The organism is uncultured Polaribacter sp. (genome assembly GCF_947501385.1).
Taxonomy (GTDB): Bacteria; Bacteroidota; Bacteroidia; order Flavobacteriales; family Flavobacteriaceae; genus Polaribacter.
The window spans coordinates 173,015-288,357 of record NZ_CANMVP010000001.1; the positions used below are offsets into that span (position 1 = coordinate 173,015).

The 115,343-nt window shown below is 33.5% G+C and carries 64 protein-coding genes (2 of these 64 running past the window's edge); 15 read left to right on the top strand and 49 right to left on the bottom strand.

All coding sequences use genetic code 11. The annotated features are described in order from the left end of the window. The 7 genes from Q0998_RS00680 to Q0998_RS00710 all read left to right on the top strand — a co-directional run. Nucleotides 1-359: the end of a T9SS type A sorting domain-containing protein gene (locus Q0998_RS00680; protein ID WP_299664792.1), read on the top strand. Its footprint begins 1,432 nt before the window's first position; only the last 359 of its 1,791 coding nucleotides appear in the window; the start codon falls outside the window, past its left edge; its stop codon occupies nucleotides 357-359. A 1,313-nt stretch (nucleotides 360-1,672) separates the two neighbouring features. Then, a complete protein-coding gene (locus tag Q0998_RS00685; RefSeq protein ID WP_299664795.1) occupies nucleotides 1,673-4,381 on the top strand; it encodes a glycoside hydrolase family 3 protein in 2,709 nt (902 codons plus the stop codon). A 123-nt stretch (nucleotides 4,382-4,504) separates the two neighbouring features. Then, entirely contained in the window at nucleotides 4,505-6,331 is a 1,827-nt protein-coding gene (locus Q0998_RS00690; RefSeq protein ID WP_299664798.1) for a DUF5060 domain-containing protein, read from the top strand. Nucleotides 6,332-6,333: 2 nt separating this feature from the next. After that, entirely contained in the window at nucleotides 6,334-7,293 is a 960-nt protein-coding gene (locus Q0998_RS00695; protein WP_299664801.1) for a ThuA domain-containing protein, read from the top strand. A gap of 100 nt (nucleotides 7,294-7,393) precedes the next feature. After that, nucleotides 7,394-8,272 carry a DUF1080 domain-containing protein gene (locus Q0998_RS00700; RefSeq protein ID WP_299664804.1) on the top strand — a complete coding sequence of 293 codons (879 nt, stop codon included), beginning with the start codon at nucleotides 7,394-7,396 and terminating at the stop codon, nucleotides 8,270-8,272. A 61-nt stretch (nucleotides 8,273-8,333) separates the two neighbouring features. Next, nucleotides 8,334-9,170: a DUF1080 domain-containing protein gene (locus tag Q0998_RS00705; protein ID WP_299664807.1), complete on the top strand. Its 837-nt coding sequence runs from the start codon at nucleotides 8,334-8,336 to the stop codon at nucleotides 9,168-9,170. 249 nt (nucleotides 9,171-9,419) lie between these two features. Beyond that, nucleotides 9,420-10,283 (top strand): AraC family transcriptional regulator, encoded by an 864-nt coding sequence (locus tag Q0998_RS00710; protein ID WP_299664810.1) that lies wholly within the window; start codon nucleotides 9,420-9,422, stop codon nucleotides 10,281-10,283. Between the two features lie 78 nt (nucleotides 10,284-10,361). Here Q0998_RS00710 and Q0998_RS00715 read toward each other — a convergent pair whose 3' ends face one another. From Q0998_RS00715 to Q0998_RS00840, 27 genes are all read right to left on the bottom strand, one after another. Then, a complete protein-coding gene (locus tag Q0998_RS00715; protein ID WP_299664813.1) occupies nucleotides 10,362-11,222 on the bottom strand; it encodes a sugar phosphate isomerase/epimerase in 861 nt (286 codons plus the stop codon). 20 nt (nucleotides 11,223-11,242) lie between these two features. Beyond that, a complete protein-coding gene (locus Q0998_RS00720) occupies nucleotides 11,243-13,012 on the bottom strand; it encodes an arylsulfatase (protein WP_299664815.1) in 1,770 nt (589 codons plus the stop codon). A 163-nt stretch (nucleotides 13,013-13,175) separates the two neighbouring features. Next, nucleotides 13,176-14,306, bottom strand: a complete 1,131-nt coding sequence (locus tag Q0998_RS00725; RefSeq protein ID WP_299664818.1) for a glycosyl hydrolase — start codon at nucleotides 14,304-14,306, stop codon at nucleotides 13,176-13,178. 400 nt (nucleotides 14,307-14,706) lie between these two features. Beyond that, nucleotides 14,707-18,972 carry a two-component regulator propeller domain-containing protein gene (locus Q0998_RS00730; RefSeq protein WP_299664820.1) on the bottom strand — a complete coding sequence of 1,422 codons (4,266 nt, stop codon included), beginning with the start codon at nucleotides 18,970-18,972 and terminating at the stop codon, nucleotides 14,707-14,709. Nucleotides 18,973-19,120: 148 nt separating this feature from the next. Further along, nucleotides 19,121-20,722 (bottom strand): sodium/solute symporter, encoded by a 1,602-nt coding sequence (locus Q0998_RS00735; RefSeq protein ID WP_299664823.1) that lies wholly within the window; start codon nucleotides 20,720-20,722, stop codon nucleotides 19,121-19,123. A 3-nt stretch (nucleotides 20,723-20,725) separates the two neighbouring features. Further along, nucleotides 20,726-22,297, bottom strand: a complete 1,572-nt coding sequence (locus tag Q0998_RS00740; RefSeq protein WP_299664826.1) for a sulfatase — start codon at nucleotides 22,295-22,297, stop codon at nucleotides 20,726-20,728. A gap of 96 nt (nucleotides 22,298-22,393) precedes the next feature. Beyond that, the gene (locus tag Q0998_RS00745; protein WP_299664829.1) at nucleotides 22,394-23,410 is read right to left on the bottom strand and encodes a glycosidase; all 1,017 of its coding nucleotides are present in this window, start codon (nucleotides 23,408-23,410) and stop codon (nucleotides 22,394-22,396) included. Nucleotides 23,411-23,713: 303 nt separating this feature from the next. Then, nucleotides 23,714-24,739: a DUF5627 domain-containing protein gene (locus Q0998_RS00750; RefSeq protein WP_299664832.1), complete on the bottom strand. Its 1,026-nt coding sequence runs from the start codon at nucleotides 24,737-24,739 to the stop codon at nucleotides 23,714-23,716. Between the two features lie 32 nt (nucleotides 24,740-24,771). After that, nucleotides 24,772-26,463 (bottom strand): RagB/SusD family nutrient uptake outer membrane protein, encoded by a 1,692-nt coding sequence (locus Q0998_RS00755; protein WP_299664835.1) that lies wholly within the window; start codon nucleotides 26,461-26,463, stop codon nucleotides 24,772-24,774. 16 nt (nucleotides 26,464-26,479) lie between these two features. Then, on the bottom strand, nucleotides 26,480-29,344 hold the full coding sequence (locus Q0998_RS00760) for a SusC/RagA family TonB-linked outer membrane protein (protein WP_299664837.1): 2,865 nt from the start codon (nucleotides 29,342-29,344) through the stop codon (nucleotides 26,480-26,482). 43 nt (nucleotides 29,345-29,387) lie between these two features. Next, a complete protein-coding gene (locus Q0998_RS00765) occupies nucleotides 29,388-31,157 on the bottom strand; it encodes a RagB/SusD family nutrient uptake outer membrane protein (protein WP_299664840.1) in 1,770 nt (589 codons plus the stop codon). Between the two features lie 11 nt (nucleotides 31,158-31,168). Further along, complete coding sequence (locus Q0998_RS00770) at nucleotides 31,169-34,315, bottom strand: SusC/RagA family TonB-linked outer membrane protein (RefSeq protein ID WP_299664843.1); 3,147 nt, start codon at nucleotides 34,313-34,315, stop codon at nucleotides 31,169-31,171. Between the two features lie 333 nt (nucleotides 34,316-34,648). Further along, entirely contained in the window at nucleotides 34,649-37,195 is a 2,547-nt protein-coding gene (locus tag Q0998_RS00775) for a glycoside hydrolase family 2 protein (protein ID WP_299664845.1), read from the bottom strand. A 189-nt stretch (nucleotides 37,196-37,384) separates the two neighbouring features. Further along, entirely contained in the window at nucleotides 37,385-38,959 is a 1,575-nt protein-coding gene (locus tag Q0998_RS00780; protein WP_299664847.1) for a sulfatase-like hydrolase/transferase, read from the bottom strand. 436 nt (nucleotides 38,960-39,395) lie between these two features. After that, complete coding sequence (locus tag Q0998_RS00785; protein ID WP_299664850.1) at nucleotides 39,396-40,739, bottom strand: sulfatase; 1,344 nt, start codon at nucleotides 40,737-40,739, stop codon at nucleotides 39,396-39,398. A 194-nt stretch (nucleotides 40,740-40,933) separates the two neighbouring features. Beyond that, a complete protein-coding gene (locus Q0998_RS00790; RefSeq protein WP_299664852.1) occupies nucleotides 40,934-42,418 on the bottom strand; it encodes a sulfatase in 1,485 nt (494 codons plus the stop codon). Between the two features lie 52 nt (nucleotides 42,419-42,470). Beyond that, entirely contained in the window at nucleotides 42,471-44,021 is a 1,551-nt protein-coding gene (locus Q0998_RS00795; protein ID WP_299664855.1) for a hypothetical protein, read from the bottom strand. A gap of 12 nt (nucleotides 44,022-44,033) precedes the next feature. Next, a complete protein-coding gene (locus Q0998_RS00800) occupies nucleotides 44,034-45,626 on the bottom strand; it encodes a sulfatase-like hydrolase/transferase (protein ID WP_299664858.1) in 1,593 nt (530 codons plus the stop codon). Between the two features lie 348 nt (nucleotides 45,627-45,974). Next, nucleotides 45,975-48,323, bottom strand: coding sequence for a T9SS type A sorting domain-containing protein (locus Q0998_RS00805; RefSeq protein ID WP_299664861.1), 2,349 nt, complete (start codon nucleotides 48,321-48,323; stop codon nucleotides 45,975-45,977). A gap of 641 nt (nucleotides 48,324-48,964) precedes the next feature. Further along, nucleotides 48,965-51,856, bottom strand: a complete 2,892-nt coding sequence (locus tag Q0998_RS00810; RefSeq protein ID WP_299664863.1) for an RICIN domain-containing protein — start codon at nucleotides 51,854-51,856, stop codon at nucleotides 48,965-48,967. 352 nt (nucleotides 51,857-52,208) lie between these two features. After that, nucleotides 52,209-53,633 carry a sulfatase-like hydrolase/transferase gene (locus Q0998_RS00815; protein ID WP_299664866.1) on the bottom strand — a complete coding sequence of 475 codons (1,425 nt, stop codon included), beginning with the start codon at nucleotides 53,631-53,633 and terminating at the stop codon, nucleotides 52,209-52,211. Nucleotides 53,634-53,819: 186 nt separating this feature from the next. Further along, entirely contained in the window at nucleotides 53,820-55,466 is a 1,647-nt protein-coding gene (locus Q0998_RS00820) for an alpha-L-fucosidase (RefSeq protein WP_299664869.1), read from the bottom strand. 338 nt (nucleotides 55,467-55,804) lie between these two features. Further along, entirely contained in the window at nucleotides 55,805-57,106 is a 1,302-nt protein-coding gene (locus Q0998_RS00825; RefSeq protein ID WP_299664871.1) for a Gfo/Idh/MocA family oxidoreductase, read from the bottom strand. A gap of 412 nt (nucleotides 57,107-57,518) precedes the next feature. Next, a complete protein-coding gene (locus Q0998_RS00830; protein ID WP_299664874.1) occupies nucleotides 57,519-58,112 on the bottom strand; it encodes a gluconate 2-dehydrogenase subunit 3 family protein in 594 nt (197 codons plus the stop codon). 5 nt (nucleotides 58,113-58,117) lie between these two features. Then, nucleotides 58,118-59,827, bottom strand: a complete 1,710-nt coding sequence (locus Q0998_RS00835) for a GMC family oxidoreductase (RefSeq protein WP_299664877.1) — start codon at nucleotides 59,825-59,827, stop codon at nucleotides 58,118-58,120. A gap of 618 nt (nucleotides 59,828-60,445) precedes the next feature. Beyond that, complete coding sequence (locus tag Q0998_RS19370; RefSeq protein ID WP_366943584.1) at nucleotides 60,446-60,547, bottom strand: ATP-binding protein; 102 nt, start codon at nucleotides 60,545-60,547, stop codon at nucleotides 60,446-60,448. 373 nt (nucleotides 60,548-60,920) lie between these two features. Further along, nucleotides 60,921-61,646 carry a GntR family transcriptional regulator gene (locus tag Q0998_RS00840; RefSeq protein ID WP_299664880.1) on the bottom strand — a complete coding sequence of 242 codons (726 nt, stop codon included), beginning with the start codon at nucleotides 61,644-61,646 and terminating at the stop codon, nucleotides 60,921-60,923. 159 nt (nucleotides 61,647-61,805) lie between these two features. Between Q0998_RS00840 and Q0998_RS00845 the strand changes: the two genes are divergently transcribed. From Q0998_RS00845 to Q0998_RS00880, 8 genes are all read left to right on the top strand, one after another. Beyond that, nucleotides 61,806-65,066, top strand: a complete 3,261-nt coding sequence (locus Q0998_RS00845; protein WP_299664883.1) for a SusC/RagA family TonB-linked outer membrane protein — start codon at nucleotides 61,806-61,808, stop codon at nucleotides 65,064-65,066. A 16-nt stretch (nucleotides 65,067-65,082) separates the two neighbouring features. Then, nucleotides 65,083-66,540 (top strand): RagB/SusD family nutrient uptake outer membrane protein, encoded by a 1,458-nt coding sequence (locus Q0998_RS00850; RefSeq protein WP_299664886.1) that lies wholly within the window; start codon nucleotides 65,083-65,085, stop codon nucleotides 66,538-66,540. Nucleotides 66,541-66,649: 109 nt separating this feature from the next. Further along, the gene (locus Q0998_RS00855) at nucleotides 66,650-67,879 is read left to right on the top strand and encodes a sialidase family protein (protein ID WP_299664889.1); all 1,230 of its coding nucleotides are present in this window, start codon (nucleotides 66,650-66,652) and stop codon (nucleotides 67,877-67,879) included. Between the two features lie 45 nt (nucleotides 67,880-67,924). Continuing rightward, entirely contained in the window at nucleotides 67,925-69,433 is a 1,509-nt protein-coding gene (locus tag Q0998_RS00860) for a PKD domain-containing protein (RefSeq protein ID WP_299664891.1), read from the top strand. 69 nt (nucleotides 69,434-69,502) lie between these two features. Continuing rightward, entirely contained in the window at nucleotides 69,503-70,450 is a 948-nt protein-coding gene (locus tag Q0998_RS00865; protein WP_299664893.1) for a dihydrodipicolinate synthase family protein, read from the top strand. A 15-nt stretch (nucleotides 70,451-70,465) separates the two neighbouring features. Further along, on the top strand, nucleotides 70,466-71,389 hold the full coding sequence (locus tag Q0998_RS00870; protein WP_299664896.1) for a dihydrodipicolinate synthase family protein: 924 nt from the start codon (nucleotides 70,466-70,468) through the stop codon (nucleotides 71,387-71,389). Then, complete coding sequence (locus Q0998_RS00875; protein ID WP_299664899.1) at nucleotides 71,367-74,018, top strand: sodium/solute symporter; 2,652 nt, start codon at nucleotides 71,367-71,369, stop codon at nucleotides 74,016-74,018. Before Q0998_RS00870 ends, Q0998_RS00875 begins: the two co-directional genes overlap by 23 nt. Before the next feature lie 45 nt (nucleotides 74,019-74,063). After that, nucleotides 74,064-75,746, top strand: coding sequence for a sialidase family protein (locus Q0998_RS00880; RefSeq protein ID WP_299664901.1), 1,683 nt, complete (start codon nucleotides 74,064-74,066; stop codon nucleotides 75,744-75,746). A 51-nt stretch (nucleotides 75,747-75,797) separates the two neighbouring features. Here the strand turns inward: Q0998_RS00880 and Q0998_RS00885 are convergent, their stop codons facing one another. The 22 genes from Q0998_RS00885 to Q0998_RS00990 all read right to left on the bottom strand — a co-directional run. Then, nucleotides 75,798-76,847: a glycoside hydrolase family 43 protein gene (locus Q0998_RS00885; protein ID WP_299664904.1), complete on the bottom strand. Its 1,050-nt coding sequence runs from the start codon at nucleotides 76,845-76,847 to the stop codon at nucleotides 75,798-75,800. A 12-nt stretch (nucleotides 76,848-76,859) separates the two neighbouring features. After that, on the bottom strand, nucleotides 76,860-78,278 hold the full coding sequence (locus Q0998_RS00890; RefSeq protein ID WP_299664907.1) for an MFS transporter: 1,419 nt from the start codon (nucleotides 78,276-78,278) through the stop codon (nucleotides 76,860-76,862). A 15-nt stretch (nucleotides 78,279-78,293) separates the two neighbouring features. Beyond that, nucleotides 78,294-79,433: an endo-1,4-beta-xylanase gene (locus Q0998_RS00895; protein ID WP_299664910.1), complete on the bottom strand. Its 1,140-nt coding sequence runs from the start codon at nucleotides 79,431-79,433 to the stop codon at nucleotides 78,294-78,296. A gap of 11 nt (nucleotides 79,434-79,444) precedes the next feature. Further along, nucleotides 79,445-80,413, bottom strand: a complete 969-nt coding sequence (locus Q0998_RS00900; RefSeq protein ID WP_299664913.1) for a kelch repeat-containing protein — start codon at nucleotides 80,411-80,413, stop codon at nucleotides 79,445-79,447. A 251-nt stretch (nucleotides 80,414-80,664) separates the two neighbouring features. Beyond that, the gene (locus Q0998_RS00905) at nucleotides 80,665-82,935 is read right to left on the bottom strand and encodes an endo-1,4-beta-xylanase (protein ID WP_299664916.1); all 2,271 of its coding nucleotides are present in this window, start codon (nucleotides 82,933-82,935) and stop codon (nucleotides 80,665-80,667) included. A 128-nt stretch (nucleotides 82,936-83,063) separates the two neighbouring features. Further along, on the bottom strand, nucleotides 83,064-84,116 hold the full coding sequence (locus Q0998_RS00910; protein ID WP_299664919.1) for an aldose epimerase family protein: 1,053 nt from the start codon (nucleotides 84,114-84,116) through the stop codon (nucleotides 83,064-83,066). Beyond that, entirely contained in the window at nucleotides 84,116-85,081 is a 966-nt protein-coding gene (locus Q0998_RS00915; protein WP_299664922.1) for a glycoside hydrolase family 16 protein, read from the bottom strand. The genes Q0998_RS00910 and Q0998_RS00915 overlap by 1 nt, the downstream gene beginning before the upstream one ends. A gap of 6 nt (nucleotides 85,082-85,087) precedes the next feature. Continuing rightward, a complete protein-coding gene (locus Q0998_RS00920; protein WP_299664924.1) occupies nucleotides 85,088-86,740 on the bottom strand; it encodes a glycoside hydrolase family 43 protein in 1,653 nt (550 codons plus the stop codon). Beyond that, nucleotides 86,740-87,705: a Gfo/Idh/MocA family oxidoreductase gene (locus Q0998_RS00925; protein ID WP_366943581.1), complete on the bottom strand. Its 966-nt coding sequence runs from the start codon at nucleotides 87,703-87,705 to the stop codon at nucleotides 86,740-86,742. The genes Q0998_RS00920 and Q0998_RS00925 overlap by 1 nt, the downstream gene beginning before the upstream one ends. A gap of 82 nt (nucleotides 87,706-87,787) precedes the next feature. Beyond that, nucleotides 87,788-89,149, bottom strand: a complete 1,362-nt coding sequence (locus Q0998_RS00930) for an endo-1,4-beta-xylanase (RefSeq protein ID WP_299664927.1) — start codon at nucleotides 89,147-89,149, stop codon at nucleotides 87,788-87,790. A gap of 30 nt (nucleotides 89,150-89,179) precedes the next feature. Beyond that, nucleotides 89,180-89,983: a carbohydrate binding domain-containing protein gene (locus tag Q0998_RS00935; RefSeq protein WP_299664930.1), complete on the bottom strand. Its 804-nt coding sequence runs from the start codon at nucleotides 89,981-89,983 to the stop codon at nucleotides 89,180-89,182. A gap of 169 nt (nucleotides 89,984-90,152) precedes the next feature. Then, entirely contained in the window at nucleotides 90,153-93,470 is a 3,318-nt protein-coding gene (locus tag Q0998_RS00940) for a VCBS repeat-containing protein (RefSeq protein WP_299664933.1), read from the bottom strand. A 15-nt stretch (nucleotides 93,471-93,485) separates the two neighbouring features. Further along, nucleotides 93,486-96,758, bottom strand: a complete 3,273-nt coding sequence (locus tag Q0998_RS00945; RefSeq protein WP_299664935.1) for a VCBS repeat-containing protein — start codon at nucleotides 96,756-96,758, stop codon at nucleotides 93,486-93,488. Between the two features lie 84 nt (nucleotides 96,759-96,842). Beyond that, nucleotides 96,843-98,333 carry a RagB/SusD family nutrient uptake outer membrane protein gene (locus Q0998_RS00950; protein ID WP_299664938.1) on the bottom strand — a complete coding sequence of 497 codons (1,491 nt, stop codon included), beginning with the start codon at nucleotides 98,331-98,333 and terminating at the stop codon, nucleotides 96,843-96,845. Nucleotides 98,334-98,346: 13 nt separating this feature from the next. After that, entirely contained in the window at nucleotides 98,347-101,337 is a 2,991-nt protein-coding gene (locus tag Q0998_RS00955; protein WP_299664941.1) for a TonB-dependent receptor, read from the bottom strand. A 36-nt stretch (nucleotides 101,338-101,373) separates the two neighbouring features. Continuing rightward, on the bottom strand, nucleotides 101,374-103,917 hold the full coding sequence (locus Q0998_RS00960; protein WP_299664943.1) for a glycoside hydrolase family 3 protein: 2,544 nt from the start codon (nucleotides 103,915-103,917) through the stop codon (nucleotides 101,374-101,376). A 377-nt stretch (nucleotides 103,918-104,294) separates the two neighbouring features. Continuing rightward, the gene (locus tag Q0998_RS00965; RefSeq protein ID WP_299664945.1) at nucleotides 104,295-108,446 is read right to left on the bottom strand and encodes a two-component regulator propeller domain-containing protein; all 4,152 of its coding nucleotides are present in this window, start codon (nucleotides 108,444-108,446) and stop codon (nucleotides 104,295-104,297) included. Nucleotides 108,447-108,458: 12 nt separating this feature from the next. Continuing rightward, entirely contained in the window at nucleotides 108,459-111,272 is a 2,814-nt protein-coding gene (locus Q0998_RS00970) for a DUF5060 domain-containing protein (protein ID WP_299664947.1), read from the bottom strand. Between the two features lie 77 nt (nucleotides 111,273-111,349). Then, the gene (locus Q0998_RS00975; RefSeq protein WP_299664950.1) at nucleotides 111,350-112,303 is read right to left on the bottom strand and encodes a transketolase C-terminal domain-containing protein; all 954 of its coding nucleotides are present in this window, start codon (nucleotides 112,301-112,303) and stop codon (nucleotides 111,350-111,352) included. Nucleotides 112,304-112,316: 13 nt separating this feature from the next. Further along, nucleotides 112,317-113,162 (bottom strand): transketolase, encoded by an 846-nt coding sequence (locus Q0998_RS00980; RefSeq protein ID WP_299665195.1) that lies wholly within the window; start codon nucleotides 113,160-113,162, stop codon nucleotides 112,317-112,319. Then, the gene (gene fsa, locus Q0998_RS00985) at nucleotides 113,158-113,811 is read right to left on the bottom strand and encodes a fructose-6-phosphate aldolase (protein ID WP_299664952.1); all 654 of its coding nucleotides are present in this window, start codon (nucleotides 113,809-113,811) and stop codon (nucleotides 113,158-113,160) included. The genes Q0998_RS00980 and fsa overlap by 5 nt, the downstream gene beginning before the upstream one ends. Before the next feature lie 37 nt (nucleotides 113,812-113,848). After that, nucleotides 113,849-115,343, bottom strand: partial view of a solute:sodium symporter family transporter gene (locus Q0998_RS00990; protein WP_299664955.1) — the 3' portion only. It continues 80 nt past the right edge of the window; 1,495 of the gene's 1,575 nt are visible here — the last part of the coding sequence; the start codon falls outside the window, past its right edge — the gene reads right to left on this strand; its stop codon occupies nucleotides 113,849-113,851.

Below are 115,343 nucleotides of genomic sequence, written 5' to 3' on the forward strand. Positions count from 1 at the left end.
AATTAGCTAGAACAGATCAAGCAAATCCCAATTTAGGTGCTTTTTCTTCTGATACTGCTACTGCAAGTATATTGGATGAAACCTTAAAAAAGTCTATTAGTACCAGCTACCCAAACCCTTTTGAAAATAGCACTACTATACAATACTCATTGGCCAATGATACTTTTTGCACGATTACCATTACCAATTCAATTGGTCAAGTCATAAAAAAATTAGTGAATTCTACCCAAGTTTCTGGAAACTATCGTGTAGCTTGGGATGGAAGCAGCATGCAAGGTAAAAAGGTTTCTAAAGGTTTGTATTTCTACACAATAACTACTAAAAATCATATTGAATCTAAAAAAATGTTACTAAAATAATTACTAATGCGAATCAAGGTTTAAAAAGCAAGGTGAATAAGGGTTGCGGCTAATTTCCCAAAAACATGTACCAACAATCCTTTTGTGGATCTGACTTTGCTCGCTCTCTGAATATCGGTTTTTTCGATCAACCAGTTGAAAAATGATTCTATTGGTTGTCGCACGGCGGAGACTGCTCTGGAGAACAGGTCATTGGCGGCTCTGTCGATTTTTTCTCCAGTCGTTTTACCCTTTTACCGCCTTTACAGGAGTGCTGTACATAGCTGAGTTTTTCTCATCTTCCAGCCGTAAGAAAAATCCTTATCACAACATATCTTATCTCCAAAAAAACATCTACCTCTATTCCCTAACTAGGCGCCTCTGAAGACGTTCAGGTTACTTTCAGAGGCTGTAATGAGTAACTGCTCGGAAGGGGCAACTTTCCTTCCCCTCGAAAACCTAGGGTATGCAATTTCAGTTACGTAGTACCATATATTTTTTTGTGGAATAATAGCTTTTGTCGACAAGTTCTTTTGCCATATATCCAGTACGTTTCCCTGAGCAGATGACGATGGGCATCGAATCCAGAGGACTCCATTCCCAAGCCAGTCCGAGGCTCTGAATTCCGAGACCGATAATGGACCTAATTGACCAAATGCATTGGAGCGCCTGTTTGTCCTTTTGCTGTATGCTGAATAGAAGCCAAGTTAGAGAAAACACTCAAGCAGATTATCCTATGCGAAACCAATGTATATACTTAATCTTGAAGTGTTGCTCTTCTAGAACGGAAAATAAAGTATATCGCCGTTATTTTTGGTCTGTCAGTTTGGGTTCGCTATTGTTGCTGAACCTTCGGCAATGGTATTTCAAATCTTTATCGTACTTTTCACAAATGTAAAGGTAAATTTTCACTAATATCCATTTTGAATAAAGTAGAAATCATCTGTATGATGTGCAAAAAACAATAAAACTTAACCACAGTAAAATGAAATTTTTGAACTACATAAAACTCATTCCATCTAAAGCGATAAGGACTTACAGTAATTATTGCTTTGCTCACTTTTAATACCTGAAAGTTACTCATATCAACTATATCCTACTTAAAATAATACCTATAAAATATAGTATCTAAATTTTAAATGCTAGAAACATATAATTATTGATAAAATGTTGTCTTTAATTGGTAATTTGTTGTAGCTAAACACAATCTTAAAAAGCATCTTTGTATTTATAATAGTTTATTATTAAGTTATTCATGCCTGTTTAGTTTTAGCTTTAATAAATATAACTATAAGGTCATAGAATCGGTTTATTAAAAAAATATAATAATCAAAATGAAAAAACCTTTGTTATTTATACTTACGCTAATGTCCTCTCTAATCCTAAGTGCTCAAGATCTAACCAATAAAAAAGATGCGCTAAAATATTTAGATACATCATTAGATTTTGAAACTAGAGCCCTTGATCTGGTCTCACGTATGACGTTGGACGAAAAAATAACACAGCTAAAAAGCAGTGCGGGAGCGATCCCCAGGTTGGGAGTGCCCGAGTACGATTGGTGGAATGAAGCACTACATGGTGTGGCCCGTGCCGGAGTGGCCACGGTTTTCCCACAATCCATCGGAATGGCGGCCAGTTTCAACAAGGTCTTGATGGGACAGGTAGCCAATGTGATTAGTGATGAGGGGAGAGCAAAACATCATGAAGCTTTACGCAATAGCAATGTGAGCAAATACAGAGGCTTGACGTTTTGGTCTCCGAATATCAATATTTTTAGAGACCCGAGATGGGGCCGAGGTCATGAAACCTATGGCGAAGACCCTTATTTGACAGGACAAATGGGTATGCAGTTTGTAAAAGGACTCCAAGGAGACCATCCCAAATACCTCAAAACCGTTGCTACTCCCAAGCATTTTGCCGTACATAACGGTCCAGAACCGCAACGGCATACCTTTAATGCCGTACCCAATGCTCGCGATCTCTGGGAAACGTACCTTCCTGCATTTCAAGACGCTATAGTCAAAGCAGGAGCTTACTCGATTATGGGGGCTTACAACCGTGTGGATGGCGAATCTGCAAGTGCGAGTTCCTTACTGCTTGAAAACATCCTTAGGAATAAATGGGGATTCAAAGGCTATGTGGTTTCAGACTGCCGTTCGATTAGAGATATATATGCCTTTCATAAAATAGTGAACACCCCTGAGGAGGCGGCCGCAGTCGGTGTTCGAAAAGGTTGTGACTTGAATTGTGGGGATACATATAGGAAACATCTGAAAAAAGCCGTACAATCAGGTCTTATTGGTGAAGGAGAGATCGACCGCTCCACATATCGATTGATGTTGGCCAGAATGAGATTAGGTATGTTCGACAATCCTGACTCAGTACCTTATGCGCAAATAGCGTACAAAGTAAACAATAGTGAACCTCATAATCAATTGGCCTTGAAAATGGCTCAGGAGTCTATGACGTTATTGAAAAATAATGGAATTTTACCCTTGGAAAAGAACAGAATTAAAACTATAGCCATTGTAGGACCCAATGCAAATGATACAGAGGTTCTATATGCGAATTACAATGGAATAGCATCTCATCCCATTACAGTATATAGCGGGATCAGAAATGCGGCAAATACTACTACAAAAATCTCATACTCTAAAGGAGTTCCCTTGGTTACCGATGATTTTGCCGGCAAAGCCTATGCGGTAATTGAAAAGGACTATTTATCCAACACAGATGTCAAAGGAACTTACTCTCAAGGATTGTCAGGCGAATATTTCAACAACCAAACCTTGGAAGGGAAACCTTTAGTTGCTAAAGTCGATCAAAAAATCTCCTTTTCCTGGAAAAATTCGCCATCTGCGACAGAATTGGCCCAAGGTATTATCACATCAGATAAGGCTATAAATAAAGACAGGTTCTCGGTACGTTGGACGGGGAGCTTACTAGCTCCAAAATCCGGAAATTACAAACTTGGTCTTTTTGCTAACGATGAATGCCGTATGTGGGTCGATGGTAAAAAAATAATTGATGCCAAGTCTGATATTTATCCAAAGGCTCATCTAGAATCTCTTGAACTCGAAGCTGGCAAGTCCTACAATATAGTGATTGAGTATTCCCACATAGTGAAAGAAGCGAATGTAAATCTCATATGGGAAATCCCCGGTGCTAAAAGGAATGACAAACTTCTTAAACTATCGGAAAAAACGCTCGAAGAGGTAAAAAAAGCAGATGTAGCAATATTTGTAGGAGGGTTATCTGCAGAATGGGAAGGAGAAGAACGCAAAGGTGCTAAAAAATTTGATGGTTTTGCCGGTGGCGACCGTACTAGAATTGAGCTGCCAGACACACAGATGCAAGCATTAAAGGCCATGAAGGCAACTGGAACCCCCGTTGTTTTTGTTATGTTGGCCGGCAGCGCCGTAGCATTCAAAGGCTTAGAAAATGAATTGGATGCGATTCTAATGGCATGGTATCCAGGTCAGCGAGGAGGTGATGCAGTCGCAGATGTGCTGTTTGGCGATTATAACCCTGCTGGAAGATTACCTGTGACTTTTTATAAATCCACCAAGGAGCTGGCAGCTTTCACAGATTACAATATGCGGGCCGGTAAAGGCTTCACGTATCGTTACTATCAAGGAAAACCTCTATATCCATTTGGACACGGGCTGAGTTACACCAAATTCGAGTATACTGACCTTAGATTCAATAAAACGAGTCTTAACGACAACGAGGAGCTTTCTGTCTCTTTTAAAGTTGTGAACAAAGGAAAAATAACTGGTGAGGAGGTCGTACAACTTTATGTAAAGGATGTAGAATCCGAGAGATGGATGCCCAATAAGCAACTGCGCAGATTCGAACGTGTTCCATTAGAAGCAGGTGAAGAGAAAACTATTACGTTTAAATTAAACCCCATAGAGGATTTACGTTACTACAATGATATGTTTGGAAAATACATGGTGGAAGCTGGTGATTTCGAAATTCAAATCGGTGCGTCCAGTGAAGACATTAGGCTGAAAGACACCATCAATATCATAGAAGAATAAATCTGTAACAACAGTCAAGCACTAAATACTCAACAAATCAATGAAATTATCATCAAAATGAAGCCGTTCAGTATCCTTCTACCTCTCATATGCAGCGTGTTCATCTCGTTGCAACTTGTGGGCATGACAGCAGGAAAACCTGTCATCGCTCAAAAAAACCAGACAATCGAGGAGGTTGACGAATCGTTGGCTGGAAGCAGTCAGAAGCCCGTGATCACGGGCGAACTGAAAAAATGGCATAAGGTCACGCTTACTTTCGATGGACCGGAAGTTGCTGAGACCTCAGAGTTCAATCCCTTCATGAATTATCGATTCCGAGTTGTTTTCAGCCATACGGTATCCAATAAAAAATTAACTGTTCCCGGGTATTTTGCGGCCGACGGGGATGCTGGAGAAACATCGGCGACCGCAGGAAACAAATGGCGTGTTCATTTTGCCCCACCAGAAACAGGTATATGGGAGTTCAAAGCTGACTTTAGAAAAGGAAACTGGCTCGCCGTAAGCGATAGACCCGACGCTGGCATAAGTGCAGCATATATGGATGGAGCTAGTGGGTCGTTTAAAATTTCAAATTCTGATAAAACAGGTAGAGATTTTAGACGAAAAGGCTTGTTAGAATATGATGGGACGCGCTATCTTAAATTTGCAGAAAATAAAGAGTGCTTTCTAAAAGTAGGTCCCGATTCTCCAGAGAACTTCCTGGCATACAAAGATTTTGACGGTACCTTTCATACAGACGGCTACAAAGACAATCTTGTAAAAGATTGGGCGCCCCATTTCAGACACTGGAAGAAAGGAGACCCTACATGGCAGCATGGGAAAGGGAAAGGCATCATTGGAGCTGTAAATTATCTAGCCTCTAAGGGATTGAATTCATTTTCTTTTATAACCAACAACATTTCAGGGGATGATCAAAATGTATTTCCTTATATAGATTACAGCACGTGGGACAGGTTTGACTGCTCCAAGTTAGACCAGTGGGAGATCCTCTTTGAACATGCAGACAAAATGGGCATGTTCCTTCATTTCAAACTTTTAGAAGTAGAAAACCAAGGACTGTTGGACAACGGGGCCGTCGGTGCCCGCACAAAATTATATTATCGGGAGCTGATAGCAAGGTTTGGGCATCATTTGGCACTGAACTGGAACATAGGGGAAGAGATGGGAGATTGGGCTAAAAAACGTATCACCCCGCCCATGGATTCACAGCAACGTTTGGCGGCGGCAGCATATTTTTTCAATCATGACCCATATCACCATCATATTGTCATACATAACGGCAAACAACCTTTTGATGATGTTTTGGGAACGGAAAGCAAATATACCGGTCCTTCGATTCAAACCAACAAGATCGATTTCAGCAGAGTGCATGGAGAGACCTTGAAATGGTTGAGACTATCTAGAGATGCAGGCAAGCAATGGGCTGTCGCCGTTGACGAGCCAGGAAATGCACAGCACGGACTACTTAACGACACAGAAGATCCCAATCATGATGAAGCCCGTATAAATGGTCTGTGGGGCACCTTTATGGCCGGCGGCTGGGGCACCGAATGGTATTTTGGCTATAAACACGATCATTCGGATATCACATGTCAGGATTTTGCATCTCGCGACTTGTTCTGGAATCAATGCAAATTTCTGCTCGACTTTTTTCAAGACCATAGAATTGCTTTCTGGGATACAGAAAACAGGGACGATCTAGTTGATAAAAAAGATTATTGCCTTGCTAAACAAAATGAGCTGTATATCGTTTTTTTAAGAAATGGCATAGGCAACATAGATTTGACACACGCAAAAGGCAATTATTCCTTAAAATGGTTTGACCCTCGAAATGGTGGCAAACTACAGACGGGCAGTTATAAGAAAATCAAAGGAGGAAGTAATTTAGATTTATCAGGCGCACCCTCATCACCTAATAAAGACTGGGTGGTTCTTATTAAAAAAATATAAGTATGAAAAGAATAATTGTTTTTATAGTAATTGCATCTGCTACAATACTATCTGTTAAAGCTAAGATAAAAGTTCTCATAGTAGATGGACAGAACAATCATAGTGTGTGGCCAAAATCGACTATTATGATGAAGCAATATTTGGAAGAAACCAGGTTATTTGAGGTAGATATTTATCGAACACAATATACTTGGAGGGGGCAAAAAAATAAAACTTTCCTCCCATTGGCAAAAACAAAGGCGACTAAGGACTTAAAGAATCCTAAATACGATCCTGAATTTACACCAGATTTTAATGCGTATGATGTAGTAATATCAAACTTTGGTTCAAAGGCTTCCAGTTGGCCGAAGCAGACACAGATTGCTTTTGAAAAATATGTTAAAGACGGTGGTGGCTTTGTTTCTGTTCATGCCGCCAATAACGCATTTCCTGATTGGAGAGAGTTTAATAAAATGACAGGTCTAGGCGGTTGGGGTAATAGAACACAAAAAGATGGTCCTTTTGTATATTATAATAACAACAATATTTTAATTAGGGATTCTAGTCCTGGAAAAGCTGGCACTCATGGTCCACAACATCATATACCTATTACTATCCGTGTTTTTGACCATCCAATTACTTTAGGAATGCCTAAAAAATGGCTGACAGCAAAAGATGAATGTTATGCTATGTTAAGAGGTCCGGCTGAAAATATGACTATTTTGGCTACTGGCAAAGATATGTCTGGCAAAGCTCCAACAAACAGACACGAACCTATATTAATGGTTTTAGACTATGGGAAAGGTCGAGTTTTCCACACTACATTGGGGCATGAAGATTATTCTTTTGAAGGCGTTGGTTTTATCGTATCTTTTTTACGTGGTGTCGAATGGGCTGGCACTGGAAAGGTCACACAGTCTATTCCTTTTGACTTTCCTACATCTACTAAATCAAAGAGTAGAAAGTTCGAAGTAAAACTATGATAATACCATTTAAACTTTAATGACTACACTAAAATATCCTTTTTTTTTTTACAGTTATTTAAAAGTATAACTGCTAATAAGAAACAAAATTAAACATATTATGAAAAAAAAAATAATAAACGCCATTTTAACCACTATTCTATCTGCTACAATAACTTCTGCAATTGCCCAAGACTATGCGCAAACAAAAATACCATATCCTAAAACCCAATCAAAAGATTGGAAAAATTTATTAAACGATAATCTGTCTGCATGGGAAGTTTGGACTGGAATCCCTCATTTCTCTGTATCAAATCTTCCTAAAGGATATAAAAAGAATGCTACTGGTAAAAATACAGAACCTTTGGGTTTAGGAGATTCTATGGGTATCTATAAAGTAGTTAAAGATAATGATGGTAAAGCTGTTTTAAATATATCTGGAGCTGTATTTGCTGTTTTGTCCACTAAAGAAATCTATTCAAACTACCATATGACTATGCTTTTTAAATGGGGAGATAAAAAATATGCTCCTCGTAAAAATGCTAAAAGAGATAGTGGTCTCTTGTATCACTGCCACGGTAATCACGGCGCTTTTAAAAACGTTTGGAAGTCTTCTCTAGAATTTCAAATTCAAGAGGGCGATTTTGGCGATTTATATGTCTTGGGCGGAACTTATGCAAAAGCGAAAGCAAACGATAAAAACAGATGGGATCCGCAAGGAACAAAAATTAGTAAAAGTGCAAAAAGATCTGTAGATAATGAAAGTTCATATGGCGAGTGGACTCGCTTGGATTTGTATGTTATAAAAGATACAGCCATACACGTTGTAAACGGCGTTGTAGTGTTAGCATTGGTAGATGCAAAAGCTAAGAACGGCACTAAACTTGAGGCTGGTCAAATTCAAATTCAATCGGAAGGTGCAGAGTGCTTTGCAAAAGATATATCTATTAGACCTATAAAAAGATTTCCTAGAGAAATAAAAAAATTAGCTGGACTTTAGCCACTAAAAGTCTATAACAATTTTGTAATCGGGGGGATTTGAGTTTTTAAATTAAAGAAATATGAGCAATTTAATTAAACCTTTAAAAGTAATTTTCTTAAGTGTTGCATTACAGATATTTCTTGCTATTTATTTTATGTCATATTCAAGTATTTCTGCACAAAATATTAATGATGGCTTTAAACCCCTATTTAATGGTAAGAATTTGGAAGGTTGGCAATTAAAAATAAGAAGTGGAGATCGTGTTTTGGCAAAAAAAGTTTTTGTAGTGGACAGAAAAATGATTCACGCTTTTAAACATATTCCAGACAGCACAGAACTTAACACTGGCAACTATCAAACTCATGGAATGATTTTTTCAGAAAAAAAATATAGCAAATATATTTTACGGTTCGAATATAAATGGGGTAAAAAAATTCTGAATAACTTTAAAAAATTTCAGTATGACGCTGGATTATATTATCATATATATAATGATAAGGTCTGGCCGAAAGGAATTGAATACCAAATTAGGTACAACCATATTGCAAACAAAAATTATACTGGTGATATTTTAGCGGCTGGCATAGATATTACTTGGTATACAGGAATAATAAAAAAACACTTTTTAGCTCCAAAAGCAGGTGGTAAACCTGTTCAAAAGAAAGGTATGCTCTCGGCGTTTCCAACAGAAAACTACAACGGACTAAATGATAAATGGAACAAATGCGAAATTATTGTAATGGGCAACAACTATTTGATTCATAAACTAAATGGTAAAATTGTAAATATGGCAACGCACCTCTCTCGAAAAGAAGGTCTTATAGGTTTTCAAGCTGAAACTGCTGAAATTTATTACAAAAATATCTTTATAAAAGAATTCCTTAAAAGCATTCCAATAGAAAAGTTTATTAACTAGTAGAATTTTCTTTTTATTGACTTATCAAAAGAGCTAAGTAAAAGAATTTTTATAGATATCTTAAAAAGACCTATTAGTACTTAACCTTAGGAGCTTTTGATCAAACCAGTCTCACAAACATAGCAACTAACTACAATACAATTAGTTACATATTTAATTGATGCAGGTTTAAAATAAATATTTACTGTTTTATACTATACAATTAAAAATTAAATGCTATATTAGAATTAAAATTTATAGTATCATTTTATGATGAATATTATCCGTGAAATAACACCGTTAAAAGATGAAGATTTATTTGTAGTTCTTTATCAGCCTAATGCAAAGTTTGATTTTCCTACGCACTATCATCCCGAATACGAACTTAATTATGTGGAAGGTGCTAAAGGAAAGCGAGTAGTAGGCGAGTCTCTACTTGAGTATGAAGAGAAAGATCTAGTCCTTGTCGGTCCGAATTTATATCATTCATGGCATAGCGAAAGAGGTTATGCTGATTTGGTGGTTACTATACAGTTTCAAGAAAATTTATTACCAATTAGCTTTCAAAACAAAAAAATTTTTATTTCTATAAAAGAAATGCTAGAAAAGTCGAAATTAGGAATAGAATTTTCTAAAGAAACAATTAATAATATTGGCCCAAAAATTAAGTCGTTGAATAATGAAAATGGATTTCAATCAATTCTTGATTTTTTTTCCATACTTTACGAAATATCAGTTTGCGAAAATCAAAAGGTTTTATGTAGTCATGCATTTATTCCAGACATTGATATTTTTAAGAGTAGAAGGATTCGTTTAGTTTGCGATTATATCAATAAAAACTTTACTGAAAAAATAACAGTAAGTCAAATAGCAAAATTAGTAGGAATGACTAATTCTTCGTTTTGCCATTTTTTTAAAAAAAGAACTGGAAAATCACTTGTGGAATATATAAATGATGTTAGAATCGGGCATACTTCTGTTCAACTTATTGAAAGCACTAAATCTATCTCCGAGATTTGCTATAGTTGCGGATTTAATAATCTATCGAATTTTAACCGCGTTTTTAAGGCACGAAAAGGGAGGAGTCCTAGGGATTATCGATCTTTTAACAATAAACAGATTACAAAATATTAAAAACTCTGTGTTATATTTTTAAATTGGCAGTTTTCTTTTTTTTACAAACTGCTATATTAATAAGATTAAATCTCATAACTATAATTGGGTAAAGTTTTGTTTGGATATATAGTTGTAATCTGCTTTTATATTGGCTATAGGATTTTTAGTTCTTTCATCTTCTATAAAATAGTGTTTTAATCCATTCTTTATACCTGCCTTAAAAATAGCTTTAAAGTCTATAATTCCTTCTCCGACAGTTGTCTCTTGCTTCATACCCACAACGCCATCTTTTACGTGAAACATAACAATTCTTCCAGAGTTTTCGGTAATTAATTTTAAAGGGTCATATCCTGCACGTACAACCCAAAACAGATCTGCCTCAAAAAAAACCAAATCAGCATCTGTTTCTTTTAATAATGTATCCATTGGTATTTTACCATCTAACTTCTTAAATTCGAATGCATGATTATGATAAGTAAACTTAATTCCTGCAGCTTTACATTTTTCGCCAATTTTATTAAAATTTTCTGCAACTTTTTTATAATGATCAATATTTCCACGCATATTACGAGGAATTGCAGGTACAGTTAAATATTCTACTCCTGAGATCAGCGAAGCTTCAATTATTTTATCGGCATTTTTATAAGTAAAATATCCACAGTGTGTAGAAACGAGTTTCATTCCTAAATTACTAACTAGATGTTTTAGATAAGCAGGTTTCATAGTTTTAAAATACATTCCATTGGTACCTAGTCCATAGCTTTCTATTTGTTCGTAACCAATTTGGGCTATCTTTTTCATTGTACCTTCAAAATCAATTTTAAGTTGTTCTCTGACAGAATATATTTGAAGACCAATAGGCATTTTTTTTGATATACTTGCAAAGGTTGGCATAATGATAGTTCCTGCTACAAGCCACGAACTTTTCTTAATAAAATTTCGTCTATTAGATTTCATAATTAGGTATAAATTTTATATTATTTTCTTTCAAACATTAACAGCCTTATATCCATAACAGAATTCCCAGGTATTTCTAGTGCTTTAAGAGTAAGTTTAGAAATACCTTTTTCTAAATAGATTTCTCCAATATTTAAAGGCTTAAAGTCCTTTACATATGAATTTTCTCTCTTTACTCTATCTTTTTCCATTCCTTCCAATGGAGGATCGTGTGGTTCTAGAATCTGAGCTTTTAGCACGTTGTTTCCTTGAGTTAATTTAAAAGATGCACCTTCATCTCCCTCGGGACAAGTATAATAAAGGGTTACTTTAAAATTTCCAGATTCAACAACTTCAATATTCCAAATAATTTCATCCTCGACACTAATCCAATTTGTAAAAAAAGAACAGTTTGGAAATTTATTCGACCTTTTTATATTACCATACGCAACACCATCACGTGCAGGAATATGGGTATATTTAAAATCTGGATGTCCTAAAGGAAACGTACGAGAATCATTTATTGGTAACTCCGCTTCAGCAATTTCTCTAAAGTGGATTGCTGCCTGCGATAGTTTTTCTTTTACCTCAAGAAATTTATTACTAACATTATTTTTCTGCTCTCGGTCATTTTCAATATCAAATAGTTGTCCATTATTAGAAAGCCTAAATTTTTGATTTCTTACGCTTAATCTGCCTTTCCAATAATTAAATATACTACGGCTACGGGCTTTATTATTTTTTTTGTTGAATATCGTATTTTTCAAACTTATCCCATCTAAGGGTTTATCAACTTTTAAATCAATACTGGCTAAATCTGCGAGAGTCGGTAACAAATCGATAGCTCCAGCAATAGTTTCTATTTGCAAACCTTTATCTATTTTACCTTTCCATTTTATAAATAAAGGTGAGCGCACGCCCCCTTCGTCTGTAGAGCTTTTAATACCTTTCATTCCATCATTCCACCTCCAATTATTTGGACCGTTATCACTCAAATAAACTATAATTGTGTTATCATCAATTCCTAATTCCTTAATTTTAGACTGAATTCGACCAACATTCCAATCTATATTTTCACACATTGCCAATGCGGCTTTGGTAAATGGAATATTTTCTTTAGCGAGATTAGTTCCTTTCTGTGTTATGTCTTTATGTTTATATTTCTTATACCATTTATCAGGAACCTGCATTGGTGAATGTGGTGTATTGTAGGGTAGATATAATAAAAATGGTTTATTTTTATTTTTCTCAATGAAATTTATTCCATATTTAGTCAAGTCATCAATTATAAATCCGTTACCTCTTATAATTTTACCATTATGCTCTAAAACTGGGTTAAAATAGTTCCCCCAATGCCCAGAGCAAAACCCATAAAAATCATCGAAACCTCTCCCGTTGGGATGATATGGGTATTGCATTCCATTATGCCATTTACCATAAGCTGCAGTGGTATAACCAGCCTCCTTAAATACATCAGCAATAGTCTTTTCATCTAGATTTATGCGCTCTCCGCCTTCTGTAGTGCTGTATACTCCTGTTCTTATATGATACCTGCCAGTTAAAAATTCTGCTCTTGTAGGAGAACAGACTGGTGAAACATAAAAATTTTTAAAACGTACACCCTCTAAAGCTAACTTATCTATATTAGGAGTTTGTATATCTAAGTTCCCATTTATACTTAAATCTCCCCAACCTTGATCATCAGTCATAATAATAACGATATTTGGGGGGTTACTTTTTGAGAGTTTCTTTTTTAAATAGCACCCAGATATACATATAGTTACTAACAATACAAACAAAATTCTATACATAACTATTAGATTACTAAAAAATAGATTTTAATTTACTTTGTACCTAATTATTTTGGTTACACGATACTACTTTTATATTTTTAGCACTATTTACTGTTTTCTAAGTTGGGATAAATACTCTTTTCCATAGCTATAAAAATCAATTTAGAAAAAGCTAAAATACTTATTTTTTACAATAATAATTATTAGTATACATATTTGGAAGATCGCTATGAAAAAGCGTCATCTCATCATTATAAAAACGCATAAAGTCTTTATGTTGAGGGTAGCTAGGTAAGGGTACCCAATATCTATTTTTTTTAAGATTTCGCCATGTTAACCAGTAAGATATTTCTTTTGCAATAGAATCATTTTTTAAAGGATTAAGAATGCATGTCGTAATCCAATTGTTAATTTTTGAATTTTGAAGTCCTTGTCCAACGCCCGCCTCAGAAATAGCTGCTATTTTTCCATTTTTTTTCGCAAAATTTACTACTGCCTTGCTATTTTCTAAAATTGACTTGCTTACATCTTCCCCACCCCAATACAGATCAAAACTTATTATATCTACCCATTCATTCCCTGGGTATTTACCATCGTTTAAGCCTCCTTTTTTTATAGGATTGGTTGGATTATATACATAAAGTAGATTATGTACATTACACTCATCTCGTAAATAGCGAATGGTAAATTCCCAAACTTCTCGAAAGGTTTTATTCGAGATACTGCTGTCTGACCACCAAAAATGTCCATTGGTGTGTTCATGAAACGGACGGAATAGTATTGGCACTTTTATTCCTTTAACTTCCAAAGAATTGAAATAGGTGGCAATTTCATCTAATTTTGCTTTCCATTTATTATGATAAGGCTTACCCTCTAGAATATTTTGCATAGCATCCCCTCGCTTATCACCATAATAACCATCTGTAACAGGGTTCTGAATATGCCAACTGTATGTAATAATACCGCCTTGCCTAAAGATTTTCTTAACCTGTTCTTTTTGATAAGACATCCCATCAACCAAATCAAAACCGTATAGCGCAGGAAAATCTCCTACTGATATGTTTACATCCGAGCTCCAATTAATTGTATCCTTGTTTCTCCACCCAATACCCATTCCTACTGTATTATGATGTCCAAAAATTAGTTTGTTCTTTGCCAAACTTTTTAAATTATGGTACAAGTTTTTTGTTTCAGCAGTAGCATTCTTATCAATTTGAGCTAAAATACTATTTATAGAAAAAAATAAAAAAACAGCTAGAACCTTAAAGTTACCAAATATTTTTTTATGTTTAAAAAACGTATGCGCTATCATCTTAAATTTTTAATAAATCTATATTTTACTTAATTTTTTAATATGTTATTAGAAATACTTGAACTTTAATTGCTTATTATTTATCCATTTAAACTTTAAAATGACTGTTATTACAATACAAAATAGATGATTGACATAACGCTAAAGAGGATTAAAACACCTAACATAATAGCCAAAATCGAGTATTTTAATCCTTTCTTACTTGTCATACTCTCAAAAGTAAATTGAAATATCAAAAAAAAGTACAACAATTTTCCAAGGTGTTACAATAAATCACTCATCCATAAGAAATAATACTAGTTAAAATGTTAATACTAAATGTATTGTGGGTAATTCTTCTTAAAATTAGACTTTAATTGTCTATATACAATTCATAAAAACAGTTTCAGGCATCTTTTATTTAAATATTACTGGAAAAAATACCTGAATCTACATTTTCGTTCTTTCTAAAATCAGATGGCGTTAAATTAAATTCATTTTTAAAACATTTTGAAAAATACCACATAGTACTAAACCCTACTGAGTAACAAACCTCAGATACATTAAGATTAGTATTTTTGAGTAAGAGAGCTGCGTGTTTTAAACGAATGCTTCGAATAAATTCACCAACTGATTTTCCTGTTAATGCCTTTAATTTATCATGAAGCTTTGTTCTTCCCATACCCATATTTACACAAAACATCTCAACATTTAATTTTGAATTATCTATATTATCTTCTACAAAATTAATAGCCTTGGCAAGAAATTCTTCATCAATACTATTGGTTACCAAAGTTCGTGGATCAGGTTCGAATGAGTTAGAATAAAGTTTGCGCAATTTATTTCTGACTTCTAGTAGTTTTCGTATTCTTACTTCGAGTATGGATAAATTAAAAGGCTTAGAAATATATGCGTCTGCACCCGTTTCGAGTCCTTCGATTAAGCTATTTTCATTTGATTTTGCAGTTAATAGAATTATAGGGATATGACTTGTTTTTAATTTTGTTTTTAAATATCTGCAAAGTTCAAAACCACTCATTTCTGGCATCATAACATCAGAAATTATTAAATCGAGGTTTGTCTCGTAAGCTATTTCTATAGCTTGCTTTCCATTTTCTGCTTCATAAATTATATATTTATCAATAAATTCATTCTTTAAGAATAACCTTATTTCAAGACTATCATCAACAATGAGTAATGATGGTTTTTCTAGTCTTTCTTTAGCAGAAATAGGTTTATCAATCATCTCAACTTTATTTTTATTGTAAAGTCTTATATGGTTTGTTTTTATAATAGATTTAAAGTCCGCATTTAATTTAACAGCCTGATGTGCATTATCGATTGGCAAAGAAATTAAAAAACAAGTTTTATGATTAGGCTTACTTGTTACTGAAATTTTTCCTCCGTGCATATTTACTAAACTTTTGGCAAAATCAAGTCCAATTCCTGAACCTTGTTGATAAAATAATCTCGAATGGAGATTAGTAACTTGATGAAAACGTTCGAATACTTTTTCTAATTCTTCTGGTGGTATTCCTTTACCATTATCACATACTTTAATTAACAAACCCTGTGTTCTATCGGTTTCAACTGTTAGCACTATTTCTCCAGTATTACCAATAGATTTAAATGAGTTGGATAAAAGATTATAAATAACTTTTTCAATATGTTGAGGATCTAAATAAGCTATTATTTCTTCTTGTGGTACTACAAGCTTAAATTGAATATTCCGTTCTTCTGCAATATCTATAAAGTAAGAATAAATATTTTTAATAAAATTTACCATATCCAACTTTTGTTTTTTCAAGACTAATTTTCCAGATTCTAATTTTCTAAAATCCATTAATTCATTAATCAATTTTAAAAGTCTAGAAGCATTATTATGAATATCGGTATACAAATTACTACGTTTTGATTCTGAAAGTGCTGTTGAGGATTTAAGAAGTTTCTCAACAGGTGCTAAAATTAATGTTAACGGTGTCCTAAACTCATGAGAAATATTAGTAAAGAAATTTAGTTTCATCTTGTTCAATTCTTCTATTCGTTGGCGTTCTACACGTTCCATTTTTACTCTATTTTTTTCTTCTTCTCGCTTTACAACTAAAATTAAGAATAAGAAAATCAGACCAGCCACAATAGTGAAATATATAAAGTAGGCCAGAAGCGTTCTGTAATAAGGCGGGGCTATTGTTATCTGCAATTCTTTTACTTTTTCGCTCCAAATACCATCACTATTTGATGCTTTTACCCGAAATACATAATCTCCTTCTTTTAAATTTGAATAGTTTACATATCTAAATTTTGATCCTGTATAATTCCAGTGTCCTTCTTCATCATATCCATCTAAACGATAAGCATATTTATTCTTTCCTTGTTTAATGAAATTTAAAGCGGAAAATTGTATTTGAAAATTATTTTCGGAATATGGGAGTGTAATGCTATCTATATTCGGTATGGTTTCCTGAATGTTCGCATTTTTAGATTTCTCTACATCTATATTAAATATTTTAAAATCGGTAATTATAACTGGAGGAATAACTTTATCTAACTTTATCTTATCAGGTTCAAAATAAACAACCCCATTAGAGCCATAAAATACCAGTCCATTATTCTTTTTTAGCTTCAATGCCGATGTATAACCTGTATGCAAACCATCTTCTTTAGTAAAGACGTTCGTTTCTCTGGATTTGTGATTATACCGAATTATACCTCTTGGTGTGGCTAGCCATAATAATCCATTACTGTCATATATAGAACTATTTACCTGTTGGTTAGCTATATTACTGTCTAAATTAATTCTTTCGAATTTTTGCGATTCATAATTATATTTATTCAAGCCACTATTGGTTGAAACCCATAAAGAATTATCATTACCAAAAAAAATATCTTTTATATGATCGTCATTAAGACTTGACTTATCATTTAATACTGTTTTAAATCTTTTTATATGAACCCCATTGTTCCTTGTCTCAACAAGATTTACTCCCTCTCCATTTGTTCCTATCCAAATCTGGCCTAGATGATCTTCTTCTATAGCTACAATAATATTTTCACTAAGACTAGTAGTATCATTTGGAATATTACCAAAGTGTGTAAACTTTTCTGTATTTGGGTCGTACCTATCTAGACCACCATCATTTATACCGCCCCAAGAACCAATCCAAATAATACCTTTACGATCCTCAAAAATCTTATACACGTAATTATTTGATATAGAATTTGAATTATGTTCATTTTTTGAAAACTGTTTTACTAATTTCCCGTCCTTATTATAAATCTGTATTCCTAAATTATCAGATGCTAACCAATAATTACCATTAGAATCTTGAATAATATCTTTTATGTTTTTTGCATCTGTCCAATTCAAATTTTCAAATTCCCCTTGAAAATTAATTTTATGTGGTACTTGGTTAAGGTTATATTTTAATAATCCACTATTTCTTGTCGCTACAATTAGATTGCCATTATCGTCTTCAATTATAGATCTTATATCACTAACCTCACTAGGAAAACCTTTTGAATCTTTAAGTTTAACAAAGGGTTTTGTCGTTGGATTGTATTTGCAAATACCGTTATTCTCGGTCAATAACCAAATAACTCCAGAACGATCCTCAAAAACTTTTTTAACAAAATTGCTGGAAATTGAATTATTATTATCCAAATTATTCTTTATTCGATAAAACTTATCTTCTCCAGATTGATATTTTGGAAGGTAAACAATACCGTCTCCTAATGTACAAACCCATAAATTACCTTTAGAATCCACTAAACTGGAAATGATTGTTTTCGTGGAACTTAAATGCTCTAGATTTCTTATATTATATTTTTTTACATTTACATCTTCTGAATCTGAATTTTGTGAAGTAAAGCTAAATTCAAGAAGTCCTCCTGTATAAGTACTTATAAGAAGAGAATTGTTTCTTCCAGCAGAAATATCCATTAAAGTTTTATTCTGAATACCTTCTAACAAACTAAAATAATATTTTTTTATTTCTTTGGTTCTAGCATTTTTCTGAATTAAAATTAATTTAAAATCAGTAGCAACCCAAATGTTATTAAAATTGTCTTGATATATTGATCTAACAGCAAAATTTTCATCTTCAAACAAATTAAAAGGAATATGTTTAAACTTAATTATTTCCTCAGATTTATTATTGCTGTCAATTTTATCTAAACCCACATTGGTACCAATCCAAATATCTCCTTCTTTGTCTTCAAAAATATCTTTTATGTTATTGTTAGAAATTGAAACTGAATTCTTTGGATTGGACTTAAATACATTAAAATTTGCTGTTTTTTTATCAAACCGTGCTAAACCCTTATCCGTACCAATCCATAAATTACCATTAGAATCTTCTAACAGTGCTTGTACACGATTACTTGGTATCGATCTTGGGTTGCTGGGATTAAACTTAAAAACCTTAAAAGAATACCCATCATATCTATTAAGTCCATTATCAGTTCCAAACCAAAGAAAACCATTTTTATCTTGAATAACTGAAAATAATTTATCACTAGAGAGTCCATCATTAATAGTAAGCCTTTTAAATTTAACTGGATATTTGTTAGAAGCAAATGATAAAATTGAATTGAATGCAATTAATAAAACGGCTACAATCTTAAGGTATTGCTTTATTCTGCAGTATATTAAGGTGTATAAATAAAACATAACTAGTTTAGTTGGCATTCATGTAATTTTTTTAAATCTTAATAATTATTCCTTTGGAAATTAGAGACTATATTAAATACCTGATATAGTATAAGTTTTATGTTTTAAATAGAACAAAAAGAATACCAATTTAAATTGGTTTGTTAATAGTATTTTTTCTTCTTAATTATAAAAAACATACAAATACAACCACGCTAAATAAGATCAATAGCATAGACCAAAATCTATAATTTTTCCAGATCGATTCTTTACGAAGCTCCAAAGTTTCTTTATAAAAGAGTTCTCTAGTCCATATAAGATGTTCTATTTTAGTATAGTTTGGCTTCTCAGTAAGTAAACTTGCTACAACCATTACAATAATACTCCATAGAAAATAAAATGGAACTGTCATTAAAAAATGCATATTACCAAAAATGGAAACACCTGTTAATAATTTAATTAAAAGGTTCACAACTCCAAATAAAGCACCTCCTATTAACCCTATAAAGGCACCTTTAGCATTGGCTCTTTTCCAAAAAACACCTAAAATAAACACAGCAACAATTGGTGGTGCCATAATGGATAGCATTTCTTGATAGTACTTTAATAACGAATCAAAGCTTTCTCCAATTTTAGGAGACCACCACACAGCAATTATAAGGACAATAACTGAAACAATACGACCTACCCAAACTTGGTTTTGAGAAGAAGTTTCAGGCTTCATTTTTAAATAGAAATCCATAGTAAATAATGTAGCAACTGAGTTTAGCAATCCACTAAGTGTAGATGTCAAGGCTGCTATTATTGCGGCAAGTAAAAATCCTACTAATGCATTTGGAAGTAATTCTATTACCATATTTGGATACACCATATCTGGACGACCTAAATTTGGAAATACTTTTTGGGACATAACGCCAGGTATAATGATGATAAACAATATCAAAACCGTTAGAAAGCCAACTAACAAAACGCCTTTTCTTGCTTCATCAATCGATTTTCCTGTTAATGCACGTTGTACCAATTGCTGATTATTACCCCAAAAGAAAAAGCCTAGAATTGGTATTCCTAGAAAAATAGCAGGCCAAGGAACCGATACATCATTGGTAGGCCTCCACAATTTCATCATAAAATCTTCACTCGATAAAAGTTCTTTCACATATGTTGCACCCCCAGATACAGAAATATAATAGGTAACAACAAACGAACCTACAAGTAGAATTACACCTTGCATTAAATCTACTTTAATAGCAGCCGATAGACCTCCTGGTATTGTATAGACTGCAACAACTACCGCAAATATAGAAGCTAAAACCAATAGAGATGCATCTGGAAAAACCAGTTTCATTACAAGTGCCGCTGCATATAGTGCTCCAGCAGCATCTAGAAATATATTTACTATAATGGTAATAGCAGAAAAATAATAACGAGAATGCACACTAAAACGCTTTTCTAAAAACTCTGGAATGGTATAAATTTTTGCTTTTATATAGAATGGAAGAAAAAACCATGCAAAAAAAACCATAACAATTACCGAGACAATATCATAATTAAAAACAGCTATACCTGTGCTATACGCATCGCCTGCTTTACCAATAAGGGTAGAACTGGATATACTTGCCGCAAACATTGAGAAACCAATAACAAACCAACCACTTCCTCTATCTGCAAGGAAATAAGACTGAGCATCCTTACTCTTTCTACCATAGTAGATACCTAAAAAAACTATAAATAAAAAATAGATGATGATTATAACCACATCTACAGTTTCAATGTTTATTTGTGAAAACATAAGCTATTCTCTTTGAATATTTCTTTTTATTTTTTGATCGGTCATTTTCCTCATAGAATCTAAACTCAAATTATCCTTGTAATAAACCTGCTTCTCCCTCAGCGTTTTCTTTAGCGATTTAAGTATTTTAGAATAATCAGCATCATCAATTAGATTATTCAATTCATTGGGATCATTTTGCAAATCGTACAATTCCCATTCATCTATAGTATGATAGAAATGAATTAATTTATATCTATCGGTTCTAATACCATAATGTGGCTGTACGTGATGCCAGATTGGCCATTCGTAGTAATGTGAATAAATAGCATCGTGCCCTTTTGCATCATCTTCTTTAAAAATAGTAGGCTTCATACTTATTCCCTGCATATCCTCGGGAACATCAATACCAGCCAAATCTAGCAATGTGGGAGCAAAATCAACATTCATATAAAGGTTGTCGTTTTTACTTTTAGGTTTAATTTTTTCGGGATATGAGATAATAAAAGGCATCCGAGACGAATGTTCATACATAAATCGCTTGTCAAACCATCCGTGATCACCTAAAAAGAATCCTTGATCGGATGTATATATTATAATTGTATTATCATATAGCCCCTGCTCTTTAAGTTTTTCAACCATCTTTCCTATAGCTTTATCAACTCCGGCAACACATCTTAGGTAGTCTTTAATATAAACTTGATACTTCCATTTTTTTAATGCTTGACCAGTTAATGTATCAGATGGTGAGACATATTCTCCTGAGGTACCACGGGCAAACCACTTTTTTTGTTCATTTGGTGTTAAGTGAGTCGGAGGTTTCATTTTTAGATCTCTTCTACTAAGGTGGTTCTCAATAGTCATCCATGTATCGGCCGCAGCCTTTCTGCCTTTATAGGTATCATTAAAAGTTGGAGGTTCTGGAATAGTAATATCATTATATAAATTTTCAAATTCTGGTGCTGGATCCCACGGGCGATGAGGTGCCTTAAACTGGTAACATAGCATAAAAGGTTTTGCCTTATCTCTTTTTTGAGTCAACCAGTCGATGGCATCTTCTGCAATTTGAGAGGTTACATGTTGTTGAGCTTTCTTTTTTTTAGATCCATTGATTAAAAACTCTGCATCATAATAAGTTCCTTGTTGGCCATGGTTGACTAAGAATTGTGAATAATCGAAACCTGTTGGTACAGTACCAAGATGCCATTTGCCTATAAGTGCCGTTTGATACCCAGCCTGTTGAAACAATTTAGGAAACGTTTGCTGACTTCCGTCGAAATCACCTCCATCTACGTTCTTATAAAATCCATTCAAATGACTATACTTACCTGTTAAAATAGCGGCACGACTTGGACCGCAAATTGCATTGGTACAAATAACATTATTAAAGAGCATTCCTGTATTGGCTAATTTATCAATATTAGGCGTTTTAGCATAGTCAGCAAAAAAGCCATTATAACAACCAATCGCCTCCGAAGCATGATCGTCACTCATAATAAATACTATATTAGGTCTTTCTGTAATTTTTTTTTCAATTTGTCCTTTACAGTCAAAGAGAATAAGAATCAGGATAACAAATGGAAATACATTACGCATAATAAATTTTTAATATTTATATTTTGGAAGAAGGCTTATAAAAAATGTAATTTACAAACTTCTGAGTTTTTAATGCTGAATGGCTGGTCATAGACTTTAATTATTATTTAGTACATAATCAACCAGTTCTTCTACATTACAGGTGGCCAAACCAACATTTTTATCTGCCGCTCCGTAGTAAACATAAAGTGTATCTCCAACAATTACATTTCCTGTCGGGAAAACACATCCTTTATAATAGCCCTCAATTTCGTAATCAAATTCTGGCTCCATAATATAATTTTTTGTTCTACCAATTACTTTAGTAGGGTCTTCCAAATCCAACATAACCGCACCCACACGATAATATCCCCGACCTCCGTTCTCTACTCCATGATAGATAACCAACCAACCTTTATCTGTTTTTAAAGGAGGAGTGCTTCCTCCCGTTTTTTCTTCCCATCCCCCTTTAATTCCTCCAATAATCATAGTGCTTGGCTCGTTCCACGTTAATAAATCATCACTAAATCTAATCCAAACTGCTGGTTTATCGACACCGTAGGTTTCGCCAACCCATTCTTTAGGACGATGCAACATAGCAAACTTTCCATTGATTTTTTCTGGAAAAAGGATAACATCTCGGTCATCTAAACTAGAATCTGTAATACGCCCCAACTTTATCCAATTTTTAAAATCTTTAGTAATGGCTAGTGCTGAATTAGCTATGTTTCTCTGTATGAAATGAGGTGCATGCGATCCAAAATCTTTAGTTAAAACAACATCATGTTCAAACTTCCAGTATTGTCCAGGAGGAAACGGTCTAAAAACATACGTAACATAATAATAATCATCGAACTTTACAATTCTTGCATCTTCTACACAACCCATATCTGGACCTTGTTCACTAGGCCCTAGAACGGGCTGATTACTATCTCTTATAAAGTTGACCCCATCTTTACTAGTAGCTAATCCAAATCGAATTACATGTCCTTCATCATCTCCTGCAGCACGATAAAGCATATAGAATTTTCCATCTTCATACCATACTCCAGGATTACAGACTACCAGATTTTCCCAATTGTTTGCTTTATTCGGTTTTAATATTGGATTTAATTTACTTTTGATTAACATCATTTTTTTACAATATTTAATTCTTTTTTAACTTTTTCAATCAACAATCTTTATTGTGATTATAGTTATACGTTTTTTTGAAATATTTAATCTGGATTCTCCTTTACAGTTATATTTGTAACAAACAAAAAAGAATATTTTTTATAATTATAATAAATAATTTTACACCTTTTAAATAAACTAGTTATGTTAAGATTAAAATTTTAAATCTAAGTTCTAAGTATTCTAAAAAAATTTAATCTATATAAAATAACGCCTCCTAAAAATTTAAAGAGGCATTTTTTACTAAAGCTAAGACTATTAAATTTATGGGACTATAACGGGTGTAAAGGTTTCAACACCTACTCCTCTATCTCTCATAACAATAGTGTCTTTTACAACATACTTTTTTCCTGTATTTCCAGTTATATTATAATCTAGATAAATAGCATCTCTACTTATTCCACCCCAGGCATCACCAGCTTCAACAAACGTTGCGGATCCAGTAACTGAAAAATCAGAATTGGTTGTTTCTGTTATAACAGCTGTATCTCCAGTAAAATTTAACTCAAACTCTACATCTCCAGGACTGCCAGAAGATTCTCTTACAGGTGTTTTACCAAGTGCTTTAGTTAAAGATATAGTAGACAGACTCCATAATTCGTCAGTAACCACATAAGGAGATCTATATTCAATTCTTTCAATTTCATTGTTCATATCATCATATAAAATTGATAAACCTCTTCTTAAATAAATACCATCAAAACGATTAATATACTTTATTGCAAATAGGGTAAAATCTTTAGGGGTAATTACCCAATCGCTTGCAATATGTGGGTTTGGATCTGCTACATCTGGAAGTCCTACTAACAAAGAATCTGTGGTGGTTTCAGTTATTCTAAGTGGTATAACATAGCTGGTTTTAATTGCGTCTGGATCGTTAAAAAAGTCATCTTTTAATTGAACTTCAATTTTTCCTGCAAAAGAGCCAGAAGGAACTGTTACCATAGATGTCTCACTTAACTCGTAATAATTAGGAGGTAAAATTTTAATACTATTTCCATCTGATGTTTCTATATTTTGCGCAAGACTATTATCAATAGTAAAACTAACATTATAGTCTTGCTTACTATTATACAATCCGCCTACTAGAGTACTTATAACAAACTTCCCTTGATTATCATTTGAATTATCAAACAGATCATTTCCTAAAACAAGTGTTCTTACAGGGTATTGGTAAGGGAAATAGGTAGTAGATCCTGCAAAGTCCTCAAACTCTTGATCTTCATTAGAGCATGCGATTAGCAGTATAAGGCTAAGTGTTACACTAATATTAAATATATATTTTTTCATATTTATTTTGATTTTTTATTGGTCTTATAAGCTTACCATCCTTGATTTTGAATAATTTTACTTGTAGTTAGAATCTCCTGCTGTGGAATAGGCCCATATATCATAAAACTCTTATAATTTCTAGCTTCTACATCGAATATTGTATAATCCGATCCATTAATACTTATGCCCTGAGCGGGTTCGTTTAACTTAGATAAATCATACTTCCATCTTCTAATATCCCAAAAACGAAAACCTTCAAAAGAAAGTTCTATCCTTCGCTCATTCCTAACCATCTCTCTAAAACCATTCTGATCCAGAGAGGCAAGATACAGGTCGGGTTGGTCTATCCCCCCTCTTTCCCTGATAGCTTGAAGGACTTCTCTGGCAGAAAAACCATAGGTTCCAGAGTTGTCCGGGCCATTTGCCTCATTCATGGCCTCGGCGTAATTTAAAAAGACCTCGGTATATCTCAAATAGGTATCCCAATGACTTGCGGTATTATTGATGTTAGGGGAGATATCGAGGGTCTCGATAAGGAGTTTTTTCAAATAATAGCCCGTGATGGTCGCCTCTGGGTTTTGCCCCAAACCATCGTTCGCATCATTCAGTGACGTATTTATCGATCTGCCATTCATATCATTTCCGTTGTAAATGATATATTCTTCCAAACGCGGATCTCTACCCGAATAGGGGTTGTTAGAATCGTACCCGCTAGCGGTATCGTCAATCGGATACCCATTCTTCATAGGAAATGCATCCACCAAATTTTGGGTAGGGTTTATAATTCCATTTCCAAACAACGATGGCGGGTACTGCTGTTTTTCCCTGAAGTTGTTCAATCCCCAATTTCTACGCCATATGATATCCGGGTCGTCTTGATTCCTGTAGAACACATGTCCTGTGGCAGAGAGGATGCCCAATCCACCTCTATCGGATAGGAAATCTCCTGCCAAGTCTGCGGCTTGTTGCCAAAGAGCGGTACTGTTGGCGAGGTTGAATGCGGGACTGGCGGCCCATAGCGCCACTCTGGTCTTAAAGGCTCTTAATATATTGGCATTTATTCTATTAACATTCTGCTTTCCGAAAACAGCATCCCTTACTTCGCCGTCGCCCGTATCAATGTACTCGTCTGGAAGCAGCCGTATTGCCTCATCACAATCTTGTATGATGGCATCGATACATTCTTCAAAAGAATTACGGGGGAGGTTCCACTCGTCTTCCACCGTCAAAGGCTCAGTAAGAATAACAAATCCTTTTAGATTGTTATCTTTATCAATACCTGCATGACTTTGCAATAACATAAAATTATAAACAGCTCTCAACCCATATGCTTCTCCAGTATGTTTTTGCAAGAATAAGTCATTTCTTTCCTTACTTTTATAACTCCATTCTACATCTGCAACTATCTCAAGCATTTTGTTAATATAATATAATTGCTCATAAGCATAATCCCACCTAGATTGTGGGTTATATAATGCAGCCCATTCTCCAAGAGCCATTCTTGAAAAAGCATTACCCGTATTATTATTAACGGCATCATCTGTAGCAGCTTCATCGAATCGGTAGGATTCTAAAGCATTATAGGCATTCAGTAAAATTCCTTCTCCATACGTTGGATCTGTTAATAATATATCAGAAGATCTGCGATTATCTTCATCAGGTTCTAACATAGCCTCACAAGAACTGAAGACTAATGAAAGAATTATAATCCTGATGTAAATTAATTTAATATTTTTCATCATAGTCATTTGTTTAGTATTAAAGTTCTAGTTTCATTCCAAGAGCAAAATTTCTATTTTGCGGAGACAAGCTCCCTACATTCAATTGAATCTTATCTTTTATTTTAGAGACAACAAGTACATTTCTACCTCTAAGATATAAGCTAAGATTTTTTACATTCAATTTATCGATAAGCTGTTTAGAAAAGTCATAAGTCAGTTGGATTCTATTTAAATAAAAAGCATCCTCGTTGTGCATCCAAAAGGTTGAATTTCTAAAATTATTGGCATTTGCAACTGAAGATAATCTAGGGTGTGTAGCTGTATTCGCAGTTGCTGGTGTCCATCGTCCTTTTGCTTCCTCTGACCATTTATTGGTATTTCCAAAATTTGCATAATAGGAGTTATTGAAAAAAATACTAGAACCTGCTTGTCCAGTTCCTAAAGCAAAAAAACTGAGATTTTTGTACTTTAAAAGTAACTCAAGTCCATAACTGGTTCTAGGTACGGTATTGCTAACTTGTATTTGATCATCATTATCAATTATCCCGTTATTATCTTGATCTATGTATTTCAGGTCGCCGGGCTGTACATCGCCGAACTGTGGTACAGGAAGACTTGCCATAAGGGCTCCAGTAGAATCAAAATCGCTTTCCTTGTAGAACCCGTCATTCTCCAAAGTGAAAATAGCATCGCGGCTTCTGCCTTCCCTGTTCTGATAGTCATTGGCCCAAGCTTCGTCACGTGCTGTCGCTGTAGGTTTCGTATACATAAGGGTAAGGCCGAAATTGAAGGAGAAATCTCCTATGTTCTCTTGGACGACGACTTTTGTCTCCACACCATTGTACATATCGTCCACTATGTTGTTTACTGGTAAAAAACCTCCGAATAGACCACTGAGTGTATTGTTCTGAGTTCCTAGCAATCCTTGGTTCCAAATTTTGAAGTAATTTGCTTCCACACTCAAGTGATTGTTCAGGAACCATCCCTCCATTCCAATATTGATATCCGTTTTTTTCACATAGTCCAATGAGCGGTTGCCTACTATACTGTATTGTGTCAAAGGAGATGATCGTTGACCATCACCGTAGAAGAAATTGCCACCTTGCTGAAAGCTGTCCTCGTATAGATAGTAATTATTGTTCCCAAAACTTCTGTCAGTATTCAAAAGCCCGCCAGAAAGCCGAATCTTCAGGTAGTTGATCGTCTTGGAAAATTTTATAAAGCCCTCCTCACTGAGGACCCATCCCAGTCCGATAGTCGGAGAAAGCGCTCCCCTGTTCCCCTCTGCTAGGAATACAGAGTTCGTGTAGACACCGTTGAAGTCAATTATATAGCGATTTTTAAAGGAATACCCTAGATGCATTCCTATATGTGCCTGTTTCCTCCTATACAGCTCCCCCCCATTTTGATATTGGTTCATATAGCCGAGCACCATTGCCTCGACACCATGGCTTCCAAAATCCCTCTCGAATGAAAGATTCGCATATGCCCCCACCCTTTTCTGAAGATCCAGAGTTCCCACTCCGAGTACTCCTGTGTCGAGATCCTCACCGATTTTAGTGACAGAATAAGTGTCTTCGCTCAGAGGAAGGGCTTCTGCCTCGTCCGAAAGCCACTGGGCCTGATACACGGCGTATGTATTTTGCTGCGTCTCTTTATACTGGCTGTATTGATCGAAAGAGAAGGTGGTGTTGAATTTCAAGCCTTTTGTTATGAAGTCCAAATTAAAATTCAAACCTAAGTTCGATTGGATGGTACGCTGTACCGTCCTGTTATATCCTCTACGGAACATATCTCCGTATACGTTTACCTGATTGTCTATGCTTCTGCCGCCAAGAATAAAAGCACCATCTATTAATTTTGCACCCTCCAGAGCGGTAGGGTCGTCTACGTTTGCGGTAGGCAACAAAGGGTTGAAAAAGTAAGGGTGCAGTGAAGATGCATTATTCCAAAAGTTACCATTCGGTTGTGATGAGATATTGAAAATTGTATTGACGTCAAGAAACGCATCAATGAAGGAGTTTATCTTCAGATCGACATTTCCCCTTACATTGAAAACATTGCTCTTTGCCGACTCGCCCTCCCCGAGACTGAACAGCTCGTCACTTCCTCTCCAACCTAGATTGAGATAGTATTTGGTTGCATCGCCTCCACCATAGATCTCCCCGAACACATTGGTAAAACTCGTAAAACTCTTTAGATATTCAGGAGAATAGTAATCGATGTCTGGGTAACGAAAAGGATTTATGCCCGATGCGGTATTGTCAATAGTAGTCTGGCTAAATGAAGGGGACAGACCGTCATTGGCTCGTGCCTCGTTGTACAGTTTCATATAGTCAACGGCTCCTAGATAAGAGGGAAGGGAGACAGGGAATGCATAGCCTTGCTCTGCTACGAAATTAATGGCTTTTTTATGGTCTCTACCTCGCTTGGTCGTAATCAGGACGATACCGTTGTTTGCGTCTGTCCCGTACAGAACGCTGGCATGATTGTCTTTTAAAACAGTGATCTTATCTATTTCCTCTAATCTTAATGTATTTGTTGGTCTAGGAATTCCATCTACTATAACTAAGGCAGATCCTAATCCTCTTATATTATTATTTGATGTACCTGTAATACCTGCAACTCGACCTTTAATACCATCAAATACAAATCTGGTGTTGTCGAACTCTCTAATTTCATCTAAATTAACATACGATACCGATCCTGTAATAGATTCTTTTGTTAAGCTACTAAAAGGCAATGCTACAAGTTTATCATTTTTGTTGGTCATTACAATTGTAGAATCTACAATGCGCCCGTCTTTCTCCCTAATGTTGTTATCATTTGCTGACTGTGTAAACGCTGATGAGATAGAAAGCATCGAACATAGTAGCAATGTTATATTTTTATGTATATTCATAATATTTTGATATCTTGTTTTTATAATTCGTTGGCATACAGTTCTACCAGCCAGGATTCTGTGTCCATTCTGGATAAATAGATACCTGATCGACGGGAAAAGGCAACCAATAATGCTTTTGATCAAAAACTCTAGTTTTAATTAATCTTTTATTGAAAAAAGTATAGTTCTCGTCAAAGTCTAGTGCATACATTTCTTTATATTCAGGTAAATGGGCTACGTACCATCTTCTGATATCAAACCAACTTTCTCCTTCAAATGCTAGCTCAATTTTTCTTTCATTCCATATTCTTTCCCTAAAAACCTCTTTTGATGATAAAAACTTCGGGTTAACATTAGGCATAGTAGCTCTATTTCTAATTACGTTAATGGCGGCCACAGCCGTCATAGTAGCTCCATTTATCGCTGTAGGTACTACATTTGGTCCATAAACTTCATTTACAGCTTCAGCATACATTAAATAAACATCTGCAAGACGAATACGTGCAGTAGTATAGAATGCTCTTCTTTGGTACCATCCATCTAAATTGGTAAGTCCTATTGGATTCCATTTTCTCTGTCCATACCCAGTATCCGCATCTTTTGCCTTCTCTCTGCCACCTACATATAATTCTGCTCTTTTTGTCTGCTTGATACTAATAGAATCGTTATCTATAATTATGGACTCGTAAAATCTCGGATCCCTGTTTTTCCATGGGTTATTCGGGTCGTATCCAGAAGCTGGATCGTCTATAGGCAACCCGTTCGCCATTTCATAGTTCTCCACGAAATTGGCAGTAGGGGCATTATAGTTGTTACTTCCACCTACACTATTGAATACAGTAGACCTTTTTGTATTGAATGTATTGTTCTTATGAGCGGCACCCCAGATTTTTTCGCCAGTAGCAGCAGGAACTCCAAGATTCTTACTGTTTACAAAAAGATAGGAATAATCATCGAAATCATATAATCTATAATATCCTTCATTTACTAAGTTAAAAACCCCTACACATGCCGCAATGCATTTATTAAGGTAGTCGTTGTTATAAGTGGCAGATCCTTGTGATTCGAGATTCATCAACGGACTGCCAGCATAGAGGTAATTTTTAGCTAAAATCGCATATGCAGCACCTCTGGTCGCCATCGGCTCGTTAGCATCTCCTAAAGTTGCTTGTCCATATGGTGCCTCATTCCAGCTTTTAGGTAGTTTAGGTATGGCTTTTTCTAGGTCTTCCCCAATTTTATCTGCTGTCTGCTGGTAATTTAGTCTGGGGATAAAAAGATCATCATCTGGCTGTAAATATGTTTCTACATAGGGCATACCTCCAAACCAACTCGCAAATTCAAAATAGAACCAAGCTCTTAAAAAATAGCCTTGTGCTTCAATTACATTGCGCTCATCATCTGTTGCATCCACCATCAGATCCAAATTCGCCAGGATTTGGTTTGCACCCCTAACACCTCTCCACCCATGGGTCCAAACCCCACCTACCACAGGATTAGTTTTTTCACTATTATCAATTATAGGAGCTCTTGCACTATTTAATATATTAAAATAATCCCCATCATTACTAAAGCGATTCAAATCTGTTGCTGTTGACACCGTTTCATTGCCCCAGCACCAAGAACTTGCAAAAATAATATTCTTATAATCCATTATATAAGGATACAATCTGTTGGTAAAGCCTTGATAGTTATAAAAATTACTAAAAATATCTTCTTCGCTGATATCGGACTCGTCGATCTTGCTTAGGTACTCATCATCACAAGCTGTAAATATCAATATGATGCTAAAACAAGTTAGCACAATTCTATTATATATTATTTTTTTCATTTTACTAAATTTTAAAATTGAACATTTACACCAAAATTTACCCTTCTTGTATTAGGATACTGACCAAAGAAAAGGATATCTCCTCTTTCTTGGTCTGTAGGCAAGTCAGACCAGAACAACAAATTATTTCCGTTCATAAATAATCTCACTGAATTCATACCTAAAGCAGATTTAACCTTTTTACCCTTAAGAGTATATGCAATCTCAGCGGTTTTAAGCCTTAGATAGGACGCATCATATATAGGTTGCCTGCCTGTATAGGTATAATTAGAATTCAATCTAGGTGCAATTGTAGAAGCATTGGGATTGTCTGGCCACCAATAATCACTAAAAATATTATGTACTACATCATTATCTCCTGAAAACGGTCTTACTATATCTACCAGTCTACGAGAAACATTACTCACACCAAAAAACTGAACAAATGCAGAAAAACCTTTATATTCACCTCCCACAGAGAAACTAAGTGTTTTTTGAGGGTGGTTGGAGTACCCATAGGGCGCTTGATCTGCAAAATTTATAAGACCATCTCCGTTGTAATCGAGCAACATTAGGTCTCCAGGCAACTTGTCATTATTAAAATTATCTGTTTGTACAGAACCGTACAGGTCATCATAATTCTGTATGACCCCATGATCTATAATTTGTTTTATTTGATTGAGCGGGAAATCCTCTTGTTTTTGATTGTACGGCAACAATGGCGCATCTTCAATATATATTATTTTATCTTTTGCTTGGGTAAAAACTGCTTGAGCCCAATAATAAAGACCAGAAGGAGTCGTTTTTTTCAAATCCAACGTTAGCTCATAGCCTTCAGCCTCTGTTTTACCTAAATTCGCCGATATGGGATCTGCACCAAATAAAGCTGGCACCGTACGATTATCTCCTTTGATAAAAATTTTATCACGGTTTTCTTTCCATAAATCCAAACTTAAAGAAAGCGTGTTTTTAAGCACTCCTATTTCAACCCCTAGATTGTGCTTTGTCGAAATCTCCCATTGTACATTAGGATTTCCAATAACATCCTGCTCATAAAGAGGGTAAGGAGGACTGGCCGTAGCAAAAAAACCTCCAGTCAATTGCCCCAAATTGGCAATATTCCCATTAACTATTTGCCATCTATTCTCAAAAGCCCAACGGTCGCTACCATTATCAGAACCTACTTGCCCCCATGAATATCTTACCTTTAGTCTATCTAACCAATCATAATCCATAAACGACTCTTTATCAATATTCCAACCGACAGCTAAAGAAGGAAAAAAGCCTAATCGAAACCCTGGGCCGAACTTGTCAGTACCATTGTAGGAGCCATTGAACTCCAACAGGTACGTGTTCTTATAATCATATCTAACTCTTCCAGTTAAATCTTGCTGCCTATTTGGAAAAACGCTGCCTTTAGAGTTCTCAATCCTTCTAAACAAGATTAATGCATCTGTATGGTGTTTGCCAAACGACCTGTCATAACTGAGGTCCAACTGGTAGTCGAATCGTCTGACCAACTGCTTGGAGATACCATTGTTCTCTCCGGACACCTCATATGGGGCTACAATAAAATCATAATCATTAAGCCCGGTTGCCGGTAAGAAGAAAGTAGCTGATTGGCGCTCTTCGTCTGTTTGCGCATTTAAATATGCTATACCGTCTATATACTTGGAGAGATAGCTACCTCCAAAAGTTTCGGAGATATTCCGCCCCTCGGACCTGTACTGATTGTCCATTGATAGACGACCGCTGACAGAAAGTCCTTTTGTAATAAAATTAAGTTTCTGGGTTAAAGTAAAATCTGATGTCATTGTATAATCATTAACACGCTCGATACCTGAATTTCTCAAACTAGCAATAGGGTTCGTATAAAATGAAAATGACGGATTGAAACCATATACCCCATCTGGATACTTAACAGGAAAATAATTTGGCGGTAAGGTAAATACCCCAAGGTACAATTGGTTAGATGGGTAGGTTGATTGTTTTCTCATACCAACAATCCCAGCGAGGTTAACACTAAACTGTGTGGTATTTGAAATGTTGAAATCGAAATTACTTCTAAAATTAATTCTATCGTACGTAAAACCAGGATCATATGGTTTATCATTACTATCTCCAGATTTTAAAAGATCTGAATCATGCTGATACGAAATTGAACCAAAATATCTAACGGACTCTGTACCTCCGCTAATACCAAGATTGAGTCTATGGTTCCAAGCTACATCATTCAGCATTTCTTCCTGCCAATTAACATCAGGAAACAACCACTCATCATCGGACGTCAATCTATTTCTATATCTGTTTAAGATGCTATTTGGCGTATAACTCGACCATCCAGACGGATTATATCTTAAATCTCGCTCAATAGCCTTGTTCTTGTAATCAAGAGTATTATAAGAATTCATTGGTCTGAAAGCTCTTGACAGCCATTTAAAACCAGAATTATAGTTTGCTGTAAATTTCGGCTTTTCTGAAAATGAGCCTCTTTTTGTTGTCACTAGAATAACCCCATTACCCCCTTTAACTCCAAATACGGCAGTAGACGAGGCATCTTTTAAAACTGAAATTGTTTCAACATTGGCAGGATCTATATCGTTTAACGATCTTTCTACTCCATCTACTAAAATCAATGGGCTTGAGCCATTCCAACTTGTTTGTGCTCGTACAATAATATCTATCCTCTCATTTCCTGGTTGCCCAGTTGACTGAGCGACCTGGACACCAGGCAGTTGTCCTGATAACGCAAGTGCTAAATTTGTAGTAGCTCCTGTTCTTTCAAGAATCTCTCCAGTTGTTGTGCCTATTGCTCCAACAACACTTTCTTTCTTTTGTTTTCCATAACCTACAACAACTATTTCTCCTAATTGAGATATAGAAGTAATCATTTCAACATTAATTAAGCTACTTTCTCGTTTTACTTCATAAGAATAATTTTCAAATCCTAAGTACGAAAAATTTAAGATCTCACCTACATTTGCTTTGATTCTATACCTTCCATCAAAATCTGTTAATACTCCTCTATTTGTGCCTTTAACAATGATACTTACCCCTGGTAAATATTCGTTAGTTTCTTTATCTGTTACCGTTCCTGTAATATTAATTTCTTGAGCATTGACAATTAACCCAGATATAATAAAAAGAAAGACAAATAATAGTTTTAATTTTTTTTGCATAAAGTTTTAGTTGTCATTAATAAAGTTTAGCTAATATTTAACAGAACAAATCTACAGTAAAAGTAGAATATAAATAGATATTATTTTGCTTATCTTTTGTACAATATTACTATATTGTTAAATTTAAATTATTAAATACATTATAAATATCAACTAAAATAACAAATTCACTATTTAACAAGGTTTAAAAAATCAAAATCACAAATAACATCATTCTGATAGCATTTTGCTAAAATGATACAATATTGAACAAATTGGATGACCTAAACTTAAAAATCAGTTTATAATAAGAAAAGAATAGAATGATTTATAAATCAATTTTATAGATTAAAGCTAGTTGTTAATCCAATTAATTTTAAAATCTTCTATATTGTGATTTACTGAAATGTTACTGAGTGGAAGAAGTTTTACTTCGCCAGCAATAATATTTACAAAATTATCTTCCAATAATAATTTACTGCCGTTCTCATATTCGACCCAAACACCTATAGCGTGATTATCTGTTTTTAACTCTAAATAGGGTTTTCCTGCTTTTCTGATAATTCGAGTGCTTATATGCGCATTAAGAAGATTGACATTTTTAATACGATTTAACAATAGAGTCTCTTCTGTTATTACATTTTCTTGATTTATTAAGGCTATTTTTACAATAACATCCTCTCTTGAGCTTCCTTTTAGTATATTTTTATACTTAGCGTTTATAATTTGAGTAGTTGCCTGCTTATGTATTAATATGTTTTTCTTGATACTATTTATCAATTTACCATTCAAACTAAAAATAGATAATTCTACTCTCGACTGTATATTATTCAGTTCATCTGAAGCTACAAATATTTCCAATCTTTTTTGTTTGGGTTCTACAAACACAGCCACCTTTTTAAAAGCCCTTTTTAATTGATAATGCAATGGTTTCCAGTTTCCATAATAATCTATTCCCGACCAAGACGCCCCAGGCCAAACATCATTTAATTGCCAATACAGAGTACCCATACAAAAGGGGCTCTTTTTTCTGTGTTGCAAAACGGCAAATCTTATGGCATCTGCTTGCAAGTATTGGGACTTATAAATAAAATCTGAGTATGACGTTGATGGTGGATAGCTTGTTTGAATATAATTCTCTAAATGGTCAATACCTTTTTTCCAACCAGTTTTATATTGTTTAGAGTTTCCCCAACGAGTTCTGTAAATCATTGCATCAGAATATTTTTCTAAGTCCGCCGAATCTAGAACTTTCTGCATCGTATTTAAAGATGGAAAAGACTGAAAACCATATTCGCTCATAAATCTTCCAACATTATTTTTATACTCTTTAAAATCTCTACCTCCAGACCAAACTGACCAATAATGTAAATCGCCCATTGATTTTTCGTTTGGATTTATTCCTTTACCGAACGATGTTGGAGAACTGGGTATATAAAATTTTTCTGGATCGTACTTCTTAACAAGAGCTGGCAACATTTCTTCGAACATAAAATTATAATTCTTTCTTATTATGGGATATTTTTTCTCTAACTTTTTAAAACCTCCCCAATTATGAATTGCCGTTTCAATTTCGTTATTGCCACACCAAACTCCTATGGATGGATGATTACGCAATCGCTTTATATTTTCAATAGCTTCTTGCTTTACATTATCAACAAATTCCTTATCGCTAGGATATAATGTGCAGGCAAACATAAAGTCTTGCCAAACCACAAGCCCTAATTCATCACAGAGATTGTAAAATATATCGTTTTCATAGAATCCACCTCCCCAAACACGAATCATATTCATATTAGCATCTGCACATGATTTAATTAGGTGTTGATATTTTTCATCAGTCACTCGATTTAAAAATAAGTCTTGTGGAATGTAATTGCTTCCTTTTGCAAAAAAGGGAATGCCATTAACTTTAAAAAAGAAACTTCTGCCCATAGCATCTTTTTCTGCTACAACCTCAATATTTCTTAGCCCTATTTTCTCTGAGAACTTTTGAGTCTGGGTATTTGTTTTTACAGAAACATCAACTTGATACAATTTTTGATTACCCATTCCATTTGGCCACCATAATTCAGGATTTTCAATTTTAAAAGGGACGCTACAGGTATTTAAACCTTTCTGCAATGTTGTTGTTTCTGAAATTTCTACCCCTTCTACTATAATAGAGACTTTGGCTTCTACTGTTTCTAGGGAAGTTACTTCTAATATAATATTTAGGTTGGCTTCATCTTTAAGAAGTTCTTCTTGTTTTATCCAAATATTGGTTACTTTAGAATGATCCCAGGCACTCAATATTACATTTTTCCAAATACCACAAGAAACAAAACGAGGTCCCCAATCCCAGCCATACTGATATCCTGGTTTGCGTGTAAACATTGAAACCTGAATGTCTGATTGGTCATTTGGACTTGGAAATTTATAGGGTAAACTTTTATACTTTGCTAAAACATAAGTTATAGGCGAGTGGAAATAAACTCGTAATTCATTCTTTCCCTGCTTAAGAAACTCTTTTACATTAGCAGACCAACTCCTAAAAAAGTTGTTGGCTTCTATGATTAAATTATCGTTAAGATATACATCTCCATAGGTGTCTAGACCTTCAAAATTAATTTCTATAACATCTCTTAAAAGCACTTCGGGATCAATATTAAAAAATGTTTTATACTCCCAATCCTCATTTTCAATCCACTTCTGATGAGATTCGTTTAATCTATAATAAGGGGCTTCTATCTTTTTATTTTCCAATAAATCCAAATGCACATTGCCTGGCACTCTAGCAGACAACCATTTTTCAGTATCTGCCTGTCTAAAGAACCAACTCGCATCGGATAAATTTATTTGTTGCGAAAAAGATAAGTTACTTACCAATAGCAATAGTGAGGACAATTTATATAAATTCATATGAGGATGTTAATACCTTAAAGATTTGCAAAGAACCTTAGAAAAGAGAAATGATAAATTCTGGTAATAAACTTAGTACAAAAGGCAAACATTATATTACTACCTAGAAAAAGCTTAGAGTTTGAAATGGAAATACCATAAACTCACTAAAATTAATTGTCCATAAACCCAATTACACAGTGTCTTTAATTATTGATTTTTTTTAATTTCTAGTTCTTTCTTCATTCTTTCTAGCACTCCAGCATAATTAATATTGTAAGCGAGATTAGTTTCTTCACCTGGGTCATTTTGCATATCATAAAGATATTCGTTACCATTTAGGTATACACTATATTTATATCTCATACCACGAATCATATATTGCCCTTTTGCAGTTTCTTTTGTTATATACCCTAAGTTTGGAGCAGTACTCAACCGTTCGCAAATAGTATATTTTGGTGCTTCTGACAACGATTTTTTACCTGTAATAAAAGGAGCTAAATTTACACCATCTAAATCATCCGGAATTTTTTGCTTTGTAAAAGCAAGTATCGTAGGCATAAAATCCGCAATATTTACTGGGAACTTATATACCCTATTTTTCTTAACAGCTTTTGGGTACGATATAATATAAGGAATAGTTGCTACCTCATCGTAAAAAGCTTTTGTAGATTTCCATACCATTCTATGGGCACTTGACATATCTCCGTGATCTGCTGTAAAAAGAACAATAGTATTATCACGCTGCCCCGATTCTTCCAGCACTTTCATTAACCTACCAACTTGAGCATCGATTAACAAAACATTAGCTATATATATTCTCATAAATTCTTTTAACCCTACATCTCCCATCAAATCTACAGATATGGCCGCCCAATCATTATCAAAAAATTTTTCTCTTGAACTGTTCGGCGCAAATTTTATCTCATCCATATTTACATTTGAATAATATGGATCTGGAGCTACATTCGGGTCATGTGGCACATTAAAAGAAGCAGTTATAGAAAACGGTCTACCAGCATCTGTACACGCTTTTAATCGCTCTATAGCTTTATTTGCAGTTTTATACTCAAATGTGTTCTCTTCGGACATTAAAAGCCTACCCATTTTACCAAAATATTCTTCTGCCCATTCTCCTTTTCCACTTTCTACAATAGGTTTAACTGCCTTTTTGAATTCTTCGGTTTGCTCTACGGGCAAAGACCACCCTTGCCAGAACATATAACTTTCTTTGGGTTGTTGTTGAACTTTAGCAAAAAGTTCTTTCATATCCTCAGTATATTGAACATCTATGTTATACATATCGGGATAAGGATAATACGAACGATTGGGAACAGAATCCATAGGCACATTAGCCAGATGCCATTTCCCATAATGGTGTGTTGAATAGCCTGCTTTATTCAAAATCACATCAAAAGTGGTATCCGTGGGCTCTATAGCAGCCATTTCAGGTTTTCCCTCACCATATTGGTCAAAGTTACAATTGTGAGGAATCCCGTGATTGTGAGTGTATTTTCCAGTTACGAAAGAAGCTCTACTAGGCGAACAAAAAGGCGTAGAGCAATACCCAGCAGTAAACATAGCTCCTTCATTGGCAAGCTTGTCTATATGAGGTGTATTAATATACCCACCATAACAACTTAAAACTTGGGGATTAAGTTGATCGGTCATAATAACAAGAACATTCGTTTTCTGCCCAGTACTAATATCTTGTTCTTTTTTCCTATCAGATGAATTGCAACTTATTAAGCACACAATTGCCAAAAGCATAAAAAATCTATTCATTTTAAATTTTAATATTGATTAGGTAAATTTCAGAAAAACCAACATAGACACACTACAACAAATCTCCATATTAATACAATATTGCTTCAGAAAAATATAGTTTTGGTATATTAAGTGTTTATAGATAAGCTAATCTGCCTCCGCAGTCTCAAGTATCTTGCAAACTTGGGAGAGAAGAATTATAGAGACACTTTATTGTTTGTATTTTTAAAATTAAACTAATGGCAAGATAAAATCTTTTATAAATAATACCAACTTAGTTGTTTGATGCCGTATATAATCTATCTCAAGTATAATGCCGATATAGATTTTAAGGAGCATATATGCGATATTTAAAATCATAATCGATATAATAACTTTACGAAAAGTAATCTCCAACTAGGTTTTTATTTTTAATTTAAAAGAAAAAAATAACGAATCTACAATCTACTTTTATCTATTTAAATGGCATCTGCGCACCCACTTCCTTTCGCCACTTTTCAATTTTCTGTTGCATTTCCTTTACTAATCCAGCCTCTGTTCTAACCAAGTTGTTTTCCTCAGCAACATCTTTTTTCAAGTTGTATAGCTCTTTTTTGCCTGCCCCGAAAAAATTGATGTATTTATAGTCGCCTACTCTAACGGCGGTGGAAGGACCAAATCTATGTGCCGTAATATGATGAAAATAAAGCTCATCACGTTTTAATCTTTTACCTTCTAGAATTGGAGCAAAACTAACCCCATCTACGTGTTGCCTTTTTCCAATCTCAACTCCTGTCAATTCTAGAATAGTGGGATAAAAATCAATACTACTCACAACCTCCTCCGTCTCACAGCTTTTCTTTATTTTCTTAGGATAATGCACAAACATCGGCTCTCTTATTCCCCCTTCATACATATTCTTCTTACCTCCTCGAAACGGATGGTTTCTAGCCTGCCCCTCTATACCTCCATTATCGGAAAAGAAAATCACTATGGTATTGTCCAAGATCCCTTCTTCTTCTAACGCCTTCATCATTCTTCCATAGCTTTCATCAACACTTTCTTTCATAGCCATATAATGAGCGTCCTGAAAACCTTTTTCGGGACAACCTTTATCTAGATACTTTTGGATTTTTTCTTTTTTTGCTTTTAGTGGACGATGCACAGCGTAATGCCAAAAATTAAGGAAAAATGGCTCTTCTTTATTTTCTTTAATAAATTTTACAGCTTCATCTGTCAAGCGATCTGAAAGGTATTGTCCTTTTTCGCCATCTGGCAGTGTAGGGTTGCGAAATGGTGAAAACCATGCTCTTGATATTGGACCATCCCACAATCCTATAGTATAATCGAAGCCATGATTAGGGGGAGTAAAATTACCCGTACCTATATGCCACTTACCTATATGACAAGTTTTATATCCGCCATCTTTTAATGCTTCAGCAAGGGTATATTCTTCCAATTCTACTTGCATAGCTTCCTTAGGAAACTTCCATTCTTTGAAACGGTTTCCTTTTGATTTGGGATTTGGCGGAATCCAACTGGTAATATGTAGTCTTGCTGGATATTTGCCAGTAAGAATCGATGCCCTTGTTGGTGAACATTCTGGTGCTGCAGCATAGGCATTAGTAAAAACCATAGAATCTTCAGCATATTTATCAATATTTGGGGTTTCAATTTTCATATCACCAGTATACCCCAAATCTCCATACCCCATATCATCAACCATAAATATGATTACATTTGGTTTTTTTTGTTTTTGAATAGCATATAAGCTAAGCGTTGAACATAATACGATAATAAAAAATATAACTCTTTTCATCTTTTTTCTTAATTAGGATTAAATTAACTATTATTCTATTAGCACACCCAAACCCTCTACACACACGTCTTATTAGTAGTTCGCCGAATGTTATTTTCCCATCTTGGTCAAATCTCATATGACATCAGTAAGGTATTCTATATATGATTTGAAAAACTCATCATTTTTATTGTTAAAAAAACAACCTAAAGATATTATTTGATACCCTTCCCTAGAGTTTCCCACTGCCAAAGCTGTTCCGATAATGTATTGACAAGCTTTTTATATTTGGATTTAGTCACTAAATTTTTACTTTCCTCGTAATCATTTTTATAATCGTACAACTCTTTTTCATAAATTTTACCTTTGTTCCATCCTTTATACCATTCAATATACCTGTATCTATCTGTTCTAATTGCTCTGCCTATCATATGGCTTTTTGTTCCGTCCGGGTTTTGCACCCAACGGTTGGAACAATGATAAGCAACGTCATGCCATTCCTTTTTCGGATGACCAAGGAGGGGTTTAAGCGAGACACCATCCGTCAGCTCTAATTTTGGTAAGTCACATAGATCCATCAATGTTGGAAATATATCACAGGTTTCTACCAAGGCGTCTGTACGTTTGTTTTTTTCCATGCCGGGCACCGAAATAATAAGCGGTGAAGAGGCTGTCATCTCATAATTGGTGTTTTTTGTCCACATCCCGAGATGCCCCAGATGATAACCATGGTCACTCCATAGAACTATAATCGTATTCTTGTCAAGCCCCAAACTTCTTACTTCGTTTATGATCTTGCCAATTTGAGCATCTACATAACTAATACATGCAGCATAAGCATGCCTTAGACGAATAGATTCCTTTTTATTTGGAGGAGCATCGAAAGTCCAGCCCTCTGTATACCCCCATAACCCATGTCTTTTACGCCAGCCATAATCGGGCATCCCTTTGGGAGATTTAAGACGTAAGGGTGTTGCAGGAGGGTTCTCACCGTCATAAAGATCCCAATATTTTTTTGGTGCATTAAACGGGAGATGTGGTTTTGAAAACCCTACACACATTAAAAAAGGTTGGTCGGCTTTTGCCTTTTCCTTTAAGAGCCCTATCGTCCTTTGTGCAAGCATTCCATCTGTATAACAAGTGTCGTTTACGACCAAGGGACCTTCTACCGCAGGTGTATCCATCTTTAATTTTGCGGTTCTATGTTCTTTTAATGCATATCGTTTGTTTGCACCAGGTTTTTCCTTAACATCAAAACGATCCATAAGTTTCCCTTTGGGAGGTGAATGCCAAACTTTCCCCAAAGCGGCCGTAAAATAACCATTCTCGCTGAAAGTTCTGCCCATATATTGGATTCCCTCCACATCATTTATCATAAATGGGCCGTATACTTGGTGAGTCCGTTCGCTCCGAGTACCTGTCAAAAGTCCTGCCCGCGAAGGGATACAGATAGGAACCGTCACATAATGACGGTCGAAAACCACTCCATCGCAAGCTAATTTATCCATATTGGGGGTGTGCATATCGCTATAACCATAAAATCCTGCTTGTTCCCTAAAATCATCTACCATGATCATTAGCACATTGGGCTTCGTATTCGTCTTTGAGGAAACTGTTGTCTGCGCAAGTATCTGCATATTCATACAGACAAGCTGCATCAATATGAACAACCGGCCTATTAGTATTTTTTCTTTACTCATCTTTAAATTTTTTAATTACCTCGTCTCCTGGTTTATATAGTAAATTGAAAGATCAACGAATCGTTGTATACACTCTTACACTGTTTTCTGGGATGGACACCTTGAGCCCTCGGCTTAAATCTACGCCTCCCACTTCTTTTGTATCGATAACCATTTCCATTTCCTTCTTATTGAAATTGTCCTCTAGATAAGAATGGGACAAGAAATCTTTTTTTTCTGCTATATCCATCTTTAAATTAAAACTTATCTCATTTTCTGAGGCATTCACTACAAAAACAGAAAAGTCGTTTTGATGCTTGGCAACCATTAGCTTTATTCCTTCAGGAAGTTTAATATTCTTAACATTAATTATATCGGATTTTGGAGGAATATACTTGCAGAGCCAGCTCCAGGTATAATACCAGGGACGGATTTTTTCATCTTCAGGTCGATTTATAATTTCAGTTCCTAGGATGTTCCAGAACCCCCAGCGCTTCAGGCTGTGAATATCAGCCAAATCTCCTTTTGTATGCATGGCATCGTCTAAATCCCACGCTATCAATCCATCTACTCCCGCATTCATACATAATATGGCTGCTTTGACCATATCTACGCCGTAACTAAATTCGTAAATCCATAGATTAGAATCAGATGATGCAAATCCATCTTTTCTCGCCCTCGCCTCGTTTTCAGCCTTATGATGGTCTTTTGACGCTTTGATTCCTATTTCACCTAAAAAAAACGGCTTTCCTCTTTCATCGGCCAACTTTACATCACGGGCAATATAATAATCATCCACCAAGGTTTCTTCTTCAATCTGGGTGTAAGAGGTGTACATATGTGTGTTGTAAGCTCCCACGATATCATCATGGTCTTCTGCTACTTTCAGCATCCATTCATGACCTTTAACGGTTCTGTCATATCTTGAATTGGCCATAGGTACTGTACCTGGAGCCGCTATGGTAATGCTTGAAAGCAAACCAGCTTTTTCAAATGATTGATGCAACAGATTCACGCCTTCGATCCATTCCTTATACCTTCCCAATGTTGAGGCCCAAGCTCCATTAGGTTCATTAATAAAATCATAATACTTAATACAGGTATACCCTTTATCATTAATTAAAAAATCTATCCATTTGGTAATCATAGAAATCCACCGTGGATCAGTGGCATCATTCAACTTATCTTTCGTGTTGTGCTTATCGTGCATATGGTACGGAGTGCCCCACTCACCAATAAGTACCGTAATATCGTTTTTTTGACAGTAATCCAGAATTTTAAACAAGGATTGAATTTCTTCATTATCAAACTCCAAAATGGGCTGACCATCTGTATCTAACCCTTTATAGTACCTCCAGTTTGCCTGATCCATTACTCGCATAAAATGAGGACGCATATAGTCGAGACGTTTATATAGCTCCTTCCATTTTTTATCGGTCATAAGAGCTCCCCACTCTGAGTTCTTACTATCTGCGTGCGGATAAGCCGACCATTGAACACCATTTCCTATGATGCTCTTACTTATTGTATTAGCTGTATTAACTTCTATAACAGGCAAATTGCTTTTGCACGAAATAATTAAAAAACAGAACCCTGCACACAATAGTATTTTTTTAATAGTCATCTGAATAATTTTTTATTTGTTTGCCATTTTAAGCATCTGTGTTTTTAATTTTTCTTTTATCGAAGCGTATTTAGGATTCTTGGCCAGATTATCTAACTCACCAGAATCATTGGTCATATCAAACAACATTTCATACCCATTTCTATAAAGAGAATATTTGTATTGCCTATCTCGAATCATAAGTTGTGCGCGAGAAATATCATCTATTACATAACCACGAGTAGAACGATCAAAAGGAATACGTTCGCAAATAGTGTATTGAGGTGCTTCTGATAAAGGTTTCTCTCCTGTAAGGAACGGAGCTAGATCTACACCATCAACATCTTCTGGTATTTTCTGGCCCGTAAATGAAAGGATGGTAGGCATAAAATCGATGATATTCGCAGGAAAATTATACTTTTTATTAGCAGGTATGGCATTTGGATACGAAATTATATATGGAATAGCTGCTACTTCATCATAAAAGGCACCAGTGCTTTTCCAAACCATACGGTGAGCGCTTGACATATCGCCATGATCAGCCGTAAAAATAACAATAGTATTGTCTTTCTGTCCAGAATCTTCAAGGGCTTTCATGATACGACCGATTTGTGCATCAATCATCATTACATTCGCATAGTAGACTCGCATAAACTCTTTCAACCCAGCATCCCCCATTTGATCTACGACTCTAGCTGACCAACTTCCATTAAAATAAGGGTCGCGGGCACTATTTTCTGCTAACTTTAGCTTATTAAAATCTATTTGCGAATAATATGGGTCTGGTGCTACATTTGGGTCGTGAGGCACATTAAACGAGGCGGTTATTGAAAACTTTTTACCATCTTTCGCACACTCATTCAGACGATCAATAGTTTTATCTGCAATACGATATTCAAAGGTTTCACTTTCATCCAGCAATAATTTTCCAATTTTTCCAAAATATTCTTGCGCCCTCTCAGTTTGGTTATTCTCGACAACTGGTTGAATAGCATTTTTAAACTCATCCGTTTGTTCGACAGGAAGATACCATCCTTGCCAAAACATATAATCTTCTCGAGGTAATTTTTGAACTTCTTTAAATCTTTCGGTTAACTCTTCGGTATATTGTACATCTATATTATACATATCAGGATATGGATAATAAGAACGGTTAGGAACGGAATCCATAGGAGTATTGGCTAAATGCCATTTTCCATAGTGATGTGTGGCATATCCAGCTTTATTTAAAATAACATCAAAAGTAATATCATCTGGTCCAATGGCAGCCATCTCTGGCTTCCCTGCACCATATTGATCAAAATTACAATTTGAGGCAATACCATGGTTGTGGGTATATTTCCCAGTAACTAAAGAAGCTCGGCTTGGAGAACAATATGGAGTCGAACAATAACCTGCTGTAAACATAGCTCCATCCTCTGCTAGTTCATCAATATTTGGTGTTTTCACATCACCTCCGTAGCACCCTAATACACGTGGATTTAGCTGATCTGTCATAATAACAAGTACGTTAGGTGTATTGTCTGCATTGTCTGATTTGGTATCTGCCTTCTGTTTTAAATTACAACTTAATAAAAGGAATGTTGTAATAATTATCATACAAACACTTATAATTGGCTTATTCATAATTAAGAAATTTACAATTTATCTATTTAATATTATAACAAAAATGATGTATACACTTCGAGAAATTAGCAATAAATTACCATAATACTACAACAAAATATTAGTAGTAAAAATTCTCTTTAAAATTTATCTAATATATACTTCTACTTAACTTAATCTAATTTGCTACAGTGCATATTTATGTTGTTGGTGGAGACAATACTTATGATAAATAACATCTCCTTTAAAATATTATGATTTTATTGTTTCATTTTTTTAAAACTTGATAATCATAAAAAAAACCGTTCCTAATTATGAATATTTCTGGCTTACAGTCTTTTAATATTCTATCAAAGTTTAATCTATTGGCTACTCCTTAATAATTTTTCTAGTTACTACTCCTATCTCTGAAGAAACCTGTATCATATAGACACCAGCTGGCAAATGCCCTATTTTCATTTTAACCTTTCCTTTAGAAGCATTTTTAGACTCCACTAATTCGCCTATTACATTATAAACATTAATAGTAGCTGCTTTTGCTGCTAAATGGATAAAGACATCAGACTGTACAGGGTTCGGATAGAGTTTCACAACATCATACATACTCAACTCCTCATTTGTGCTGAGCGGATCTGAATCATTTTGTGGCACATAAACTTTTACGTCATCAATAAAAATAACATCGTCTGCATCATTTCCTGTATTGGTAATTCTTATTTTAAAATCTGTCCCAAATGAAAAGTCAGAAGATGTAAACTCATAAACTGGATTATGGAAATGGTCTTCTATATGCGCTTTCTCAAATTTTGTATCTTCAAAAGTCGTCCAACCTGTTGCGGTAGTATAATACTCCATCTTAATCCTATCATTCTGATTATAATCCATATTCTGGGCAATATACCAGAGTTCTAATCTGATTTTAGATTGTGTGCTAATATCGATATCGTCAGAAGTAATTACAGAGTTAGCACCTAACAATTTCGCAGATTGAGTCCCTTCCCAGATGTTTAGTTCCTCTGTTGATAGTGTAACTCCCAAACTTGAGGCATCCATCTTCCCAAGCCCGTCTTCGAAATTCTCTGACCATAAAACGCTTTCTTCAATAACATTTGCACTCTCGTACAAATTATTTTCTACAGCATCCGCATTGGCAGTAGGTACAGTTATATAATAAGGAAAAACACCCAACTGTTGATTGAAAGTACCTGTGGCAATTTTTCTCCCATAACTGTTATACACCTCTGCGTCTGACGTAATTGAAGAGCTAAATGAACTTAACCCATTATACCTGAATAAAGCAAATACAGTTTCGCTATCGGCTGGCTTGTCATAACGGATGATAGCCAGATCTTTTCTATTGCAAATATATTCTCCAGTATTCGCATGATAAAGCAGGTTGTTATGTGTTGCAATAGTACTTGCTGCAGGTCTTGCTGAAGCAAAACTGGTTACATTAAACCCTTTGGTATCTCCGCCGTAACGGAAATTATACCAAAGTAGTTTTTTAACATTCGGTGTCGCTCTTGCTACACAGTAAGTCTGTGCAAGAAAGGCAGCATGCATACGTAGCTGAGGCGAAAGCAGATCATAACTCCCGCTGACTGAATAACCAAGCTCTGTATTAAACATATCAGCAACGCCTAATCCAAACTTGTTACTCATATATTGGGCTTTTTCGTATGCATAAGGAAAATTCGCATCCCAGACACTAGTCACATCATAATTATCAGGAAAATTCGCATCATCCCAATCAGCCATATTAGCTCCTGTGCCAGATTCAATATTCTGTGATAAAGGGTATGGGTGATGTGAAATATATTGGTATGGCTGGGTTGCTAATTCATGAGTCTGTCTTACAAAAGAATCTTTGTGAGTTATATGAAATCGCGTAGTTGAAAATGCAATCTTTGGAATGTTTGCGTGTGCGGTTTGATTAATTTCCGAGATAGCTCTGTCGAGCATTGCAGCATAGCAAACACCTCCTTTTCTTAACCAAAGTCCTTTCTTTGATCCTAACGAACGTGCAGGCTCGGCGCCTATCATATAAGCACCTACATTTACATTCATAGCAATCAACTCTTCTACAGTCTTCTTTACCATATTTCCCCAAGCATTTAGAAAAGTAGTGTTGTCAGCCCCAGCCGTATCATCCCAGACAGGTGCCCACGAAGGCCAGGTCTCAACTCTAATTGCAGGAACAGCTAAAATTTTGCCCGTAGCCAAATCTTGGGTTGCGTTTGTAAGTGCACTCCAATCGAATGAACCTTGTGTCGCCTCAACCGACTCCCATTTAACATAAAATCTTTCGAATTTAAAACCAAGACGGTCGCCCGCTTCAACTTCATTAACATAAGTACCTCCAACAAAGCAGTCGGGATCCCATTTGTTATAATTCCGAGGTTTGTGGACTACAGCGAGACCTTGCCTAGAAACAAAAAGGACTTCGCTGTTTTCTACATCAGTTATCCAGGCTTTTACCTCAGTAAAACCATACTTATCAGTTGGTAAAGATACTGAGCCAATAATACTTTTGCTAGCATCAAGTGTAACAGTCTCTTCACGCACGATGGTTTCATCACCTTCATCATCTATGAGAGCAACATGAATTGCTCCTTCTTGAGTCTCTGTTCCAACATTTTTAAAACGATAAGTAAAAGTTGGCTCTGGTTCGTCTAGAAATAATACACCATTATAATTGGGTGTTATATCATTTCCCATTTTAATAAACCAACTCTGTCCGTAGACGTTTGAGAATAAGGACGCACAGAGCATAACTACGAAAAGAATAGTAATTTTTTTCATAATTTAATATATTTATCTGTTAATTACTTACAAATTTAAACCTAAAACGCTATATTTAAAGATACTATTTTGCTTATCTCTCATACAATAATGTTGTATAAAAACATAAACACTATTATTTTAATAATTTAATTCAAATTAAAATATAAAATCGATTATTTTTAGCTACAAAAAATAAATTTTTTGTTATAATTTTATAGTGATACTATATTGAACATACATAATCATAGATTGGTATTCTGCTTCTAAAAATAATTCGACAAAAAAGCTATAAGTTTAGGTTATCCGACTTGACGTATAGCTCTTCTATCCGATTTTGCTTCATCTATATTTTCTATTTGGTTTTTCTACTGTTTGTTAAAAACAAGTTTTAAAACAAAAATTTTATTCTCGTTACTGATTTTATCTATATAAATGATTAAAAATTCTCCAGAATTCACAAACTACCCCTTAATAAGCAAGCAAATTTGCGTAATTTATGAACTAAAAAACCGTGCTTAACATATATATGTTAAGCACGGTTTTTTAGCCATTTTAGAATAATAAATATAGCTGTACTACTCCTTGATTATTGTTTTGGTTACAACTCCAATTTCTGAGGAAACCTTTACTAAATAAACACCAGCCAATAGATGCCCCATTTCCATTTCTACTCTACCCTTGCTGGCTATCTTAGATCCGACTAACATACCAAGTGCATTGTATAGATTTATTGTACTTGACTCTGAAGTGAGGTGAACTGTCAATTTTGAGTTTACTGGACTAGGGTATATATTCACAACATTTTCCTCATTTGTTTGGTCGGCAATATTTTTTTTTTCGATGGCACTTTTATTTGCCGAACCAACTACATTTATAATCCATTTTTGATTAGCATTATTATTGTTTGAGTTCCATAGATAGATTGAGTCTCCTTTTGTAGCAGGAGGAGAACTCCCATCAATAGAAAACCCAGAAGCATTACGCTTTTCTAAGCGAAAAGTATTATTTGGCAAAGATATCTTTTTCCACTGTTGATTGTAATTGCTATTATCACAAGGCCACAGATAAATATCTTGACCTTTGGCTCCGCCGTTACCTCCATCTATACAATGGTTTGTATTTTTTTTCTGATAAGAATAATATCCTCCACCATTATCAATCTCTTCCCACTGTTGGTTTACATTACTAGGATTTGCGTTCCATAACACTACTGGTTGCCCATTAGTAGTTGTATTACCGCCATCTAATGCAAATCCAGAATCATTGTTTTTAAGGATATGAACCAATGGGTTAGAAGATTGTGCGGATACTGGAGCATAGATTCTTACAGCATCAATAAAAATAACATCGTCTGCATCATTTCCTGTATTGGTAATTCTTATTTTAAAATCTGTCCCAAACGAGAAATCAGAAGGCATAAACTCATAAACTGGATTATGGAAATGGTCTTCTATATGCGCTTTCTCAAATTTTGTATCCTCAAAAGTCGTCCAACCTGTTGCGGTAGTATAATACTCCATCTTAATCCTATCATTCTGATTATAATCCATATTCTGGGCAATATACCAGAATTCTAATCTGATCTTAGATTGTGTGCTAATATCAATATCATCAGAAGTAATTATAGCGTTAGCACCTAACAATTTTGCAGATTTAGTACCTTCCCAAGTGTTTAACGGATCGTTTGATATGGTTACTCCTGAATTAGAAGCATTCATCTTACCCAATCCACTATTAAATCGCTCTACCCAGATTACGCTTTCTTCTACAACATTCGCACTAGCATACAAATTATTTTCAACTGTATTTGCTTGAGCAGTAGGTACAGTTATGTAATAAGGAAAAACACCCAACTGTTGATTGAAATTACCTGATGCAACTTTTCTCCCATAACTATTGTACACATCTGAACTTGAAGTAATTGAAGAACTAAACGAACTCAGTCCATTATATCTAAATAAAGCAAATACAGTTTCGTTATCGGCTGGCTTGTCATAACGGATAATTGCCAAATCTTTTCGATTACAAATATATTCTCCTGTATTCGCATGATAAAGCAGGTTGTTATTTGTTGCAATAGTACTGGCTGCAGGTCGTGCTGAAGCAGAACCAGTTACATTGAATCCTTTGGTAGCTCCGCCGTAACGGAAACAGTACCAAAGTAATTTTTTAACATTCGGTGTCGCTCTTGCCACACAGTAAGTCTGTGCAATAAAGGCAGCATGCATACGTAGCTGAGGCGAAAGCAAATCATAATCTCCCCTAACTTCATAACCCACCTCGGTATTAAACATATTTACAATACCTGAACCGAATTGAGAACTCATATCCTGAGCTTTTTGATATGCATAAGGAAAATTTGCGTCCCAAACACTAGTCACATCATAATTATCAGGAAAATTAGGAGCATCCCAACCAGACATACTTGCCCCAGTGCCTGATTCTATGTTTTGTGTTGCAGGGTATGGATGATGTGAAATGTATTGATATGGCTGGATAGCCGTTTCATGGGTTTGCCTAATAAAAGAATCTTTAGCAGTAATATGTAAGCGTGTTGTTGAGAATGCAATTTTTGGAATGTTTGCATGTACGGTTTGATTAATTTCCGTGATAGCTCTGTCGAGCATTGCAGCATAACAAAGACCTCCCTTTCTTAACCATAATCCTTTCTTTGATCCTAACGAACGTGCAGGCTCGGCACCTATCATATAAGCACCTACACTTATGTTCATAGCAATCAGTTTCTCTACAGTCTTTTTTACCATATTTCCCCACGCATTCAAAAAAGTGGCATTACTAGCACCAGGCGTATCATCCCAGACAGGTGCCCACGAAGGCCAAGTCTCTACCCTGATTGCAGGTACAGCTAAAATCTTGCCAGCCGCCAAATCTTGCGTTGCATTCGTAAGCGCACTCCAATCGAACGAACCCTGTGTCGCCTCAACCGATTCCCATTTAACATAAAATCTTTCGAATTTAAAACCAAGACGATTTCCTGCATCAACTTCATTAACGTAAGTACCGCCAACAAAGCAATCAGGATCCCACTGGTTATAATTCCGAGGTTGACTAACTACAGAAAGACCTTGGTCTCCTTGTGAAAGAACTGCATTACTACCAGTATTTGTTACCCAAGCCTTCACTTGCGTAAAACCAAGTTCGTTTGTAGGCAAGCTCAAAGTTCCTGTAAAAGTTTGATTTGCACCTAGTGTTTTAGATTCTTGCAAAATAACTGTTTCGGTACCATCATCTTTACGAACAATAACGTGTAGCACTCCCGTCTGACTGCCTGTACCAGTATTTTTTAATTTATAAGTAAAAGTGGGCTGAGGATCGTTATAGAACAATACTCCATTATAAGAAGGCGTTATATCGTTAGATACGGTTATAAACCAACTCTGACCATAGACATTCGAGAACAGACAAGCAAATAGCATCGTCATCAATAAAGTAGTGATTTTTTTCATAATTAATATAGTTAAGGTAAATTACATACAAATACAAATTTAAATTTAAAAAAACATAATAAATGATATTATTTTGCCTATTCTTTATATAATAATGCTATTTAGCATATAAATATTATTATTTTATTAATTTTTTAAACTTAAAATACATAATTAATTAATTTTTAACAAAAAAAATGAAAATGAAAAAGTAAACTATTTATAATATTTTTTATGATACTATATTGAACAGAATAGATACAATAATAATGAACAACTCAATTTAAAAATTAGATTATCCATAGAAAAAAATAAGTGTGAGTTTGCCTTGGTATATACATATTGATAGTACAAAGAATCAATATTTAATACATTAGTTTTTATAATCCTTCCCTGCAAGACTATTTTCTACAGATACCTGCCACTCTTTAAGTTCTTGAGACATTCTCTCCAATATATTATTGTTTGCCTTAGATATATCATACACTTCCCCAATATCTGTGCGTAGATTATAAAGCTCACGTTTTCGATTATTGTAAACAATAAGCTTATAATTATTGTCTATCCAAGTTGCTCTTCCGAAAAACGGTTCTTTTAACACTTCTGGATGTTTATAATTGACAAAATTTCTCTTATTACCAAATTCATTTTTTGCTTCTGGATCCTTATTATTAGCAGTAAAAGTTATCATATTATTAAGAGCACTATTTTTAATCCAAGGTTCGTTAATAAGTTCGTTTTTAAAAGGATATACCCAGCTACCAATTGGTTTGTTGCGTACAGTTATTTTTTCGCCATTTATAACTGGTAATATACTAATTCCATCCATCGGGCGTTCAACTGGAACGTCTATTTTTAGAATTTCTAAAATGGTAGGTAATATATCAGAGGTAACACAAGGATAGTTACTCTCAATGGGAGAGTCGATAACTGCTGGCCATTCGATAATAGCGGGAACTCTTAGACCCCCTTCGGTCAAATCTCCCTTATACCCCCTAAAAGAACCGTTATAATAGTACTCACGCTCTTTTTGTGTAAATTCAGTTGACTTTGGAATACCATTGTCAGAATTAAACCAAATAAGAGTATTTGACCGTTCTCCTAACTGCGTAAGTTTATCTCTAAATTGACCAATAGCTCTATCCATTGCTGTAATTTCAGCAAAACGCCTACTTATTGTATTGCCATATTGCTCATAAAGTTTTACATCTTCTTCTGTGCCCGAATAAGGCGCATGAGGAGAACCAAACCATATAACCACAAAGAATGGTTTCCCGTCTTTTTTAGATTGCTCAATAAACTTCATCGCCTCGGCGACAATTACTTCAGATCCTTCTCCTTCATAAACTTGTGGCTCTCCACCGTTCTTGGAAAGCAATGGATTCATTTCGAAAAAATTATCATGTGATACGTTTTCATCAAAACCTAACGCTTTTGGTGAAACGGGTGACCCTTCTTTAATTGCACCAATGTGCCATTTACCAAAATGTCCTGTGCTATAACCAAAATTTTTAAGCAATTGACTAATTGTAATCTCCTCTGGTCTGGTTGACCAATTCCAACTAAATGCACCTGACCTATTAGCATGTCTGCCTGTCATACAACTAACTCGTGTAGGGGTACAAACTGGAGAAGCGGCGTAAAAACGACTCATATTTAGTCCTGTTCTTGCCATTTCGTCGAGAATAGGCGTTTTAAGAACGGGGTGACCATTATATCCTGTTTCTCCCCACCCTTGATCATCTGACATAATAAGTACGATATTAGGATTGTTTTTTTTTGTAGCAGTCTGCCCCACACAGCTTGATAATCCTAGAAAACCAATAATAAAAATTGATTTTTTAACAATAGTTAATGGTACTCTCATATTCTATTTTTTTATTGGCTATTTATTACTTTTTTAAATTCTAAATTTTGTATTATATAATGTATTAAGCTGTTACTCCTTTTTTTCTATAAGTTTCTTTTTTACTTTTAAATATGCTTATTCTTTTTTTAGCAATGTATCCTTTCCGTTCTCGAAAATAGTTGTTAAACCTTCTATTTTAAAACAAAAAGCATACTTGCCTACCACTCGATTAGGCAAATTGATTTTTAAAGAATTTTTGTCTCGATTAAAAGACAAATTACCGTATCCTAATAAAGTAATTTTACTAATTTTTCCGTTTACCAAAGGTGAGTCTTTTGACATCGCTTGAATTACAGCCTGTTCTTTGTCTGGCCAGTCCATAGCAAAGGCATAAACCACACCTTCTTTTTGAGTAAAACGAAAATCGGCACCAGTATAATTTATAGTCTCTTTACGTTCGGTTGCACGTCCTCCTTGAGTAGCCACATAACCTTCACCAAAAACAGCCCAAGGTTTTGTAGCATAAATTCCTTCACTGTTTATATCCATCCACTCGGCAATTCCTTCAAGAATAGCTATTTCCTGATTATCGAGTACACCATTGTTGGGTTGAGGCACACTTAATAAGAGATTTCCATTTTTACTCACTATATCAACAAACATATCTACAATTTTGTCTACCGATTTATAATTAACATTTTTTTTGTAAAACCAATCGCCAATACAAGTATCTGTTTGCCATGGATATTTCATTTTCTTTCCTGAGGCTCCTCGTTCCACATCATAAACAATCGCTTTTTTACTTTTTGGGCGCTTTATATTAAGCACTGCTTGGTCTTTTTCCCCAGACCACTTAGCGTGTTGATTATAATGATAAGCATACATATTTAAACCTATGGGCGCATTAACTTTAATATCTTTGGACACGTTAGGGTATTGACCGTCATCAAAATATAGCAAATCAGGGTGATAAGAATCAATTAAATCCTTTGTACGCAACACAAATTTATCTATATATTCTTGGTCGGGTATTCTCTGCCTAGGCTTAATAGGCTTACAGTATAAATCTTGGGGATCATAGCCTTCCCACCAAGTTCCTTTACCATCCTTTTCTCTAAGTACACCATCATAAAGAACGCCCTTTAATGGTCCGTGTGCATCACTTTGATGTGCAGGTTGCATCCAGTACCACGAACGTGCTGCATGAACAGTTACACCAAAATGTAACCCTTCTTTTCGTGCCGCCTTTTCCCATAACCCAACAATATCTTTTTTTGGACCTATATTCATACTATTCCAAGGTTGATATTTAGAATCCCATAAATCAAAATTGTCATGATGGTTTGCTAATGCAACAAAATATTTTGCTCCGACACGTTTAAACAATTTCATTAGTTTTTCTGGTTCGAACTTATTAGCTTTCCATAAATTACATATATCTTTAGCTCCAACAAAGGAGGGATGTCCATAGGTCTTATTATGAAAATCGTACACAATCTTTCCTCTGGCAGCTTCCCAATCTAATAGAGAAAACCCTTCCATAGTTTCAGGACTTTCTATATACAAATGACGTTGGTACCAATCGCCGAATTCGGTAACTGACGTTGGCCCCCAATGAGACCAAATTCCTAATTTACCGTCACTGAACCATTTTGGACAATTATAATTTTCTAGCGATACCCATGTCGGGTCATACGCTTGCTTTTCGCTTACCTTAATATCTTTTATATTATTACAGGAGAATAAGAGTATTACAATTGTAATTATTTTAATAAATTTCAAATAATCCAATTTAAAACTATTTCTAAGAACTTTTATTTTCTTGGACACCGTAATCATCTTTTTTGTAGATTAGAATTATCTTACTATTTTATTCTATTCTTTTTTGCTATTTTATTATGAAAGGGTAAATCTAATGGCATTACGTAGATATTTTTACGTTACTTTCAAATGTTACAACTTCTTTAGTTAAAAAAACACAATATTATTATAACCTTTTAATTGATATAAATTGTTAACAGCAACAAATCAATTTTAAGAATGGTTTAAAAATTTGCTTATTATTTACTATACCTTACAAAGCATTACACAAACAATAGAATTTAAAAAGATTACAATCATTAACCTAATTTCCAAGGATTACGGTATCTATAATGTAATTTTTTTGTAGCTTTTTTATCTTTAGTAAACGTTTGTGTGTCTGGATCCCAGTTTATGGTTTTTTTAAGATCAAAAGCAATATTGCCTAACGTACAAACAGTACATGAGCTATGACCAATTTCGACAGGAACAATCGGGTCTCTTCTTTCAATTACTGATTGTATAAAATTAGCATAATGTGACTCTGTAGGCTTTTTTGACATATTTTTAGTAGGAATCCAATCTTTATTAGACGCTTTAAAAGAGCGTCTAGACATTTCAATCCATCCTTTTTCCCCGATAAATTTCACACCTTTAGTTTTGTTTTCGTTAAAAGGCTTGGTGGTCATCACTACGCCATTTTTATACTCGAACTCTAAAAATTCCGTTTTATTCCCAATGGGTGAGATTCTAACAGGACCACTTCTATCCATTCCGATTCCCCATTGTGCTATGTCAAACATATGTGCTCCCCAGTCGGTAGTATATCCCCCACCCATTTCTTTATACCATCGCCATGCCGCTAATACTTGCTCATCTTTAGGTGGATTAAGGCTGATTGGAGGACACAATTGATTATTGAAATGAATATTCTTTGGCAAAGGTCCCAGCCATAGATCCCAATCTAAATCTTCTGGAATATTCTCTTCTGGAAGGTCGTAGGGTTTAGGCGGACCTCCAACATATGCGTGAACAGTTTTAATTTTCCCTAATGCACCATTATGTATAAGACTTATACCGTGTCTGAATCCAGGAGACGACCTTTGTTGACTGCCGATACCAAGGATTATATTATTTTTACGAACAGCTTTTACCAGTTCTTGCCCCTCTTTAATGGTAAAAGTCATAGGCTTTTCGAGATAAACATCTTTACCTGCCTTACATGCCTCAATGGCTATTAGTGCATGCCAATGATCTGGTGTTGCAATAACCACGGCATCGACATCTTTCCTGGAAATTAAATCTTTATAATTCTTATAAAAATCAACTTCTTTACTTACATTTTTTAAGGTATTTGTTTTACTTATAAATTTCTTAGCAAAACGTATATTTTTTCGAGCGTACACATCACAACATGCTACGATTTCAACATTTGGCAAATTCGAAAATGATTTAGCCAATTTTAGACTACGGTTGCCTAAACCTATAAAACCAAGTCTAATAATAGTAGGTGTTTTAGTTTCTTGAGACCATCCTAATGATGGAAGTATTGAAATACCAGCAAAACCAACCGCTGTCTTTTTCAGAAATCTTCTTCTTGATAATTTGTTTTTGCTTGCCATAATATTATATTTTATTGTTCTTTTGATAAATTATTTCTGTTAGTTTACTCTATTTCTTTACAAATTTTATTCATTCAATTTTTAAAATGTACTTTTTCTAAGTCAGCATTTCATACTAAGCAATTATCGAAAAGCATACTCCTTAAAGAATAAATGATAAACGGATTCTAATACCTTAGTCATCTTCATATCCACAACATCTTTTTTATTGATGTTTTAGAATTTCCTTGCATTAAAACCATCCTGCCATTTTACCCTTACCTAAAAAGAGTCTTTACTCTATAAGATTTGTATTTGATTTTTTAATACTAAAATTTATATATTTTAATTTTGTCTTATTATTTGATGACTTTTAGTTTTAATAAATAAAATTGATTTTACTTACTTTTCTGGTATTAAAATTAGCAATTATCTATAAAGACCATGCTCTACCTCCAGTAACATCTTCTACCAATACACATCCCATTTGAATGCTCGGGATTGGATCGTATGCCAATATATTTTTACCTACCTGCTCGCTTGTTTTATAAGCCCAAATGGTATATTTTCTTATAACTTGTAATGCTTTTAAAATAATGCTATCTTCTTTATCCTTTAAAAATAATATTAGCTGATTCCTATCCGCTTTCAAATATTTGGATAATAGATTGTCATAATCTTTAGAGTTTAATTCTGAAACCTCTCTTTTAAATACATTCAAAGCCATCATAATTGAAGCTAAACCCAATTTGAATTCTTCTTTTTCTCTTTTATCATAAGCCTTATAAACATACAAATCTATAAACTCAGGGACATTTACATCCAAAGCACCTGGAAGATTTTCTGTTTTAGGTAAGATAATATCAACCAAATTTTTTAAAATAATACCTTCCTCTATAGTTAGAAAAGTAGGATTCCATACGCTAGTTTTCGTATTGCAGCTATGTAATATACTTAATGCAGATGGAACTGCAATAACATACCCGACTGATAAACCCAAACTTTTAAGCACCTCTCTTCTTTTCATAGTATTTATTGTTTTTTTAGTTGCTGGGCAGCATAATTTGCAGCCCTAGCCGTTAGTGCCATATATGTTAACGATGGATTGGTGCACCCTGATGATGCCATACAAGCACCATCAGTAACATAGACATTCGGGACACTGTGTATTTGATTGTTTTTATTCAATATCGATGTTTTTGGGTCGCGTCCCATACGGGCGGTTCCCATTTCGTGTATTCCTATGCCAGGCGCATTTAATTTGTTACGTATCTTAATATCTGTGCATCCCGCTTTTTCTAGCATTTCAACAGCCTGTTCTATAATATCCTCTCGCATAGCCAGTTCGTTTTCTTTCCATTCAGCATCAAATGTAATCGTTGGCAATCCCCATTCATCAAGCTTATCATAATCAAGTGTCATTTTATTATTATGGTTTGGTAAACATTCTCCAAAACCACCAAAAATCATACGCCAAGATCCTGGTTCTAGTATTTTTTCTTTTAATTCCTTGCCATATGCCAACTCTGCAATAGGCTCATCATAACCATTTCTGTTTGCTTTACCTTGGTAACCATACCCTCTTAGAAACTTCTTCGTTTCAGTTTTCTTATCTCCTAAATTTCTAAATCTGGGAATATAAATACCACCAGGACCTATTCCTTTATAGTATTTATCGTCAAACCCTGAAATTTTTCCAGAAGCACCTGCACCCAAATGATGATCCATAATATTATGCCCTAACTCGAGAGAATCGTTACCTAATCCATTAGGGAACCTTTTAGATTTAGACTGTAATAATATAGACGCTGTCGCCATAGATGAAGCACAGCAAAAAATAACTTTTGCATTAAAAACATATTTCTCTTTTGTTTCGGCATCAATAACCCTAACACCAATTGCTTTTTTTAAAGTATCATCATATATAATTTCATAAACAATAGAATTAGGACGCATCGTCATATTACCTGTTCGCTCTGCTGCAGGCAAAGTACTGGAGTTACTACTGAAGTACCCCCCGAAAGGACATCCTCGAATACATCTGTTTCTAAATTGACACCTGCTTCTGCCTTCATGTTCTTTATCACCAGTAATATGAGCCAATCTACTGTGTGTCAATATCCGATCGTCATAATTTTTAGCAATACTGTCCTGAAGGTGGCTTTCAACACAATTGAATTCCATAGGTGGCGAAAATACCCCGTCAGGAAATTGAGGAAGACCTAGATTTTTACCAGAAACGCCAATATAAGATTCTACATAACTATACCAGGGAGCAATATCTTTATAACGGATAGGCCAATCTACACCGTGACCATCTTTTTTGTTAGCTTCAAAATCAAGATCACTTAACCTATAGCTATGTCTGCCCCACATAATGGAACGACCACCAACGTGATAACCACGTATCCAGTCGAAGCGTTTGGTTTCGTTATATGGGTGTTTTAAATCATTAACAAACCAATGTTTACTTTCGCGTCTTGTAGTGTAACCAGTCCGTTTTTGTTTATATTGTTTTTTTTTATCTTCTAATGTATTTTCACCTCGTAATTCAGTCTCCCATGGATCTACATACATAGTTGGATAATCTTTTATATGCTTAACCATTCTACCCCGCTCCAACACTAAGGTTTTAAGTCCCTTTTCACACAATTCCTTGGCGGCCCATCCTCCTGAAATACCAGTACCAATTACAATGGCATCATACACTTTAGAATTCTCTTGTTTTTTTTCCTTATTCACTATCCTTAATGTTTTAGTCTTTAATATGGAACTAAAATCAAAAAAAACACAATATAACTCTACAACAAAACCCCAGATTAATACAACTAACCTTCAACTTATAAGTCTGTACACTTGTAATTGATTATATATCATTAAAAAAGAAGGCCTTACACAACTTTAGCTATGTGCTATTAAAAAACAATTGTATTGAATTCATTAGAAACAAATCACTTCAATGGTAGTTAAAAATTAGAAAGAATAGCTTTGCTAATAGCTTTTTGTTGAAATTTACAAAGTTATGTGAATCTCTACTTAACATCAACTGCTTCATATGATTTCTGTGACACTTTTTTTGACTCTTAAAAAGTGCCATAAAATGCCTAATAATTTTGAAAATTTTTTGGGTCTGCGCAAAAATAATAGAGGTGAAATCTCAATGAAATTTCAGGTTTTATAATCTTCTAAGAGATTTTGCAAAAAATCTAATATTACTTTTTGTATACCCGAAGAAACTTACAATTGCTATAATTTCTATTTATCAATAGTTGTTGTAGAAATATTGCAATATAATATGGGTGTAATTTCATTTATAGAATTTTGTAATGCAGAACATTTTGCATTATTAAAAGCAACTCCTTAAATATTATTAGCATCATCTACACCCAAAATAAGAGTACCACCAGATGCATTTGAAAAAGCACAAATTTCTTCTATAACTTCTTTTGTTTCATTTGGGATTCTTACTTTAAATTAAAGGTTAAAGCCTTCCCTATGATTTAGAAGTAATTTTATTTGGTTGATATTTAACGTAAATTATTTGGTAGTTGCTATTCACAAATCTATTAAAATTATTTAGTTTTAGACTTACACTGTAATTTTATCAGTGGTAAGTCGGGTGCGTCTTTACTTTCTTTTGTCTAAATTTTCCTTATCAAAAGCTACTAAGCTAAATAGTTCTCGCATACATAGATGCAAACGAATACCAGCTTTTTCTTCTAATCGGATGATATGCTTTTTAAAGTGTCTTATCTGCTCTTTTGTGCCTTAATACTTTTGCTTTCTACTTGTTCTTTTCTAAGAGTTTTTTAATAATCCATACATTTAAAATATGCTAATCTTCAATTGTACTTTGATTTCTGAGAAAAATTCCTAAAACAGCATAAGGATTAAAATGATCATGCATTTTTTGCCTAAATTCTTCTATAGTTCCATTTTCTAGGCATTGGACTAATTCTAAATGATTTACTTTTTTTACAGGAATATTTTTTAAATTCGTATTCGCCTCAAGATTAAGAACATAATCGAACACAACTTTTAGGTATTTTTGAAAACCACAAAGCGTTCGGTTCTTAGTGATTTTGTAAAGGTAAGAATGAAAATCAATTTCATAATCTATTTTAGTTTGTTCTTTATTTTCATTAGATTCATAAGAAACAATCATTTTATAAAGAAAATCTATTTCTTCTTTGGTAACATTTCGGAATAAAGCATCTGCCATGCCAATTTCTAGCATTATCCTTAATTCAAAAAGTTCGTGCAAAGTATCCTTACTCATTACTGTGGGATCTAAAACACGTTCAAGAGCAGGAAAAATATCAAAATTTAATAATTGAATCCCTTTTTTCTTATTTGAAGAAATTAAACCTAGCATCCGAAACCTACTTAATGCTTCTCGAACAACATTTCTACTAACATTCATACTAGTGGCTAGTTCATTTTCTGTTGGCAAAGTATCTCCTGGTTTAAACCCTTTCTCTCTAATAAAAGAACGCAAATTATTTTCTACTTGATCTACCATACTTTCTTTAAGAACGGGTTTGATTTTGACTTTATCCATATTGAACAGTTATTTAGGCCTAATTAATTTTAATTATATAATAAAAAAAAACAAAGTTAACTATTTTCTTTGTTAAATTAAAATATATTAATACATTAGCATAATAATATTGTAGGACAATATAATTTTATAATTAAGTTTAACTAAATTCTTATAATAATGAGATATAAGCTACTCATATTAATACTACTAGTATGCCAAATCGATGGATATGGGCAAACTAAAAAAAATGTTACCGGAACTGTATATGATGATAAGGGCACTCCGCTTCCTGGAGTAAGTATTATTGTTAAAGGAAATTCGATAGGAACTACCACAGACTTTGATGGAAAATATTCTATAAATGTTGAAAATTCAGACACGCTATTGTTTTCATATTTGGGATATATTACTTCTGAGATTTCTGTAAATGAAAAAAAAATAATAAATGTTACAATGCAGATCGACTCGCAACAATTAGATGAGATTGTAGTTGTAGGTTATGGCACGCAATCAAGAAATCTGGTAAGTAGTTCCATTTCTAAAGTTAAAACAGAACAAATAAAAGAAAATCCCTCAATAAATGCGATTCAATCCTTGCAAGGTAGGGTTGCTGGTTTAACAATACTACCAACATCTGGACAACCTGGAGAGGCTGCTACCGTTTTCTTGCGTGGTGGAACGCAACCTGATTCTAATAGCGGCAACAATTCGCCATTATATATTGTTGACGGGGTATTTAGAAATAGTTTGGACGGCTTAAATTCGTTGGATATAGAATCTATACAAGTTTTAAAAGACGCAGCATCAACCACTATTTACGGTGCTAGAGCAGCGAACGGTGTTATTTTAGTGACTACTAAGTCAGGAAAACGAAATAGCAAAGGGCAGTTTACTGTAAACTATAAATCAGGTGTAGCAAAACAAATTGAACAATATCCATTTACAAGCGCAGCGGATTATATTAAGGTCTCAAGAATAGCTGGGGAAAAAGGTATCAATCTGGGAAGTCCTGGAGCAAGACTCGACAATACAGCTTTTGGATATTCAACACAAAGAATAACAAAACGAGGTCAATATGGTTTCACAAGAAACACGTTAACTTTCTTAGATGATTTAATTGGTGTTGAAGGTCAAGCATACGTTTCAGACCTATTAGAAAACCAAGGTTTTCAAACACTTGTGGATCCAGTTACTAATAAAACATTAATTTTTAAAGATAATAATTATAATGACGTCCTCTTTAACTCTGCGCAGTTAAATGATTTAAGTATAGGCGCCAATGGTGGTAGCGAAACTGGGAGTTACAACATTAGTTTAGGCTATATCGATCAGGAAGGAACAATTTTAGGTACAGGCTTTAATAGGTTCACTGGTTTATTTAATGGTAGTTTTGATGTTAGAAAGAACTTAACGCTAAATGGAGGAGTTAACTTTAGCTATCAGGAAGATGAATCTGCGATAAGCGACAGAAATACAATTAACAGATCCTCAAGACTGCCTCATACGCTTCGATTGCTAAATGATGATGGCACACCAGCCTTAGGTGAAAGTACAAGCTCGCCAAGAAATAGATTACACGAATTATATTACAGGGATTTTGATAGAAAAAGGTATTTGACAACCCTTAATTTAGGAGCTACCTGGAGAATTTTTGAAGGCTTTTCATTCGAACCTTCTGTGTCGTTTTTTCGAGACGATCGTACATTAAACTTTTTTGAAAGAGCATCTCCCGAAATTCCGACCAGAAGCGCACAAAGAGACGAGTTTGGGTTCAATCAATTATTACTGAATGGAGTCTTTAAGTATAACAAAAGTTTTGGAGACAACAATTTTGATTTTTTATTTGGTATCAACTACACAAAAGAAAGAACAGAATTTATCTCAGGAGAAGGATCGAATGCACCAACGGATATTATCATTACCCTAAACGCCTCAGCTACTGAATTCGAAAGAGTAACGAGTAATATTTTTGAAAATAAGCTTTTTAGTAATTTCGGAAGAATTCGTTATGATTATCAAGGTAAATATCTTTTAGAAGCCAGTTACAGAAATGATGGAGCCTCCCAATTTGCACCAAACAATAAATTCGCCTTTTTTCCTGCTTTCTCTGCTGGCTGGAATATTCATAAAGAAGATTTTTGGGAATTCGAAACTGTTAACAAGTTAAAATTAAGAGGAAGTTGGGGACAAGCAGGGTCATTGGCTGGCTTACAAATACAAGATACCCAAGGTGAATTTGGTACAAGATCCTATAATTTTCAGGGTGGTGCTTTATTATCAAGACTTTCCAATACAGGATTAAAGTGGGAAACTACAAGCACATTAGATGTTGGTTTAGATATGGCTTTTTTTAATAACAGAGTAAATGTACTTATTGACTTTTACAGGAAGCTAACGGAAGACCGTTTGGTAAGCCGACTAATTCCACAGCAGACTGGGTTCAACTCTATTAGAGATAATTTTGGCAGTCTAAGCAATACGGGATTCGAAATTGAATTAGGGGCCGATATCGTAAAAACACAAAATTTCAAATGGCATACCGATTTTAATTTTGCATATAACCAAACTTTAGTTGAAGAGCTCCCAGAAAATGGAAGAGACAAGAATAGGATTCTTGGAGGAGTAGTTTATAATCCCGAGGGTGGCGAAATAGAAGTTGGAGGATTGGCAGAAGGTGAAAGACCCTATGGAATTTGGGCATTTGATTTAATAGGTGTTTATGCTACTGATGCAGATGCTGCCAATGCCCCTGTTGACACTTTTGTTTCTGGGTCCAAAGTTGGAGTACCGAAAAATGGAGGTGATGCTATTTGGAGAGATGTCAATAATGATAACATCATTGACGAAAAAGATTTAGTTTTTGTAGGGTACGAAACCCCAGATATTACTGGCGGGTTCGTTAATAACTTTAATTATAAAGGTTTGAATTTACGAATAGCTATGGACTATGCACTGGGGCATGTTATTTCAAATGGATGGAGAGCCAGGGCAAATGCAAACGCACGTAACAATGTGATGACCTTGACCGATGTGCTACGGGATGATTTCTGGCAGAACCAAGGAGACATAGCCAAATATCCAAGGTATGACAACGCCTCCGATTTTGATAATGGCTATAGAAATCATATTAGAGGTCTGTTAGGGACTTCCAATTCCAATATCGGAAATAGAGTCGGTGGCGGCACCGACAGCACGCTGTACATGGAAGACGGGGATTTCCTTGCCTTTAGAGAGGTGAGTTTGAGTTACGATTTCAACGTAAAAGACAGTAGATTGGACACATTAGGATTGTCAGGTTTAAATTTGAGTTTAAGTGCTTATAATCTAGGTTATTTAACTAAATATGATGGTTTGACTCCAGAGGTTTATGATATTGTTGATGAAGGGATTTATCCTAGACCATTTCAGATTATTGTAGGCTTAAATGTGACTTTTTAATTTAAAAAAAAACAAAATGAAAACTATTCGTATAAAATTAATTTTAGGCTTTTTATGTATTCTAAGCGCCCAATCATGTATTGAAGATTTTATAGAGGTAGAAATACCATCAAGAATAACACAAGGTAATTTTCCTGTGGCTGAAGAAGATTTTAAGGCCATCTTAACAGGTCTTTACGATGCCAATAGAGATCAATATAACACAACGCTTTTTGGAGAAGACCGAAGTGATTCCTTTGATGTGGGTATTATTGGAACAGTATCAGATTCTTGGGCACAGAACCTTAACGGAGGTAATGGGCTGAACTGGAGGGTATACTACAACCTGATAAACAATATCAATTTAATCATTAGCGGGTCGGAAAATGCCGAATTCAATAGTTCAGCTTCTAAAGGACAAATACTTGGAGAGGCCTATTTTCTTAGAGCATTTATGTACTTTCAAATGATTAGAGTTTGGGGTGATGTGCCGTTGATTTTAGAGCCCGTTGACCAAAACACTCCTGTAGTCGGCAGATCGCCCGTTTCAGAAGTCATGGCTCAAATCTTTGAAGATTTGGACAATTCAATAGAAAGTTTTCCTAGCGATGGGTTCAATAATACAAAATACGCTGCTAGTAGACCAGCGACCTATGCGCTTTTAGCAGATTCTAAGATGTGGAACGGAAAAGTATTGGGCGGCGGTGCATCAGATTTTCAAGATGCGATTGCAGCTATCGATAAAATTTCTGGTGTAAGTCTCTTGAGTGATTTTGAGGATGTTTTCAATACAAAACTCAACAGCGAAGTTATATTCTCAATCTTCTTTGATTTCAATGAGCAACATGGAATGTATGCGAGCAGAGTGTCTCCTTCTGGCGTTACAATAGACAGGGTTTTAAATCCTGACGTGCCTTCCTCAACTAGTTTTAATGCTCGTGCAAATTACAGACCAAGTGATAATATTATTAATCTATATACAAATTCTTCTGACCAAAGACTGGATAAGAGCATTATCCCGATCTTGGTGGCAGACGGCCCTGATCCTGGATCTGAGCCTGACATAGAATCTTATGCTCAAAATAAATTCAAAGGAACCAATGCAAACAATGATACTTTTTATGATAATGACATTATTGTATATCGTTGGGCAGATATGTTATTATTAAGAGCAGAGGCAAAGGCTGCATTAAATCAAATACCTGAGGCAGTTGCCGATTTAAATTTAGTGAGACAGAGAGCAGGTACGGGTCTTTACAATGGTCCTTTGGACAAGAATACAATTGAACGAGAAATCTTGGATGAGAGAGGCCGTGAGTTGTTTTTAGAGCTCAAACGGTATTGGGACTTGGTACGTTTTGATGCTGGTGGAACCATCAATATCTACAACCAAGTTCCCAATCTCCAGGGCTCAAACATTCCGTTACTATGGCCTGTAAATGACAACTTGATTGCAGAGAACGATCTTATAGAACAAACGCCTGGTTATGACTAGAATTTATATAAATATCAGATGCTTTCAACTCACTGAAAACGACACAAGTAATCAAGAAAAATTTCTTAATTCTTGTTTAAATTAAAATAATTTCTTTAACCTTTTTTATATGATACTTATTTATATCAACACGTTAATAAACAATAGGATTCAAAATTATTCTATTTGGATGCTGCTACTTTTAACATCCCTTACTGTTAGCTGTTCTGACGATCCGGGAGGTAGCCCTGTGGTTGACCCGCCAGAAGATCCTGACGCTTTAGAATATCCAGGAAGCAATGGCTTGAACTATCTTTTTAGCAGGAATCAAGAAGGCTACGCATACTATAGAATACCAGCACTCTTGAGAGTGGATGAAAAAACGCTTCTAGCATTTGCCGAGGGAAGAAAAGAAGGCGGAGGAGACTCTGGCAATATAGATTTGGTTGTAAGAAGATCAGAGGATAATGGATTCACCTGGAGTAAGAATATCATCATTTGGGACGATGGAGGAAACACTTGTGGTAACCCCTCACCAATTTATGACAAAGTCACGGGTGAGATTATCCTGTTATCTACATGGAACGCAGGAGAAGATACTATAAGCACAATCATCAGAGGAACAGGTGTTGACACGAGAAGACCCTATGTTATAAAATCTACAGATAAAGGTGTAACCTGGAGCAACCCTGTAGAAATCACAGCTTCTGTAAAACGAGCAAATTGGAGATGGTATGCCACTGGTCCCGGATCTGGGATACAGATACGTAAAGGCCCTTATAAAGACAGGCTTATTGTAGGCTGTAATTTTATAAACAGCGACCGGGTTGGATCCTCACATATTATATATTCTGATGATCATGGTGAAAATTGGGCTATCGGCGGGGTAGATCCCGAGTTTGGCTCCAATGAATGCGAAGCAGCAGAATTATCAAATAATGATATCATGTTAAATAGCAGAAACGGTTCCCAAACTGAGAAAAGAAGAAGGATTTGCATAAGTAATGATGGAGGATTGACCTTACAGAACAAAGGTCTGGATAATGCACTTATTAGCCCAAGAGTACAGGCTAGCCTGCATAGGTACAGTTTTGTCGGAGATGATTATGATAAAAACATCCTGTTGTTCTCCAATCCTGCAGATTTGAATGACCGTAAGGATATGACAATCAAATTAAGCGAAGATGATGGGGACACCTGGACAAGATCTTTAAGATTGAACGGTGGGTTTGCCGCATATTCCGATTTGGAGAATTACCAGAATGGACATGTCGCAATTCTGTACGAAGCTGGAGATACTCCTGCTGATCGTTATCAAGGTATTTCGTTCGAAACTATATCACTTGATAAAATTGACTAAAACAAAAAAACACTTATTTATTATAAATTTCAAATACTAAAACCAATGAAAAATAAAATATTTATTATGGCAAGTGCATTGTTAATGAGTTTTTTCTACGCCTGCGATGAGGATGACATACAAAAGTCAAATATTGGGGTAGATTTCAAAGCAGACACTCAAAATATCAGTGCCAACGAAGAAGTTAGTTACACCGATTTATCTATTGGTGATATCTCCAAATGGGATTGGACTTTTGAGGGAGGTACTCCCCCAACTTCAAATCTTCAAAGTCCCACAATCACCTATGAAGCTCCTGGCAGTTACAACGTTACGTTAAAAGTTGGGAATTCTGTACAGTCTGAGACCCTGACAAAAGAATCATTCATTACGGTAAGCGCATCGGAAGTGGTTGCAGATTTTAGTGCAAGTGATGTAAGTGCGATACAAAACGAAAATGTTGTTTTCACAGATTTGTCTACAGGGTCTCCCACCTCGTGGAATTGGGAATTTATTCCTAAAAATGGCAGTACCATAACCTCTACAGAACAAAACCCTGTTATAGCCTTTAGTGAGGCGACCGTTTATTCTGTTAGACTAACGGCCTCAAATCAGGATAATTCTGACGAGGTGGTAAAGGCAGACTTCATAAATGTAATTGATGTCACCTCTATTGATGCCAGCTTCCAAACCTCAGCAAAAAACACATATACTAGTAATACAGTTACTTTCACAGATACTTCCGTGGGTACTTCTACAAATTGGAGTTGGACTTTTGAGGGAGGAACACCAGCAACATCTAATCTACAAAATCCAACAGTAGTGTATGAGACACCAGGAAAATATAGGGTATCTTTTACGGCATCGAATACTACTAATTCTTCAGAAATTGTAGAAGAAGATTTTATAACTGTGATTCCAGGAGATGATCTGGCAGGATATTTTCCGTTAGATGGCAATGCCAATGATTTTGGGCCGAATAGTATAGACCATAATGTTATGGGTACAGTAAATTTTACAGGTACCGACCGTCATATGAATGAAAACGGCACTGCAGTTTTTGATGGTTCTGGCCATATCTCTATTACAGATAATGATGCGATGAATTTTGGTACAGACAATTTTACAATCGGCGTCTGGTTTAAAACAAACAACACCTCTAGAATGATGGTCTATCAAGAAAGCGGTAAGAACGGAGGAGGCGACAATCAGGCTTGGTTCCGTTTGAATGACAATACGGACAGCCGAGTAGCAAGAGCCGCTGTCGAAGACCCAACAGGTGGAGCCATATTGAACATACCGCTCAGTGCACTGTCAGGAATACTTACAGATGACAAATGGCACTTTGCCACATTTGTCCGTGAAGGCGACGACTCTAGACTGTATATTGATGGATCGCTCATAGGGGCCAGAACTGGAGCATTTAAAGATGTTTCTAACGAACAGAATTTCAGTTTAGGAGCCCAAGCCTCCGGAGACAACTTCTCAAACTATTATATGGGAGAACTGGATGATTTGATGCTTTACCGGAGAGCACTCTCGGAGACAGAAGTTTCAGAATTATTCAATTTATAGTAGTAGTTGTGGCAGATCTGGAAAAAGCATTAAAACCTGCATTTAATTAACCTCTGGTTTAAAACATATATGAATTCATTAAAAAAGTTCAATGAAATCAAGGGAAATTGGGCAACACTCATTTTACCTATAAATATTGATGGAAGTATAGATTATGGTCTTTTAGGTACAGAGATAGATGTAATAATATCCATGGGAGTAGATGGGATCTATTCCCATGGTTCTGCAGGAGAATTCTATAATATCACAGAAGATGAGTTTGATAGATGTACAGATTTATTGGCAAATAAGTGCCAGTCGGCAAATATGAATTTCCAGATTGGAGTAAGTCATATGAGTCCAATAATTTCATTGGAAAGGTTACAGAGAATCAGATATTACAAGCCAAGCGCAGTACAGGTGATTTTACCTGATTGGTTTGTGCCAACTTTAGATGAAAGTATTAATTTTTTAAAAAGGATGGAGGAAATTTCTGATAATTTAGGTATGATTTTATACAACCCACCTCATGCGAAGAAAGTCTGGAGTTTAGAAGATCTAGCGTTCATGAAAAAAATGATTCCGAGCTTAATTGGGGTAAAAGTAGCAGGAGGAAATTTGGAATGGTACACTAAAATGACTCAACTCATTGCAAAAGACTTATCCGTTTTTATTCCTGGTCATCATTTGGCTACAGGAATAAAAAATGGGGCTCATGGTGCATATTCCAATATGGCTTGTTTAAATCCCAAGGCTGCACAAAAGTGGTACAATTTAACTCAAACCGATATGGAGAGTGCTCTTGCACTAGAACAACGTATTCAAGTATTTATGAGCACATATATTGCACCCTTAATTGAAAAGGACAACTATTCCAATATGGCTATGGACAAGTTATTAGTTCAAATTGGAAATTGGATAGATTTTAAACCAAAGCTACGTTGGCCGTACAAAAGTGTTGATTCTAAACTAGCGGAAGAATTAAGACCACATGCAAAAAAAATAATTCCAGAATTTTTCGTAAAAATAAATAAATAAATAAATATATACAATATGATGAAAATAGATATACATGGATTAATTGCCGCTGGATTTAGTCCATTTGATATAGATGGAAACCTAAATCTAAAGCCAATTCAAAAATTAGTAGACCAATTAATTGAAGATGGTATTTCTGGATTCTATTTGATGGGAAGTACGGGAGAAGGACTTTCATTGGCTTTACAAGATCGAAAACTAATTACAGAACGATATATAAAGGCTATAAATCATAGAGTTCCAGTAATTGTTAATGTAAGTCATACCAGTTATGAAGTGAGCAGGAATTTAATACACCATGCCGTAAGGATGGGCGCAGATGCGGTATCAGCTACTTTGACAAGTTATTATCCTATAAGCACTATTGACCAATTGATTTATGGAATTGAAAAAATTTCTGAATGTCAAGATAAAATTCCATTTATCTATTATCATATTCCTAGTAAAACAGGTTTGAATTTCAATATGCTTTCATTTTTAGATCAACTGGATGGGCGGTTACCTCAATTAGGAGGGATAAAATATACGGCCGGCACAATTGATGATTTTATGCTATGTAGGCAAAAATACGGTGATCGATATAAGATGTATTTCGGAGTCGACGAATTGTTTTTACCTGCATTGGCCTTAGGTGTGGATTCATTTATGGGCAGTACCTATAATTTTATGCTTCCTCTTTACCAATTACTATTAGAAAACTACGACAAAAACGAAAAAGAACAAGCATTACATTACTATCATCAAATAGTGCTAATCATAAAGACCTTCTTAAAATATGACGGACTTGCAGCACAAAAGGCAATAATGAGAATGGCGGGCCATGATTTTGGACCTCCAAGATCCCCTGTCATTCCCTTAACTTCCAAAGAATATAAGACCTTAGAAGCAGCATTACAAAAAATAAATTACTTTGATCATGCCATTTTATCTAAAGTGTAAGCCTTTAAAAGGTTTTTTCTTGTCCATACTGCTTTGTGTTGCATTATTTTCTTGTGAAACACCTGAAAAACAAGCTGTTCCTGAATTGGATGTAGCTACAAGTATTTTACCCAGATTGCCCTCTGCACCTCATACAGACAAATCGGTGGGTTATGCGGGTATGATGGGAGGTATAGATAATGGTGTTATAATTGCAGCAGGCGGCGCCAACTTTCCATATACTGTTCCTTGGCAAGGAGGGAAAAAAAAATGGTATCGTTCTATTTTTATTTTTGAAAAAGGAACTTGGCGGATTTCGAATACAGAACTGCCAATTCCTTTGGCCTACGGTGCATCTGTTCAAACGCAGGAAGGAATTTTAGTCATTGGTGGTAATAATTCTGTTGAAACCTCCGATAGGGTTTTCTTGTTGAACTATAATCCAATTAGTCAGGAAGTCGACCTTGAAGATTTCCCTTCCCTTCCCCAACCAATGGCTCATATGTCTGCTATGGTAGAAGACAATAAAGTGTATGTCATTGGAGGTACCGATGGGAACATTTCATATAATACTGTATATGTAATGGACTTGAAGTTGAAGCAGGATTGGAAAAGATTACCCGATTTTCCTGGATTGCCACGTAGTTTTCATAGTACCGCAATCCAAGAAACTTCTTTTGGTCGAAAATTATTTGTTTTCGGAGGCAGAAATCAGGCAAATGGCCAAATATCGCAATTACATAATACCTATATCTCTTATGATCTTGTCAACAAAGAGTGGAACGCTCCAAAACCAATTCTTGTAGATAATAGTAAGAGGGTTATTATGGGAGCTGCCACTGAAGCAAAAGGGTCAATGAATATATTGTTATATGGAGGGGACGATGGGAAGCTGTTTTCCGCCCTTGAAAAATTAAATCAAAACATATACAATGAATCAAATGATTCTATAAAAATAAAACTAATACAGAAGAAAAATAAAATTCTAAGCGAGCATTCAGGTTTTGAAAATGATTTGATAAGCTTTAATACAATTACGGAAAAATTTACTAGTTATCATGCAATTGTGGACACTATACCCGTAACTGCGCTGTCTTTTCAAGAAAATGATTTTTTCTATATCATTTCCGGTGAAATCGCACCAGGAGTGAGAACCCCGACCTCAAAAAAAATATTTATAGAACAATTAAAAAATTCATTCGGATGGCTTAATTATAGTGTATTGACATTGTATTTATTAGTCACTTTATTAATTGGTCTTTATTTCTCAAAAAAACAGCATTCTACAAAAGATTATTTTACAGGTAGTGGCAGGGTTCCTTGGTGGGCGGCAGGAATAAGTGTCTTCGGAACTTTATTAAGTGCGCTTACTTTTATGGCGGTGCCTGCAAAATCATTTTTAACAGATTGGTCTTATTTCACAATAAATATGACTGCAATTTTAATTGTTCCAGTCATAACATTTTTATTTATACCGTATTTTAATAGAATTAAAATCACAACCGCTTATGAGTTTTTAGAATATCGTTTTAATTATTTAGCTAGATTCATAGGTAGTTTGTCTTTTATTTTATTTCAAATAGGAAGAATTGGAGTTGTTCTGTTATTACCCTCTCTTGCCATCTCTATAGTTACAGGCATACCTGTAGAAATATGCGTTCTTATTATGGGTGTTTTATGCATAATATATACAACTTTTGGTGGTATTGAAGCAGTTATTTGGACAGATGTTTTACAGGTCGTCGTTCTTTTAGGCGGAAGTATTCTTGCGTTATTTTGGCTTTTTAATCAGACAGAAATTTCTATTCCAGAAGCCTATCAAATAGCGGTAGATAATAATAAAGTCAATATTGCCAATATGGATCTGAATTTCACAAAATCCACATTCTGGGTAGTTTTATTAGGAGGTCTTGCCTCGGCTTTGATTACTCAAGGAACTGATCAAACCGTAGTGCAACGTTATTTGACAAGTAATACCGTGAAAGATGCACAAAAGACCTCCTATATAAATGCGGCCCTCACTTTGCCTGCCACAATAATTTTTTTTAGTCTCGGTACCTTACTGTTTATTTTTTACTCCAGTTTTCCAGAGCGGCTAATTCCTAATGTTTCAAACAATGATTCTATTTTTCCATGGTATATTGTTAATGAGTTGCCGAATGGCGTCTCAGGTTTATTGATTGCTGCTGTTTTCTCAGCCGCCATGTCAAGTATCAGCAGCAGTTTGAATTCTGTATCAACCGCTTTTTGTAACGATTTCTACAAACATTTTAAGCCTAAAACCTCTGACATCCAATTGTTAAAAACAGCGAGGGTTACCACAGTTGTCATAGGGGTTTTAGGAATACTACTGGCATTATGGATGTCAGTATCTGACATAAAATCGCTTTGGGATCAATTTTTGTTATTTATCGGTCTTCTTACAGCTGGTTTAGGTGGTATGTTTCTACTGGGTATTGTTACAAAAAAAGCCAATGCTCTAGGTACTTTGTTAGGAGTTCTATTAAGTACATTGTTTTTAATTTATATTAGTATTTATACCAATATACATATCTTGCTCTACTCTTTTATAGGACTTATGTCTTGTTTTATAAGTGGCTATGTTTTTAGTATACTCTTTAACAGAAAAACATCCAGTAACTATCGTTAGATTATAGAGAATTCAATATCTGTTTAAATGATTAAAAAATAAATTATGTTTAAAAAAGCAACCTTATTAATTATCTGTTTCGTAATAAGCAATTCAACATTTTTTGCACAGGGGAAACAAATAATAGTTGACCAGACACAATACCAATACCCTGTTTTAAAAATGAAAGAATTTAATCATATACTTCGATTAAATATAAAAAAGACGGACACTTTAAGTAAAACAGTTCTTAAAGCAATTGTTATCAATACAAAAGGCACAACTAATCTTAAAGATATAGAAAATATATCACTTTATTATCATCCTTCTGGAGCTGAGCTTCTAAATGACAGGAAAATACTATTTGCCTGTACAACCAAAATAGATGCACAGGTAAAGCTTGAAGGAAGTATGGAATTGACAAGTGATAATAATTATTTCTGGATATCATACAAGTTAAAAGATGATGCAAACCTTTTAAATCAAATTGGTGGATTTTGTGAGAAGATAATTACAAATAATGGTAATGTAAAAGCAAAACCACTTTTGGATGTTAAAAAACTTCGCATAGGTGTCGCTTTGAGGGAGCATGGGGAAGAAAACGTAGACACCTATAGAATCCCCGCTCTAGTAACTACTAACAAAGGAACATTAATAGCCGCTTTTGAAGCCCGCAGAAACAGTGCAAGAGATTTACAGGGAGATAATGACATCGCTATAAGCAGAAGTACTGATGGAGGAGAGACTTGGGGTCCGACCCAGATTATTCTAGATATGGGAGAGTGGGGAGGCTTGCCTGAAAAATTCAATGGATTCAGCGACGCATCCCTCTTGGTGGACGAGGTAAATGGGACTATTTTCGCACCAGGAATCTGGATGCACGGAGTTATAGACAAAAATGGTACTTGGATAGAAAACCTTACTGAAGAAAGTAAGGATTGGAATCATCAGTGGAAAAACAAAGGATCGCAACCTGGATTCGGAGTTAAGGAAACCACTCAATATATGATGGCAAAGAGTACTGATGATGGCAAAACTTGGAGCGATCCTATTAATCTTACGAAGATGTTAAAGAAAAAAGAATGGTGGTTGTTTTCGGCAACACCAGGCAATGGAATAACGCTGAAGGATGGAACACTTGTATTACCTGCCCAAGGAAGGGACAAGAATGGAGTTCCCTTCTCCTGTATTATTTATAGTAAGGACAGAGGAACAACTTGGAAAACTAGTAATCCTGCTTATAATAACACTACGGAATGCTCAGTAGTTCAGCTGGAAGACGGCTCTTTAATGTTGAACATGCGAGATAATAGAAACCGAAAAAAAACTAGAACAAACGGGAGGGCCATAGCAGTTACCTATGATTTAGGAGAGTCTTGGATTATGCATTCTACTTCTCACAGTGCTCTAATTGAACCCGTCTGTATGGCCTCTTTATACAAGCATCACTATACTTTGAATGGAGTTCAAAAATCCGTCTTGTTGTTTTCTAATCCAAACACCAAAGAAGGCAGGTACGATTTGACTATCAAAGCTAGTTTCGACAATGGTAAAACCTGGCCAAAAAAATATTGGCTATTATTGGATGAAGGCTACGGAAGGGGCTACTCCAGTCTTACAAGTATCGACGAAAACAATATAGGTATTCTCTATGAAGGCAGTCAAGCAGATATGACCTTTCAAAAAATTTCTTTTAGCTCTTTTCTAGAAAAAGCTATTAAAAATAAAACTACTAACAAAAATAATTAAATCTGATGACATAACTATCTCGCAAGATTGTAAGTATTTAACGATATTATTTTAGAAGCTACTAATTTTATTATAGGGCTGTAACGTCTTTATACGACCATCTTCTGAATGAGTAATTTCAGCGACTTTTATAGAACGTAAATGGGTTACTCCTTTTGACAAGCTAGAATCATGATAAAATAAATACCATTTATCTTCTACTTTACAAACAGAATGATGAGAAGTCCAACCCACAACTGGTTCTAAAATTCGTCCTGTGTATGTAAATGGTCCGTAAGGATTATCGCCAATAGCATAACAAATAAAGTGTGAATCTCCTGTTGAATATGAAAAATAATATTTTCCATTGTGTTTATGCAACCAAGCAGCTTCAAAAAAACGGCGATCAATATCTCCTGCTAATAATAAATCGCCATTTTCATCAACGATTTTTATTTCTTTTGGTTTTTCATCCAACTCTAATAGATCATCTGTCATTTTAGCTACATAAGGCAATAAAGCTACTTCGTTATCTTCTGGAATAAATGCGGTAGGACTATCTGGTTGATTTGCATTAAATTCTCCTGTTCTCCAACGCTGTAATTGCCCTCCCCAAAGACCACCAAAATACATATAATAAGAACCATCATCGTCTTTAAATACTGCTGGATCTATAGAAAAACTTCCTTTGATTGGTTTTGGTTCTGCTTTAAAAGGACCTGTTGGAGAGTCGCTTATAGCAACGCCAATTCTAAAAATATCATCGTATCCTTTTGCAGGGAAAAATAAATAAAACTTCCCATCTTTTTCATTTGCATCTGGTGCCCACATTTGTTGTTTTGCCCAAGGCACATCATCTATATGTAAAGCCAAACCATTATCTATAGCAGGACTATCTATACTATCCATAGAAATTACGTGATAATCTTCCATTGCAAAATGACTTCCTAAATCATCAAAAGCTTCTCCAGCATCTACATCATGAGAAGGATAAATATATATTTTTCCATTAAAAATATGTGCAGAAGGATCTGCTGTGTAAATATGTGTTACTAAAGGTTGTGAGATTGCTTTTTTATCAAGCTCATCGAAATCAATATGATTTATATTATCTTCTGGCATTATTTTTTTATTTTAATTAAGTCTTCTTTGGGTTAATTCTTTTTCAATACGTAGCTCCATTTTTTTATCAATTTCGTAAAAATACAACAGTGCTATACCCATTAAGAACGGGATGGCTGCATAAACACTAATCAACAACTTAGTGCCTATTATTGCAGATTCATTTTGTATTTCTAACTGCGAATCGTAACCATAAAAACCTAAAATAGAAGATACTAAAGCACTACCAATACTTATACCTCCTTTCAGACCCACCATCATTGCAGAGAATATAATTGCCGTGGCTCTTCTGTTTGTTTTCCATTCAGAAAAATCAGCAACGTCAGCTATCATTGTCCAAAGGATCGGTGTACTGATACCGTAAAAAAACATATGTAAAAGCTGACTTACAAATATCAAGCCTATGGCTTCTGGCGGATAAAAATAAAACGCAATAATAAATAATGTCGATATAAATAATGAAGCTCCAAATACATTTCGTTTGCCGTATTTATCTGCCAATTTTTTGGATAGTATAATACCAATTAAACCCACTAAAATTCCACCACCATTAAAAACACCTAAACCAAAAGAAGTCTCATTTTCGAACGTTGGTAAAATAGATCTAAAAGGATCTAAAAAAGTTTTTAATTTTTCTGGATTTACATAATTTTCAAAATAATACACATAAGAACCTCCCTTCATTGCCAATGTAACGAAGACTAAAGTTGTAAGAGAAAGCATAATAACCCATGGTTTATTTTTAAATAAATCTGATAAATCTTCTTTTAAACTTGATTTTTGTTCTGGTTTTGGCACTACTCGTTCTTTGGTAGTGAAGTACGTGATTAAAAGCATAATTGTACCAATAATGGCTAAATATGTCATTACATTTTCCATGCCAGCAGCTTTATTGCCATCACCAGCTTTTAATATTAAATCGTACATAAAAACTTGTACAAAAAACTGTGCACCTAAAACACCTATAAAACGATATGCAGATAAGCTATTACGCTCTTTCATATCACCTGTAATTACGCCACTTAATGCAGAATATGGTAAATTATTTGCAGAATATAACAATAGCAATAATGTGTAAGTTACCACTGCATAAATTACTTTTCCTTTATAATCAAAGTCTGGTGTGCTAAATGCTAATAAAGCCGTAATTCCTAAAGGAATGGCTGTCCAAAGAATCCAAGGTCTAAACTTACCTGCTTTTGTATTGGTTCTGTCTGCTAATGCACCAACTACAGGATTAAATGCGAAAGCAGCTATTAAACCAACAGTTAATGTTACTATTGCTGCATCTTCTGGTTTTAACCCATAGATATCTGTGTAAAAATAAGATAGATAAGTAACCAAAGTTTGAAAGACTAAATTTGCAGCTAAATCCCCCAAAGCATAACCAACTTTTTCTTTTACTGATAATTTCTGTGAACTATTCGTCATAATTTTAAAAAAGATTTATTTTTTTAAGGAAAGAACTTCTTGGTATACTTGTTTTGGATTGTTTTCTCGATCAAAAAGTAAAGGATAATTTGTTCTTCCTTTTATTGGCCAATTATTTAACCAAGATTGACCATCATTAACACCCCAAAATGTAACTCGTTCTATTTTATCTTTATGTTTTAAGAACAAGTTAAAGAGATCTTTGTAACGTTTCGAAATCTTTTCTTTTGCTTCTTGTGTTAATCCATCTGGATATGGATTGAATTTGGGGTCGTTTTCGTATTGTTCATAGCTTTGTTCTACTGCAGCTCCGTTTAATTCCCAAGGATTTGGTAAAACAGTAATATCTAATTCTGAAAAACTAACTTTTAAGCCCAATTTTGAATATGCAAGAATGCTATTTTCTATTTCTTCTATTGGTGGTCCTAAAAGACTGTAATGCCCTTGCATACCAATACCATCTATTTTTATTCCTTTTTCTTGAAAGTGTTTCACAATTCTAATTACCCCTTTTCTTTTTTCTGGTTTCCAAAGATTGTAATCATTATATATTAATTTTGCTGCTGGATCTGCTTTGGCTGCTAGTGTAAATGCCAAATCTAGATAACTTTCGTTTCCAAAAACTTTGTAAAAATGAGATTCTCTAGGAGTACCATCTTCATTTAAAGCTTCGTTTACAACATCCCAAGTATTAATTTTTCCTTTGTACCTGCCTGCAATTGTATTGATGTGTTTTTCAATCTGTTTCTCTAATTCTTTTTTATCTTTTATTTCACTAACCCAAGGAGCCAATTGACTGTGCCAAAGTAAGGTGTGCCCAATAATATGCATATTGTTTTTTTGCCCAAAGGCAACATAAGCATCTGCATTGTCAAAAAAATAGGTATTTTCTTCTGGATGAATTTGCTCCCATTTCATATCATTTTCTGGAGTAATGCTATTAAATTCTTTTTTTATCAAAGCAGTTTGTACAGGACTCATTTCTTTATATTGGTCTGTATTTAAAGCAGCACCAATTAAAAAATCGTCTTTAAACGTATTTTTTAAGGATACATTTGGTTCTGATTTTTCTTCTGCAACTTCTTTTTTAATTTCTTTACAACTTAAAAAGCAAATTATAAACAAGATTATAAATGCATTCATTCTTTTAATCATAATACTATCTTTTATTTGTAAACTTCTATGGATGTTAATTCTGGGCCTCCACCTTGATTTCCGCTTCCAGAAGCGATATAAATTTTATTTTCTAAAACAGTTCCGTTTGTACCATGTCTTCCATTAACTAAAGATGGTTTTTGTGTCCAGATTTTATCTTTCAAATTAAAACTAAACATTGTTTTATTGGTTTCTTTTTCTCCTGTTTCTCCTCCAAAATAATACAGTTCATTATTTAAAACCACTGCAGCACTTCCTGCAGCTGGATTTGGTAAGACTTCTTTAAAAGTATTCCACTTTTCGGTGTTGAAATCGTAATAATCTACAGAATTAATAATTGTTTCAAAAAAAGCTTGGAAATTATTTTCTTCGTGATAACTGGTATTTCTGCCACCTAAAGCTATTAAAGTATCGTCTAAAATTACGGCATTGCTATGGTCTCTTTTTGTTGGCGAATTTGGTAATACTTCCCAAGTATTATTTATAGGATCATAGACATCAAACATAAAATTTGTGCCATCTGTATGTCCGTTTTTAATACCATTAACAATGTAAATTTTATCTTTAAAAACGGTAACGCCAGCACCACCTCTTCTTCTTTCTTCTGGAATTTCGAAAACAGTTTGCCAAGTATTGCTTTGAGAATTAAATTTATAAACGTACTGCAAGGGGTTTTCGTCAGGATAATTACCTGTAAAACCTGAAACAATATATATACTATTGTTTAATGATACAGGAGTTATATGATTCATTTCAAGCGGAGGGCTTTTTAAAATTGTCCAAGTTCTATTTTTGATAGTATAACCTTCAACAGGTTTATCTCCTCTTCCTCCAATTAAATACAAGTCGTTTTTATGAGCAACAAAACCGCACTCATGTCTTGCAGTGCAATTATTTTCAGTATTTATAACTTGCCATACAGGTGATTTTTTACAACTGAATATGAAAAATAGTATAAAAATGTATTTAAAGTACTTCAATAAATTAACGTTTGGTTGTTAAAGAAAAAATCAAAAAGCTTGAAAATTTAATTTCTAAAATTACTTTTAATGGATAAAGCATTCTAAAAAAAATACGGCTTTCAATATCACAATTGTTGCGTTATTAGATTTAAATACGTTTTTGGTAGTGCATCACTAAAAGACATTAAAAATATTAATTAAACAAACAACTTAAGTTTTCTAAAGCTGTCTGTTTAATTATTTTTATAAAATTACAATATCAATATTTTTTATTTTTTTAAAAACTTTTCAATTACATCATTAATTCTTATAAAGTAAACACCACTCTTTAAATTACTGATATCTATAGTTATTATATCTATATTTGTCTCTTTAATATTTTTACTAATGACTACTTGTCCTAGTAAGTTGATGATCTTTAAGCTATTGTCTTTTTTATTTTTTACATTTATATTAATTGTAGAAGTTGCTGGATTTGGATAAATATTAAAAAGGTCTTTCTCAACAATACTGGAAGAGTTTTTCAACGTTTTAGTATTAACTTCATTTCTTGATGATGTATTTGCGTCAATTAGATCAAAAATTTGATTTGCATTATTACTATTTTTACTCCAAAGATGAACTGTATTATTACCTTCCCAAATATCTAAAGCACTAGCTTGGTCGTGTTTTGGTATAAACTGGAAACTATTGTTTACTTTCACAGCTTTCCATATTAAATTATTTCCACTACCATTCCAGTTTGTAGTCGCCACTAAACTACCATTGCCTGTTTGAGGATATGGTACTTCTAATCTACTGGAATTATAAGCAACGTTACTAATCTCATACTCATCTCTACCCAAATGAGTGAAATTCCATTTTGCAGAATTAGAATTTGTATTGTACACACTATTTGTGCTACCAACAGCATTTGTAGCATTTATAAAAAGATTAGAACTCGATTTTTTTATAAAATAAATTCCATTATTTATAAGTTGAGAAGGCAATCCTATAACATCTATATTATTATTAAATTTATTGTCTAATTTTGTTGACCAAGAGCCATTATCATTTGTAATAAATACTTGGAACTGATATTCATCATTGGCAACAGGAACATTACTTGGTATATTTATAGTTGTATTTATTGAACCAGATCCAGCTGAAACGTCTGTTTTCACTGTTGCATAAGTTGTCCAAGGAGAGGTATCCTTTTGAAAAATCACAACTACATCTCGATCTTGAGAAGCGGAATAATTTATACTTACATTTATACTAGCACCAGGATTTACTGATTCAGGAGTAGTAATTGAGCTAATTTTGTCTTGATTTTGGTTTAAAGACTGTAAAGCACCTAAAACACCGTAATAAGCTTCTTTTCTTGTATAAGTATCATCTCCCCAATGCAAAGTTGGGTGATGGCATCCTGTAAAACCATTAACAGATTGCATATCTCTGGTAATCCAAGTATCTTGAATATTATCAGACATCCCCCAAACTACAAAAGTATCGCAGTTAGGTTGTTCTAATGCCATTTTTACATAACTATAATAAAAATTTTGTTGCTTTGTTCTTTGTGCTTGAGAAGGATCATTAGGATTGTTGGCCGAAAAACCACAAATTCTAAAATCTGTTTCTGTGATTGCCACCTGAATTCCAATATTGTCTAAACGCTCTATATTTTCTTTGATTGAAGAAATAAAGTTTGAGTTATCGTAATTAGATAACGTAAAGTGAGACTGAAAACCGACACCATCTATTGGTGAGCCCCAAGTTTTGAAATTTGAAACCATCTGATACATGAAATCTGCTTTTGTTTGTCCCTTTTGCTCAATACTATAATCATTATAAAACAATTTTACACTTGCTGGTGCTGCATTTCTAGCCCAACTAAACAGACTTGTAAAAAAATAATCAAAACCAATATTACCATTATCGTTGGCTTGGGTATTTACTTTTCTGTACCAAACATCTGTACCAGATCCATCTTCATAAACTTCCCTATATTTTGCAGACTGATCACTTATAGCTTCATTTAAAACATCCCATTCAGTAACAAAATCATCAGTAGCACCAATTACCGCTCTTATGTAAGATTCAGAAAAATCATAAATATTTTGTGCAGTCCAGTTACCAACTTCATTTTTAAACCAGTCTGGCAAACTTGTTTGATTAAACCAAATAAGTGCGTGCCCTCTAACTTTTGTTAAACCAGATCTTGCATTGACAAAATTTCTGATATTTGTTATTGCTGAATTATTTAAATCACTTTCTTTAATATCAAAAGGGTTTACAGGCCTATTGAATAATAAAGATTTCATTTTAAGCTGATTCTCGGGTACAAAAGTGTTGTACTCGTTTGTAAATAAGTCATTTTGAGCATTTTTTCTTGTAGTATTACTAATTGTGCCTTGTATTAGCGCATCACTACCAATGTTCCCTACAAAAACATTATTTTGATTGGCAACACTTTTTAAAGTTTGAGATGTTATGCTAAAGCTAACAGAAACTAAAATTAAAACACATAAGCTCTTGAAATACGTAGTTATTTTATTCATTATTTTACAATTTTAAATTAATATTTAATAAAACTACAATTGTATTTCAATTTTAAGTATCATAAATAAATCATATAATACTAATACTGTTGTGTTTATACTAAAAATGAATAAAATAATTTTAAAAATTATGACTCTTTAAGAATTCCAAACTTATAAATAGTTGTGGAACTAAATTCTTCGTTTGGAGACACTAATGTTGAAGGAAAATTTGATTGATTTGGACTATTGGGAAAATGTTGCGTTTCTAAACAAAAGGCACTTCGTTTCTTATAAATATTATCATTTTTACCAGAAATATTATCTAAATGATTACCAGAATAAAATTGAATACCTGGTGCTGTTGTAAAAACTTCCAAAGTTCTTTTGGTTGTTTCATCTATAACTTTAGCTGCAAAACCAAACGCTGCATTATTCAAAACAAAGTTATGATCGAAACCACAACCTAACTCCAATTGTTTGTGATATTTATGAAAATTTTCTTTTATTGTTTTTTGAGTTCTAAAATCGAACGGAGTATTTGCTACTTCCTCAAAATTACCTAATGGAATCATTTTATCATTTACAGGTAAAAAATGGTCTGCATTTATTTGAAAAGAATGTTCTGTAATTGTTTTTTTTAAATCACCTGATAAATTAAAATAAGAATGGTTGGTTAAGTTTATAAAAGTTGTAGCATCAGAAACTGCAGTATAATCTATCTCTAATTCATTCTCATCTGTTAAATTATAAACAACTTTTACCTCTAAATTACCAGGGAATCCTTGATCTAAATGTTTAGAAAAATGCGTTAATTCTAAAGTTGATTCAGATGTCTGTTTAGCATTCCAAACAATTCTATGAAATCCCTTATTACCAGAATGTAGTACTTGTTCTCCTTCATTTTTATCTAATAAAAACTTTTTACCATGAATGCTAATCTTACTATTTGCAATTCTATTCGCATATCTGCCAATAATAGCTCCAAAAAAATGGTCTGGGTTTTCGATATACTCTTTTATAGTATCATAACCCAATACTATATCTTCTAGATTACCTTTTTTATCCGGAGTAAAAAGATTTACAATTCGCCCACCGTAATTAGTGATTTGTGTTGTAAAACCAGACTTGTTTTTTAGAGTAAACAATTCTATTTTTAAATCTTCAAATCCAAAAGTAAATTTTTTAGAATCTATTAGCATTAGTTCTTTTCAAATACTTTTATATAATCGATAATTAAATACGTAGGGTATTGAGAAGCAATAGGTGCCACTGGCAAATTACCACCAACAGACAAATTCATTATAAAGAAAAACTCATCGTTAAAAGGATAAGGTTCTCCATTTGTATTGTTTGGTGTAAAAGTTTTATATTCTTCATTATTTACCAACCAAGTAATTTTATCTTCTTCCCAAATAATTGAAAAAACATAATAAATTTCATCAAAATTCTCACCTGTTGTTGTGTAGTAAGTAGAGTTAAACTGATGTTTACTTAAATCTCTTCCAAAATGTGCTGTCCCGAACATTTTATTTTGAGATTCACCTAAATATTCCATAATATCAATTTCGCCTCCACTTGGCCATTTATCTGCAGGATTTGTAATGTCGTAGTCTTTATTTATCAACCATAAAGCTACCCAAGAACCAGTTGCAGAAGGCATACTAGCTCTAATATCTATTCGCCCATATTTAATTTCAAACTTATTGTCTGTATGAATTCTTGTTGAGGTGTATTGAGAAGAAGAAATGCTTTCTCTTTTAGCTTCTATAACTAAATTACCGTCCACAAAGGAATGATTTTTATCTGTATAATATTGTAATTCATTATTTCCCCAGCCACACAAATTAGGACAACCAGTTCCTGTATGAAAACTCCATTTATCTGTATCTATTTCACTGGTAAAATCGTCACTCCAAACCAAACTGTAATTTGGATAAGATTCTGGAGAAGTATAACCAGCTGATGGTATTGTTGGTCCAGTAGCACTTTGACAGCCATTACAAGAAGAACCTCCACAATCTACACCAGTTTCGTCTCCATTTTTAATGCCATCTGTACAAGAGGCAGTTACAGGAATAATTACAGATTTATCTTCGTCTGAAGAAGTGCAAGAGGTTATTAGAAAAGAGAATAATACTACTGATGTGATAACTAATTTTTTCATTTGTCTTTATTTTTTATTTTCATTTTTGAACCAATCAAAAACAGCTTTATTATTACTTTTTCCACCAGATGAAGTAGTGTACATCGCATAAATGGTACCTACGAAGCCACCTGACTTTTTTGTGCTTAAAAAAGTAGCATCAACATTTTCTTTTAATAACAACCAGTCTGTACGATTTAAAGCATATAAAAAGTCATAATATTTACCTTTAGCTTGAATTTTAAATGATAAACTATCTGTTTCTAAAATAGATTTAGATGCAATTTCTTCTGTACTATTTTCGGTTGATTTTAATAGCTGAACAATAGGTTTATTATTTCGAATACTTTTACACAAATAATAATAATGCTTGTCGTTCTGAAAAGCAATTAAGCCTGCTTTTTCATTTTCTGATGTTGCTTTAAAGGATAATTTTGTAGCTGCATAGCCAAACAAATGCTTTTGTCTATACCCAATAAAACTTGGGTTCGATTTACCAGAAGTAGTTTCTGGTCTAGTATTTATAGTTAATTTTCCATCTGAAATTGAATACCATTTTTTTAAAGGTGTTCTTAAAAATAGCCAATCAAAACCGAGTTTTTTATCATTAAAATTATCTTGAAATGATTTATTAATTGCACTTGAAATCGTAGTTTTTGAATCGACTACTATGGTGTACTTCTTTTTTACAACATCACCTTGTAAGTCAAATACTGGCCAATCATTTATCCATTTTATAGGAGCCATAAACGTTTCTCTTCCTGTATTAAAATGATCATTATTATCATAAGGTCTACATCCTAAAAAAACACCCCACCAATTGCCATATTTATCTTCTATTATATCTGCATGTCCAACAGATGTTATTGGATTTTCTCTATCTTCGTTTAAATCTCTTTGGGTTAAAATCGGGTTATTTTCATAACTTTTGTAAGGACCTAAAATATGTTTACTCCTAAAAACTACTTCAGAATGATGTTCTGCAGTGCCACCTTCTGCAGCCATTAAATAGTAATAACCGTTTCTGTTATAAACATGGGGTCCTTCTATCCATATTGGTTTATCTTCTGGTTTTGCTCCTTTGTCAATAATTATTTTGGCTTCACCAATAGTGTTGTTTGTTTTAGCGTCAAATTCTATAATTTTAATAGTTCTGTGTCCATCATATTCTGGTGTATTATTAGGAGGATTACTATTAAAAACAATATAACTTTTACCATCATTATCGAAAAACAAGGACGGATCTATACCTTCGACTTTTGGCAACCAAATCGGGTTAGACCAAGGACCCGCGGGATTTGTTGCTTGAATTACAAAATTATTTTTTCCATCAACAATTGTATTCACAATATAAAAAATACCTTTATGATGCGTAATTGCCGGAGCAAATACACCTCTAGAAACATCTAAACCTTCTAATTCCAATTGTTCTGGTCTGTCTAGAGCATTGCCTATTTGTTTCCAATTTACTAAATCATCACTTTTAAAAACAGGGATTCCAGGGAAATAGGCAAAAGTTGAGTTTATCAAATAATAGGTATCTGCTACTTTACAAATACTTGGATCTGGATAAAACCCTTTTAAAATTGGATTTGAAAAAGTAGTTTTTTTTGTAGTTTCTATTTTAGAGCATCCTAATGCTAATAATGAAAATAGTAATATGTAGATTGTTCTTGCCATTAGTATTCTAAACCTATTAAACTTCTCAATTTATCTAACGTTTTAATTAATGTTTTAGAAAATTGGAAAGACATTATTTCACTTTCTTTTTTATCTTCTCTCAATAATTGATTGAAGTGTAAAATCTCATAATAGTAGCCATAACCTTTGTATGGAATGTATTCGGTTACTGTTGTATTATTTTTTGAGATTGTTAAAGAAGTGGGTTGATGAAATCGTGTATTCATTTGAACTACTCCTTCCTGGAAAGTAAATATTGCTAAAGAATCTGTTTCTTTTAGAAAAGTACTTTTTAAAATAGCACTAGCATTTTGATAGTTAAAAACCATATTGCATTCAGCATCTGCACCAGTTCCATAAAAAGTTGCATTAGCTTTGATACTTTCAGGTTCTCCTAAAGTAGATAATGCAGCAAAAACTGGATAAATTCCTATATCTAATAAGCTGCCTCCTCCAATTTCTTTTTTTAAAAATCTACTTTCTAAATCGTTTGTTGCCTTAAAACCAAAGTCTGCTTTTAATTTTAATAGACTACCTAAATATTGATTTTTTACTACATCTAATAAATAAGTATAATGCGGTAAAAAATATGTCCATAAGGCCTCCATTAGAAGTACATTGTTTTCTTTTGCTACTTTAATCATTTCATCAACTTCTTTTGCATTAATAGCAAAAGGTTTTTCACATAAAACTGCTTTTCTGTGTTTTAAACACAATATAGAATGTTCTTTATGAAAAGAGTGTGGGGTTGCAATATATACAGCTTGTACATTTGAATCACTTGCTAAATCAGCATAAGAACTGTAAGCTTTATTTACACTATATTTAGAAGCAAATTCTTTTGATTTAGATTTACTCCTAGATGCTACAGCAACTAATTCTGCACCTTTAACAAGGGCTAAATCTTGAGCAAACTTATGGGCAATATTACCTAGACCAATGATACCCCAATTTATCTTTTCCAATATTCTGTAATTAAAAAACAGCTAAATCTAATATTTGATCTAGCTGTTGATTCAGCAATTATTAATTCAAATTATACAGTTATTATTCTAATCCTTCTAAAAATCCATCGTAAGCAGGTTTTTTATTGTAGTTATCATCATACATTAATGGCCAGTCTATATGACCCCAAAAATTTAACAACCAAGATTCATTATCTCTTACACCCCAAACCGTTAATGCATATTTATTATCTAAAGGAATTGAATTATAAATTTTTACTACTTCCTTAAACTTTGCTTTTTGAGCATTAGCTCTATCACCTGTCAAAACTGTTTGATCGTTATTAGGATTTGCTCTAATGTCTAATTCTGAAAAATGTAATATTTTTCCTCTTGAAACTGTACCATCAGCTACTGCTTGAATATTAGATGCCGATGGACCATTATATGAGATATGCATTTGAGCACCAACTCCGTCAATTAAATCTCCTAAACTATCAACTATATTAAACATTGCCGCTCTTTTAGTTGGACTAGAAGCCATATTATAATCGTTATAAAATAACAAACAATCTGGATCTGCATCTCTTGCCCATTGAAAACACTTTTTAATATAGTCATCTCCCATTTTTTGTCTAAAAACAGAGTTTCTTAATGGATGACCACTACCATCCTCTAAAGCTTCATTTACTACATCCCAAGAAGCCACTTTACCTTTGTATCTAGTAACAGTTGTGGTGATATAATCTTTAACCATAGCTTCAAATTCAGCATCTGTTCCAGAATAATTTTCAACCCAATCAGGTGTTGCATTGTGCCATATTAAAGCATGCCCATGAACATTTATTCCATTATTAACACCAAAATTTACAATGGCATCTGCTGCAGAGAAATTATAATTACCTTCTGAAGGATACATTTGATCCATTTTCATTTCATATTCAGACGTTATGGTTGAAAATGTACTTTTTAAAAGATCAGTGTGCTGACCTCCAGCATTTATTCTGGATGCTCTTGTAATGTTACCTACAAGAAAAGTAGTTGCTGCATCTTTTAAAATTGCAGAATTTGTTGAGCCACAAACACCATTAGGGCAGATACCACCTGCTGTATTGTCTACAATTACAGTTTTTTCATCTACGGTTAATCCTGCAGCATTGGTAACAATTAATCTAACAGAATAAGTACCATCATTATCAAACCTTACTTCTTCTATTCCTGGTTGATCTAAAACTAAACTTCCACCTTGTCCAAAATCCCACTCACTTGTAAAATCTCCAGTACCTGTAGTTTTATTATCTAATAACAAAACATTTTGATCTGTTGAAGATATTGACATTTCAAATTTAGCCTGTATTTTTGTAGGTGGTATTACAATAACTCCTTCTGCTTCTTCCTCTTTTTCACATGATATGAATAATAAGAATAAAGGTAGTATTTTAAAGAATCTTAAGAATTTAGTCATTTTTGTATTTATAAATTAAACTGTTTTTAATTATTTTGCTACTACTCGAATATCATCTACGTAAAAAGTACCTGCAGAAGCACCAAGATCTAAAACTATGGTTGTAGAATCAACTAATGCAGTAAATTCTTGACTGTATTCTGTCCAGTCTGAACCTGTAGTAATATCTGCCATATAAGATTCGTTACCAAGATTTGCATTTGTAGAAGCACGAACGATTACTGGATCACCTTTTACCCAAAAAGAAACGACATAAGTTGTTCCTACAGTTGTAGCAATTGCATCACTTACAAATTGGGTTCTCCATTGTTCTCCTGGATTATCATTTGGATTAGTAACTTTTAGAGATCTTAACCCATTTCTAAAAATAGTTGTTTCTTCACTCATAGTGGCTCCTGAACCATTGTCGAATTTATTCCAATTGGTAAAATTATCTCCACTTCCTTCTTCTAGTCCTCCATTTAGCACAATACCGCTATCGAATGCTGTAAAAACAGGGACAACAGTAACAGAAATTGACTTAGAGGTTTGCAAATAACCATCATCTCCTAACATTGTTAAAGTTACAATCTTATTTCCACTCTTTGAGTACTCGTAAGTCACAGTTCCTTCGTTATGCGCTGCTGCCTTATCACCAGCTATATCAAATTCAAAAACGCTAAAAAACTCTCCTTTGTTCGGTGTTGTATTTTCAAAAAGATAAATTCCAGAATTATCTGGCGAGACAGTTGCAGTAAAAGTCGGTTGCACTAACTCTGGTGGAGTTTCACTTTCTTCACAAGATATGAAAGCTGTAACTAACAACAAAAGACTTAAAAATTTAGTGATCTTCATAATTATAATATTTTTAAAATGTTCTTTAATTTAGGAAGATAAAATTATAGATAGTACAGGATTTGAAAGATAAAAAATGATGCGTTTTGTGAAAAAATTGTAGCTTTTTAACTTTTTTCTTGCTATTGCAATGAATTTTTAAAAAAAATCAGAAAAAACAAACTAGTCTTTATTGTTTTTTAATGTAGCGAGCATCATCATTATTTTTAACAATAATTACATAATTTGAATCCTTTTTTGTGATTACTTGCATCGCTTTTACATCTCCTGAAGCAAAAAAACCCGATTCTTTACGTGATAAAACTTTAAAAGTTCCATCTCCATTTCCTTGTAAATAATTTCCATAGCTGGCATCGTTTCTAGGAGTTTCTACTTCTGAAGTATGCAAATTACCTGCCAGTAAAACATCTAAATTGCCATCATTATTAAAGTCATTAACAATAATTTCATTTATACTTGAAATTTGCGTTTCTCTTGGTAATTGATGCATTATGAACTTTCCGTTTTTATTTTCTAAATAGACACTTGCAAATGATTTTACTTGATAATGTAAGGCAGATTCTAGAGCTTCATCAGAAAAAACATCTATTAGGGTAGCTTCTGAAAAGCTTTCGTAATTTTCAAACTTCTTTTTAATGCCAGGTATTTGTTGCGAAGAACATTCTCTACCTCTTACAGGATATTGTTTCCCTTCATTATAGTAACTTAACACAATGTCTTGTTTTTTATTTTTATCGAAATCGTTCACATAAATATCAAAAGTTTCGTTTTGGTTTGCTTGGTATTTGTAGTTTAAACCATTATTACCCACCATAAAATCAATATCTCCATCATTGTCAAAATCTCCTTTATTGATACTCCACCACCAACCTGTAGAATTTTTATCTAAACCTACAGTTTTAGAAATATCTGAAAATCCATTTTTCCTATTCTTAAAGACTTTTATGGGCATCCATTCTCCCACTACAATAATATCATTTAAATTGTCATTATTAATATCTGTAACTACAGCTGATGTAGCCATTCCTAAATCTTGAAAAGGTTTTGTAAATTCTTTTGAAAAAAATTCAAATTTTGCTTTTCCGTTTGAACTTACATTCTTCAACAAATAAGTGGTTGCAGGCAAAGGATATTGCCCAGGAATTTGGCGACCTAAAACCAATAAATCTTGTTTTCCATCATTATCAAAATCTGCATTATACACTTTAGATCCGCTAGATAAGAATTGTGGTAAAGTTCCTTTTTTTGCTTTTGAAAAATTTCCTTTTCCATCATTAATATACAATCTGTCTTGTAATAATTCTGATTTTTTATCAAACTCATAACCACCACTTACTACATACAAATCGTTATCGCCATCATTATCCGCATCAAAAATTAATGCGCCTAAATCTTCACTTTCTTTATCTTGATTTAGAAAATTTGTATTTTGTTCTTCAAATCCTGATTTTGTTTGATAAAATAAAGTGCCCGTTTTTCCTTTTGATCCTCCAATAAAATAATCGTCTAAACCATCATTATTTAAATCGCCAACAACCAAAGCTGGCCCTAAAGAAGACATTTTGTGAGGCAATAACACCTGTGTTGCAAAATCGTCGTGTTTATTTTCTTGGTGTTTGTGTTTTGGGAAAATTGTGTTTTCTGTTACAAATAATTTTTTGTCTTCTTTTTTATTTTTAATTACTGGTTTTGTTGCATCATCATACTTAAAAACAATACTTTTATTGGCTTCAACATTATTTAAAATTTGTGTATTTCCATTTTGCCAAACCACTTTTACTTCATCAATTTTTGTGGTTTTTGCTAATCCGAAATGCATTTCTGGTGCTACAGAAGATTGAAAACCTCTTGTTAAGGTTAGTTCTTGCATTTGGGTTTTATCTTCAGTTTTAACATAGACACGATTTCCTAGTCCAAATTTATTATTAGAACTTCCTTCAAATCGAACCTTTAAAAAGTTACTTTTTTCAGAAGATTTATTTTCAAAAACAGCAGCATAATCATCTATATTATTAGTAATAATTTCTAAATCACCATCATTATCTAAATCTGCATATACAGCTCCATTTGAAAATCCTTTAAATTCAATTCCCAATTTTTTGTTGGCTTTTTCAAAGTTTAAGTTTCCATTATTTTTAAATATAAAGTTGTCTATTTTTTCTGATGGAATTTTTAAACTCATCTCCAAAGACTTTTCCCTACCAACATTTTCTTCTTCTAACTTTTTAAAATAATCTCTATTATTTACTTCTCTTCTTGTTCCGTTTGTTATGAAAATATCTTTGAGTCCATCATTATCAAAATCTGCCATTAAAGGTCCCCAACTCCAATCTGTAGAAGAGGTTCCTGTAATTCTAGAAACATTAGAAAAATAAGGAATTCCGTCTTCAAAAACTCCAGAATTGACCTGAAAACAATTTTGCATATATTGATAATGAAAACCTGCGTTTACAACACTCCAAAACAAATCTGGATTCATACTTGCCATATTTGCTTTTTGTCTTCGGTTGCTTTTAGCATCCATATCTACTTGAAAAATATCTAGATTCCCATCATTATTAAAATCGGCAATATCAACTCCCATTCCGTAAAATGCAGTGTGTGCTGTTGCTTCTTTTACCACTTCTTTAAACGTGCCGTTTTTTTGATTGATATACATAAAATCAGGAGAACTAAAATCGTTAGAAATATATAAATCTTGCCAACCATCATTATTTAAATCGCCAACTGTTGCGCTTAAAGACAATGCAAAACTTTTTAAACCAGCTTCATTGGTCACATTTGTAAATGTATTTCCATCATTTCTGTATAAATGGTCAGACTCTTGGTCTTTTACATTTTTCATTCTCATTTGATATACAAACGCTGGCGAGCTAAATTTTAAAGGCGGATAATTTGCCACATACACATCTAAATCGCCATCATTATCATAATCAAAAAAAGTAGCATTTACACTATTTCCTGTATCTGCTAAACCAAACTTTGCTGCTTGTTCTGTAAACGTATTGTCTTTATTATTGATGAATAACTGATTCTTCTTATCTCCAAATTTTCCAGAAACGGAACAATAAATATCTAAAAAACCGTCGTTATTCACATCTGCCATAGTAACTCCTGTTTGCCAATCTTTACTACCAGAAACACCAGATTTTTCTGTAATATCTTCAAATTTTAAATTTCCTTTATTTAAGTATAATTTATTGGAAACTTGATTTCCTGTAAAATACAAATCTAGTAAACCATCATTATTAATATCGCCCACAGCAACACCACCACCCATATAAATATAGGAATAGGTAAAGTAGTTCAGTGAATCGTTTTCAGTAAGAATGTTTTGAAAATCGATATTTGTATCATTAAAATTTAACTGTTTAAAAATTTTATTCTCTTCAATTTCTAGTTCATTTTTTGTTTCAGTATTTTGATTACAAGAATTTAATAACATTCCAAAAAGGAATAATAGAATAAGTTTTGTGTTGTTTTTCATATAAAAAAACTTAAATTATTTTTTAAAAATACTTAATTCAGCATCATTATTAGCTACTATAAAATAAATATTATTTCCGATTTTTAGCTTCTTATTTTTTTTTGCATTTTTAGCATTGTAAAAGCCTAAATCTTTATACGGAACTAAATTTCCTTCTTTTGTACCTGCTAAAATGTATCCAATATTTGCATCGTATCTTATGGTTTCTACTTCTGATTCGTGAATTGCGCCAACACCAACTACATCTAACAAACCATCATTATTAACATCCGTAATTTCAAAACTTTGAGTTGGGCCTAATTGTGCTGAATTTGGTAATTTTTGAATTGTAAATGCTTGATTCCCCTTATTTTTAATTAGCATAGAACTAAAGTTATGCACTTCTTTATGATAAGAATCCTCTAAAGCTTTATCGCCATAAATATCAATTAATGTACTGTTTGCAAACTCTTTATACGTTTTTGTTTTTGCACTAATAAAACTATTTTGTTGGGTAGAACATTCTTTACCTCTTACAGGCACTAAATTTCCTTTATATTCTTTGCTCAATACCATATCAAAAGTTTCATTTTCATCAAAATTATTGGCGTAAATATGTAAGGGTTTTTCTTTGGAGGGATGAAATTTATTATTATTTCCTAAATTTCCTACTACATAATCTTTATTGCCATCATTGTCTACATCTATTTCAGCAATGGTATTATACCAACCATTTGTATTCTCAAAATCAGTTGTTATCGATTTTTCAAAATTGCCATTATCATTGATAAATAAAGTGATGGGAAACCAATGACCAACTACAAATAAATCTTTGTCTCCATCATTATCAACATCACTAAACAAAAAATCTTTTACAATGCCAATTTCTGATAAATCGTTACAAACTGTAGTTGTTGTCTCTTTAAAAACACCTTTTTTATTCTCTAAAATATACGATTTTCCTGACAATGGATATTTTCCAGATAATGAAGAAGCGCCGATAAATAAATCTTCATCTCCATCATTATCATAATCAAAAGCTTTTACAACGTTTGTTGCATTCAAGTTTTTTGGTAAATTTTTACTTTTAGAAAAAACACCTTTTCCGTTATTTATGTACAATCTATCTTGAGAATACTTATTTTTTTCTGAAACTTCATAATTACTACTTACTACATACAAATCAAGATCTCCGTCTTTATCAGCATCAAAAAATAGCGCATTAATATCTTCGTAATTTTTATCTTTTTCAAGTAATTTTTGTTTAGATTTTACAAAACTACCTGTTGCATTTTGAAGGTATATTTCTGATACTTGATTTCTTGCACCACCCACAAAAAAGTCTTCAAAACCGTCACTATTAATATCTGCGACAGCAAGTGCTGGTCCTTTTTGTGACAATTTTTGTGGTAATAAAACTTGTTTCGAAAAGTCATTAAAGTCGTTTTCTTTATGAATAAAATCAATTCCTAATCTTTTAGGATCAACAGATTTTATATTTCTATTTACATTTTGTTTTATTGGTTGAGTTTTATATGCATCATTTATATTTAAAACCAGTGTTTGGTTTGTTTTTACGTTTTCTAATTTTGTAACCAAACCATTGTGCCAAATTACCTCGACAGTATTTATATATTCTTGCTTTTTTAATCCGAAATTTAAAATATTTGTTACGGATGATAAATAACCTCGTGAAGTGTATAGTTCTTGATATTGATTGCCTTTATCTGTATAAATTTTAACTTTTGAACCTATAGCATTTCTATTTTTTTTATCACCAATCAACTTCAATTTTAAGAAATTATTGGTTGAATTGTTTCTATAAATACTTGCCAAATCGGACATGTTGTTAAGGATTAAATCTAAATCGCCATCATTGTCTAAATCTGCATACGCAATTCCGTTTGAATTTATTTTTTTGTCAAATCCCCATTTTTTTGAAACATCGTCAAAGGTTAAATCGGAATTATTTTTATAGATATAATTTGCTATTTTTTCTGATGGTATCATGTCAATAACTTCCATTTTAGTCATAGAAACATTATTGTCTAAATTTTCTTTTATTTTTCTTGCATAATCTTGATTTGCAAAGTTGCGTTCAATTCCATTTGTAACTACAATGTCTTTATGTCCATCATTATCAAAATCTGCCATTAATGTTGCCCAACTCCAATCTGTTTTTGCGACGTTAGCCAACTGCCCAATATCGCTTAAAGAACCATTTCCATTATTCAATTGCAACATATTAGACATATAAGGATAGTGATATTTTGCATTCACTATTTTTTGAAAACCTTCTGTATTCATAGAAGGCATATTTTCTTTGCTTCTAATATGGTCTTGTGCAGACATTTCTAAAACCATTAAATCTGGTAGAAAATCATTGTTTATATCTGCAACATCAGAACCCATACTATTGTAAGAAATATGATTGAGTCTTGTGTTAATTTGATTGGAAAAAGTACCATTTCTTTTGTTGATATATAAAAAATCTGGAATAATATAATCGTTTGCTACATAAATATCTGGCCAACCATCATTATTAAAATCGCCAATGGAAGCGCTTAAACCCCAAGCACTATTTGCAATCCCTGATGTTAGTGTAACATCAGTAAATTTGTTTCCATCATTCCTAAATAAATGATCTGATGTTTGCGGATTTAATTGTTGACTTCCTATCTTTTCTAAACGCAAGGTGTTTTTAAAATCTACTCTATGATTTACCAAATACATATCTAAATCGCCATCATTATCGTAATCAAAGAAATACGATTGCATTGAAAAAGCATCAGAATCTAATCCCCATTTTTGGGCTTCTTCTTTGAATGTATTGTTTTTTTGATTGATAAAAAGTTTGTTTTTTCTGAACGCATTATCATTTAGTGAAGCCGATTTACAAACATAAATATCTTGCCAGCCGTCGTTATTTATATCTATAATAGAAACACCTGTAGACCATCCTTCTTTGTCTTCTACTTTTGCTGATGAAGTAATATCATCAAAAGTAAAATTACCTTTATTTAAATATAATTTATTAGCATTTTGGTTAGAAATAAAGTAAACATCTTCCAAACCATCATTATTAAAATCTGCAGTTGCTACACCACCGCCTGCGAGAGCATATGTATAGTTTAAACAATTAAAATTGTTAGTTTGTGTTACTAAATTTACAAAATCTACATTTGATTTATTATTAGAAACAAGTGTAAATTTCTCTTTTGATATTCGCTCTTTTTTAATTTTCTTCTTACAAGAAATAACCACAAAAACCAAAAAGAATATAATTAAATATTTAGTAGAATGTTGCATATTTTAAAAAATGAGAAAAACAGCGCATTCATAAGAATACACTGTTTTAATCCATTAACTCAAATTATTAAATTTTATTCATCATTAGAAACCAGGGTTTTGGTCTGCAACTGTTACATTAGAATTGGTTGCAATTTCTCTATCTGGTATTGGCCAAAGTTCGTTTTTACCCACTTGAAAATTAGTACCAGATAATGCGGTTGATGCGATGCCCCATCTTAAAATATCGTCAAAACGAACTTGCTCGCCACTTAATTCTACTTTTCTTTCTTGAACAATAGCATCAAAAACTTGTTGTTTAGATAAAGGTGGTGTTAAAGGTATACCATTTAAACCTGCTCTTAATCTTACTCTATTAATAAAACCTATAGCATCTGATTGTGTTCTAACTTCATTAGCACATTCTGCCATCATCAACAAAACATCTGCATAACGAATTACTTTTGCATTAATTCCAGATTCTTCTACTTCACTTGTTTGTTTGTAATAATTTTGGTATTTTTTCCAAGCTGCAGGTCTTATGTTTCCACCATTTTCAGCAAAATCTGCACTTACAAATGTGTTATTTCCATTATTATATGTATCACCTACAAAGTAAAAAGATCCTTTTAATCTTTTATCTCCAGATTCAAAAGAAGATACTAAATCATCTGATGGATACACGTTAAACCAATTTAATACGCCATAATCTTGACCTCTAAACGTAGCATGATTTTGGCCTTGACCGCCAACAGCTCCTCCCCATTTATCGCCAGTACCCAAACTTAAGTCGTATTGTACTTCCCAAACAGATTCAATACCATGTTCTGTTTCTTCTTTAAAGTTATCGAAATATTCATTTTCTAAATTATAACCATTCATTTTCTCAAATGAAGTTAAAGCTTCTGCATACCTTTTTTCATATAATAATACTTTTCCTAAAAAAGCTTGTGCTGCACCTTTTGTTGCTCTACCAGTCTCTTCATTAGATTTTTCAAATAAATTAGCAGAAGCAAATTCTAAATCTTCAATAATAAGATTTATTACATCTGCTCTTGGACTTATTGGTTGTGGTTCAGGATTAAAATCTTCTACCCTTAACGGAATATTGCCAAATCTATTTACCAATAACCAGTAATACTGTGCTCTCAAGAATCTTGCTTCCCCATAAAACTTATTTCTTACACTACTAGATAGTAAATCTTCTGGTATAGCATCGATTGTAGATTTATAACCAAGAACAAAATTAGCTTTATTAATACCTCTATAACAAGAATCCCAATAATCAGCAATTTGTGCATTTGTAGAATCAAAAGAAAAGTCTGCAAAGGTAACCTTATCTGCTTCTTGCTGTCCGTTACCAGATTGCTCATGGGACATATTGTCCATCATATACCAAATTAATCTGCCATACAGCGCTACTGTTTGGAGGTTGGAATAAGCTGCATTTACAGCTGCTTGCACTTGAGCCTCGTTAGCGAAAAAAGTTTCTGGTGTTATTTGGTTTGGATTTTCTAAATCTAGACCTTCCTCTGAACAGGAGTTAAAAGTTAGCAAACCTATAAAAAATACAATTATTAATTTATTTGTTTTCATAAAATTAAATTTTTTAAAATGATACTTGAAGCCCTAATAAAAAAGACTTTGGTTGTGGATATCTACCTCTGTCGATACCAAATTCTTGATTACCTTGACCTATCTCTGGGTCTAAACCTGAATAATTAGTGATTGTAATAAGATTTTGTGTACTTACATACAACCTTAATTTCGATAAATAATCGCCTATAATCTTTTCGTTATCAATAGTATAACCCAAACTAATATTTTTAAATCTCAAAAAAGAACCATCTTCTATATATCTATCTGAAATTTGATGGTTTTGTGGAGCACCTGGAACTCTTGGTTGTGTTGTAGATTGGTTTGAAGGTGTCCAACTATCTAATAATACAGTACTACCATTAAATAATCTATTGGCACCAGCTTCTAGGTCATATTTATTTGTGTTATAGATATCTACCCCTTGTACACCATTGATAAATAAATTAGCATCCCAATTTTTATAATTAGCCGTTAAATTTAAACCATAAGTAAAATCTGGATAAGGGTCTGCTAGTTTTGTTCTGTCTTCTGAATTGATCGTACCATCTCCATTTAAATCTTTATATCTAACATCTCCTGGCTGCACAGTAGTTTGACCTGGATTTGCCGTAAAAACCGCATCAACCTCTGCTTGATTTTGATAAATGCCATCACTTACCAAACCAAAAAAGTAATATGCTGCTTCACCTTCTGTTACTTGATTTATAAAACCAATATTATCTTTCATTTGGGCTCCATCAATTTTATCTACCCCTAAATTTTGTACTTCATTGATACTACTACCAATATTGAAGTTTGCAGACCAAGTAAAATCTCCATCATAATCGTTATATCCTAGTATTACTTCAAATCCTTTTGTTTCTAACTCTCCAATATTTCTAGTGATTCCTCCGCTTGGATTTCCTGAAGAAAGTTCAGTCGGTACAAATAATAGTAGATTATTACTCTTGTTTTGAAAATATTCTAAAGTACCTGTAAATTTATTATCAAACAAACCAAAGTCTAAACCAATATTCATCATACTAATTTCTTCCCATTGTAAATCTGGATTTGAAGGTGAACCTTGAGTGATACCTGGTCCATTACCACCTCCTATAGGATATTCATAATTCCCTCCAAGAGTAGCAAAATAGGCATAATCTCCAATATTTGCATTTCCTGTTTCACCATAACTAGCTCTTAATTTTAAATTATTAAATGGGCTATCTTTCATAAAGTTTTCTTTCGATATAACCCAACCCAAAGATCCAGAACTAAAATGACCCCATCTATTATTTGGCCCAAACCTAGATGATGCATCTGCTCTGTGGGAAGCAGATACTATATATTTACCATCATAGTTGTAATTTATTCTTCCTAAATAACTTAACCAACCTGTTTCACTAGAGCCACTTCCAATAGATTGGTTTGTTGGCCCAAACTGCTCTAACTCACTACTCACTAAATTTCTTGCACTACCTCCAAAATTTGTAGATTTAGAATCATTTTTTTCTGAAAGCACTAAAACATCTAAATTATGAACATCATTAAATGTTTTATTATACTCTAAACTATTGGTTAAAATAATTGTTTGTCCTTGAGAATGACTTCTACCATAAGAGGTAAAGTCTTGAGCGTGCGTAGAACTACCAAGAACACTGTCATCTGAATAAGGAGTAGTAAAGTTTTTACCATCAAAGGTAAAATAATCCAGGCCTACTTGAGATTTAAATTTTAAACCTTCTAGTAACTCATATTCCAAATATACATTACCAATGATACTTAATGTTTTATTAAGAGCTTGAGGATGCGTTTGTACTCTCACTGGGTTTTCTGCATCTTGACCGTCAGCTGATGATGAAGGCCCTTGAAAACCACCAACATTATTAGGGTTATATACAGGTAAATATGGAGCTGATTTAATTGCATGTGTAATTAATGTTCTTCCACCGCCTTGTAGTTCAGGTTTTTGCTCTCCAAAAGAAACTGCCATAGATTCTCCAACTTTCAAATTTCCTAAAGTAACTGAACTATTTGCTCTAAAAGAATAACGCTCAAAACCTGTGTTTATAATAGTACCTTCTTGACTTAAATATTCTGCGGAAAAAAATTGCTGACTCTTCTGTGAACCTGCTGAATAACTAACATTGTAATTTTCCATGTAGCCATTCTGAAAAATTTCATCTTGCCAATTGGTATTGTTTTGGTACAATTCTAATGGTCTATTCGGAAAAACACCAAGATTAGCAGCGTGTTGCAAATATTGTACTGTATTCATTACTGGATATCTTTTTGTAAAAGTCTGGAAACCTGAATAGGTATTAAAAGAAATCTTTGCTTTACCAGATTTACCTTTTTTAGTTGTTACTATAACCACACCATTTGCTCCACGAGCACCATATATTGCTGCTGTCGAAGCGTCTTTAAGAATCGATACAGTTTCAATATCGTTTGGACTTATTCCAGATAAATTACCTACTATTACACCATCAATGACATATAATGGAGCGTTATTACCAAGTGTTCCTAAACCTCTGATAAGTACTAAAGGATTAGAACCAGGAGAACCATTGTTTAAAATTGTAACACCAGCTGCTCTTCCTTGAAGTGCAGACTCTGCATTAGTTACTGGTAATACTGAAATTTCTTCTGATTTTACTGTAGAAATTGCACCAGTTACAGAGGCTCTGCTTTGAGAACCATAACCGACAACTACAATTTCATCTAATGCTTCTGCTGAATCTGCTAAAACAACATTTATGGTAGATTGATTACCTACAGGAATAGTTTGAGTTTCTGACCCTAGATATGCAAAAATTAATTGATCTGTAGGTTTTACATTATCTAATGTAAAAAGCCCGTCAAAATCTGTTTCAGTTCCTCTTTGGGTTCCCTTTATAAGTATACTTACGCCAGGTAATAATTCTCCTGAAGTATTTTTCACAGATCCTTTTACTGTTTTGGATTGCGAAAGTATACTCTGAGAACAAATCATAAGCAATGCTATAATTGCGATTTTCATTTTTATCATTTTGAGTAATTTAAATTAATTGATTTGTTATTGTACTTCTATTTTTGCTGTTAATATATTTTTTCCTAATAATGACGATTTCAAAATTGGTTGATTACCTCCAATGCTAACTTCTATTGTACCAGATTCTATTACTTTTTTTCCTTCTTCTGATATTCTCGCATATGTATTAGCAGAAATTTCAAATTTTATGGTTTTAATTTCATTTAATTTTATGAATACTTTTTTAAAATCAACAAGAGTTCGTATTGGATTATTGTCTATTTCATTATTCTTGTGAGTTATATATACTTGAATGACTTCTTCTCCTGAGTATTTACTATTGTTTTTTATATCAACAGAAATCTTAATATCATTATTCTTTGCAATTTTATCTGCAATCTTTAAATTAGAATATTCAAAATTTGAATAGCTTAAGCCGTGACCAAAAGGGAATAATGGTTCTCCTTTAAAATATCTATACGTTCGGTTTTCCATGTTATAATTTTTAAAATCTGGTAAATCGTTTACAGATTTATAAAAAGTTACAGGTAGTTTTCCTGACGGATTATAATCCCCAAAAAGAATATCAGCAATTGCTCTTCCACCAAATTCTCCTGGATACCAAGCTTCTAAAATTGCTGAAATATTTTTTGCAGTCCAATTAATAGCCAATGCACTTCCGTTCATTAAGACAACCACTGTTGGTTTCCCTAATTTCTGAATGGCTTTTACCAGTACAAGTTGCGATTTTGGTAATGTAATATCTGAACGATCGCCTTTATCAAAACCTTCAATAACAACTGGCATTTCTTCACCTTCAATTTCTGGTGATAAGCCCAGACATAAAATAACAACTTCAGATTTTTTAGCAGCTTCAATTGCTGGTGATAGCAAATCTGAATTTAACTTTGCCCATACCAAATGTGCTTGTGGGTCTGAAAGGGTGTTGCTATAATCAATTCTAATTTTATATGGTTTTTTTGCAGTTAACTTTACATCAAAATAGGCTAGTTTTGGCTCAAAATCTGCGTTATATTCAAATTGTAAAGAATCATTTAAATACAATTTTGCATAACTACTTGCTTTTAAACCAATTCGATATTCTCCAGTTTCTTGAGGTACAATTTCTCCAGACCATTTTACCGAAAATGCATCTGATTTTAAATTGTCTATAGGTCTTTTAGGCGTCCATATAAAATCAATAATTTCATCCTCTCTTTGTAAAGTAGGTTCTCCTTTAAATGTATTATTGTTAAAATATTCGGCTTTTAATCCAATAACTTTACCATTTCTTAATACCTCTTTAGGAATTGCTGTTAAAGTTGGCCACTCTTTTGCAATATTTGAGCCCAAAGCATAATTAATTTGTGTATTTGGTAACTTTTCTTGTAATCCTTTTAAAGGTGTTATAAAATTAAGAGGAGTTCCGTGATAATTTCCTAACAAGGATTGTTTAGAATCTGCATTTGGACCAATAATGGCAATTGATTTAATTTCTTTACTTAAAGGCAAAACGTTATTGTCATTTTTTAACAATACCATAGATTCTTTTGCTATTTGCTCTGATAATTTGTAATGCTTTTCGCTTGCTACAACAGAATATGGTATTTTGGACCATCCCACTTTATTTTGATCATCAAACATTCCTAATTTAAAACGCGCCTCAAATAATCTTGTTAAAGCAATATCTAATTCTTTTTCATCGATTAAATCTTTTAGCACAGCTTCATTTAAATTAGGATCATAAACACTACCACAGTTTAAATCTGTGCCACTTTTTACTGCTAAAGCACTTGCTTCTTCTGGAGTATTTACAACTCCATGTTTATCTTTTTGCCAAAAGTCTGTTATAGCCCAACAATCTGACACAACATATCCTTTAAATTGCCAATCTTCTCTTAATATTTTTTGAAGTAATACATCACTCCCACAACAAGGTTTATCATTATATCGATTATAGGCACACATTACAGAATGTACTTTAGCTTCTTTTACAGCAGCTTCAAAAGCAGGTAAATAGGTTTCGTATAAGTCTTTTTTAGTTGTTACGTAATTATCTTGATGTCTTGATTTTTCTGGACCACTATGCACAGCAAAATGTTTTGCTGTAGCTATAACTTTTAGATATTTCTCATTATCACCTTGCAAACCTTTTATATAGTTAACGCCAATTCTACTAGTTAATAAAGGGTCTTCTCCATAAGTTTCTTGACCTCTTCCCCATCTTGGATCTCTAAATATATTAATATTTGGCGTCCAAAAAGTAAGTCCTTGACTCATACTTCTTTTATCTTCACTAATAAATTTGTGGTACTTGGCTCTCGCTTCATCAGAAACCACAGTTCCCATTTCAAAAATTAATTCTGGATTCCAAGTTGCCCCCATTCCAATTGCTTGCGGAAAAACAGTTGCTTCACCTGCTCTTGCCACTCCATGCAAACATTCGTTCCACCAATTATATTGAGGAATGTTTAATCTTTCTACTGCAGGAGCATCGTATCTCATTTGAGAAACTTTCTCTTTTAAAGTCATTTGACTTATTAAATCTGCAACTCTTTCTTTATTAGTTAAAGATTGATTTTCAAACATGTAATTATAAGTATCTTTATTACACGCAAAAAATATCAATAGCAATAAACAGAACATGCTATGTTTTATTTTGAAGCTGATGATATTATTAATTATATATTTATTCAAGACAATTAATTAAATATTAATACTAATAAAAAGATTAAAATACCAATTATGGCTATTTCAGTTATTACTTTTTTTAAAGGAATTTTTCTTTGCATATTAACTCACACTAGTTTTTCAAATATAGAAACTTGACATACCTGTAGATAAAACTTTAAATGCATGAGATGATAATTTTGTTGCTTTTTAGGTTAAATAAGCACTAATACATCATTTGATATATCTTTTACTAGTTGTAGTTCTAATTTCTTGAAGTACTAATGGGAAAAGAGTTATTCTTTAATTTCAACATCAGTTGGAAGTACCCCAAAATGTGCTTTGAAACATTTTGTAAAATAGGATGCTGATGAAAAGCCAACTTTATAGCAAACTTCGTTTACATAGGCAGAACCTGTTTCTAATATTTGATAAGCTCTTTCTAACCTAATCTTTCTTAACAATTCATTTGGAGTTTGCCCTGTTAAGGTTTTAATTTTTCTATATAATTGGCTTCTACTTAAATTTACTTCGCTTGCTAAATCTTCTACACTTAATGCTGAATTACTTACATTTTCTCCTATATAAGCCAATACTTTATTTATAAATTCTTTGTCTATTGATGTTGAATTTATATTTTCTTTTGCGCCACTAACTTCACTAAAGTATTTATCAAAAATTAATTTTCTACTTGTAATTAGTTGAGAAAGTCGAAGTGTTAGCAGTCTCATATCAAAAGGTTTGGTCATATATGCATCTGAACCGTATTCAATACCTTCAATTCTATCATCTATTCTTGCTTTTGCTGTAAGCATTAATAATGGAATATGGCTAGTTTTTATATCTGTTTTTATACGTTTACAAAATTCAAAACCGTCCATTTCTGGCATTATTACATCTGTCAAAATAACATCCGGAAAAGATTTTTGAGCAATAACAAGTCCTTCTTTACCATTATTTGCAAGTAAAACTTTGTATGATTTGTTTAATTCTGTTTTTAGGTAATTTCTTAGTTCAGTATTGTCTTCAACTACTAATATTGTATATTTTTTTGCAACAACTTCTTTCTCTAATTCGTTTATTTCTTCAATCATAATTTGGCTTTCTGGAATAAAATTTACCTCTTCTTTAGGCTCATCTATTTCTTTTTTGAAGCTCATTATTTCATCTTTAGAAAAATGAGATTTCCCTTTTGGCAAAAATATTCTAAACGTAGTACCTTCATCTACTTTACTTTCTACCTCAATTTTTCCTTTGTGTAATTTTACAAAGCTATTTACCACTTCTAAACCAATACCTGTGCTTCCATAATAGGTTTTATTTAAATTTTCTACTTGGTAAAAACGCTCGAAAATTTTATCAATTTGTTTTTTCTTTAAACCAGGACCTGTATCAGAAATTACAATTTCTACTACTTTTACTGGTGTAGATTCTGATAGTAAAGGCAAAATACAATCTTCATCATTATCAATTAGATTTACATTAATTGCACCATAATCTGGTGTAACTTTTAGTGCATTAGATAAAATATTGAAAATTATTTTCTCTAACATATTTTCATCTGCCCAAGTTTTAATAACAGAAATATCAGTATCTAGCGTTAGTAAAATATTTCTTGTTAACGCTTCTTCTTTAAAAAACAAAACAATATTTTTTGTAAAATTGACTAAATTAATTTGTGTAGCTCTAATTCTAACCTTATCGAATTCTAATTTTCTTAAATCCATGAGCTCGTTTATCAATCTATACAAACGATCAGAATTTCTATAAATAGTATTATGTTTTGATTTGATTGATTCTGGAAGATTTAAATCCTCATCTCTCATGATATCTTTTAACGGATTTAAAATTAAGGTTAATGGTGTTCTAAATTCGTGAGAAATATTAGTGAAAAATTGTAATTTTTTTTGATTTAAAACTTCTTTTTGATTTCTCTGGTTTCTTTCGTTTTTTATAAGCTGTTTTTCTTTTATTCTATCTTGTGTAACTTTATTTAATAATAAAATACCGAGAATAAATAAGATTAAATAAGATACTAGAGCCCAATTGGTTTTCCACCAAGGAGGTAAAATGGTAATTTTTAATTCTAAAGGTTTTTCATTCCAGATACCATCGTTATTTGCGGCTTTTAGTTTAAAAGTATAATCTCCGTAATCTAGGTTTGTATAAGTAGCACTTCTTTGATTACCTACATAATTCCATGATTTTTCTAATCCTTCTAAATAATAAGCATATTGATTTTTCTCTGGTCTTGTGTAGTTAAGTGCTGTATATTCTAAAGTAAATACAGATTGTTTATGAGTAAACGCAATGCTATTTGTTTGGGTAATTACTTTAGATAGTGGAGAATTTTCTTCATTTGGCAAAACATCTTTATTAAAGATTTTTAGACCTGTTAAATATAAAGAAGGTACACTAGTATTAATATTTAACTTTTCAGGATCAAAATAATCTACACCTTTATAATTCCCAAAATAAAGTTTACCTTCTTCATCTTTAAATGAAGCATTAAAATTAAAATCATCAGAAAGCAAACCATCATTAGTGGTGTAATTTATAAACTCATTGGTTTCTAAATTCAATTTTGTAATTCCAGAATTACCACTGACCCAAATACTACCTTCATCATCACTAATAATACTAGCTATATTCTCTTCTATTAAACCAGAATCTTTATTATACCATTTAAAAACATTTTTCTGCTTATCGTATCTACAAAGTCCTGCACCTCTTGTACCAATCCAAATATAATTCCCTGTTTCATATAATGACAATATATGGATTGCGCTTTTTAAATTGTTATATCCTTCAGCCATTGGCTTTACAAATGAAGTAACATTTAAAGCACCGTCTTTATCTTTATTTAACTTAAAAAGACCTGCTGTTGTGCCTACCCAAATAGCCCCTTTTTGGTCAATTAATATTTTTCTAACATCACTTGTATTAATGCCATACTTTACAAATTGTTCTGAATTATAATGGGTAATAGTATTTGTTTTTGGGTTAAAAGAATTTAAACCAGCGTAAAAGGTTCCTATCCAAATAATGCCATCCTTGTCTTCATTAAAACTTAAAATTGCATTAGATAATAATTGCCCTTTTGAATTTTGAATGTTAATATTGATAAATTTTTTTGCTCCTTTTTTTAGATAATAAATCCCATTATCCCAACTACCAGCCCAAACATTCTCTTTACTATCTATAAAAATAGTTTGAATATAATTACTTGTTAGCCCAGGAAATGTTTTACTATTTAATGTGTTTATATGCTTTACTTTACCCGTTTTAGAATCAAGTATATCAATACCACCTCCATCCATCGCTATCCATAATCTATCATAATTATCTTTAACAATACCAGTAACAGACTCTGTTTGAAGAGAATTTGGATTACTAGATAAGCTTTCTATATTTTGAAATTTATCAAACAAAAGATCACTTACAACAACTCCATTATTGTAATATCCCATCCATATTCTTTGTTTTTTATCAGTAAATAAAGACCAAATAGAATTAGAGCGAATGCTATTTTCATCTGCTTTGTTATATAAGTATGTTTTTATTGTATTTCCATTCTCATCTAGATGAAAAAGTCCATCATTTTCAGAACCTATAAGCAAAGTTTTGTCCGCTAACTGAACCAAAGATAAAATTCTCTTTTGGGTGACCGGAATTTTTAAATAATCTAATATAATTTTGTCTTGAACTTTGTATTTAAAAACACCTTTATTGTAAGTACCTACCCATAAGTTACTTTCTGAATCTACCAACATATTTTGTATAGGAATTGTAAAAATGGATTCAGAAAGCCCTTTTATTGTTATTGGATTTACAATTTTTGAACTTAAATGATCTACAATTTTAAGACCCAAACTTGTACCTAAAAATATAGTGCCAGATTTATGAACTTTTATCGAGTTTATTGCAGGATTACTACCATCTTTTGTGGGTATTCTTTCTGCTTTTTTTGTTTCTAAATTTAATTTGAACAGCCCATAATTTCTGGTTCCTATGTATAGAAAACCATTACTTTCACCTATAGATAAAACAGAAATGTTTACATCTTCTAATTGACCAACTTGAATCTTTATAAACTGATCTAATTTTCTATCATAAAAGTTTAAGCCATCTTCTGTACCAATCCAAAGATCATTATTTTTACCTAAATAAGAAGTAAAAATGAGATTACTACTTATAGACGTTTTATCCTCGTGTTTAAACTTATAAGAAGTATAATCTATTCCATCAAATTTGTACAAACCAGACCCGTTTGTTCCAATCCAAATAAAACCATAGTGGTCTTGGTTAATTGTGTATATACCCACTTTAGAAATGCCTTCTTTAATACTTTCAAAATTAAATTCTTGTGTATTATTTTGTGAGCTAGCACTTATACAAAAAAAAATGTAAAAAGCTAAAAACAGAAAGAGACTCCATTTATTTCGCATAATTCTTATGGTTTAATTCGGATTAAAGTTACTGTTTTTTGCTAAAATAAAACGATCCATTTTAAAGCCATCTTCTCTCATAGAAAAAGAAATTATATACTCTCCTGATTTATCAAAGTTTAGATAAATAGTCTCTGCAACTCCACAATGGTTATCTGGCATTCTTTGTGCAGAAGACCAAGTCCATTTATTTTTTTCTGTACACCATTGTATTCTTGCTCCACTTTCTTGCCATTTTTCATTAAGGCCAATATGTACGCCATTGTCTTCAGTACCTGAAGAAAATGCGCTTACCCAAACGTAATATTTACCAGGATTGTTAATTTTTATTTTGTAAGAAACAATGCCCCCTGTTCCAGAAACTGGGAAAAAATTTTCTCCAATAATCAATTTGTCATCGTGGGTAATTCTGGTATCTGGAAAAGCTTCTATATAACTATTTTTACTAGCTGAATTAATTGGATTGGCTTTAGTTGTTTTATCTTCTAAAGACCTAACTATCCAATCTCTTTTTGTGCTGTTGTTATCTTTATAATGATAATTTTCTGCTTCAATTACTAACATTCCGTCTTTTTCTTCAAAAGGTTTTGTGTCTTTTAAAATGTTTGCAATCGAATAATTTTTTGGAATAAATGTGATAGAATTCCATCTACCTCTAGACCAAGCTGTTTCATTTCCTTCAGGAATTAAACCGTTTGTGACAGCTTTTGAGGAAACTTCTAAAATATCATTTTTGTGTAAATAAATATCTTTAATTTGATGACGAACGCTTTTAAAAGAGGTTGTAACTCGTGGATTTTTTATAGTATCTAAAGCAGTTCCGTTTATTTTGATAACATATTCAGATTCTCCATCATTTTCTGCTGTAGTTACAAAAGTAAAGTTATAAACTCCAGAAACGCCTCTAAAATTGGTAATTGCAGTTGCAAATTTATTTCTGTTTTTTTCTGCGGATGCGTCAATTGCTAATACATTATTCGGATAATCTTTATAATAAGAAACTTCATCATCGTTTGTAAAACTAAAATCTTGAATTGCATTTAAACTGATGATTTTTTGCTCTTCCTTTTTAGACGCTTTCTTTTCTTTTTTGGTGGCTTTTATTAAGGCAACCCAATCTTTTTCTTTGTTAGGAGGAAACCCTATAGCAACTTTATTTCCTCCAACAATCTTTTTTACAGAACCATTAACTAATTTTCCACCAGTTCTTGGATTGTACCATTTTACTGAATATTTTTTATCATTGCCAAATAAATTAATGCTAGTTTCAGTTACTTTTGGCAAATAAACCGCATAGATTTCTTGGTTTTTCGCAAACACATAATCATCTTGGTTATCTGTTAAGCCATCAGCAGTTTGCATTTCATCAAAAGGCAAATACTTATTAAAAAAATCTAACGCGTGTTTTGTTTGTTCCCAAAGAATATCTCTAGATCTCCAATCTTCGCAGTTCAAATCGTTATGAGCATATTTATAGCCAAAGTACCATTCTACTCCAGCACCACCAGCCATTAAATTACCCCATAATACTTTGCTTCTAATTTCATCGTGATTTGGGTCATCTGCATCTGGCTTTGCACCTGTATCTGCAGGACCAATTTCATCGAGAGCAACCACCCACTGTTTTGAAGTTTTTTGTGATTTTATAATCCACTTTTTGGTAACTTCGTGAACTAAATCTGGATGATGAATTTGAATTGAAGAACCATCTAAATACTCAAAACCTAACAATGGATTCAAATATAAATCTTGTTCTTTTGGGACAGAATGTGTGTGCAAGGCCACAAAATTTTTATAAGGATCTTGTGTTTTTATATAGGTTGCCATCGCTTTTCTATCTGCATCATTTTGCCCTTTTGGTGACCAATGAACAGGGCCATTTTCTTCACCTAAATTCCAAGTAATTGCCAAATGATGTGAAAATCTTGCAATTAATTCTCTGTAATATAATTTACGTTGAGTTTTAAGTTCACCAATATCAAGTAGTAATTCATTCTCTGTTTCTTGTGTAACAATGTGTAGCATTAACCCTAAAGCATCCATATGATCAAAAACAATTTCCCATTGGTCTAATTTACTGGTATCAAAACGCGTTCGCTCGTTTTTAGTTATCCAAGGCCATACATCTTTTCCATCTCCCTGCACATTCATTGTAAGAAAATACACAGAATTCATACCTTTTGAAGCCAGGTAATTTAAGGCCCCAATAATATTTTTACCTTTTCCGTTTTTCCAAGTTGGGTTTCCTTTTTTCCAATCTTTAGCATGTGGTTGATATTTATGAGATGGTGGTGTTTCATCAAACTCAAAATAGCCCAAAAAGTTTTCTGGGCTATCTGTACCCCCTTTTAAAAAAGGTTTGTTTGATTCTGAATAATATAAATAACGTTCGTTTTTATAAACCAAACGTCCATTAATTCTGTCTTTACTTTTTTTGATTACAAAACTACCTGAAGCGCCATCAAAACCAATTGATTTTCCTGAATTTTCATCCTCATTAACGGCTATTTCATTTCCTGTTCTAAAAGAAGCTTTGTATGTCCATTTACCTGTTTTATTGGGCATAAAACGCACTTGCCAAACAGGTCCTTTTTTGGCACTTGTTTCTGCTGCATTTCCATCTGTAGCAAAGAAACCTGGAACTGTTATTTTAAAATCTCCATTAGTAAAAGTTACGTTTAATCTATAGTTTAAAAACGGATTGTTTGCATCGGTTTCAGCAAGTTCTTTATACTTAAAATTGATGGTTACTTTATGCCATTTTTCTAATTTTCCTTCAATTTTATGTTGAGAAAAGCTCCCAAAACTAAAAATGAAAAATGACACATAAAAAAACAGTTTTTTTTTAATCAACATAACCTAAAAATTTATTGAACTTAATATTTAAAGCGATTTTAAAATTATTATTTTCTCTGTATCACTTTTTCTGATGCTCTTACAATAGCTGCTGCATTTAATCCATATTTATCCATTAACTGAGCAGGCGTTGCAGATTCACCAAAAGTATCATTAGTAGCTACAAACTCTTGTGGAGTTGGTGTACTTAAAGCCAATGTTCTAGCTACACTTTCGCCTAAACCACCTAAAAAGTTATGCTCTTCAGCAGTAACAATACAACCTGTTTTTGCGACAGAATCTAAAATTGCTTTTTCATCTAAAGGTTTAATGGTGTGTATGTTTATTACTTCTGCAGAAATTCCTTTTTTATTTAATATTTTGCACGCTTCTAGAGCTTCCCAGACTAAATGACCAGTAGCTACGATAGTTACATCTGTACCTTTTTGTAAATGCACTGCTTTACCAACTTCAAACTTTTGATCTGATGGTGTAAAATTAGCAACTACTGGACGTCCAAAACGCAAATAAACAGAACCTTCATAATCTGCTATTGCAATAGTGGCCGCTTTGGTTTGGTTGTAATCACAGGTGTTAATTACAGTCATTCCTGGTAACATTTTCATCAATCCAATATCTTCTAAAATTTGATGTGTTGCACCATCTTCACCTAAAGTTAAACCTGCGTGAGATGCACAAATTTTTACATTTTTGTTTGAGTAAGCAATGGATTGACGTATTTGATCGTACACTCTACCAGTAGAAAAATTGGCAAAAGTTCCTGTAAACGGAATTTTACCACCAATAGTTAAACCTGCTGCAATACCCATCATATTTGCTTCGGCAATTCCTATTTGGAAAAAACGTTCTGGGTTTTCATTAATAAAATCTTGCATTTTTAAAGAGCCTATTAAATCTGCACATAAGGCAACTACATTTGGATTTGTTCTTCCTAATTCTGTTAAACCTGCTCCAAAACCAGATCTTGTGTCTTTACTTCCTTGATTTTTATATTCTTTCATCTTTCTAATCAATTTAATAGTCTCCTAATGTTTCAGGATTCTGGCTTAATGCATTTGCTAATTGTTCATCACTAGGTGCTTTTCCATGCCAAGCATGTGTATGCATCATAAAATCTACTCCATTACCCATCATTGTTTCTAAAAGAATACAAACAGGTTTTCCGTTATTCGCTTTTTCTTTTGCTTCTTTTAATCCGTTTAAAATGGCTTCTAAATTATTACCTTCTTTTACTTCTAAAACAATCCAATCAAAAGCTTCAAATTTTGCTTTAATGCTTCCCATTGGTAAAACATCATTTGTAGCACCATCTATTTGCTGTCCATTTAAATCTATGGTTGCAATTAAATTATCAACTTTTTTTGCTGATGCGTACATAATTGCTTCCCAGTTTTGACCTTCTTGTAATTCTCCATCTCCGTGTAAAGTGTACACTAATTTAGAATCATTATTCAGTTTCTTTGCTTGTGCAGCTCCTAAAGCTACAGACATTCCCTGTCCTAAAGAACCAGATGCAATTCTTACGCCTGGTAAACCTTCATGCGTTGTTGGATGCCCTTGTAATCTAGAATCTAACAATCTAAATGTGTTTAATTCATCAACAGGAAAATAACCTCTTCTTGCTAAAACACTATAAAAAACTGGAGAAATATGACCATTAGAAAGAAAAAATAAATCTTCATTTTCTCCATCCATTTTAAAATCGATGTCAATTTCCATCACTTCATTATAAAGTGCAACTAAAAATTCTGTACATCCTAAAGAACCTCCTGGATGTCCAGAATTTACTTTATGTACCATTCGTAAAATGTCCCTTCTAGTTTGAGAAACGATACTTTGTAAATCTTGCATCATTTTAATTTCCTTTTTTATAATCTTCTAAAAATTTTGCTAATCCACTATCTGTTAAAGGGTGACTTAATAATCCTGTGATGGAAGATAAAGGACCTGTCATAACATCAGAACCAATTTTTGCACAATTAATTACATGCATTGTGTGACGTACAGAAGCAGATAGAATTTGAGTTTCAAACCCATAATTATCATAAATATGTCTAATTTCTGAAATTAAATGCAAACCATCTGTTGAAACATCATCTAATCTTCCTAAAAAAGGAGACATATAGGTTGCCCCTGCTTTAGCTGCCAATAATGCTTGGCCAACAGAAAACACTAACGTTACATTCGTTTTTATTCCTTTATCAGAAAAATATTTACAGGCTTTAACTCCGTCTGCAATCATTGGTAATTTTACTACGATTTGAGGATTTAAAGCGGCTAATTCTTCGCCTTCTTTTACCATATTTTCAAAATCTGTAGCAATTACCTCTGCAGAAACATCGCCATCTACTAATTCACAAATGTCTCTATAATGTTGTAAAATATTTTCTTTTCCTGATATTCCTTCTTTTGCCATTAATGATGGGTTTGTTGTAACTCCATCTAAAACACCTAACGCTTGCGCCTCTTTAATTTGGGCTAAATTTGCTGTGTCTATAAAAAATTTCATTTTATTTTTATTTAATATTTATTAAATTAATTTGTTGTTAGCTGAAAATAAAGTAAGTAGATATTACGATTACACATAATACTGCACCTACGACTTTTACATATTTCCAAGGTGTAACATTTACTTGTTCTGTATAGACTTGTACATAATCTTCTGCTCTTGGTTTTAGTTTTCCAATAACTAGCATAATAATGATGGTTAAAACACAGGTAATTGCTTGCATATGCAACATGTGTAAATCTATAAGTTGAAGTCCATTTGCTAATATGATGTAAACAACATAAATACTAAATGCAAATATTACGCCTACTTTTGCAGCTATTGCAGGTACTCTTTTTGTGATAAACCCAATAATAACGACTGTTAAAATTGGCACACTATAAGCTCCGTTTACGGTTTGTAAATACCCAAAAATACTATCGGCAAAAACTAGAAATGGAGCTATAATCATTGCGAAAAAAGCCAAAATAACGCCAAATCTTTTTCCTTTTTTTACCACTGTTTTTTCATCTGCCTCTTTATTTATAAACTGTTTGTAAATATCGATACCATATAAAGTTACACAGCTATTTAATGCTGAATTGAACGAACTTAAAATAGCGCCGAATAAAACAGCCGCAAAAAAGCCAATCCAAACATCTGGCAGCACATCTGCTACTAACTTTGGATACACATCGCTTGTGTTTAAACCTGATCCGTATTTATGATATGCTATAATTCCTGGTAAAACAACTATTATTGGTCCTAATATTTTAAAAAAAGCGGCAATCGTTAACCCTTTTTGTCCTTCAGCTAAATTTTTTGCACCAAGAGCACGTTGAATTATTTGCTGGTTACTTCCCCAATAAAATAATTGTACCAACATCATTCCTGTAAAAATAGTTGCAAACGGAATTGAAGATTCACTGGCTCCTATTGCGTTAAATTTCTCTGGATGTTCTGTTGTCAATTTTGAAATTCCGTTAAAAATACTACCATCATCACTAATGGCAATCAATCCAAATACAGGTATTAAAAGACCGCCAATTAATAAACCAACAGCATTGATTGTATCAGATACAGCTACTGCTTTTAAACCACCAAAAATGGCATAAATAGAGCCAATAATACCAATTGACCAAACACAAATCCAAACAGCAACCCATTCATCTACGCCTAGTAATTCTGGAATATTAAACATTCCGCTAATAGCTTTAGAACCTGTAAATAAAACCATTGGCAGCAAAACAACTGCGTACCCAGTTAAAAATAAACCCGATGTTAAAGCTTTTGTTACTTTATCAAACCTTCTTTCTAGAAATGTAGGGATTGTGGAAATACCACCTTTTAAATAACGTGGCAATAAGTACACAGCAGTAATTACCATAGCAATTGCTGCTAATGTTTCCCAAGCCATTACTAAAATACCATCTCTGTAAGCATCTCCATTAAGTCCAACAATTTGTTCTGTAGAAAGATTGGTTAATAACAAAGAACCTGCAATAACAGGAGCTGTTAAACTTCTTCCCCCTAAAAAATAACCATCAGAAGTG

Excerpts from the sequence above, each read along its gene's own strand:
- Q0998_RS00935 (WP_299664930.1), bottom strand. The coding sequence starts at position 89,983 with ATGAAGATCACTAAATTTTTAAGTCTTTTGTTGTTAGTTACAGCTTTC.
- Q0998_RS00730 (WP_299664820.1), bottom strand. The coding sequence starts at position 18,972 with ATGCCAACTAAACTAGTTATGTTTTATTTATACACCTTAATATACTGC.
- Q0998_RS00930 (WP_299664927.1), bottom strand. The coding sequence starts at position 89,149 with ATGACTAAATTCTTAAGATTCTTTAAAATACTACCTTTATTCTTATTA.
- Q0998_RS00785 (WP_299664850.1), bottom strand. The coding sequence starts at position 40,739 with ATGAAAAGAGTTATATTTTTTATTATCGTATTATGTTCAACGCTTAGC.
- Q0998_RS00960 (WP_299664943.1), bottom strand. The coding sequence starts at position 103,917 with ATGTTTGAAAATCAATCTTTAACTAATAAAGAAAGAGTTGCAGATTTA.
- Q0998_RS00975 (WP_299664950.1), bottom strand. The coding sequence starts at position 112,303 with ATGAAAGAATATAAAAATCAAGGAAGTAAAGACACAAGATCTGGTTTT.
- Q0998_RS00715 (WP_299664813.1), bottom strand. The coding sequence starts at position 11,222 with ATGAAATCTAATAGACGAAATTTTATTAAGAAAAGTTCGTGGCTTGTA.
- Q0998_RS00790 (WP_299664852.1), bottom strand. The coding sequence starts at position 42,418 with ATGAGTAAAGAAAAAATACTAATAGGCCGGTTGTTCATATTGATGCAG.
- Q0998_RS00740 (WP_299664826.1), bottom strand. The coding sequence starts at position 22,297 with ATGCGTAATGTATTTCCATTTGTTATCCTGATTCTTATTCTCTTTGAC.
- Q0998_RS00735 (WP_299664823.1), bottom strand. The coding sequence starts at position 20,722 with ATGTTTTCACAAATAAACATTGAAACTGTAGATGTGGTTATAATCATC.
- Q0998_RS00855 (WP_299664889.1), top strand. The coding sequence starts at position 66,650 with ATGATACTTATTTATATCAACACGTTAATAAACAATAGGATTCAAAAT.
- Q0998_RS00885 (WP_299664904.1), bottom strand. The coding sequence starts at position 76,847 with ATGCCAGAAGATAATATAAATCATATTGATTTCGATGAGCTTGATAAA.
- Q0998_RS00805 (WP_299664861.1), bottom strand. The coding sequence starts at position 48,323 with ATGGGAAATGATATAACACCCAATTATAATGGTGTATTATTTCTAGAC.
- Q0998_RS00795 (WP_299664855.1), bottom strand. The coding sequence starts at position 44,021 with ATGACTATTAAAAAAATACTATTGTGTGCAGGGTTCTGTTTTTTAATT.
- Q0998_RS00850 (WP_299664886.1), top strand. The coding sequence starts at position 65,083 with ATGAAAACTATTCGTATAAAATTAATTTTAGGCTTTTTATGTATTCTA.
- Q0998_RS00910 (WP_299664919.1), bottom strand. The coding sequence starts at position 84,116 with ATGCTAATAGATTCTAAAAAATTTACTTTTGGATTTGAAGATTTAAAA.
- Q0998_RS00880 (WP_299664901.1), top strand. The coding sequence starts at position 74,064 with ATGTTTAAAAAAGCAACCTTATTAATTATCTGTTTCGTAATAAGCAAT.
- Q0998_RS00720 (WP_299664815.1), bottom strand. The coding sequence starts at position 13,012 with ATGTATAGAATTTTGTTTGTATTGTTAGTAACTATATGTATATCTGGG.
- Q0998_RS00920 (WP_299664924.1), bottom strand. The coding sequence starts at position 86,740 with ATGGCAAGAACAATCTACATATTACTATTTTCATTATTAGCATTAGGA.
- Q0998_RS00905 (WP_299664916.1), bottom strand. The coding sequence starts at position 82,935 with ATGAATAAAATAACTACGTATTTCAAGAGCTTATGTGTTTTAATTTTA.
- Q0998_RS00860 (WP_299664891.1), top strand. The coding sequence starts at position 67,925 with ATGAAAAATAAAATATTTATTATGGCAAGTGCATTGTTAATGAGTTTT.
- Q0998_RS00705 (WP_299664807.1), top strand. The coding sequence starts at position 8,334 with ATGAGCAATTTAATTAAACCTTTAAAAGTAATTTTCTTAAGTGTTGCA.
- Q0998_RS00915 (WP_299664922.1), bottom strand. The coding sequence starts at position 85,081 with ATGAAAAAATTAGTTATCACATCAGTAGTATTATTCTCTTTTCTAATA.
- Q0998_RS00690 (WP_299664798.1), top strand. The coding sequence starts at position 4,505 with ATGACAGCAGGAAAACCTGTCATCGCTCAAAAAAACCAGACAATCGAG.
- Q0998_RS00845 (WP_299664883.1), top strand. The coding sequence starts at position 61,806 with ATGAGATATAAGCTACTCATATTAATACTACTAGTATGCCAAATCGAT.
- fsa (WP_299664952.1), bottom strand. The coding sequence starts at position 113,811 with ATGAAATTTTTTATAGACACAGCAAATTTAGCCCAAATTAAAGAGGCG.
- Q0998_RS00830 (WP_299664874.1), bottom strand. The coding sequence starts at position 58,112 with ATGAAAAGAAGAGAGGTGCTTAAAAGTTTGGGTTTATCAGTCGGGTAT.
- Q0998_RS00840 (WP_299664880.1), bottom strand. The coding sequence starts at position 61,646 with ATGGATAAAGTCAAAATCAAACCCGTTCTTAAAGAAAGTATGGTAGAT.
- Q0998_RS00745 (WP_299664829.1), bottom strand. The coding sequence starts at position 23,410 with ATGATGTTAATCAAAAGTAAATTAAATCCAATATTAAAACCGAATAAA.
- Q0998_RS00810 (WP_299664863.1), bottom strand. The coding sequence starts at position 51,856 with ATGAAAAAAATCACTACTTTATTGATGACGATGCTATTTGCTTGTCTG.
- Q0998_RS00775 (WP_299664845.1), bottom strand. The coding sequence starts at position 37,195 with ATGAATTTATATAAATTGTCCTCACTATTGCTATTGGTAAGTAACTTA.
- Q0998_RS00825 (WP_299664871.1), bottom strand. The coding sequence starts at position 57,106 with ATGGCAAGCAAAAACAAATTATCAAGAAGAAGATTTCTGAAAAAGACA.
- Q0998_RS00765 (WP_299664840.1), bottom strand. The coding sequence starts at position 31,157 with ATGAAAAAAATAATATATAATAGAATTGTGCTAACTTGTTTTAGCATC.
- Q0998_RS00710 (WP_299664810.1), top strand. The coding sequence starts at position 9,420 with ATGATGAATATTATCCGTGAAATAACACCGTTAAAAGATGAAGATTTA.
- Q0998_RS00685 (WP_299664795.1), top strand. The coding sequence starts at position 1,673 with ATGAAAAAACCTTTGTTATTTATACTTACGCTAATGTCCTCTCTAATC.
- Q0998_RS00875 (WP_299664899.1), top strand. The coding sequence starts at position 71,367 with ATGCCATTTTATCTAAAGTGTAAGCCTTTAAAAGGTTTTTTCTTGTCC.
- Q0998_RS00965 (WP_299664945.1), bottom strand. The coding sequence starts at position 108,446 with ATGCGAAATAAATGGAGTCTCTTTCTGTTTTTAGCTTTTTACATTTTT.
- Q0998_RS00955 (WP_299664941.1), bottom strand. The coding sequence starts at position 101,337 with ATGAAAATCGCAATTATAGCATTGCTTATGATTTGTTCTCAGAGTATA.
- Q0998_RS00950 (WP_299664938.1), bottom strand. The coding sequence starts at position 98,333 with ATGAAAACAAATAAATTAATAATTGTATTTTTTATAGGTTTGCTAACT.
- Q0998_RS00770 (WP_299664843.1), bottom strand. The coding sequence starts at position 34,315 with ATGCAAAAAAAATTAAAACTATTATTTGTCTTTCTTTTTATTATATCT.
- Q0998_RS00695 (WP_299664801.1), top strand. The coding sequence starts at position 6,334 with ATGAAAAGAATAATTGTTTTTATAGTAATTGCATCTGCTACAATACTA.
- Q0998_RS00760 (WP_299664837.1), bottom strand. The coding sequence starts at position 29,344 with ATGAATATACATAAAAATATAACATTGCTACTATGTTCGATGCTTTCT.
- Q0998_RS00890 (WP_299664907.1), bottom strand. The coding sequence starts at position 78,278 with ATGACGAATAGTTCACAGAAATTATCAGTAAAAGAAAAAGTTGGTTAT.
- Q0998_RS00865 (WP_299664893.1), top strand. The coding sequence starts at position 69,503 with ATGAATTCATTAAAAAAGTTCAATGAAATCAAGGGAAATTGGGCAACA.
- Q0998_RS00870 (WP_299664896.1), top strand. The coding sequence starts at position 70,466 with ATGATGAAAATAGATATACATGGATTAATTGCCGCTGGATTTAGTCCA.
- Q0998_RS00700 (WP_299664804.1), top strand. The coding sequence starts at position 7,394 with ATGAAAAAAAAAATAATAAACGCCATTTTAACCACTATTCTATCTGCT.
- Q0998_RS00945 (WP_299664935.1), bottom strand. The coding sequence starts at position 96,758 with ATGCAACATTCTACTAAATATTTAATTATATTCTTTTTGGTTTTTGTG.
- Q0998_RS00725 (WP_299664818.1), bottom strand. The coding sequence starts at position 14,306 with ATGATAGCGCATACGTTTTTTAAACATAAAAAAATATTTGGTAACTTT.
- Q0998_RS00940 (WP_299664933.1), bottom strand. The coding sequence starts at position 93,470 with ATGAAAAACAACACAAAACTTATTCTATTATTCCTTTTTGGAATGTTA.
- Q0998_RS00895 (WP_299664910.1), bottom strand. The coding sequence starts at position 79,433 with ATGATTAAAAGAATGAATGCATTTATAATCTTGTTTATAATTTGCTTT.
- Q0998_RS00755 (WP_299664835.1), bottom strand. The coding sequence starts at position 26,463 with ATGATGAAAAATATTAAATTAATTTACATCAGGATTATAATTCTTTCA.
- Q0998_RS00800 (WP_299664858.1), bottom strand. The coding sequence starts at position 45,626 with ATGAATAAGCCAATTATAAGTGTTTGTATGATAATTATTACAACATTC.
- Q0998_RS00780 (WP_299664847.1), bottom strand. The coding sequence starts at position 38,959 with ATGAATAGATTTTTTATGCTTTTGGCAATTGTGTGCTTAATAAGTTGC.
- Q0998_RS00750 (WP_299664832.1), bottom strand. The coding sequence starts at position 24,739 with ATGAAAAAATATATATTTAATATTAGTGTAACACTTAGCCTTATACTG.